Source organism: Stenotrophomonas sp. YJH_SMC_54 (assembly GCF_059368435.1).
This window is the reverse complement of the sequence record NZ_JCAFRS010000013.1, coordinates 1-93,642: the sequence shown is the minus strand read 5'-3', so window position 1 is coordinate 93,642 and position 93,642 is coordinate 1. Positions and strand designations below refer to the sequence as shown.

Annotated in this window: 84 protein-coding genes and 4 tRNA genes; 42 read left to right on the top strand and 46 right to left on the bottom strand. The window is 67.6% G+C overall.

Annotated features, from left to right (window positions below; all coding sequences use genetic code 11):
• Positions 1 to 228 precede the first annotated feature (228 nt).
• Together AC5P5S_RS15170 and AC5P5S_RS15165 are read right to left on the bottom strand one after the other, a co-directional pair.
• Complete coding sequence (locus AC5P5S_RS15170; RefSeq protein ID WP_062607773.1) at positions 229 to 2,745, bottom strand: ABC transporter permease; 2,517 nt, start codon at positions 2,743 to 2,745, stop codon at positions 229 to 231.
• Complete coding sequence (locus AC5P5S_RS15165; protein ID WP_062607772.1) at positions 2,742 to 3,389, bottom strand: ABC transporter ATP-binding protein; 648 nt, start codon at positions 3,387 to 3,389, stop codon at positions 2,742 to 2,744. The genes AC5P5S_RS15170 and AC5P5S_RS15165 overlap by 4 nt, the downstream gene beginning before the upstream one ends.
• Positions 3,390 to 3,464: 75 nt before the next feature.
• On the opposite strand from AC5P5S_RS15165, the gene AC5P5S_RS15160 reads away from it, so the two are divergent.
• The 3 genes from AC5P5S_RS15160 (at position 3,465) to AC5P5S_RS15150 (ending at position 6,338) form a co-directional block, all read left to right on the top strand.
• Positions 3,465 to 4,109, top strand: a complete 645-nt coding sequence (locus AC5P5S_RS15160) for an arylesterase (protein WP_062607771.1) — start codon at positions 3,465 to 3,467, stop codon at positions 4,107 to 4,109.
• An 87-nt stretch (positions 4,110 to 4,196) separates the two neighbouring features.
• Positions 4,197 to 4,910, top strand: a complete 714-nt coding sequence (locus AC5P5S_RS15155) for a response regulator transcription factor (protein WP_002811889.1) — start codon at positions 4,197 to 4,199, stop codon at positions 4,908 to 4,910.
• 156 nt (positions 4,911 to 5,066) lie between these two features.
• Complete coding sequence (locus AC5P5S_RS15150) at positions 5,067 to 6,338, top strand: sensor histidine kinase (protein WP_005412286.1); 1,272 nt, start codon at positions 5,067 to 5,069, stop codon at positions 6,336 to 6,338.
• Between the two features lie 311 nt (positions 6,339 to 6,649).
• Here the strand turns inward: AC5P5S_RS15150 and AC5P5S_RS15145 are convergent, their stop codons facing one another.
• Complete coding sequence (locus AC5P5S_RS15145) at positions 6,650 to 7,351, bottom strand: SGNH/GDSL hydrolase family protein (protein WP_062607784.1); 702 nt, start codon at positions 7,349 to 7,351, stop codon at positions 6,650 to 6,652.
• 212 nt (positions 7,352 to 7,563) lie between these two features.
• On the opposite strand from AC5P5S_RS15145, the gene AC5P5S_RS15140 reads away from it, so the two are divergent.
• The 9 genes from AC5P5S_RS15140 to AC5P5S_RS15100 all read left to right on the top strand — a co-directional run bounded on the left by AC5P5S_RS15140 (position 7,564) and on the right by AC5P5S_RS15100 (position 14,928).
• Positions 7,564 to 7,959, top strand: coding sequence for a diacylglycerol kinase (locus AC5P5S_RS15140; RefSeq protein WP_049418807.1), 396 nt, complete (start codon positions 7,564 to 7,566; stop codon positions 7,957 to 7,959).
• Between the two features lie 29 nt (positions 7,960 to 7,988).
• Entirely contained in the window at positions 7,989 to 8,738 is a 750-nt protein-coding gene (locus tag AC5P5S_RS15135; protein ID WP_049418805.1) for a TerC family protein, read from the top strand.
• 225 nt (positions 8,739 to 8,963) lie between these two features.
• Positions 8,964 to 10,124 (top strand): MFS transporter, encoded by a 1,161-nt coding sequence (locus AC5P5S_RS15130; protein WP_012479186.1) that lies wholly within the window; start codon positions 8,964 to 8,966, stop codon positions 10,122 to 10,124.
• A gap of 556 nt (positions 10,125 to 10,680) precedes the next feature.
• The gene (locus AC5P5S_RS15125) at positions 10,681 to 11,298 is read left to right on the top strand and encodes a LemA family protein (RefSeq protein ID WP_005408129.1); all 618 of its coding nucleotides are present in this window, start codon (positions 10,681 to 10,683) and stop codon (positions 11,296 to 11,298) included.
• 3 nt (positions 11,299 to 11,301) lie between these two features.
• On the top strand, positions 11,302 to 12,207 hold the full coding sequence (locus tag AC5P5S_RS15120) for a TPM domain-containing protein (protein ID WP_062607769.1): 906 nt from the start codon (positions 11,302 to 11,304) through the stop codon (positions 12,205 to 12,207).
• On the top strand, positions 12,207 to 12,701 hold the full coding sequence (locus AC5P5S_RS15115) for a TPM domain-containing protein (protein WP_005408131.1): 495 nt from the start codon (positions 12,207 to 12,209) through the stop codon (positions 12,699 to 12,701). The genes AC5P5S_RS15120 and AC5P5S_RS15115 overlap by 1 nt, the downstream gene beginning before the upstream one ends.
• Positions 12,702 to 12,752: 51 nt before the next feature.
• Entirely contained in the window at positions 12,753 to 13,640 is an 888-nt protein-coding gene (lgt, locus tag AC5P5S_RS15110; RefSeq protein ID WP_062607767.1) for a prolipoprotein diacylglyceryl transferase, read from the top strand.
• Positions 13,637 to 14,431 carry a thymidylate synthase gene (locus tag AC5P5S_RS15105; protein WP_012479193.1) on the top strand — a complete coding sequence of 265 codons (795 nt, stop codon included), beginning with the start codon at positions 13,637 to 13,639 and terminating at the stop codon, positions 14,429 to 14,431. Before lgt ends, AC5P5S_RS15105 begins: the two co-directional genes overlap by 4 nt.
• Positions 14,432 to 14,436: 5 nt before the next feature.
• Complete coding sequence (locus AC5P5S_RS15100) at positions 14,437 to 14,928, top strand: dihydrofolate reductase (protein ID WP_024958640.1); 492 nt, start codon at positions 14,437 to 14,439, stop codon at positions 14,926 to 14,928.
• Between the two features lie 125 nt (positions 14,929 to 15,053).
• Here AC5P5S_RS15100 and AC5P5S_RS15095 read toward each other — a convergent pair whose 3' ends face one another.
• The 10 genes from AC5P5S_RS15095 to AC5P5S_RS15050 form a co-directional block, all read right to left on the bottom strand.
• Positions 15,054 to 15,716: a DUF1287 domain-containing protein gene (locus tag AC5P5S_RS15095; RefSeq protein ID WP_062607764.1), complete on the bottom strand. Its 663-nt coding sequence runs from the start codon at positions 15,714 to 15,716 to the stop codon at positions 15,054 to 15,056.
• Positions 15,713 to 16,738, bottom strand: coding sequence for a symmetrical bis(5'-nucleosyl)-tetraphosphatase (locus AC5P5S_RS15090; protein WP_005412296.1), 1,026 nt, complete (start codon positions 16,736 to 16,738; stop codon positions 15,713 to 15,715). Before AC5P5S_RS15090 ends, AC5P5S_RS15095 begins: the two co-directional genes overlap by 4 nt.
• A gap of 15 nt (positions 16,739 to 16,753) precedes the next feature.
• Complete coding sequence (apaG, locus tag AC5P5S_RS15085) at positions 16,754 to 17,137, bottom strand: Co2+/Mg2+ efflux facilitator ApaG/CorD (protein WP_005412297.1); 384 nt, start codon at positions 17,135 to 17,137, stop codon at positions 16,754 to 16,756.
• A 13-nt stretch (positions 17,138 to 17,150) separates the two neighbouring features.
• Positions 17,151 to 17,954: a 16S rRNA (adenine(1518)-N(6)/adenine(1519)-N(6))-dimethyltransferase RsmA gene (rsmA, locus tag AC5P5S_RS15080; RefSeq protein WP_005408139.1), complete on the bottom strand. Its 804-nt coding sequence runs from the start codon at positions 17,952 to 17,954 to the stop codon at positions 17,151 to 17,153.
• The gene (pdxA, locus tag AC5P5S_RS15075; RefSeq protein WP_062607757.1) at positions 17,951 to 18,931 is read right to left on the bottom strand and encodes a 4-hydroxythreonine-4-phosphate dehydrogenase PdxA; all 981 of its coding nucleotides are present in this window, start codon (positions 18,929 to 18,931) and stop codon (positions 17,951 to 17,953) included. The genes rsmA and pdxA overlap by 4 nt, the downstream gene beginning before the upstream one ends.
• A 3-nt stretch (positions 18,932 to 18,934) precedes the next feature.
• Positions 18,935 to 20,278 carry a peptidylprolyl isomerase gene (locus tag AC5P5S_RS15070; RefSeq protein ID WP_005408141.1) on the bottom strand — a complete coding sequence of 448 codons (1,344 nt, stop codon included), beginning with the start codon at positions 20,276 to 20,278 and terminating at the stop codon, positions 18,935 to 18,937.
• Positions 20,275 to 22,776, bottom strand: coding sequence for an LPS-assembly protein LptD (gene lptD / locus AC5P5S_RS15065; protein WP_080052387.1), 2,502 nt, complete (start codon positions 22,774 to 22,776; stop codon positions 20,275 to 20,277). Before lptD ends, AC5P5S_RS15070 begins: the two co-directional genes overlap by 4 nt.
• 89 nt (positions 22,777 to 22,865) lie before the next feature.
• Positions 22,866 to 23,804, bottom strand: a complete 939-nt coding sequence (locus AC5P5S_RS15060; RefSeq protein ID WP_005408143.1) for a histone deacetylase family protein — start codon at positions 23,802 to 23,804, stop codon at positions 22,866 to 22,868.
• A gap of 9 nt (positions 23,805 to 23,813) precedes the next feature.
• Entirely contained in the window at positions 23,814 to 24,368 is a 555-nt protein-coding gene (locus AC5P5S_RS15055; RefSeq protein WP_005408144.1) for a cob(I)yrinic acid a,c-diamide adenosyltransferase, read from the bottom strand.
• 8 nt (positions 24,369 to 24,376) lie between these two features.
• Complete coding sequence (locus tag AC5P5S_RS15050; RefSeq protein WP_005408145.1) at positions 24,377 to 24,961, bottom strand: hypothetical protein; 585 nt, start codon at positions 24,959 to 24,961, stop codon at positions 24,377 to 24,379.
• A gap of 106 nt (positions 24,962 to 25,067) precedes the next feature.
• On the opposite strand from AC5P5S_RS15050, the gene ubiH reads away from it, so the two are divergent.
• A complete protein-coding gene (gene ubiH / locus AC5P5S_RS15045) occupies positions 25,068 to 26,276 on the top strand; it encodes a 2-octaprenyl-6-methoxyphenyl hydroxylase (protein WP_062607755.1) in 1,209 nt (402 codons plus the stop codon).
• The gene (locus AC5P5S_RS15040) at positions 26,273 to 27,454 is read left to right on the top strand and encodes a UbiH/UbiF family hydroxylase (protein ID WP_062607753.1); all 1,182 of its coding nucleotides are present in this window, start codon (positions 26,273 to 26,275) and stop codon (positions 27,452 to 27,454) included. Before ubiH ends, AC5P5S_RS15040 begins: the two co-directional genes overlap by 4 nt.
• Positions 27,455 to 27,597: 143 nt before the next feature.
• On the opposite strand, the gene AC5P5S_RS15035 is transcribed toward AC5P5S_RS15040, so the two are convergent.
• From AC5P5S_RS15035 to AC5P5S_RS15010, 6 genes are all read right to left on the bottom strand, one after another.
• On the bottom strand, positions 27,598 to 27,993 hold the full coding sequence (locus tag AC5P5S_RS15035) for an EF-hand domain-containing protein (protein ID WP_005408148.1): 396 nt from the start codon (positions 27,991 to 27,993) through the stop codon (positions 27,598 to 27,600).
• A gap of 51 nt (positions 27,994 to 28,044) precedes the next feature.
• Positions 28,045 to 29,112, bottom strand: a complete 1,068-nt coding sequence (gene rlmM / locus AC5P5S_RS15030) for a 23S rRNA (cytidine(2498)-2'-O)-methyltransferase RlmM (protein WP_060380613.1) — start codon at positions 29,110 to 29,112, stop codon at positions 28,045 to 28,047.
• A complete protein-coding gene (locus AC5P5S_RS15025) occupies positions 29,096 to 29,656 on the bottom strand; it encodes a nucleoside deaminase (protein WP_004154307.1) in 561 nt (186 codons plus the stop codon). The genes rlmM and AC5P5S_RS15025 overlap by 17 nt, the downstream gene beginning before the upstream one ends.
• 97 nt (positions 29,657 to 29,753) lie before the next feature.
• On the bottom strand, positions 29,754 to 30,476 hold the full coding sequence (locus tag AC5P5S_RS15020) for a DUF6348 family protein (RefSeq protein ID WP_060380610.1): 723 nt from the start codon (positions 30,474 to 30,476) through the stop codon (positions 29,754 to 29,756).
• Positions 30,477 to 30,527: 51 nt separating this feature from the next.
• A complete protein-coding gene (locus AC5P5S_RS15015; protein WP_012479203.1) occupies positions 30,528 to 31,181 on the bottom strand; it encodes a membrane protein in 654 nt (217 codons plus the stop codon).
• Between the two features lie 43 nt (positions 31,182 to 31,224).
• The gene (locus AC5P5S_RS15010; RefSeq protein WP_062607751.1) at positions 31,225 to 32,973 is read right to left on the bottom strand and encodes a glutamine--tRNA ligase/YqeY domain fusion protein; all 1,749 of its coding nucleotides are present in this window, start codon (positions 32,971 to 32,973) and stop codon (positions 31,225 to 31,227) included.
• Positions 32,974 to 33,232: 259 nt separating this feature from the next.
• Here AC5P5S_RS15010 and AC5P5S_RS15005 point away from each other — a divergent pair, with 259 nt between their 5' ends.
• Complete coding sequence (locus AC5P5S_RS15005) at positions 33,233 to 33,496, top strand: putative signal transducing protein (RefSeq protein ID WP_005408153.1); 264 nt, start codon at positions 33,233 to 33,235, stop codon at positions 33,494 to 33,496.
• Between the two features lie 30 nt (positions 33,497 to 33,526).
• Positions 33,527 to 34,192, top strand: a complete 666-nt coding sequence (msrA, locus tag AC5P5S_RS15000; protein WP_024956784.1) for a peptide-methionine (S)-S-oxide reductase MsrA — start codon at positions 33,527 to 33,529, stop codon at positions 34,190 to 34,192.
• Positions 34,193 to 34,852: 660 nt separating this feature from the next.
• Here the strand turns inward: msrA and AC5P5S_RS14995 are convergent.
• The 5 genes from AC5P5S_RS14995 to ahpC form a co-directional block, all read right to left on the bottom strand.
• Positions 34,853 to 35,809, bottom strand: a complete 957-nt coding sequence (locus AC5P5S_RS14995; protein ID WP_087803715.1) for a transaldolase — start codon at positions 35,807 to 35,809, stop codon at positions 34,853 to 34,855.
• Positions 35,810 to 35,859: 50 nt separating this feature from the next.
• Positions 35,860 to 36,264 (bottom strand): nucleoside diphosphate kinase regulator, encoded by a 405-nt coding sequence (gene rnk, locus AC5P5S_RS14990; RefSeq protein WP_005408156.1) that lies wholly within the window; start codon positions 36,262 to 36,264, stop codon positions 35,860 to 35,862.
• Positions 36,265 to 36,387: 123 nt separating this feature from the next.
• A complete protein-coding gene (locus AC5P5S_RS14985) occupies positions 36,388 to 37,350 on the bottom strand; it encodes a LysR substrate-binding domain-containing protein (RefSeq protein ID WP_005412310.1) in 963 nt (320 codons plus the stop codon).
• A gap of 85 nt (positions 37,351 to 37,435) precedes the next feature.
• Complete coding sequence (gene ahpF, locus AC5P5S_RS14980; RefSeq protein ID WP_012479210.1) at positions 37,436 to 39,028, bottom strand: alkyl hydroperoxide reductase subunit F; 1,593 nt, start codon at positions 39,026 to 39,028, stop codon at positions 37,436 to 37,438.
• A 223-nt stretch (positions 39,029 to 39,251) separates the two neighbouring features.
• Entirely contained in the window at positions 39,252 to 39,815 is a 564-nt protein-coding gene (gene ahpC, locus AC5P5S_RS14975; RefSeq protein WP_005408159.1) for an alkyl hydroperoxide reductase subunit C, read from the bottom strand.
• Positions 39,816 to 40,169: 354 nt separating this feature from the next.
• Between ahpC and prmC the strand changes: the two genes are divergently transcribed.
• Entirely contained in the window at positions 40,170 to 41,027 is an 858-nt protein-coding gene (gene prmC, locus AC5P5S_RS14970) for a peptide chain release factor N(5)-glutamine methyltransferase (protein ID WP_062607745.1), read from the top strand.
• A 48-nt stretch (positions 41,028 to 41,075) separates the two neighbouring features.
• Entirely contained in the window at positions 41,076 to 42,017 is a 942-nt protein-coding gene (gene pip / locus AC5P5S_RS14965) for a prolyl aminopeptidase (protein ID WP_005408161.1), read from the top strand.
• Positions 42,018 to 42,190: 173 nt separating this feature from the next.
• Here the strand turns inward: pip and AC5P5S_RS14960 are convergent, their stop codons facing one another.
• Positions 42,191 to 43,090: a LysR family transcriptional regulator gene (locus AC5P5S_RS14960; protein WP_012479212.1), complete on the bottom strand. Its 900-nt coding sequence runs from the start codon at positions 43,088 to 43,090 to the stop codon at positions 42,191 to 42,193.
• 90 nt (positions 43,091 to 43,180) lie between these two features.
• Between AC5P5S_RS14960 and AC5P5S_RS14955 the strand changes: the two genes are divergently transcribed.
• The gene (locus AC5P5S_RS14955; protein WP_495276332.1) at positions 43,181 to 44,599 is read left to right on the top strand and encodes an MFS transporter; all 1,419 of its coding nucleotides are present in this window, start codon (positions 43,181 to 43,183) and stop codon (positions 44,597 to 44,599) included.
• A gap of 135 nt (positions 44,600 to 44,734) precedes the next feature.
• On the opposite strand, the gene AC5P5S_RS14950 is transcribed toward AC5P5S_RS14955, so the two are convergent.
• The 4 genes from AC5P5S_RS14950 to AC5P5S_RS14935 are packed head-to-tail and all read right to left on the bottom strand — an operon-like array spanning position 44,735 to position 47,589.
• Entirely contained in the window at positions 44,735 to 45,532 is a 798-nt protein-coding gene (locus AC5P5S_RS14950) for an N-formylglutamate amidohydrolase (protein ID WP_062607744.1), read from the bottom strand.
• Entirely contained in the window at positions 45,525 to 46,079 is a 555-nt protein-coding gene (locus AC5P5S_RS14945; RefSeq protein ID WP_062607743.1) for an NUDIX hydrolase, read from the bottom strand. Before AC5P5S_RS14945 ends, AC5P5S_RS14950 begins: the two co-directional genes overlap by 8 nt.
• Entirely contained in the window at positions 46,076 to 47,011 is a 936-nt protein-coding gene (locus AC5P5S_RS14940; protein ID WP_005408166.1) for a 5'-3' exonuclease, read from the bottom strand. The genes AC5P5S_RS14945 and AC5P5S_RS14940 overlap by 4 nt, the downstream gene beginning before the upstream one ends.
• A complete protein-coding gene (locus tag AC5P5S_RS14935; RefSeq protein ID WP_005412319.1) occupies positions 47,008 to 47,589 on the bottom strand; it encodes a nitroreductase family protein in 582 nt (193 codons plus the stop codon). The genes AC5P5S_RS14940 and AC5P5S_RS14935 overlap by 4 nt, the downstream gene beginning before the upstream one ends.
• Positions 47,590 to 47,920: 331 nt before the next feature.
• Here AC5P5S_RS14935 and pacR point away from each other — a divergent pair, with 331 nt between their 5' ends.
• Together pacR and AC5P5S_RS14925 are read left to right on the top strand one after the other, a co-directional pair.
• A complete protein-coding gene (pacR, locus tag AC5P5S_RS14930) occupies positions 47,921 to 50,242 on the top strand; it encodes a PacR family protein (protein WP_012479215.1) in 2,322 nt (773 codons plus the stop codon).
• Positions 50,243 to 50,293: 51 nt separating this feature from the next.
• Positions 50,294 to 51,373, top strand: a complete 1,080-nt coding sequence (locus AC5P5S_RS14925; RefSeq protein ID WP_012479216.1) for an NAD(P) transhydrogenase subunit alpha — start codon at positions 50,294 to 50,296, stop codon at positions 51,371 to 51,373.
• A 121-nt stretch (positions 51,374 to 51,494) separates the two neighbouring features.
• On the opposite strand, the gene AC5P5S_RS14920 is transcribed toward AC5P5S_RS14925, so the two are convergent.
• Genes AC5P5S_RS14920 through AC5P5S_RS14910 form a run of 3 tightly spaced genes read right to left on the bottom strand, consistent with a single transcriptional unit; the run spans position 51,495 to position 52,867 of the window.
• Positions 51,495 to 51,956: a DUF3106 domain-containing protein gene (locus AC5P5S_RS14920; RefSeq protein ID WP_062607742.1), complete on the bottom strand. Its 462-nt coding sequence runs from the start codon at positions 51,954 to 51,956 to the stop codon at positions 51,495 to 51,497.
• Positions 51,957 to 51,959: 3 nt separating this feature from the next.
• Positions 51,960 to 52,286, bottom strand: coding sequence for a hypothetical protein (locus AC5P5S_RS14915; protein WP_012479218.1), 327 nt, complete (start codon positions 52,284 to 52,286; stop codon positions 51,960 to 51,962).
• On the bottom strand, positions 52,283 to 52,867 hold the full coding sequence (locus AC5P5S_RS14910) for an RNA polymerase sigma factor (protein WP_081113794.1): 585 nt from the start codon (positions 52,865 to 52,867) through the stop codon (positions 52,283 to 52,285). The genes AC5P5S_RS14915 and AC5P5S_RS14910 overlap by 4 nt, the downstream gene beginning before the upstream one ends.
• A gap of 98 nt (positions 52,868 to 52,965) precedes the next feature.
• Here AC5P5S_RS14910 and AC5P5S_RS14905 point away from each other — a divergent pair, with 98 nt between their 5' ends.
• Positions 52,966 to 53,286 (top strand): NAD(P) transhydrogenase subunit alpha part 2, encoded by a 321-nt coding sequence (locus tag AC5P5S_RS14905; protein ID WP_005408173.1) that lies wholly within the window; start codon positions 52,966 to 52,968, stop codon positions 53,284 to 53,286.
• Positions 53,283 to 54,743 carry an NAD(P)(+) transhydrogenase (Re/Si-specific) subunit beta gene (locus tag AC5P5S_RS14900; RefSeq protein WP_032130084.1) on the top strand — a complete coding sequence of 487 codons (1,461 nt, stop codon included), beginning with the start codon at positions 53,283 to 53,285 and terminating at the stop codon, positions 54,741 to 54,743. Before AC5P5S_RS14905 ends, AC5P5S_RS14900 begins: the two co-directional genes overlap by 4 nt.
• Positions 54,744 to 54,954: 211 nt before the next feature.
• On the opposite strand, the gene AC5P5S_RS14895 is transcribed toward AC5P5S_RS14900, so the two are convergent.
• Positions 54,955 to 55,374, bottom strand: a complete 420-nt coding sequence (locus tag AC5P5S_RS14895; RefSeq protein WP_024957742.1) for a hypothetical protein — start codon at positions 55,372 to 55,374, stop codon at positions 54,955 to 54,957.
• 122 nt (positions 55,375 to 55,496) lie between these two features.
• Here AC5P5S_RS14895 and sufT point away from each other — a divergent pair, with 122 nt between their 5' ends.
• The 3 genes from sufT to AC5P5S_RS14880 all read left to right on the top strand — a co-directional run bounded on the left by sufT (position 55,497) and on the right by AC5P5S_RS14880 (position 59,395).
• Positions 55,497 to 56,048, top strand: a complete 552-nt coding sequence (gene sufT / locus AC5P5S_RS14890) for a putative Fe-S cluster assembly protein SufT (protein WP_012479222.1) — start codon at positions 55,497 to 55,499, stop codon at positions 56,046 to 56,048.
• A 59-nt stretch (positions 56,049 to 56,107) separates the two neighbouring features.
• On the top strand, positions 56,108 to 57,202 hold the full coding sequence (locus AC5P5S_RS14885) for a branched-chain amino acid aminotransferase (RefSeq protein ID WP_012479223.1): 1,095 nt from the start codon (positions 56,108 to 56,110) through the stop codon (positions 57,200 to 57,202).
• 450 nt (positions 57,203 to 57,652) lie between these two features.
• Positions 57,653 to 59,395: a S8 family peptidase gene (locus tag AC5P5S_RS14880; protein WP_005408178.1), complete on the top strand. Its 1,743-nt coding sequence runs from the start codon at positions 57,653 to 57,655 to the stop codon at positions 59,393 to 59,395.
• A 120-nt stretch (positions 59,396 to 59,515) separates the two neighbouring features.
• Here AC5P5S_RS14880 and AC5P5S_RS14875 read toward each other — a convergent pair whose 3' ends face one another.
• The 3 genes from AC5P5S_RS14875 to wrbA form a co-directional block, all read right to left on the bottom strand.
• Complete coding sequence (locus tag AC5P5S_RS14875) at positions 59,516 to 60,001, bottom strand: asparaginase domain-containing protein (RefSeq protein WP_010481766.1); 486 nt, start codon at positions 59,999 to 60,001, stop codon at positions 59,516 to 59,518.
• A 79-nt stretch (positions 60,002 to 60,080) separates the two neighbouring features.
• Entirely contained in the window at positions 60,081 to 60,416 is a 336-nt protein-coding gene (locus AC5P5S_RS14870; protein WP_005408180.1) for a DUF2069 domain-containing protein, read from the bottom strand.
• The gene (wrbA, locus tag AC5P5S_RS14865) at positions 60,413 to 61,006 is read right to left on the bottom strand and encodes an NAD(P)H:quinone oxidoreductase (RefSeq protein ID WP_005408181.1); all 594 of its coding nucleotides are present in this window, start codon (positions 61,004 to 61,006) and stop codon (positions 60,413 to 60,415) included. Before wrbA ends, AC5P5S_RS14870 begins: the two co-directional genes overlap by 4 nt.
• A 77-nt stretch (positions 61,007 to 61,083) precedes the next feature.
• Here wrbA and AC5P5S_RS14860 point away from each other — a divergent pair, with 77 nt between their 5' ends.
• On the top strand, positions 61,084 to 62,358 hold the full coding sequence (locus AC5P5S_RS14860; RefSeq protein WP_005408182.1) for a YihY family inner membrane protein: 1,275 nt from the start codon (positions 61,084 to 61,086) through the stop codon (positions 62,356 to 62,358).
• A complete protein-coding gene (locus tag AC5P5S_RS14855) occupies positions 62,355 to 62,924 on the top strand; it encodes a TlpA family protein disulfide reductase (RefSeq protein WP_005408183.1) in 570 nt (189 codons plus the stop codon). Before AC5P5S_RS14860 ends, AC5P5S_RS14855 begins: the two co-directional genes overlap by 4 nt.
• Positions 62,925 to 63,532: 608 nt before the next feature.
• On the opposite strand, the gene ppk2 is transcribed toward AC5P5S_RS14855, so the two are convergent.
• The 4 genes from ppk2 to hemA all read right to left on the bottom strand — a co-directional run bounded on the left by ppk2 (position 63,533) and on the right by hemA (position 68,581).
• Positions 63,533 to 64,315, bottom strand: coding sequence for a polyphosphate kinase 2 (gene ppk2 / locus AC5P5S_RS14850; protein WP_005408184.1), 783 nt, complete (start codon positions 64,313 to 64,315; stop codon positions 63,533 to 63,535).
• A 204-nt stretch (positions 64,316 to 64,519) separates the two neighbouring features.
• Positions 64,520 to 66,232 carry an O-linked N-acetylglucosamine transferase, SPINDLY family protein gene (locus AC5P5S_RS14845; protein WP_049395818.1) on the bottom strand — a complete coding sequence of 571 codons (1,713 nt, stop codon included), beginning with the start codon at positions 66,230 to 66,232 and terminating at the stop codon, positions 64,520 to 64,522.
• Positions 66,233 to 66,237: 5 nt separating this feature from the next.
• Positions 66,238 to 67,320: a peptide chain release factor 1 gene (prfA, locus tag AC5P5S_RS14840; protein ID WP_005412330.1), complete on the bottom strand. Its 1,083-nt coding sequence runs from the start codon at positions 67,318 to 67,320 to the stop codon at positions 66,238 to 66,240.
• On the bottom strand, positions 67,298 to 68,581 hold the full coding sequence (gene hemA, locus AC5P5S_RS14835) for a glutamyl-tRNA reductase (RefSeq protein ID WP_012479225.1): 1,284 nt from the start codon (positions 68,579 to 68,581) through the stop codon (positions 67,298 to 67,300). The genes prfA and hemA overlap by 23 nt, the downstream gene beginning before the upstream one ends.
• Positions 68,582 to 68,644: 63 nt before the next feature.
• On the opposite strand from hemA, the gene AC5P5S_RS14830 reads away from it, so the two are divergent.
• From AC5P5S_RS14830 to ychF, 8 genes are all read left to right on the top strand, one after another.
• On the top strand, positions 68,645 to 70,330 hold the full coding sequence (locus tag AC5P5S_RS14830; protein ID WP_171969031.1) for a tetratricopeptide repeat protein: 1,686 nt from the start codon (positions 68,645 to 68,647) through the stop codon (positions 70,328 to 70,330).
• Positions 70,327 to 70,986, top strand: a complete 660-nt coding sequence (gene lolB / locus AC5P5S_RS14825) for a lipoprotein insertase outer membrane protein LolB (protein ID WP_062607733.1) — start codon at positions 70,327 to 70,329, stop codon at positions 70,984 to 70,986. Before AC5P5S_RS14830 ends, lolB begins: the two co-directional genes overlap by 4 nt.
• Positions 70,983 to 71,852, top strand: a complete 870-nt coding sequence (gene ispE, locus AC5P5S_RS14820; protein ID WP_043033766.1) for a 4-(cytidine 5'-diphospho)-2-C-methyl-D-erythritol kinase — start codon at positions 70,983 to 70,985, stop codon at positions 71,850 to 71,852. Before lolB ends, ispE begins: the two co-directional genes overlap by 4 nt.
• Before the next feature lie 11 nt (positions 71,853 to 71,863).
• Positions 71,864 to 71,940 (top strand) — tRNA-Gln (locus AC5P5S_RS14815).
• A gap of 140 nt (positions 71,941 to 72,080) precedes the next feature.
• Positions 72,081 to 73,040, top strand: a complete 960-nt coding sequence (locus tag AC5P5S_RS14810; protein ID WP_005415400.1) for a ribose-phosphate diphosphokinase — start codon at positions 72,081 to 72,083, stop codon at positions 73,038 to 73,040.
• A 110-nt stretch (positions 73,041 to 73,150) separates the two neighbouring features.
• Positions 73,151 to 73,768, top strand: a complete 618-nt coding sequence (locus AC5P5S_RS14805; RefSeq protein ID WP_005408191.1) for a 50S ribosomal protein L25/general stress protein Ctc — start codon at positions 73,151 to 73,153, stop codon at positions 73,766 to 73,768.
• 48 nt (positions 73,769 to 73,816) lie between these two features.
• On the top strand, positions 73,817 to 74,395 hold the full coding sequence (gene pth, locus AC5P5S_RS14800; protein ID WP_005408192.1) for an aminoacyl-tRNA hydrolase: 579 nt from the start codon (positions 73,817 to 73,819) through the stop codon (positions 74,393 to 74,395).
• Positions 74,396 to 74,495: 100 nt separating this feature from the next.
• A complete protein-coding gene (gene ychF, locus AC5P5S_RS14795; protein WP_005408193.1) occupies positions 74,496 to 75,587 on the top strand; it encodes a redox-regulated ATPase YchF in 1,092 nt (363 codons plus the stop codon).
• Positions 75,588 to 76,091: 504 nt separating this feature from the next.
• Here the strand turns inward: ychF and AC5P5S_RS14790 are convergent.
• The 6 genes from AC5P5S_RS14790 to AC5P5S_RS14765 all read right to left on the bottom strand — a co-directional run bounded on the left by AC5P5S_RS14790 (position 76,092) and on the right by AC5P5S_RS14765 (position 90,564).
• Positions 76,092 to 79,421 (bottom strand): autotransporter outer membrane beta-barrel domain-containing protein, encoded by a 3,330-nt coding sequence (locus AC5P5S_RS14790; protein ID WP_495276331.1) that lies wholly within the window; start codon positions 79,419 to 79,421, stop codon positions 76,092 to 76,094.
• Between the two features lie 263 nt (positions 79,422 to 79,684).
• Positions 79,685 to 80,326: a response regulator gene (locus tag AC5P5S_RS14785; protein WP_005408195.1), complete on the bottom strand. Its 642-nt coding sequence runs from the start codon at positions 80,324 to 80,326 to the stop codon at positions 79,685 to 79,687.
• Complete coding sequence (locus AC5P5S_RS14780; protein WP_062607731.1) at positions 80,323 to 83,550, bottom strand: hybrid sensor histidine kinase/response regulator; 3,228 nt, start codon at positions 83,548 to 83,550, stop codon at positions 80,323 to 80,325. The genes AC5P5S_RS14785 and AC5P5S_RS14780 overlap by 4 nt, the downstream gene beginning before the upstream one ends.
• A 123-nt stretch (positions 83,551 to 83,673) precedes the next feature.
• The gene (locus tag AC5P5S_RS14775) at positions 83,674 to 84,894 is read right to left on the bottom strand and encodes an EAL domain-containing response regulator (RefSeq protein ID WP_049418869.1); all 1,221 of its coding nucleotides are present in this window, start codon (positions 84,892 to 84,894) and stop codon (positions 83,674 to 83,676) included.
• Positions 84,891 to 87,662 (bottom strand): response regulator, encoded by a 2,772-nt coding sequence (locus AC5P5S_RS14770; RefSeq protein ID WP_062607730.1) that lies wholly within the window; start codon positions 87,660 to 87,662, stop codon positions 84,891 to 84,893. Before AC5P5S_RS14770 ends, AC5P5S_RS14775 begins: the two co-directional genes overlap by 4 nt.
• A gap of 163 nt (positions 87,663 to 87,825) precedes the next feature.
• On the bottom strand, positions 87,826 to 90,564 hold the full coding sequence (locus AC5P5S_RS14765; RefSeq protein WP_043033760.1) for a TonB-dependent receptor plug domain-containing protein: 2,739 nt from the start codon (positions 90,562 to 90,564) through the stop codon (positions 87,826 to 87,828).
• Positions 90,565 to 90,734: 170 nt separating this feature from the next.
• Between AC5P5S_RS14765 and AC5P5S_RS14760 the strand changes: the two genes are divergently transcribed.
• From AC5P5S_RS14760 to AC5P5S_RS14735, 6 genes are all read left to right on the top strand, one after another.
• Entirely contained in the window at positions 90,735 to 91,754 is a 1,020-nt protein-coding gene (locus tag AC5P5S_RS14760) for a cyanophycinase (protein WP_012479232.1), read from the top strand.
• 105 nt (positions 91,755 to 91,859) lie between these two features.
• Complete coding sequence (locus AC5P5S_RS14755; RefSeq protein ID WP_024957319.1) at positions 91,860 to 92,876, top strand: isoaspartyl peptidase/L-asparaginase family protein; 1,017 nt, start codon at positions 91,860 to 91,862, stop codon at positions 92,874 to 92,876.
• 137 nt (positions 92,877 to 93,013) lie between these two features.
• Positions 93,014 to 93,099 (top strand) — tRNA-Tyr (locus tag AC5P5S_RS14750).
• Positions 93,100 to 93,123: 24 nt separating this feature from the next.
• Positions 93,124 to 93,197 (top strand) — tRNA-Gly (locus tag AC5P5S_RS14745).
• 49 nt (positions 93,198 to 93,246) lie between these two features.
• A tRNA-Thr gene (locus tag AC5P5S_RS14740) sits at positions 93,247 to 93,322 on the top strand.
• Positions 93,323 to 93,363: 41 nt separating this feature from the next.
• A partial coding sequence (locus AC5P5S_RS14735) for a GTP-binding protein (protein ID WP_256727511.1) occupies positions 93,364 to 93,642 on the top strand: 279 nt, incomplete at its 3' end.

Sequence of the window (93,642 nt, the reverse complement as noted above, 5' to 3'; positions counted from 1 at the left end):
GGCGGTTCAGGGAGAATCCGGCGTGGGGACCCAAGCTACTTCTCGGTCGCAAGACCTGGATCCACACGGTCGCCCACGCCGGGCTCTCGGCACCCAAGGTGCCAGATTGGCAAGAGATAAGATCCACGCCATGCGTGGATGCGCTTGTTCCTTGAACACTGGCAGCGCCGTCCTGGGCTCTTGGTAGGTGCCGAGCTTGCTCGGCACGCGCCCCGGTTCGGCGCCGCCTCAGGCCTCGCGCAGCGCCAATGCCGGTGGCGTATGCAGGATCGCCCGCGTACCCCACCAGCCCGCCAGCAGGCTCAGCCCGATGCCGACCACGCCGCCGACCAGCAGGCCCGGCCACGGCGGCAGCAACGGCAGCTCGAACACCTTCTGCGAGACCGCCACGCCGATCACAGCCGCGGCGCCCACCGCCAGCAACGCGGCCAGCGTGCCCAGCGCGCCGAATTCCACCAGTACCGCGCCACGCAGCTGGCGCCGGGTCGCGCCCAGCGTGCGCAGCACCGCGCTGTCGTAGCGGCGCTCGCCCGCCGTGGCCTGCAGCGCGGCCAGCAGCACCAGCACGCCGGCCAGCAGGCTGAACACCATCACCAGCTGCACCGCCTGTGCCACCCGTTCCATCACATCGCGCACCTGCGAGATCACCGCGTCCACGTCCAGCAGCGAAAGGTTGGGCTGCGCGCGCACCAGCTCGCCCAGCCCGGCTGCCTTGCCGGCCGGCAGATGAAACGCCGACAGCAGGTTGTGCGGGGTGTCGCCCACCGCATTCGGATTCAGCAGCACGAAGAAGTTCGGCCGGAAGGTGTTCCAGTCGGCCTTGCGCACACTGGTGACGGTGAACTCGCGCTTCTGCTCGCCTACTGCAATGGTGATGCGGTCGCCCGGATACACGCCGTAGCGCTTGGCCCAGCCGATTTCAACCGACGCCTCCGCCGCCGTGCTGTCGGGCGTCCAGAAGGTGCCGTTCATCAGCGTGTTGGCCGGCGGGAAGCTGCTGCGCCAGCTGAAGTTCAACGGCCGGTTCTCGTCGTCATCATCGCGCTGGGCTTCGCCCTGTGCCGCTTGTCCGTCCTGACCGGGCTCGCGATCCACGCGCAGCGGCGGCTTGCCGTTGATCGCGATCAGGCGGCCGGTGGCCATCGGTTCGATGCTGGCGTCGTTGGCGCCCAGTCCACGCAGCGCGGCCAGCACGCTGTCGCGCTGTTCGGGCTGGATGTTGATCAGGAAGTAGTTCGGCGTATCCGCGGGCAGGCGTTCGCGCCATTGCTGCAGCAGGCCGGGGCCGGTCACCGCCAGCAGCAACAGCGCGCACAGCGACAACGACAGCCCGACCAGTTGCATCACCGCCAGCATCCGGCGCCGGGTCAGCGCCGCCAGGCCCAGCCGCCAGTGGCCGTGCAGGCGGTGCTGCAGGCCGCGCAGCAGCTGCAGCAGCACGAAGCCGACCACTCCGGCCGCGACCGCCAACGCGGCCAGGCCGCCCAGCACCCATAGCGCCAGCTTGAGATCACCGGTCACCTGCACCGCCAGCAGCAGGCTCGCCGCCAGCGCTGCTACGTAGGCCAGCAGCGAGGCCGGGGGCAGGGCGGCGAAGGAGCGGTTGAGCACGCGCATCGGCGGCACCCCGCGCAGGCGCAGCAGCGGCGGCAGGCCGAAGCCGAACAGCAGCAACAGGCCGATGCCGGCGCCGGTCAGCGCCGGCATTGCCTCGGGTAGCGGCAAGCGCTGCGGCACCAGGCTACCCAGCACCTGCACCAGGCCTTCCTGCGCGGCCATGCCCAAGCCGATGCCGAGCGCACAGGCCGGCACCGCCAGCATCAGCAGCTGCAGCGCCAGGCCAAGCAGGATGTCGCGCTGGCGCGCGCCCAGGCAGCGCAGGATCGCCACCTGGTCGATGCGGCGCAGGGCGAAGCGGTTGGCCGCCAGCGCCGTAGCCACACCGGTCAGCAATACCGCCAGCAGTGCGCTCAGGCCGAGGAAGCGCCCGGCCAGATCGAAGGCCTGGCGCACACCGCGCTGGGTGTCGTCCACGCTCAGCAGGCGAAGGCCTTTTACCTGTGGCAGCAGCCACTGGCGCAGGGACGCGACCTGTCCTGCCGGTCCTGCAAACATCAGCCGGTAGTTGATGCGGCTGCCGGGGCCAAGCAGGCCGGTGCCTTCCACATCGGCGCGGTTGACCAGCAGGGTGGGGGAGAGCGTCAGCAGGTCGCCACCGGTATCCGGTTCGGCCTCGATGATGCCGGCGATGCGCAGCGTGCCAGCGCCGAACTCGAGATCGTCGCCGGCCTTCAGTCCCAGCCCCTGCAGCAGGCGCGGGTCGGCATAGGCCTGGCCCTTGGGCGGCATGCCGGCGTTGGCGATCAGCGCGCCACCGGGCGTGCTGCGCACCCGCAGCGTGCCACGCAGCGGATAGCCCGCCTGCACCGCCTTGATGCTGGCCATCTGGCTGGCATCACCGTTGAACAGCACGCTGCCGAAGCTGGCGATGCGGGTGAAGGCCAGTCCACGCCGCTGCGCCTCGTCGGCGAATGCCTGCGGCGGGTCATCGCGCCCGGCGATGCCGAGGTCGCCGCCGAGCATTTCCGCCGCGCTGCCGGTCAGTGCCAGGTTGACCCGGTTCACCAGCGTGCCGACCGCGGTCATCACCGCCACGCCCAGCACCAGTGCGGCGAACACGGTCAGCAGGTCACCGGCCAGCGCCTCGCGGCGCAGCGCGCGCCACGCATGCCGCAGCAGGTTCATGCCTGCGCCCCACGCTCGACCGGCAGCAGGCGGCCGTCGTCGATGCGGTGGATGTACTGGCAACGCTGGGCCAGGCGCAGGTCGTGGGTGACCAGCACCAGGGTGGTGCCGCTGCCGGCGTTGAGTTCGAACAGCAGGTCGCTGATGTGCTGGCCGGTGGCGTGGTCCAGCGAGCCGGTCGGTTCGTCGGCGAACAGGATGCGCGGACGGGTGACGAACGCACGTGCCAATGCCACGCGCTGCTGCTCGCCGCCCGACAACTGGCGCGGATAGTGGCGGGCGCGATGGGCCAGCCCGACCTGGGCCAGCACTTCATCGACCCGCGCTCGGTCCTCGCGCCCGGCCAGCTCCAGCGGCAGCGCGACATTCTCGGCGGCGGTCAGCGCCGGCAGCAGGTGGAAACTCTGGAACACGAAGCCGACCTCAAGCGCGCGCAGCTGGGCGCGGGCCTCCTCGTCCAGCGCCGACAGGTCCTGGCCAGCCAGCGCGATGCGGCCGCGACTGGGCAGGTCCAGCCCGGCCAGCAGGCCGAGCAGGGTGGTCTTGCCGGAACCGGAGGCGCCGACGATGGCCACGCTGGTGCCTTCATGGACCGTCAGGGTGATGTTGTCCAGTATGTGGACTTCACCCTCCGGGCCCTGCACGGACTTGCCGACCTGGTCGACGGCGATGGCGACGGGCGCGCTGCGGGGGGACAGGCTGTCGATGAGGAGACTCCAATGCGCAAGACGGGATGGAGCCGGCGAGCCGGCGCGATGATGGTGCTGCTGCTAGGGTTCCTGCTGTTGCCGGGGCTGGCCTGTGCCAAAAGTCCGGCCGGCACCGTGCTGGTGCTCGGCGACAGCCTCAGTGCTGCCCACAATATCCCTGCCGACGCCGGCTGGGTCAGCCTGCTGCAGCAGCGGGTCAGGCAGCAGTCGAAAACCCCGGCGCGCATCGTCAACGCCAGCATGAGCGGCGAGACCACCGCCGGCGCACTCACCCGCCTGCCGGCCCTGCTGGCGAAGGAAAAGCCGACCGTGGTAGTGATCGCCCTTGGCGGCAACGACGCACTGCGCGGGCTGACCCCGGCGCAGGTGCAGGGCAACCTGGGAAAGATGGTGCAGGCCAGCCAGAAGGCCGGCGCGAAGGTGCTGCTGCTGGGCATTGACGTGCCGCCCAACTACGGGCCGGCCTATCGCCAGCGCCTGGCGGCGGCCTACAGGGCGCTGGCCACGCAGTACAAGGTGCCGCTGCTGCCCTTCCTGCTGGAGGGCGTCGCCCTGCAGCCGGGCATGATGCAGGCCGACGGCCTGCACCCGACCGCACAGGCGCAGCCAAAGGTGCTGGACAACGTCTGGCCGCTGCTGAGGCCGCTGCTCTGAACCGTTTGTTTACCTCTTGACGGAACTTCACATCGCGTCCACCGTCGATCCGGCATGTTTCACAAAGCTGAAGTTAGAGGGAATCACATGCGTCAGACGAAGGAGACCTCCGGCTTGGTGCTGGTGGTCGAAGACAACCGCAACATCTCCGAGATGATCGGGGAATACCTGGAAGGTCGCGGCTTCGAAGTCGACTATGCACAGGACGGCCTGGATGGCTACCGCCTTGCGGCGGAGAACAGCTATGACGTCGTGGTGCTCGACTTGATGTTGCCGCGCCTGGATGGCATCGAAGTGTGCCGTCGCCTGCGCAACGATGCGCGCAAGTCCACCCCGGTGCTGATGCTCACGGCACGCGACACGCTGGACGACAAGCTCACCGGCCTGGGTTTCGGTGCCGATGACTACCTGACCAAGCCGTTCGCGATCCAGGAGCTGGAAGCCCGCCTGCGCGCGCTGATCCGTCGCGAACGTCGCCAGGTCGGTTCGGAAGTGCTGAAGGTGGCCGACCTGGTGCTCGATCCGGTCAGCATGCGTGCGACCCGTGCCGGCACCGAGCTGCAGCTTTCGCCGATCGGCCTGCGCCTTCTGACCATCCTGATGCGCGAATCGCCGCGCGTGGTCACCCGCCAGGAGATCGAGCGCGAGATCTGGGGCAATGGCCTGCCGGATTCGGACACCCTGCGCAGCCACCTGTACAACCTGCGCAAGATCATCGACAAGCCGTTCGACCGTCCGCTGCTGCACACCGTGCAGAGTGCCGGCTACCGCATTGCCGACATCGCCCAGCCGATGGCCTGAGCAGGATACTCGCCGGTGCAGCAGCAGGCCCGGCCGGGTTGTGGCCACGTACGAGGGCAGGGCATGACCGGCCGGCGTTGCCGCCGGTCATCGCCCATGCACCCGCACGGCGTGGCGCGCTGCCTATAATCGCAGCGCTCTGACCGGGACTCCGCAATGCCGCACGGCCTGCCGCGCAAGATCCGTATCGCCTTCATCCTGCAGGCAGTGCTGGCCAGCCTGGGTATCCTGCTGGGTGCGTGGCTGGTCTCGCTGGTGATCAAGCACAGCCTGGTGGGCGCTGCCCTGCGCGAGGAGGCGGCGTACTACTGGACGCTGCACGAAGCGTCCCCGGTGCAGCCACCGCCCAATACCCAGAACATCCGCGGCTACCTGCTGGAAAGCGGGCAGTCGGCACTGTCGTTGCCGGCCAACCTGCGCAATCTGGAGCCCGGCTTCCACGAACTGCCCAAGGACGACCAGCTGGTGCTGGTTGATGTGCGCCCGGCTGGCCGCCTGTACCTGGTGTTCCTGCGCTCGCGCGCAGAGATGCTGGCGTTCTGGTTCGGCATCGTGCCGGTGCTGCTGACCCTGCTGGCGGTGTATGGCGCCAGCTGGGTGACCTACCGCGCGTCCAAGCGCCTGGTGTCGCCGGTGAACTGGCTGGCTCGGCGCGTCTCGCGCTGGGACCCGGGGCATCCGGAAGCGGCCGACCTGGAGCCCAACAAGCTGCCGGCGGACATGCAGGGCGAGACCCGGCAGCTGGCGGCCGCGTTGCACTCGCTGGCCAACCGGGTCAGCGCGCACGTGGCACGCGAGCGCAACTTCACCCGCGATGCCAGCCATGAACTGCGCACGCCGCTGACCGTCATCCGCGTTGCCAGCGACATGGCACTGGGTGATGAAAGCCTGCAGCCGCGCCTGCGCCGCAGCCTGCAGCGCATCCAGCGGGCCGGCCGCGACATGGAAGCGGTGATCGATGCGTTCCTGATCCTGGCCCGCGAGGCAGACGTCGAACCGCAGATCGAGCTGTTCGACGTCAACGACATCGTCCGCTATGAAGTGGACAACGCCAACGAACTGCTGGGGGCTCGCCCGGTGTCGGTGCACCTGCACAGCGATGGCCCGGTGCAGCTGCATGCGCCGCCGCGGGTGCTGCAGGTGGTGGTCAGCAACCTGGTGCGCAATGCATGCAGCTACACCGACGAGGGGCGCATCGACGTGCATGTGCACAACGACCGGGTGGTGGTGCACGATACCGGCATCGGCATGTCCCCCGAAGCGCTGTCACGGGCGTTCGAACCGTTCTATCGCGCCGAACCCAGCCGGCCGCAGGGTACCGGCTTGGGCCTGTCGATCGTACGCAGGCTGTGTGATCGCTTCGGCTGGAAGGTCAGCTTGGCCAGCGAGCCGGGTCAGGGCACCGAGGCAACGGTGATCTTCCGGTAGAGGGATTTTGCCGGGCTGCGCCCGGCACCCGCCGAGGCAACATCAACATCAAAAGCGGGCATTCCGTGGAATGGCGGGGCGGTGTGGGTTTGCAGGACACGCCGTAAACCCCCCTCCGGGGTCCGGCCCAGCCGCTGGCGGCTGTGCGTTCGGGCGCTTGCGAAGCAGTGCTTCGCAAGCAAAGCGCCCTCACCCATGGGGGCTCGATGGCGCCATCCATGGCGCCAACGGTCCTGCAAACCCATACCGCCCCGCCTTCGACAGTTTCCCGCGATCCGCAGTACATCCACGCCATGCGTGGATGGGGTTGCTCAGTTGCAGTTGACCTTCGGCGCCAGCGCCTTGGTCCAGATGTCATAGCCGGCCGGGGTCATGTGCAGCATGTCCTCGCGGAACAGCGTTGCATCCGGCTGGCCATCCGCGCGCAGCATCGGCGTGTAGATGTCGGTGAAGCCGGTGTTGGGCAGCTTGGCCAGCGCGGCCTTGATCAGCGTGTTGGCCTCGTTGATCGCCGGCAGCAGGTGCGCCCGCGACGGGCTCGGCTTGATCGACAGGTACTCGACCTTGGTCTTCGGCAGGTCGCGATGCACGCGCTGCACGAAGGCGACCACGTCGTCGCGCACCTGGGTCGCGGTGCGGCCGCTGTTGAGGTCGTTGTCACCGGCGTAGAAGAACACCTTGCACGGCGCATACGGCACCACGATCTGGCCGGCATACCAAGTGCTGTCACGCACTTCCGAGCCGCCGAAACCGCGGTTGAATACAGGCTGGCCGGGGAAGTCGGTGGCCAGGCTCTCCCAGAAGCGGATGGAGGAGCTGCCGATGAATTCGATGCCACCGCGGGGCGGCGGGTTGGCCTGGTCGGCGCTGGCGAACCGGGCCATGTCGCTGGCCCAGGCCACGTTGGAGACCTGTTCGGGTACCCGGGGCGACGTGGTCGGGCCCAGGGCCTGGGCCAGCGGTGCGGCGGTCAGCAGGCCCAGCATCAGCAGGCAGGTACGGCGACGGGACATCAGGCGCTCCAGCAGGGAAGGGAACGCCATCATAGAAGCTGGGGCGGGCCGGGGCTTGCCCCTGGCAGTCCATTCACCGGGCCGGCGCCGGGATGCGGCTGGCGGCCTTGTGGCAAAATGGCGGCCATCTGCCTATTCCTGTGCACCCATGATTCCCTGCCGTGCGTCTGAGCGGTCGCTGCGCCGCGCCCCTATTGCTGGATGTTCCACCCGTGGCTGATCAGTTCGGCCATCTGCCGCGCGGCCCGCGCCGCATCTTCCAGGCCGCCCGCTGGTCCTGGCAGGGCCTGCGCGCCGCCTGGCTGCACGAATCGTCGTTCCGGCTGGAGGTCTACCTGCTGATCCTGTTGGCGCCGGTCGCGGTCTGGCTGGGGCAGACGCCGGTCGAGCGTGCGCTGATGATCGGTTCGATGCTGCTGGTGCTGGCGATGGAACTGGCCAACTCGGCCATCGAAGCGGTGATCGAACGTTACGGCAGCGAGATCCACGAGCTGGCCGGCCGCGCCAAGGACATGGGCTCGGCGGCGGTCTTCGTGCTGATGATGAACGTGCTTCTGTGCTGGGCGCTGGTCGTGGTCCCGCATGCAATGGCCGGCAATTACGGCTGATCCCCATTCCCCCTTGTTGAAGACTTCCCATGTCCCTTGAGTTTCTTGCCGATCCGAATGTCTGGTTGACCCTGTTCACGCTGAGCGCGCTGGAAATCGTGCTCGGCATCGACAACCTGGTGTTCATCTCCATCGCCGTCAGCAAGCTGCCAGAGCACCGCCGCCCGTTCGCGCGCCGGCTCGGCATCGCGGTGGCCTGTATCACCCGTATCGGTCTGCTGGTGTCGCTGGCGTATCTGGCGCACATGGCGGCCAACCTGTTCACGGTGGCCGGCATGGGCATCTCCATCCGTGACCTGGTGCTGATCGTCGGTGGCCTGTTCCTGATCATCAAGGGCTGCATGGAGATCAAGGAACTGATCAGCGGCGGCGAGGATGAAGATCCGAGCACCACCAAGGCCTCGGCCGTGTTCGGCTACGTGATCGCGCAGATCGCGGTGATCGACATCGTGTTCTCGCTGGACTCGGTGATCACCGCAGTTGGCATCGCCGACCACATCCCGGTCATGGTCGCCGCCATCCTGCTGTCGGTGTTGGTGATGCTGCTGGCCGCCAACCCGCTGGGCCGCTTCATCGACGCCAACCCGACCGTGAAGATGCTGGCGCTGGCCTTCATCCTGATGATCGGTGCGGTGCTGATCCTGGACGGCCTGGACGTGCACGTGCCCAAGCCCTACATCTACGCCGCGATGGGCTTCTCGGTGCTGGTGGAATGGCTGAACCTGCTGATGCGCCGTCGCGCGCGCGAGCACAACGTGCCGGGCGCTGGTAACTGGTAAGCGCCTCTGGCATGTAAGTCCCTCAGAACCCCCGGCCCGGCCGGGGGTTCTGCGTTTGTGGGGGGCACGGCTCTGCTACGGCGCTGCGGTTTTTGCACTTGTAGCGGGTTTCCGTGCCCCACTTGTGAACCAGAATCAACAGTGTTTTCCCGGGGCGAGGCTTAATCCGCCACATCAAAGCGCGCAGGCTACGCACTCCCGAATCCCTCCCCCAGGACCCCCCCCATGAATTCCAGAGCCGCCTTGCTGGCGCTTGCCGTCGGCGCCTTCGCCATCGGAACCACCGAGTTTGCGCCGATGGGCCTGCTGCCCGTCATCGCCGACGGCGTGGGCGTGGGCATTCCCACTGCCGGCATGCTGATCACCGCTTACGCCGTGGGCGTGATGCTGGGCGCACCGGTGATGACCCTGCTGATGGGACGGTTCGGCAAGCGCACTGCGCTGATGCTGCTGATGTCGATCTTCGTGGTCGGCAACCTGCTCTCGGCACTGGCCCCGAACTACGGCCTGCTGTTGCTGTCGCGCCTGGTCACCAGCCTCAACCACGGTGCCTTCTTCGGCATCGGTGCGGTGGTTGCCGCCAGCCTGGTGCCGAAGGACAAGCAGGCCGCCGCCGTGGCCACCATGTTCATGGGCCTGACCATCGCCAATATCGGTGGCGTGCCGCTGGCGACCTGGGTGGGCCAGCAACTGGGCTGGCGCCTGTCCTTCGCCGGTACTGCAGTGCTGGGCCTGATTGCGATCACCGCGCTCGGCTTCGCGCTGCCGGCATCTGCACCGGGGCCGCGCCCGGACGTGCGCCGCGAACTGAAGGCCATCCTGCAGCCGCAGGTACTGCTGGCGATGGGCACCACGGTGCTCGGCGCGGGCGCGATGTTCACTCTGTACACCTACGTGGCGCCGGTGCTGACCGAACTGACCGGCGCCTCCAACACCTTCATCGCGATGTCGCTGGCCCTGATCGGTATCGGCTTCACGTTTGGCAATGGCATCGGTGGGCGCATGGCCGACTGGTCGCTTGATGGCGCGACCCGCATCCTGCTGGCGGTCCTGGCCGTGCTGATGTTCGTGCTGCCGCTGGCCTTCATGCACCACGCCACTGCGGCGCTGGGCGTGCTGCTGTTCGGCGCGGCGACCTTCGCCATCGTGCCGCCGCTGCAGATCCGGGTGATGCAGGCGGCGAGCGAGGCGCCGGGCCTGGCGTCATCGATCAACGTGGGTGCGTTCAACCTGGGCAATGCGGTGGGTGCCGCGCTGGGGGGTGCGGTGATCAGCTCGGGTTTGGGTTACGCGGCGATTCCGGTGGCCGGTGGCCTGCTGGCGGCATCGGGGCTGCTGCTGGCGTGGCTGGGGCGTCCGCGCACTGCGGTGGCTGAGGCCTGCTGAGGGGAGAGGGTTTCCGGCAGGGCTTGCAGCCCTGCACCCGCTGCAATCAACGTCAACGTCAAAAGCTGGTTACCCGTGGGGTGGCGGGGTGGGTCCGGTGGCGGGGGACGCCGTAAACCCGTCCCTGGGGGCTTGGCCGCGGCATCCATGCCGCGGACACCCCCGCCACCGGACCCACCCCGCCTTCGACAATTTCCCGCGGTCTGCCGGAACGGCGTCCCGCTCTGGTAGGTGTCGACCTTGGTCGACACGAATGCCTGAAGAACCGCGTTTTGCTTTTGATTTTTTTCTTTTGATCTTCCCGCGGTGCCCAGGAAATTGTCCGTGGCCGGGAGGGTGGGTTGGCTGGGGGCGTGAGCCGCATGGATGCGGCGATCGAGCTTACATGGACGTACTTGCAGCGCCCCCCAGCCAACCCACCCTCCCGGTCGACCCCGATAACGCTTCCTCGCCAACCACCGCCTCGCCAACCACCGCGGAGGGGGCGGCGCCCGATGGCCGGTCTTTCACCCGAACCGTGGCATGCTCGGTGCCCAGTCCACCCGGAACCTCCGCCATGCGCCTGTTCACCCGTGTCCTGCCCCTGATGCTGCTGGCCTCCCTGCTGTCCGGCTGCGGCTACAACGCCATCCAGCAGAAGGATGAAGCGGTCAAGGCCAGCTGGTCCGAAGTGCTCAACCAGTACAAGCGCCGCGCCGATCTGGTGCCCAACCTGGTGCAGACCGTGAAGGGCTTCGCCAGCCAGGAAGAGCGCGTGCTGACCGAAGTCACCAACGCCCGCTCGCGTGTTGGCCAGATCAACGTCAACGCCGACGACGAAGCCTCGCTCAAGCAGTTCCAGCAGGCCCAGGGTGAACTCGGCAGCGCACTGTCGCGGCTGCTGGTGGTCACCGAGAACTACCCGGTGCTGAAGTCGGACCAGAACTTCCGCGACCTGCAGGCCCAGCTGGAAGGCACTGAAAACCGCATCACCGTCGCCCGCGGCCGCTACATCCAGCAGGTGCAGGACTACAACACCTACATCCGCTCGTTCCCGCAGGTGATCACCGCCAAGCTCTTCGGCTACAAGACCAAGCCGAACTTCACCGTGGAAAACGAAGCGCAGATCTCCAACGCACCGGCGGTCGATTTCGGCAACACGCCGCAGCAGCCGGCACCGCAGCCGGGGCACTGATCGATGCGCCTGGCCACTGCGCTGCTGGCCCTGCTGCTATGGCTGCCGCTGGCATCGCACGCCCAGCAGCTGGCGCCGATTCCGGCGCTGGATTCGCCGGTGGTCGACGCCACCGGCACGCTGGATGCCGCGCAGAAGCAGGCGCTGGTACAGCAGGCGCTGGACCTTCAGCAGCGCAAGGGCAGCCAGCTGCAGGTGCTGGTGGTAGCCACGACCCAGCCGGAAGACATCGCGCAGTACACCACGCGGGTCTTCGACCAGTGGCAGATCGGCCGCAAGGGCGTGGACGACGGGGTGCTGCTGGTGGTGGCCAAGGACGACCGGCGCGTGCGCATTGAACCCGGTTATGGTCTGGAGGGAGCGATTCCCGATGCCATCGCCAACCGGGTCATCCAGGAATACCTGGTGCCGCGCTTCCGCAGCGGCGACTACGCCGGTGGCATCACCGACGCCACGGCGGTGCTGGTCAAGCTGATCGACGGGGAAGCGCTGCCGGCACCGGTCAGCGGCCATCGCGGGCGTGAGCCCAGTGGTGGTGGCGATACCTGGTTCCTGGCGCTGTTCATCGGTGTGTTCGCCGGCAGCATCCTGCGCGGGATCTTCTCGCGCGTGCCGCGTCCGCTGCGTGGCCTGCTCGGCGGTGCCGGTGCGGCGCTGGCGGCATTCCTGTTCACCTCCACACTGCTCGCCAGTGGCCTGGCTGGCGTCGTGGGCCTCATTGTTGCCATGCTCTCCGGTCACCCGGGCCGCTTTGCCGGTGGCGGTGGCTGGGGTGGTGGCAGCTGGGGCGGCGGTGGCAGCTGGGGCGGCGGAGGCGGCTTCGGCGGGGGCGGTGGATTCGGCGGCGGCGGCGGTTGGGGCGGCGGCGGTGGCCGCTCCGGCGGTGGTGGTGCTTCGGGGGGCTGGTGATGATCCAACGACTGTGTCGTCATGTATTTTCGCCGTCGGTACGGCGCGCGTTCCCGCCGGCCACGCTGCAGGCGATCACCGAGGCCATCGCAGCCGGTGAGCAGCGCCACGGTGGCCAGGTGATGTTCGCGGTGGAAGCGGACCTGCCGCTGGCCGCGCTGTGGCACAAGGTCACCCCGCGCCAGGCCGCCGAACATGCCTTCGCGCGCCTGCGCACCTGGGATACCGCCAACAACAACGGTGTGCTGATCTACCTGCTGCTGGCCGACCACGCCATCGAGATCGTCGCCGACCGTGGCCTGCAGGGCCGGGTCAGCCCGGCACAATGGCAGCGGGTCTGCACCCACCTGCGCGAGGGCCTGCGTGGCTCCCATCCGGTGGAAGCGCTGCAGGATGCCATCGACGAGGTCTCCAGCCTGATCGAAGGGCACTTTCCGGCCTCGACCCGGTCGAACGATGACGCGTTGCCGAACTCGCCCCAGCTCCTTGGTTGAGCCGGGGCGGCACTGGCCCGAGAATAGGCGTTCAACCGCAAGGCACCTTCCATGATCTATTTCCACGACATCGACCCCATCGCCCTCTCGCTGGGGCCGATCAAGGTGCATTGGTACGGCATCATGTACCTGCTGGGCTTCACCGCCGCCTGGCTGCTGGGACGCAAGCGCATCGCCGCCGGCCGCCTGCCGGGCGTCGACGCCAATGGTTTCTCCGACCTGCTGTTCTACGCCATGCTCGGCGTTGTGCTGGGCGGGCGCATCGGCTACATGCTGTTCTACGCGCTGGGCGATTTCCTGCACAACCCGCTGCTGCTGTTCAAGGTGTGGGATGGCGGCATGAGTTTCCACGGCGGCCTGCTGGGCGTGCTGGGCGCCTGCTGGTGGTGGTCGCGCAAGCACAAGCTGCATTTCTTCGACACCATGGATTTCATGGCGCCGCTGGTGCCGCTGGGCCTGGGCTTCGGCCGCATCGGCAACTTCATCGGCGCCGAGCTGTGGGGCAAGTACACCGACGGCACGTGGGGCGTGGTGTTCCCGTCCGGCCTGCCGGCGCCGCTGAACCAGCTGGACCACGCGACCCTGCAGGCGCAGTTCGCCACCGGCGCGCTGAACCAGTTCGCGCGCCATCCGTCGCAGCTGTATGAAGCGTTGCTGGAAGGCCTGGTGATGTTCGTGGTGCTGTGGGCCGTGTCGGCCAAGCTGCGTCACCGTTACCTGGTCGGCGGTCTGTTCGCGCTGATGTACGGACTGTTCCGCTTCGCGGTGGAGTTCGTGCGCATGCCCGACAACGGCGTCTACGTGGCCTTCGACTGGCTGACCCGTGGCCAGATCCTCAGCCTGCCGCTGATTGCCTTCGGCCTGGTACTGCTGGCGATGTCGCGCCGTGCGCCGGTACTGCAGCCGCAGCTGCCGGTGGCTGCCGGGGGCAAGGCATGAAGGCTTACCTGGACCTGCTCTCGCATGTGCTCGAGCACGGCGCCGAGAAGAGCGATCGCACCGGCACCGGCACCCGCAGCGTGTTTGGCTGGCAGATGCGTTTCAACCTGGCCGACGGCTTCCCGCTGGTCACCACCAAGAAGCTGCACCTGCGCTCGATCATCCACGAGCTGCTGTGGTTCCTGAAGGGCGACACCAACATCGGCTACCTGAAGGACAACCAGGTGCGGATCTGGGACGAGTGGGCCGACGAGAACGGCGATCTCGGCCCGGTCTACGGCAAGCAGTGGCGCAGCTGGGCCACCGCCGATGGCCGTGAGATCGACCAGATGCAGTGGCTGGTCGACGAGATCAAGCGCAACCCCGATTCGCGGCGGCTGGTGGTCAGCGCCTGGAACGTGGGCGAGCTTTCGCAGATGGCGCTGATGCCGTGCCACAACCTGTTCCAGTTCTACGTGGTGGACGGCAAGCTCAGCTGCCAGCTGTACCAGCGCAGCGGCGACATCTTCCTCGGCGTGCCGTTCAACATCGCCAGCTACGCGCTGCTGACCCACATGGTGGCGCAGGCCACCGGCCTGGGCGTGGGCGATTTCGTGCATACGCTGGGCGACGCGCACCTGTATTCGAACCACTTCGAGCAGGCGCGCGAGCAGCTGTCGCGTGAACCGCGCGCGCTGCCCAAGCTGTGGTTGAACCCGGAGGTGACCGATCTGTTCGGCTTCCAGTTCGACGACATCCGCATCGACGGCTACGATCCGCACCCGGCCATCAAGGCGCCGGTGGCGGTATGAGCGCGATGAAGCTGTCGATGATCGTGGCGCTGGATCGCAACCGTGGCATCGGTCAGGGCAATGCCATGCCCTGGCACCTGCCGGATGATTTCAAGCACTTCAAGGCGCTCACCCTGGGCAAGCCGATCCTGATGGGCCGCAAGACGGCCGAATCGATCGGCCGCGTGCTGCCGGGACGGACCAACCTGGTGCTGACCCGCAGCGGCCAGGTGCCGTTCGAGGGCATGCGCGCGGTGGCGTCGCTGGACGAGGCGAAGGCGATTGCCGAAGGCGAGGGCGCCAGCGAGCTGTGCATCATCGGCGGCGGCGAGATCTTCCACCAGCTGCTGGACCAGGCCAGTGACCTGTACCTGACCTGGGTGGATGCCGAAATCCCCGCTGATACCCATTTCCCCGAAGTCGACATGCAGGACTGGCGGGAAGTGAGCAGCGAGCCGCACCCGGCCGACGAACGCCATGCCTACGCGTTCCGCTTCGCGCACTACGTGCGCCGCTGATCGCGCAAATACCAACGAAAACACCGACGGGGATGTCGACGGGGTAGAGTCGACTGTTAGTCGACTGCTCTCGGCGGTCACCCGAAAAACCCGCGCTGCGCGCGATAGTCGACTGACAGTCGACTCTACCTGGGCTGTCGCTGCGGCATCCGGTAATGCCCGATGATGGCGTGCTGGAACAACAGGTTCTCTTCGCGCGTGCCGCGCGCGATGTTGTGCAGCACCAGCGGCGTGCCATTGGCCAGCCGCCGGTCGGAGACGATGCCCACGTGCAGCAGCCCGTTGCCGTTGAGCTTCCAGGCGACGATGTCGCCGGCCGCATAGTCGGTGGCGGCGGCCGTGATCGGTTGCTGCCAGCCCTGCCGTTCGAACCAGCGCATCAGGTTCGGCACACGGCGATGATCGATGTTGCGGTCCGGCCGTGACAGGCCCCAGATCGCGGGATAGGCACTGAAATTGCCGCGCATGTCTTCATGCACGCGCGCCTGCAGGTCCAGGCCCTGGCTGCGCAGGGCACGCACCACCACGTCGGTGCACACGCCGCGATCAACCGGAACGTCGCCGCCGGGATAGGCCAGCACCTGATAGGTAGGGTCGTAGCGGGTGGTGACGCCGACCTGTGCGCGCGCCGCTGCCACCAGCGGCGGCGAAGGCGCCTGCGGTTGCGATGGCGTGAGGCCGGCGTTTCCGCCGTCGGCGGGGGCCGGGGCCGAAGGGGGCTGGCAGCCGCTGGCCAGGGCCACCGTCAGCAGCAGCACCGTCCATGGTGCCCCACCGCGCCGCGTCATGCCTGCGGCGGGGGACTGTTGCTGCCGGGGCCCGCAGAGCCACCACCCGCGCCGCCGCCACGGCGACGACGACGGCGTGGGCCGCGGTTGCCCGGGGTGGCGGCCGGGGTGTTGCCGCCGCCCTGTTCCTTGCCCTGCGCCGATGCCGCCGGGCGCTCGTGCGCCGGTCGCGCTGGCGGGCGTGCGTTGGGCACGGGTGCGGGGACATCGCGGCCCGGCACCTGCACCACGCGCAGTTCATCGGTATCGAGCTGGATCGCGGTCAGCTTGCCGCCCCAGACTGCGCCGGTGTCGATGGCATGCACGCCCTGGGTGATGGTCAGGCCCAGCGCCGACCAGTGGCCGCAGACGATCTTCAGGTCGCGCTCGACCCGGCCCGGCACTTCGAACCAGGGGTACAGTCCCTGTTCCTGCGTGCCCGGCGTGCCCTTGTCCTCGATGCCGATGCGCCCGCGCGGGGTGCAGTAGCGCATGCGGGTGAGCACATTGATGATCGCGCGTGAACGGTCGTAGCCGGACAGGTTCGGTGCCCAGCTCGGCTTGTCGCCGTACATGTTGCGGAACAGCTTGCGGTAGCCGGCACCGTGCAGTTGCGCCTCGACCTCGGCGGCATGCTTTTCGGCCATCTGCGTGGTCCACTTCGGCGCCAGGCCGGCGTGCACCATCATCCAGCCCAGCTCGCGGTCCACGTGCACCAGCTTCTGCAGGCGCAGCCAGTCCAGCAGTTCGTCGCGGTCCTCGGCCTGCACGATGCGCAGCAGGTCCGGGTTGACCTTGCGCTGTTCCTCTTCGGTGCGTGCACCGACGGCCAGCAGCGAAAGGTCATGGTTGCCCAGCACCACCACGCTGTGCTCGCGCAGCGAATGCACCAGCCGCAGCGTTTCCAGCGACTGGCCACCGCGGTTGACCAGGTCGCCGCAGAACCACAGGGTGTCCTGCGCCGGGTCGAAGCGGATCTTCTCCAGCAGCCGCTGGGTGACGTCATAGCAGCCCTGCAGGTCGCCGATCGCCCACACACTCATCGTCCGGCCTCCGTGTCAGTGCAGGGTACGCGGGATGGCCAGCACGAAAGGTGCGACCGGCGCGGCAAATTCGGTGCCGTCGTCGGCGACCATGTCGTAGTGGCCCTGCATGGTCCCGTGATCGGTCCCCAGCATGACACCGGACGTGTAATGGAAGTCTTCACCGGGACGCAGGCGTGGCTGCTCGCCGATCACCCCGTCGCCATCGACATGCTCGACGCGGCCGTTGGCATCGGTGATGCGCCAGTGGCGTGCGACCAGGCGCGCGGCAACACGCCCCTGGTTGTGGATGCGGATCGTGTAGGCGAACGCATAGCGTCCGTCTTCCGGCGCGGATTGATCGTCGAGGAAGCGCGGTGCGACTTCGACGGAGATGGCGTAAACGTCAGCGTCTTCCATACCGGCAGTGTAATCAGGAGGCATTGGCCAAAGCGATGAATTCGGCCACGTCCAGCTGTTCGGCGCGGGCATCGGGACGCACGCCGGCGGCAACGAACTGTTCGGCGGACACCACGTTGTTCAGGGCGTTGCGCAGGGTCTTGCGGCGCTGCCCGAAGGCGGCCTTGACCACCTCGGCGAAACGCTTGTGGTCGTTGATGTTGATCGTGGCCGGGTCACGCGGCACCAGCCGCACCACGGCCGAATCGACCTTCGGCGGCGGCCGGAACGCGCCCGGCGGCACCACGAACAGCGAGGTCACCTGGCAGTAGGCCTGCAGCATCACGCTGAGCCGGCCGTACACCTTGCTGCCGGGGCCGGCGGCCATGCGGTCGACCACTTCCTTCTGCAGCATGAAATGCATGTCGCGGATCACCGCGGCATGTTCCAGTGCATGGAACAGGATCGGCGAGGAGATGTTGTAGGGCAGGTTGCCGACCAGGCGGATCGGCTGGCCGGCGGCCAGCTCGGTGAAGTCCACGCGCAGCACGTCGCGGTGGACGATGGTCAGCTCGCCCAGCGGCTCGGCGGCGGCGGTCAGCGGCGCGATCAGGTCACGGTCGAACTCGATCACCGTCAGTTTCGGATGCACGCGCAGCAGCGGCAGCGTGATCGCGCCCTGGCCGGGACCGATCTCGACCAGGCGGTCACCGTCTTTCGGGTTGACCGCCATCACGATCTTGTCGATGTAGTGGCGGTCGGCCAGGAAATGCTGGCCAAGCTGCTTCTTGGCCGGGGCGGTGAACACCGGGCCGGAGGGGGAATGCGGGGAATTCATGCGCTCAGTGTACGTTGCCGCGCAAGCTGCGCACACAACGTCGTTGCCGCCTGCAGGCTGGAAGGATCGGCAACGCCACGGCCGGCAAGGTCCAGCGCGGTGCCGTGGTCCACTGCAACGCGTGGGTAGGGCAGGCCCAGGGTCAGGTTCACCGCCTGCTCGAAGCCCGAGTACTTCAGCACCGGCAGGCCCTGGTCGTGGTACATCGCCAGCACGGTGTCGAAGCCGGCCAGCTTGGCCGGCAGGAAGGCGGTATCGGCTGGCAGCGGCCCGATCAGGTCCATGCCCTCCGCGCGCAGGCGCTGCAGCAGCGGGATGACCAGGTCCAGTTCCTCGCGGCCCAGATGGCCGTCTTCGCCGGCGTGCGGGTTCAGGCCGAGCACGGCGATGCGTGGCGCGGTCAGGCCGAACTCGCGGCGCAGCGCGGCGTGCACGGTGCGAAGGGTGTGTTCCAGGCTGGGCGCGGTAATCGCGTCGGCCACCTCGCGCAGTGGCAGGTGGGTGGTGGCCAGGGCCACGCGCACGATGTGGTTGGCCAGCATCATCACCACCTTCACCCCAGCCTGGTCGGCCAGCAGTTCGGTGGTGCCGCTGTAGGCGATGCCGCCTTCGTTGATGACGGCCTTGTGCACCGGGCCGGTCACCACGCCGTGCAGTTCGCCTGACAGGCAGGCCTGGCCGGCACCGAGCAGGGCGCCGATGACCGCGCCGGCATTGGCCGGATCGGCCTGGCCGAAACGGCTCGGGGTGGCATTGGCCACCACGCGCAGGCGCAGGTCGCCGGGGACGCGCGCTTCGGCACCCTCGGGCAGTAGTTGCAGCGGCAGGTTCAGCGCGGCCGCGGCCGCGCGCAGGGTGTCCGGGTCGGCGAAGGCCAGCAGCCGGCAATCTTCACGCGGCTGCTGGACGAGGCGGACGCACAGCTCCGGGCCGATCCCGGCGGGCTCGCCCGGTACCAGAGCGAGCTCGGGGCGCATCGATCAGGACTGCGGCGGCGTAGCGGTGTTTTCCGCGCGGTCGCCACTGCGGAAGCTGACGTAGGCTTCGCCACGCAGTTCCTGCAGGAAGCGGTTGTACTCGTCTTCCAGCTTGCGGCGGCCAATGGTCTCGCGGACCTGGGCACGCTGGTTGTCGTTGGTCACGTCGGTCTGGCGAGTGGCCACGCGCTGCAGGATGTGCCAACCGGCATCGGTGCGGAACGGCTGGCTGACGCCGCCGTCCTGGATGGCGGCCACCTGCTGGCCAAAGGCCGGACCGAACGCATCGGCCGGGAACCAGCCCAGATCGCCGCCCTGGCCCTTGCTGTTGTTGTCCTCGGAGGACTCCTTGGCCACGGTCTCGAAGTCCGCGCCACCGGCAATGCGGGCACGCAGGGTATCGATCTTGGCTTTGGCGGCCGCGTCGGTCTGATGATCGTCCACGCGCACCAGGATGTGGCGACCGTGGTACTCGGTGACGGTGCTGGCGCCAGCGGTGGCGCTGGCATCGCGCACTTCCACCAGCTTCAACAGCTGGAAGCCGCTGGGGCCACGGATCGGGCCGACCACTTCGCCGGGCTTCATCTTTTCCATCATCTGCGCGAAGGCCTGCGGGATTTCATCCAGGCTGCGCCAGCCCAGGTCGCCGCCTTCCAGCGCATTGGGGCTGTCGGAATAGCGCACGGCCGCCGCGTTGAAGTCCAGCTCGCCCTTGTCCAGCAGGGCCTTGACGCCATCGGCCTTCTTCTGGCCGGTGGCGATCTGGTCGGCGTTGGCGCCGTCCGGCAACGCGACCAGGATGTGCGCCAGGTGGTACTGGTTGCCTACCGTGGCCTGCTGCTTCAGCGCGGCATCGACTTCACCCTCGCTGACGCTGATGCGGCTCTGCGCGAAGCTCTGGCGCAGGCGCTGCACGGTGATCTCATCACGCACCGATGCGCGGAAATCGTTGAAATCGATGCCGTCGTGGGCCAAGCGCTGGCGCAGGGCGTCCAGGTTCGAACCGTTCTGCTGGGCGATGGAGTTCATCGCCTGGTTCAGCTCCTGGTCGCTGACCCGGATGCCGCTGCCCTGGGCGCGGGCCACCTGCAGCTTGACCAGCACCAGGCGCTCGAGCACCTGGCGGCTGAGCACGTCTTCCGGCGGCAGCTGGTTCTCCCGTCCGGCGTACTGCGCCTTGATGTTGGCGATCGCACGCTGGAGCTCGCTCTGCAGGATCACGTCCTCATCGACGACGGCGGCGATGCGGTCGAGCGGCTGCGCCTCCTGGGCAAGCACCTGCAGGGGGGCGGACACGCTGGACACCGCCAGCAGCGAGGCGAGTAGAACGGGGAAGCGCTTGGTCATGGGATCAGATTCGGATCGTAGTCATCGCGGGTCGCCCCGGTGTTGCTGGGCGGCACGAGATAGAGGTCGTCGCGGTTGTAGCCGAGGATAGCACGGCGCAGAGTGCGGTCCGTGTCCTGGCCGATGGAGCTCAGGCCCTTCAGGACGAACTCCACCTGGATGGAGTTGTTCATCTCGCCTTCGCGATTGCGGACATAGCGGCGGCCGACCACACGCACGGCCAGGCAGCAGCTGTCCCACTGGACACCGCCGATGATTTCCAGCGGCTCCTTGTCCTGCAGCGAGTAGTAATAGCGGCCGACCAGGCTCCAACGCGCATTCAGCGGGTACAGGAACGACAGGTCGGCCTGCTCCAGCAGGGTGCGGTCATGCTTGTTGGCACCGGGCAGAGCACCGGCATTGATGCGGTAGCGGTAGCTCAGGTTGACCACGCCGTCGTTGGGCATCAGGTAACGGGCACGGACGCTGGCCAGATCCTCGCGCTTGTACTTCGGGTCCCACTGGTAGGTGGCGCCCAGGGTCCAGCGGTCGTTGATCATGTAGTTGCCATCGGCGATCCAGGCCGACTTGCCCTTTTCCACCGGGGCGCCGCCGGGGGTGGTGGTCACCCGCGACTCATCGAAGTACTGGATCTGGCCGATCGAGGCCGAGAAACGTTCCTTGCCGGTGGTCTGGTCGATGAACCGGGTGCTCACCGCCAGGGTCAGCTGGTTGGCGTCGTTCTGGCGGTCGGCGCCGGTGTAGCGCGAGTCGCGGAACAGCTGGCCCCAGCTGAAGGTGAAGTCACGGGTGTCGAAGATCGGCAGCTCGTCCTGGTTGCGGTACGGCGTGCGCAGGTAGAACAGGCGCGGTTCCAGGGTCTGCAGGAACGACTTGCCGCGGATGCTGGTTTCGCGATCGAAGAACAGGCCGGCGTCGATGCTGCCGATCGGCAGGCTGCGGCTGGGCGAGGTATTGCCGCGCAGCTGTTCGGGCGTGGCCGTGTTCGGGTCGATGCCCTGCGAACTCAGGATCTGGGCCTGGATGCCTCTCACACCATCCACCAGGCCACGGTCCAGCTGATAGGCGGTGTAACGGTAGGCCAGGGTCGGGGTCACATACCAGGCCGCGCCGCTGATCGGGAATGACACATACGGCTTCACGTCCAATCGCGAACCGCCGCTGACACCGACGCCGTCGGTCCACTGCACTCCGTTGCGGGTGTACTGCAGATCCTTACCGGTGCCGACGGCGTTCTTGAAGTTGATGTCGTCGTGGGTGAAGCGCACCGCTTCGGCGTAGATGCCGGCTTCCAGCCAGGGCCGGACCGGCTTGTCCCAGTTGAAGTACAGGCGCGGCTGGCGGTTGTAGGGCAGGGCGCGCTCGTCGAGCGTGTAGTCGGTCAGCTGCCAGCGGTCGGCCATGATGCCGGCCGTCCAGTTCGTGCCGGTGCCATACAGGCCCACCGTGCTCTGCAGGTTGGAGGCGGTCACCCCCACCAGGCGGTTGGCGAAATCCTCGACATAGCGCTCGTCGCTGACCCAGGCCAGGTTGGCGCGGGCCTGCCAGTGGCTGTCCACGTTGTGGTAGCCGGTGAACATCACCCGGCCGCGGTCACGGTCACGCAGGCGGTCGTTGGGCATGAACGAGGTCAACACCTCGCCGCGGCCGCCGTTGTAGAGGTAGCGGAACTCGTTGTCGAGCAGCAGGCCGCGCCGGCTCATGTAGCGCGGGGTCAGCGTGTCGTCGTAGTTCGGCGCCAGGTTGAAGTAGATCGGCTGGGCGTAGTCGAAGCCGTTGCGCCCGGACATGCCCAGCTGCGGGAACAGCAGGCCGGTCTTGCGGCGATCATCGATCGGGAACTTGAAGTACGGCGCCCACAGCACCGGCACCTTGCCGATGCGCAGCACGGCGTTGCGCGCGGTGCCGAAGCCCTCGTCGTTGTCCACTTCGATCTGCGGCGCCGACAGCTTCCACACCGGCTGCGAGGGGTCGCAGGTGGTGTAGGTGGAGCGGTGCATCTGGCCGACCGCACCCTGCAGGTCGACCGACTCGGCATCACCGTTGCCCCGGCGCGACACCAGCTGGTACTTGATGTCGGAGATCTTGTGGGTATCGCTTTCCTGGTTGCCTTCGGCACGCTTGGCGACCATCCGGATCGACCCGTCCTGGTAGCGGACATTGCCGTCGGCGATGTAGTTGCCGGTCTCGGTGTCGAAGCTGAGCTTGTCGGTACCGACGAACTGGTCACCCCGGCGCAGCGCCACGTTGCCCTCGTACTGCGGCACGGTGGTGGTGCCCAGCAGCTGGTCACCCTCGATGTCGGTCGGCTGCTGCTCGCGGGCGGCCGCGGCGGCAGCCTTGTCCTGGGCCGGAACCGGGGTGGGGGCGTCAGTGAACGCGGGAATGACGTCGGTGGCCGGGCACAGGCCCCAGTTGAGCGGCTTTTCATCGGCCATCGCCGGCAGGCTGATGGCGATGCTCAGAGGCAGGGGAAGCAGGCGGAGGGCTCGGCGCACGCGGTTCGGATTCGGGCGAAAACGGACGGTAGCTTGCCCCATCCCTTGCATAGGGGCAATGAAGGACGCCGGAGCCTGCCGGTTCGGGTTCATCCGGCGGAGGTGCCCACGGACGGCGTGAGCAGGGTCTGGACATGGGCCACGCTGCACTCGGCCAGGGCCTGCAGGTCGTAGCCACCCTCCAGCATCGAGACCACCCGGCCGGCCGCGTGACGGCGTGCCAGCGCGTGCAGTTCACCGGTGATCCAGGCGAAATCGTCGGTCTCCAGCATCAGGTCCGCCTGCGGATCACGCAGGTGGGCGTCGAAGCCGGCCGAGATCAGCAGCAGCTGCGGGCGGAAGTCGTCGATGGCCGGCAGCATCTCGTCGGCCCAGACATTGCGGAAGCGGAAGCCACCGCTGCCCGGCGGCAGCAGGATGTTCATCAGGTTGCCGGCACCGCGGTCACGGCGCAGGCCGGAATTGGGGAACAGCCCGGCCTGGTGGGTGCTGTAGTACGAGACCCGGGCGTCGTGCTGGAAGATGTCCTGGGTGCCGTTGCCGTGGTGGACGTCGAAGTCGACCACCGCGATCCGTTCCAGGCCGTGGCGGTCGCGGGCATAGGCGGCGGCGATGGCGATGTTGTTGAGCAGGCAGAAGCCCATCGCCGTGCTGCTGGTGGCGTGGTGGCCCGGCGGGCGTACCGCGCAGAAGGCCAGCGGGTCGTCGCCCAGCATCACCGCATCGACCGCGGCCACGCCGGCACCGGCGGCGTGCACGGCGGCGCTGGCCGAGCCGGGTGAGGTCCAGGTGTCCATGTCCAGCTGGCGCAGCGGTGCGGTCTGCGGTTGCAGCACGAAGTCGAGCAGGGCGCTGTCGTGGACCCGGGTCAGTTCACCGAACTTGGCCGGTGGCGCTTCGCGCCACTCCAGCTGGCCGGGGAACGCGGTGTGCAGCGCGTCCAGCACATGCTGCAGGCGTTGCGGGCACTCCGGGTGGCCGGGGCCGGGGTCGTGCAGCAGGCAGGACGGATGGGTGTAGACCAGCATCGTGCAGGCTCAGCGCTGGCGCTGCTGTGGTTGCCACAGCGCTTCGCCCTGGCCGTCGGCACGGGCCAGCACCCGGGCCAGCACGAACAACAGGTCCGACAACCTGTTCAGGTACTGCAACGCCTCGCTGCGCACGGCCTCGTGGCGGGCCAGGGTGACCGTTTCGCGCTCGGCGCGGCGGACGATGGTGCGGGCCAGATGGCAGCGCGCGGCGGCTTCGCCGCCGGCCGGCAGGATGAATTCCTTCAGCATCGGCAGGTCGGCGTTGTAATGGTCCAGCTGCTGTTCCAGGGCCGAGACATCGGCGGCGTGGATCGCGGCGTGGCCGGGGATGCACAGTTCGGCGCCCAGGTCGAACAACTGGTGCTGCAGATGCACCACCAGCGCGCGCACATCCTCGGGCAGGGGCACGGCCAGCAGCAGGCCGAGCGCGGCATTGGCCTCGTCGACGGTGCCGTAGGACGCCACCCGGGCATCATCCTTGGGCACGCGCTGGCCGTCACCGAGGCCGGTACTGCCGTCGTCGCCGGTGCGGGTGTAGATGCGCGAGAGGCGATGACCCATGTCGCGGCTCAGTGGCGGATGTCGCGGCGGGCCTGCTGGAGCTTCAACACCTGCTCCACGGCCAGCTGCAGGGCGGCGGCCAGCGCCACGTAGATCGCCGTGGTGCGCAGGTAGGGGCCGAACCACTGCGCGTAGTTCTGTGCCCAGCCGGCCAGGGTCGGCTCGGCCACGTTGCTGCTGGTCCAGTAGAAGCCGCCCTGCGCCAGCAGGTGGCAGACCGCCACCGAGGCGACCAGCAGCAGCGCGCCCTTGGCCAGTACCGGCCAGCGCGCGCTCTGGTAGTTGCGGCCCAGCAGCATGCCGCCGGCCCACAGCGAGAAATAGGCCGGCAGCAGCAGCCAGTAGCCCGGCGACACGCAGTAGTGCTGCCAGAAGTCCAGGCCGCTGCTGCGGATCACGATCCAGTCCACCAGCACCGCGAACACCATCAGCAGCGGGAACGCCCAGCGCGTCCAGCGGGCCAGGTAGAAGCCACCGATGAAGAACACCGCCCATGAGGCATCGGGGATCGCCGCGAAGTGATTGACACGGGTCGCTGCCAGCACCAGAACGAGCACGGACAGGACGAAGGCGCGGTTGGCAGTGTCGGACATGGTGGCGGGCCCGGAGCGGATTCAGGTTTCATTCTAGCCCGCCGCGCGGGTTGGCGCAGGACCGGCCGTTCGGCGTACAGACGGGGCGAGCGCGTATCATGAACGCATGAGTGAACGACATGACGTGCTGATTGTCGGTGGTGGCCTGGTCGGCGCCAGCCTGGCCATTGCCCTGGACCGCCTCGGCCGCGACGTGGGCCTGCTCGAGGCCAGCCCGGCCGGCGAGCTGCCGGTGGTGTTCGACCAGCGCAATCTCAGTTTCGCCGCTGCCACCGTCAATGCGCTGACCGCGCTGGGGGTGATGCAGAAGCTGGCGATGGCACCGGGCCCGATCCGGCGCATCCACGTCAGCCGTGCCGGCGATTTCGGCCGTGTGCAGCTGGAAGCGGCCGATTACGACCGGCCTTGGTTCGGCCAGGTGGTGGTCGCCCGCGACTTCGGCCAGGCGCTGGAAGGGCGGCTTCAGGAGCTGCCGCGGCTGCGCCGTTACCGGCCGATGCGGTTCCTGGGCCTGGGTGAAGTGGTCGACGGCTACCGCCAGGTGCGGGTCGCCGATGAGGCCGGCGAGCGCGTATTGCTGGCACGGCTGGTGGTGGGTGCCGACGGTACGACCAGTGGCGTGCGTGGTGCACTGGGCATCGAGGTCGACCGCCATGATTTCCAGCAGACCCTGTTCGTGGCCCGTGTACGCAGCCAGCGCGCGCCGGATGGCACCGCGTGGGAGCGTTTCACCGATACCGGCCCGACGGCCCTGCTGCCGCGCGGCGATCGTCACTTCGGCACCGTGCATGGTGTTGCGCGCGACCAGGCCGATGCGGTGATGGCGCTGGACGATGCCGCCTGGCTGCAACGCCTGCAGAACGCGATCGGCTGGCGTGCCGGCCGCCTGCTCGAGTCCGGCCCGCGCAGCGCCTACCCGCTCATCCAGGTGCTGGCGCGTGCGCTGGCCGGTGAGCGCACGGTGCTGCTGGGCAATGCCGCGCAGACCATTCATCCGCTGGGTGCACAGGGCTTCAACCTGGGCCTGCGCGATGCGCTGACCCTGGCCGAGCTGCTGGAGGATGCGCATGAAGATGCCGGCAGTGATGCACTGCTGCAGGCCTATGTCGCGCGCCGCGAGGAAGATCGCCGGCAGACGGTGGCGTTCTCCGGCGGCCTGGCGCGCCTGACCAGCAACCCGGCGCCGCTGATGCGGCCGCTGCGCAGCCTCGGCCTGGTGGCCGCGCAACGCGCATCGGTGCAGTCGATGCTGGTCGGTGGCGCGATGGGCTTCCGCGGCGAAGTGCCGCGCCTGTGCCGCGGAGAAGCCGCATGAGCCGGCGCATGCGCCTTGATGTGGCCATCGTCGGTGGTGGCGTGGTCGGTGCCGCGTGCGCGCTGGCGCTGGCCGATGCCGGCCTGTCGGTTGCGCTGGTGGAAGGTCGTGAGCCCGCGCCGTGGCAGGCCGCACAGCCTGACCTGCGCGTGTTCGCCTTCGCTGCTGACAACGTACAACTGTTGAACCGCCTGGGCGTGTGGCCGGCGATCGTGCAGGCCCGCGCCTGGCCCTACCGGCGCATGCAGGTGTGGGATGCGGCCGGTGGCGAAGATCTGCTGTTCGATGCCGATCGCTTCGGCCGTCGTGAACTGGGCTACATCGTCGAGAACGGCCTGCTGCAGGATCGCCTGTGGGCGGCGTTACCGGCGGCGGGCGTGCAGCTGCACTGCCCGGCGCGGGTGGAAGCGCTGGAGCAGGACGACGACGGCGTGCGCCTGCGCCTGGATGACGGTCGTCGCCTGGAAGCGGCGTTGGCGGTAGCCGCCGACGGCGCCGAATCGACCCTGCGCCAACTGGCCGGGATCGAGGTTGAAAAGCATGACTACCACCAGCGTGGCGTGGTGGCCTACGTGGACAGCGATCTTCCCAACCAGGCCACCGCCTGGCAGCGTTTCCTGCCGAGCGGGCCGCTGGCGCTGCTGCCGGTGGCCGAGCGCCGCAGCTCGATCGTCTGGACCCTGCCCGAGGACGAGGCCGCGCGCGTGCTGGCGCTGGACGAAGGCAGCTTCAACCGCGAACTGACCCGCGCCTTCGCGGCGCGGTTGGGTGAGCTGCGGCTGGCATCACCGCGCGCAGCCTTCCCGCTGCGCCGCCAGCTGGCACGTCACTACGTGGCCGGCCGTGTGCTGGCATTGGGTGATGCCGCGCACGTGGTGCATCCGCTGGCCGGGCAGGGCGTGAACCTGGGCCTGCGCGATGTGGCCGCCCTGCAGCAGTGGCTGGCGCCGTCGGCCGAGCGCCGTGGTCAGCCGCGCCTGTCGCCGCAGCGCCTGCAGCGCTGGGCACGCGAACGGCGCAGCGACAACCACATCGCCGCCTACAGCTTCGATGCGATCAACCGCCTGTTCTCCAACGACGAAATGCACCTGACCCTGGCCCGCGGCCGGGCGCTGGGCTGCGTCGGCAAATGGCCGCCGCTGGTGCAGGCATTCTGGAAGCGCGCCGCCGGGGTGTAGCAGAATGCAAACCGCTCTGGTGGGTGCCCGACGTCAGTAGATCCACGCCATGCGTGGATGAAGATCGCGCTGGATCAAAAAAGGGGACGGAGGGGATTAAGTCGTTTGTGCCACAAACGACTTAATCCCCTCCGTCCCCTTTTTCAGTCGACCAGCCAGCCGGCCAGGTCGGCACGATCCAGCTTGCCGCGACGCTTCACGTCCAACGCATTGAACTCATCGGCCAGCGCCGGATTCGCCTGCGCTTCCTCGCGGCTGATGAAACCATCGCCGTTCACATCCAGCGCAGCGAAGTGGATGCGGTACTGGCCAACCACGCTGCTCGGTTCCAGCGAACGCACGGTCACCTGCGCCTCGCCGGCCGGCTGCGGAATCTCGACGCTGCCGCTGACCCGGCCCGCATCCAGCGGTTGCTGGCGGATCGCGCCGCCGGTGGGGCCCAACGGCTGGCTTTGTGCCGGGGTGTGCGGCAATTGCTGGGCCACCGCTGGTGCGGCGGCCAGCAGGGTGATCAGCAGCGGAATCGTTCGATGTCGCATGGATGCTCCTCCCTCTGCAGCGCCGGGGTATGCCCGGCGGACGTGATGGCCTCAGCGCAGTGGCGACGCCAGTACGGTGATCTCCTCACGGTCGTGATAGAGCTGCTTGGCACGCACCACCAGCGGCTTGCCGGCCTGGTCCTGGAACAGGTCCAGGCACAGGCGGGTTTCGTCCCAGCGCTTCTTCATCGGCAGCTTCAGGTTGAAGATCGCGTGCCGGCACCAGCCTTCGCGGAACCAGGTGGCCATGCGTTCGGCTACGCGGCGCGGCTGCTCGACCATGTCGCAGACCATCCAGTCCAGCGGCTGTTCCGGATGCCAGTGGAAGCCATCGGCGCGCAGGTGCTCGACCAGGCCGGTGTCCAGCACGTGCTGGCGCAGCGGGCCGTTGTCGATGCTCAACACGTGCATGTGCTGGCGGGTCAGCACCCAGGTCCAGCCGCCGGGGGCGGCACCCAGGTCGGCCGCACGCATGCCGGGCTTGGCCAGTGCTTCGCGTTCTTCCGGCGTCAGCAGGGTCAGCAGTGCTTCGTCCAGCTTCAGCGCCGAACGCGAGGGTGCTTCGGGCAGCAGCTTCAGGCGCGGGATGCCCAGTGCCCACGGCGCGCTGTCGGCCGGGTCGGCCACGCAGACGAAGGCGTGGGTGCCGTCGACGAACACCACGTGCAGGCGCGGCAGGCGGTTGCTCGGCTTGTCAGTCAGCTTGCCGGCCTTGCGCAGCGCCGGGCGCAGTGCGTTGCCGAAGGCGCGGGCCAACCCGGACAGCGGCTTGCCGGCGTCCGAGTCCGGGTGTTCCACCCACAGGTCGCCGAAGCGCGGCGCATCGGCCAGCACGTCGAGCATCGGGGTAATGCGGTCGGCCGGGTCCAGCTGCGGCAGCTCGGCCAGCACCACCAGCTTCTGCCGCGCGAAAATCAGCTCGCGCCAGCGCAGGCGCGGCGCCAGCGCGGCGGCTTCGTCGCACATGAAAAGCACGTAGCCATCATTGCGCTGGGTGCGCGCGTAGCCGGCGAAACCGGCTTCACCGGCGCGGAACTGCAGCTCGCCGGCCAGCTCGGGCTCGAAGCCCTGCCGGCACAGGCACAGCAGGCCGATGCCGGTCTCAGTAACGGGCGCCATCGCTTTCCCCATAGGCGCGCAGCACGCTGCGCGCGGCGTCGCGGTTCAGGCCCTGCACCACTTCGATGCCACGCTTGTTGAGCTCGCCGACCCAGTCGGCCGGCAGCGGGCCTTCATCGAACGGGGTCAGTTCCTCGACGTCGGCCGAGTTGGCACCGATCAGCAGGCGGTCGATGCCGGCCCACACGGTAGCGCCATAGCACTGGCAGCATGGCTGCGAACTGGTGGCCAGGGTGACCGGCGACAGCACCGCGTTCAGGCGCGGGGTCTGCAGGCGCTGCTGGGCCAGCATGTAGGCCATGTTCTCGGCGTGCGCCAGCGAGGTCGCGTGCGGCATCACCCGGTTCACGCCAGCGGCGATGACCTTGTCGTCCGGGCCGAACACCACCGCGCCGAACGGGCCGCCACTGGCGTGCTCGACGTTCAACCGCGACAGCTCGATCGCCAGCGCGACCTTGGCCTCATCGCCCGGATATCGACGATCCAGGTCGATCTGGTCGTGGATCCAGGCGGGAAGGGTCAGGTGGACTTGCGCGTACAGCATCGCGGGGGTGCCTCGTGTGGGATGGGAAAAAGTGCGGTTGCTTGGGGAACCGGCGCGCAGTGTAGCCGCACGGGCCTGTATCGGGTGTGGGCGTGGGTCAGCCTGGCGAGCCGGTGCGGATCACCACGTACTGCTTGCGGAATTCCAGCCCGGCCTGCGGCCAGCTGGCCGCGTAGGCGCGCAGCAGGGGCAGGGCGGCGGCGAAGTCGTGGCCGTTGACCCGGCAATCGGCCTCGCACAGGCCGTCGGCATCGCGCGAGGCGAACAGGCGGATGGCGAGGAATTGGCGGGCTTTCAGCAGCTCGTCGAAGGCCTCCATGCTGCGGGTGAACAGGCAGCAAGGGCAGGAGCCATGATCGTCTTCGCTGCAGGTGGAGGCATCCACTTCCTGTGCACGGTAGTGCGCCAACGGCCCCAGCACTACAGTGCGCTCGTGTTCCTCGCCATTGTCACCGGCCGGATAGGTCAGGCCCATCATCGGCAGGCCCTGTGCGTCTTGGGCGCCGATCGCGGTCTGCAGGGTCGCCAGGTCTACCCGCACCCAGGTCTGGAAGCCGGACAACAGCGATGCCTGCTCATCGGCACCATTTGCATGCTGGTACTCGAACAGGCCATCGGCGAACAACTGCGGATGCTGGCTTTCGATGACGGTGGAGGTCTGCCAACCACCGTTTTCGCGCGCGTGTGCGGCCATTGCATGCGGGGTCAGGCGCAGGCCGCTGTCCAGCAGCAGCGCGTTGCCGTCGACGTGGCTGGCGACGCCCGCGTCCTGAAGGACCTGCTGCAGCAGCGGGAGGAGAGCGGCGGAGGTCGTGGTCATGTCAGGCCTGTGGGGTGGATGGGGTGGAACATCCAGGCAGGGCCTGGGCATCTAGCGGTCGAGCGCGTCGAGTTCGGCGCGATATCGCTGCGCGTCGGATTGCTGCTGCGGATCGTTGCCGTGGTCGCGCAGCCAGCTTTCCAGCTCGCGGCGATAGTCCGCGCGGAAATCGGCATTACCCGGGCTGAAATGCAGCTTGCGTGCCGCCACCTCCACCCGCTCGCGCGCGCTGGCCCGGGCCTGGGCGACGCCGTGCGGGGATTCATTGGTGAGGATGACGAAGTTGCGTGGGAAGCCCGGCGTGTACTTGACCACGAACGGCTGGTCGCGCGCCGGGATACGGATGGCGTTTTCCAGCGGCCACAGCGAAGCGGTGTTGGTGTGGAACACCACGTCCACGTCGCGGCCCTCGGCGGTACGCAGCACCCCTTCGTAGCGCCAGATGTACTGTTCGTTGAGCGTGGAGCTGGTTCGCTCGGCCTTGACGATCACCGCTTCACCACGCTCGCCCACCACGTTGAGGAAGGTGGCGTTGAGGAAGTGGCCGAGGAACATGTTGAGCATCGCCAGCGGGAACACCACGATGGCGTAGCCCGGAAAGCGCCGCCACCACGAGACCAGCCCGGCCAGCACCATCGCTGCAAAGAACGTCAGCAGCGGATGCTGCGAGATGAACCAGAACAGGACGGAGAGGGCGGTGATCATTGTCGATGGCGTGCGGGCGCCGTGCTGGCGCCCGCGCAGGTCCTCAGGCCGACCAGGTATCGCGCAGGGTCACGCTGCGGTTGAACACCGGCTTGGCTTCGGTGTGGTCGCGGCGGTCGGCGACGAAGTAGCCGGTACGTTCGAACTGGAACGACTGCTCCGGCGCGGCGCTGGCCGCGGCCGGCTCGACATAGCCGGTGACGGTGCGGCGCGATTCCGGATTGAGGTAATCGCGGTAGGTCTTGCCTTCCGATTCATCATCCGGGTTCGGCACCGAGAACAGGCGGTCGTACAGGCGGATCTCGGCCGGCACGCCATGCACGGCGCTGACCCAGTGGATGGTGCCCTTGACCTTGCGGTTGGCGCCTTCCATGCCCGGACGCGATTCCGGATCCAGCCAGCCGCGCAGCTCGGTGATGGTGCCGCCGGCATCCTTGATCACTTCGTCGCAGCGGATGATGCCGGCGCCGCGCAGGCGCACTTCGCCACCCGGCACCAGGCGCTTCCAGCCCTTCGGCGGCACTTCGGCGAAGTCCTCGCGGTCAATCCACACTTCGCGTGCGAACGGCACGTCGCGGCTGCCGAAGCTCTCGTCCTTCGGGTGGTTGCTGAAGGTCAGCTGTTCTTCATGGCCTTCCAGCAGGTTGGTCAGCACCAGCTTGACCGGATCGATCACTGCCATGCGGCGCGGCGCTGCACTGTCCAGGTCTTCGCGCAACGCGCCTTCCAGCACGCTGAAGTCGATCAGCGAGTTCTGCTTGCTGATGCCCACGCGCTCGGCGAACAGGCGCATCGCGGCCGGGGTGTAGCCACGGCGACGCAGGCCCTGCAGGGTCGGCATGCGCGGGTCTTCCCAGCCGTCCACCAGCTGCTCGGTGACCAGCGCCATCAGCTTGCGCTTGCTCATCACCGTGTAGTTGATGTTCAGGCGCGAGAACTCGATCTGGCGCGGCTTGGCGGCTTCGCGCGGCAGGCCGGCATCGACCAGCGGCTGGGTCAGCGCATCGTCATGGGCGAAATCGACGTTGTCCACGCACCAGTCGTACAGCGGGCGGTGGTCTTCGAACTCCAGCGTGCACAGCGAGTGGGTGATGCCCTCGATCGAATCACCCAGCGCGTGGGCGAAGTCGTACATCGGGTAGATCGGCCACGCGTTGCCGGTGTTCTGGTGCTCGACGTGCTTGATGCGGTACAGCGCCGGATCGCGCAGGTTGATGTTGCCGCTGGCCATGTCGATCTTCGCGCGAAGGGTGCGCGCGCCATCCGGGAACTCACCGGCGCGCATGCGGCGGAACAGGTCGAGGTTTTCCTCGACGCTGCGGTCGCGCCACGGCGACGGGCGGCCCGGCTCGGTGAGGGTGCCGCGGTAGGCGCGCACTTCCTCGGCCGACAGGTCGCAGACATAGGCCTTGCCCTGCTCGATCAGCTTTTCGGCGGCCAGGTAATAGGCCTGGAAGTAGTCCGAGGCGTGGCGCAGCTCGTTCCACTCGAAGCCCAGCCAGCGCACGTCGTCCTGGATCGCAGCCACGTATTCCGGGTCTTCCTTGGCCGGGTTGGTGTCGTCGAAGCGCAGGTTGCAGACGCCGCTGAATTCGCCGGCGATGCCGAAGTTCAGGCAGATCGACTTGGCATGGCCGATGTGCAGGTAGCCGTTCGGCTCCGGCGGGAAGCGGGTCTTGATCGCCTGGTGCTTTCCGCTGGCCAGGTCCTCGCGCACGATCTGGCGGATGAAATCGCGCTTCTCGTGGCTGTCGGCGGGGGTCTCGGGGCTGGCGGGGGTGTGCTCGGACATGAGTCTGGGGCGAAAAAGGGCAGAAAGACCAACAGTCTAGCGCGTACGGGGCAGGGCTGCCCGGTGGGGTGTGGGGATGCCGGCCAGCGGCCGGCACTACCCAACTGCACGGCGATCCACATTCCGCCGGCCCGCTGCCGGCGCTACCGGAAAGTGGATGGGTAGTGCCGGCCGCTGGCCGGCAGAACGGTCATGCGCCGTCACCACCACCATTCAGCCCACGGGCGTATGCTGGAACCCTGTCCCACGGAGCCGCCGCATGCACATCGTGTACAAGGCCGACAACCTGTTCGACGCCCACCTGGTCAAGCACGCGCTGGAAGATGCCGGCATCCCGGCCTTCGTGTTTGGCGAGCAGCTGCTGGGCGGCATGGGCGAGCTGCCGCTGTTCGGTGTGCTGCGGGTGGGAATCCCCGATGCGGCACGCCCGCAGGCCGAGGACATCGTGGCGGCGCTGGACTTGGGCCACGCGCCGGACGCCCCCATTTCAGATGCAGACGACATAGCCGGACTTCCGGCGTAGGAGCGCATCATGTTGGGAATTGGCCAGGGCATCCTCGGCATCGGCGCCTTCAAGCAGCGCCTGCCACGCCCGGAAGAGGCGCTGCCGGGGCGTGACCAGCCGCTGCCGCTGCACAGCAACCAGCACTTCGTGAACAGCCATCCGCTGAAGGACCGTTTTGCCGGCCTGCAGCAGATCCGTTTCGCGCTGGGCTGCTTCTGGGGCGCCGAGCGCAAGTTCTGGACCGAACCGGGCGTGTACAGCACCTCGGTGGGCTATGCCGGGGGCATCACCCCGAACCCGACCTATGAAGAGGTCTGTTCGGGCCTGACCGGCCACACCGAAGTGGTGCAGGTGGTGTTCGACCCGGCGGTGGTGAGCCTGGAGCGCCTGCTGCAGCTGTTCTGGGAGAGCCACGACCCGACCCAGGGCATGCGCCAGGGCAACGACACCGGCACCCAGTACCGCTCGGCGATCCACGCCACCGACGAGGCGCAGTACGCCGTCGCGCTGGCCAGCCGCGAGGCCTACCAGGCGCAGCTGGATGCGGCCGGCTACGGCCCGATCACCACCGAGATCGTGTACCCGGCACCTGCGTACTACTACGCCGAGGACTATCACCAGCAGTACTTGGCGAAGAATCCGAACGGCTACTGCGGCATCGGCGGCACCGGCGTGAGCTGCCCGATCGGGTTGGATGTGGAGGCGCCGCGCTGACGCGCGGTGGTCCGCCTGCGGCGGGCAACGTCAACGGCTGAAAGCCAAAGCCAAAGCCAAGCGGCTCTGGTTTGCTGTGAGTTTGGCGGGACGGGTGCAGATGGCGGGACACGCCGTAAACCCGTCCTTGGGGGCTCGGCCACGGCATCCATGCCGTGGACTGTCCCGCCATCTGCACCCGTCCCACCTTCGACAGTTTTCCGGTGACGGTGGGCGAGAGCATTGGTTACTGACGAACTGAAGAAAAACAAAAAGGACGCGGCGTTCGCCGCGTCCTTTTTGTTTGGTTCTGCAGTGCTTTCTGTAGAGCCGAAGGCAGCGGCAGGAGCCGCTGCCAACGTCGCTTGCGCGACGGCCCGGAGGGTGCCGGTCAGGACGACCGGCATAGCCATGCTCGGCTCCGAGCAAGCGAAGCGCGCGACCCACTGTTGCTCTTCTTTCTTCCGTGGCGGGCGGCCGCAGGAAATTGTCAGAGGGCGGGCGGGTTGGGTTCGCGGGGGTGTCCGCGGCATGGATGCCGCGGCCAAGCCCCCATGGACGGGTTCACGGCGTCCCCCGCGAACCCAACCCGCCCGACCCAGCGCGGCTTTTGCTCTAGCAGTCAGTCGAGCAAGCTCGACTCTACCGACCCGCCACGAGGGGCTCAGCCGTTGGCCGGAATCACAGTGCCGCGCGGATCCGCTCGCGCAGTGCTTCCAGATCCTTGGCAAACGCCTCGATGCCGGTCGCCAGCTTCTCGGTGGCCATCGGATCGGCCGCCAGGTCCGCCGCGAACTTCGCCGCATCGATCGGGGTCACCGCCGCGCCGTCCGCTGCACCGGCCACCAGCTTGCGCGGCAGCTCGCCGTGGTCGGAGTCCAGCTTCTCCAGCAGGTCCGGCGAAATCGTCAGGCGGTCGCAGCCGGCCAGCGCTTCGATCTGCGCGGTCGAACGGAACGAGGCACCCATCACCACCGTCGGCGAACCGCGGCGCTTGAATTCGGCATACACGCCACGCACGAACTTCACGCCCGGGTCTTCGTCGATGGTGGCCGGGGTCTGGCCGTTGGCCACGTACCAATCGAGGATACGACCGACGAACGGCGAGATCAGGAACGCGCCGGCTTCGCTGCAGGCCAGCGCCTGGGTCGGGTTGAAGATCAGGGTCAGGTTGCAGTCGATGCCCTCGGCCTGCAGGATGCGCGCGGCTTCCACGCCTTCCCAGGTCGCGGCGATCTTGATCAGGATCTTCTCGCGCGGCACGCCGGCATCGGCGTACATCTGGATGAACTGGCGGGCCTTGGCCACAGTGGCAGCGGTGTCGTGGGCCTGGTCGGCGTCCACTTCGGTGGACACGCGGCCCGGCACCAGCGTGCTCAGCAGCGCGCCGACGCCGATGGTCAGGCGGTCGGCCACGGCGTGCACCACGGCTTCGCGGTCGCCACTCTGCTGGCGGCCCCAGGCCAGTTCGCGTTCGATCAGCTCGGCGTAGACCGGCAGGTCCAGCGCCTTCTTCACCAGGGTCGGATTGGTGGTGCAGTCCACCGGCTGCAGGCGCTTGATCGCCTCGTAGTCACCGGTATCGGCAACGACCACGGACAGTTCGCGCAGCTGGGACAGTTTGGACGGGGTACTCATTACGGCTCCTGGTGCAGGGGGATCGAATCGCGCGCGGTGCGCAGCGGTAATCAGGGGCGGTCGTTGTGGACCGCGGTCACGCGCAGGCGCAGCTTGCGGCCGCCGGGCGCGTTCCAGTCGATGCTCTGGCCGATCGAAAGGCCGAGCAGGGCACTGCCGACCGGGGCCAGCACGGAAACCTTGCCTTCATCGACGTTGGCTTCGCGGGGGAAGACCAGGGTCAGGACGTGCTTCTCGCCCGACACTTCATCTTCGCACTCCACGCGCGAATGCATCATGACGATGCCTTCGGGAATCTGGTCCGGTGCCAGCACGGTAGCCCGGTTGAGTTCTTCAGCAAGCGCGAGCGCGGCAGGCGTCTGGCTCAGCGCAGGGGATTCGAGCATGGCGTCCAGGCGGTCCATGTCGAAGGTGGAAACGGTGATCGACGGCGGCAGGCCGCTGGCGGTACTCATGGTGAAGCTCCTTGGTTGAAAGCCATGCAAAAGGCGGCACCTGCTGGCGCCGCCTGTCTGTATTGTGGGGACAAATGCGGCCGGAATCGACTCCTGCCGATTCCAGGCCGGTGCTGCGGGGGTTCAGCCGTTCAGGGCGGGGCCGGGCAGGGCGGTCGCTTCGCCGGTGGCATTCACCGCATCAAGGGTGAACAGCGCCTGCGGCAGGCGCTTGAACTGGTCGGCCAGTTCCATCAGGAAGTCGTTCATGGCCGAGCTGCGGCGCCAGATCATGGCGATGCGACGGCTGGGACGGCCCTCGCCGGTGAAGTCGAGCAGGCGGATGTTGTTCGAGCGCGGCACCGGCGGCTGCACCGACAGGCTGGGCAGCAGGGTGATGCCGACATCGGCGGCAACCATCTGCCGCAGCGTCTCCAGGCTGGTGGCGCGGAACTCGGACTTCTCGTTGGCGCCGAACAGGCGGCACACTTCCAGCGCCTGGTCGCGCAGGCAGTGGCCATCTTCCAGCAGCAGCAGCTTCTGCGTGGCCAGTTCCTGCACATCCAGGTGTTCGCGCCGGGCCAGCGGGTGGCGCCCGGACACCGCCAGCAGGAACGGTTCCTCGAACAGGAACTCGGCATGCAGCTGGTCGTCGATTACCGGCAGCGCCAGCAGCGCGGCGTCCAGCTTGCCTTCGCGCAGGCGGTCCAGCAGCACATCGCTCTTTTCCTCGACCAGCAGCAGTTCCAGCTCCGGGAAGCGCTCGCGGATGCGTGGGATCACATGCGGCAGCAGGTACGGACCGAGGGTCGGGAAGATCCCCAGGCGCACCGTCCCGGCTTCCGGGTCGCGGCTGCGTCGCGCCGCTTCCTTCAGCTGCTCCACTTCGGACACGATCACCCGTGCCCGTGCCGCCGCTTCCTGGCCGGCCGGGGTCAGCATCACCTTGCGCGGTGCGCGTTCCACCAGCGGCAGGCCCAGTTCTTCTTCCAGCTTGCGGATCTGCGTGGACAGCGTGGGCTGGCTGACAAAGCAGGAGGCGGCAGCCCGGCCGAAATGCTTGTGGTCGGCCAGGGCTACCAGGTACTTCAGATCACGTAGGTTCATCCTTACACCCCAGGGGTAACGGACCGGCTGACGGCATGGTTACCCGACAGGCAGACAATGTTCCCGGTGATCTGGGAACGGTGGATCAGGCCGCTTCAGCAACGGCACCGCTGCTGTTGCTCACCGACGAGCGGATCAGGTGGTCGAACGCGCTCAGTGCGGCGGTCGAACCGGCGCCCATGGCAATGATGATCTGCTTGTAGGGTACCGTCGTGCAATCGCCAGCAGCGAACACACCCGGCAGGTTGGTCTGGCCGCGGTCGTCGATGACGACCTCGCCACGCGGCGACAGCGCCACCACATCCTTCAGCCACTCGGTGTTGGGCAGCAGGCCGATCTGTACGAAGATGCCTTCCAGCTCGACGCGGTGGGCGTCGCCGCCGACGCGGTCCTTGTAGACCAGGCCGGTGACACGGCTGCCGTCGCCCAGCACTTCGGTCGTCTGGGCGCTGGTCAACACAGTGACGTTGGCCAGGCTGCGCAGCTTCTTCTGCAGTACTTCATCGGCGCGCAGGCTGGAATCGAACTCCAGCAGGGTTACATGCGACACGATGCCGGCCAGATCGATGGCCGCTTCCACGCCGGAGTTGCCGCCGCCGATCACCGCCACGCGCTTGCCCTTGAACAGCGGGCCATCGCAGTGCGGGCAATAGGCCACGCCCTTGTTGCGGTACTGGTCTTCGCCCGGCACGTTCATCTGCCGCCAGCGTGCGCCGGTGGACAGGATCACCGAACGCGACTTCAGCACTGCGCCATTCTCCAGCTGCACCTGCACCAGGCCGTCTTCACCGGCCGGCACCAGCGCGCTGGCGCGCTGCAGGTTCATGATGTCCACCTCGTACTCGCGCACGTGCTGTTCCAGTGCCGTGGCCAGCTTCGGGCCTTCGGTCTCCTTCACCGAAATGAAGTTCTCGATCGCCATGGTGTCCAGCACCTGGCCACCGAAACGCTCGGCGGCGATGCCGGTGCGGATGCCCTTGCGTGCGGCGTAGATCGCCGCTGCAGCACCGGCCGGGCCACCGCCCACCACCAGCACGTCGAAGGCGTCCTTGGCGGCGATCTTCTCGGCATCGCGCTTGCTGGCATTGGTGTCCAGCTTGGCCACGATCTGCTCGAGGGTCATGCGGCCCTGGTCGAACACGTCGCCGTTGAGGTACACGGTCGGCACCGACATGATCTCGCGCTTCTCGACTTCGTCCTGGAACAGGGCACCGTCGATGGCCACGTGCTGGATGCGCGGGTTGAGCACCGCCGCCAGGTTCAGCGCCTGCACCACGTCCGGGCAGTTCTGGCAGGACAGCGAGAAGTAGGTTTCGAAGCGGTAGTCGCCTTCCAGGTTCTGCACCTGCTCGATCAGCTCGGCGGTGGCCTTGGACGGATGACCGCCCACCTGCAGCAGCGCCAGCACCAGCGAGGTGAACTCGTGGCCCATCGGCAGGCCGGCGAAGGTCAGGTGGATGTCCTGGCCCGGGGTGCCCAGGTCGAAGGACGGCACGCGGCCCTGGCCATCGCGCAGCACCTGCAGCGAGATCTTGTCCGACAGGCTTTCCAGGGTCTGCAGCAGTTCCAGCATCTCCTGCGACTTGGCCCCGTCGTCGGCGTGCGCGGTGATCTGGATCGGGCGGGTCACGCGCTCCAGATAGGTCTTCAGCTGCGACTGCAGGTTGGCGTCCAACATCGGTCTTCTCCTGGCTTCAGGCAAACAGGGGGCGTGGCACCGCTGTACAAGGTAGCGGACCAGCTGGGGGTAGGGGTGAACCCAAGACAGCGACCGTGGAAGGGGCTGGCTGGCCAAGGCGGGCGAGCGTTGGCTGTCTTGGGTTCACCCCCACGCCGGTAGGGCACCGGCATGGGGACGAAGGGCGCGCCGTGGCGTGGGGCCACGGAAGGCCGGTACTGCGTTAGATCTTGCCGACCAGGTCCAGCGACGGGGTCAGGGTCTTCTCGCCTTCCTTCCACTTGGCCGGGCAGACCTGGTTCGGGTTGGCGGCGGTGAACTGGGCAGCCTTCAGCTTGCGCAGGGTCTCGGAAACGTCACGGGCGATCTCGTTGGAGTGGATCTCCAGGGTCTTGATCACGCCTTCCGGGTTGATGATGAAGGTGCCGCGCAGCGCCAGGCCTTCTTCCGGAATGTGCACGCCGAAGGCGTTGGTCAGCTGGTGGGTCGGGTCGCCGACCAGCGGGAACTGGGCCTTGCCGACGGCCGGCGAGGTTTCGTGCCACACCTTGTGCGAGAAGTGGGTATCGGTGGTGACGATGTAGACCTCGGCGCCAGCCTTCTTGAACTCGGCGTAATGGTCAGCCGCGTCTTCGATCTCGGTCGGGCAGTTGAAGGTGAAGGCGGCCGGCATGAAGATCAGGACGGACCACTGGCCCTTCAGGCTGGCGTCGGAAACCTTGATGAACTCGCCATTGTGGTAAGCGTTGGCTTCGAACGGCTGGATCTGGGTGTTGATCAGGGACATCGTTTTTCCTCTGGTGAAGGGGAGTGGGTGAATCGACAGGAGCTAGGTTACCGACTCGCTGGCGATAAGAACAATCCATTGATTGCATCTATTTGATAGATGGAGTCTATCATTCGGTCATGAGCAGGCACTGAACCTTTCCGCTCCCATCCTGCAACTGGCTGTGTGACAAGGGAAATCTCCCGGAGGCGCGGAAAGGGGCCGATAGCCCCTCCTTATTCCCTCCGGCAGAACCTGAACGGATTGCAGCTTTTTGTAGTGTCGAGCCACGCTCGACTGCGGATCTCTGGAACCGAGCCCATGTTCCGCTGTTCCAGAAGCAGCCGAGCATGGGCACGGCTCTACAATTGCGGAATGTCCTTCCAAACCGAACCCTCCCTGCGCCAGATCGTGGCCGAGGCCAGTGCCCGTCTCGGCGGCATCGAAGCCCGCCACGAGGCTGAACTGCTGCTGCTGCATGTACTGGACCGCCCGCGCAGTTGGTTGTTCGCGCACGCCACCGATCCGTTGGCCGCCAATGACCAGGCCGCCTTCGAGGCGTTGCTGGCCCGCCGCGTGGCCGGTGAGCCGGTGGCCTACCTGACCGGCCGTCGCGGATTCTGGACGCTGGACCTGGAGGTCGACCCGGCCACGCTGATCCCGCGTCCGGAAACCGAGCTGCTGGTCGAGCTGGCACTGGAGCGCCTGTCGCCAGACCAGTCGCTGCAGCTGGCCGACCTGGGCACCGGCAGTGGTGCGATTGCACTGGCACTGGCCAGCGAACGGCCGCAGGCGCAGGTGCTGGCCACCGACGCCAGCCCGGGCGCGCTGGCCGTGGCCGCGCGCAATGCCGCCCGCCATGATCTGCGCAACGTCCGCTTCGCTGAAGGCGGGCACGACTGGTATGCACCGCTGCAGGGCGCGCGTTTTGATCTGATTGCCAGCAACCCGCCGTACATCGCCAGCGACGATCCGCATCTGGAGCGGGGTGACCTGCGCTTCGAGCCGGCCACCGCACTGGCCTCGGGTCCGGATGGCCTGGACGACATCCGCCGCATCGTCGACGGTGGCCAGGCCCACCTGCTGCCCGGCGGCTGGCTGCTGATCGAGCACGGTTGGGACCAGGGCGAGGCGATCCGCGCGCTGTTCGACGCGGCGGGGTTTGCCGAGGTGCAGACCGTGCAGGATCTGGAGCAGCGCGACCGCATCACCCTGGGCCGACGTCCGGCCTAGAATGGAGGTTCTCCTGCCCCGGCAGGGCATCACCCTGGAGCTGCAAGCATGCGAACGCTGTACCCCGCCATCACACCCTACGACGTCGGCACCCTGAAGGTCGACGACCGCCACACGCTGTACTTCGAACAGTGCGGCAACCCGGACGGCAAGCCGGTGGTGATGCTGCACGGTGGCCCGGGCGGTGGCTGCAGCGACAAGATGCGCCAGTTCCACGACCCGTCCAAGTACCGCATCATCCTGTTCGACCAGCGCGGTGCCGGCCGTTCCACCCCGCACGCCGACCTGGTGGACAACACCACCTGGGACCTTGTTGCCGATATCGAGAAGCTGCGCGAACACCTCAAGGTCGATCGCTGGCAGGTGTTCGGTGGCAGCTGGGGTTCGACCCTGGCGCTGGCCTATGCCGAAACCCATCCGCAGCGCGTGACCGAACTGGTCCTGCGCGGCATCTTCATGCTGCGCCGCTGGGAACTGGAGTGGTTCTACCAGGAAGGCGCCAACCGCCTGTTCCCGGATGCGTGGGAGCACTACCTCAAGCCGATCCCGTCGGTGGAGCGCCATGACCTGATCTCGGCCTTCCACCGCCGCCTGACCAGCGACGACGAAGCCACCCGCCTGGAAGCGGCCAAGGCGTGGGCGGTGTGGGAAGGCGCGACCAGCTTCCTGCATGTCGATGATGACTTCATCAACAGCCACGAAGACCCGCACTTCGCGCTGGCGTTTGCCCGCATCGAGAACCACTACTTCGTCAACGGCGGCTTCTTCGAGGTGGAAGACCAACTGCTGCGCGACGCGCACCGCATCGCCGATATTCCCGGCGTGATCGTGCACGGCCGCTACGACGTGGTCTGCCCGCTGGCCAATGCCTGGGACCTGACCAAGGTCTGGCCGAAGGCGAAGCTGGAAATCACGCCGGCCTCGGGCCATTCGGCGTTCGAGGCCGAGAACGTGGACGCGCTGGTGCGCGCCACCGACAGCTTCGCCTGATCGGTAGTGCCGGCCGCTGGCCGGCAACGCCGCACCGGTAGCGCCGGGCCATGCGCGGCGCTATCAACCCTCATCCACGCATGGCGTGGATCGACCACAGCCTGGTAGTGTCGGCCGCTGGCCGGCAAACCTGAAACGGGTGGATTCCTGCAGGCGCCGGCCAGCGGCCGGCGCTACCAATCCCCGGCCAGCAACGCGTCGGCCAGCACCTGCAGCTTCGGCGAATGCTGGCGCGACGGTGGGTAGATCAGCGACAGCGCACGGCTGCGACCTTCAAACGGCTGCAGCACACGTTGCAGGCGGCCGTCAGCCAGCGCGTCGGCCACCGCGAAATCCATTACCTGCACGATGCCGATGCCGGCGATGGCCGCTTCCACCAGCGGATCGCCGCTGTCGAACACCATCCGCGTCGGCGGCGTGAACTCGCGCAGTTGCCCGTCCTGCAGGAACTGCCAGTCCACCAGCCGGCCACTGCGCAGGTTGCGCACCGCCAGGCAGGCGTGATCCTGCAGCGCGGCCACATCGTCCGGTGCGCCACAGCGGGCCAGATACGCGGGGCTGGCCACCGTCACCCAGCGCAGCGGCCGCAATGGCCGCGCGACGATGCGCTGGTCGGCGATGACGCCGGTGCGCAGCGCGGCATCGAAGCCTTCCTCGACCAGATCGACCAGGCGGTCGCTGAGCACGGCTTCCACCTGCAGTTGCGGATGCTGTTCCAGTAATGGCGCCAGCATCGGCACCAGCACCTTGCGCCCGAACATCGACGGCGCACTGATCTTCAACGTACCCGAGGGCGTGCACGGGCGGTCGGCCAGTTGCCGCTCGGCATCGTCCAGGCCGGCCAGCAGCGGTGCCACCTGTTCCACGAACTGGCGGCCATCCGGGGTCAACGCCACGTTGCGGGTGTTCCGCTGCAGCAGCTTTACCCCCAGCGTGGCTTCCAGCCGCCCGATCGCGCGCGACAGGCCGGACTGGCTCAGGCCCAGCTGCCCGGCAGCGACGGTGAAGCTGCGTGCCTCGGCCACCTGCACCAGCATGCGCACGGCATTGAGGTCCAACGAGGATCCATTCATGCCGAAAATCATGACAGATATGGTCGGGCAGGGGTTTATTGATTGGCCCGCATCAATGAGACTGCGCTCCCCCATCGATCCAGACCGCCGATGCCTCCCCTCAAATACCCGCGCTGGGCGTTGACCCTGCTGGCCACCGCGCAGCTGATCATCGCCCTGGACGCCACCATCATCTTCGTCGCCCTCCATGACATGGGCCGCGCGCTGCAGATCAACGCGCAGCAGCTGCAGTGGGTGGTCAGTGCCTACACCGTGGCGTTCGGTGGCAGCCTGCTGCTGGGTGGCCGCGCCGCCGACCTGATCGGCCGTCGCCGTTTCTACCGGCTGGGCATGCTGCTGTTCGCACTGGCGTCGCTGCTCGGTGCGTTGGCGCCGAATGCCACCTTGTTGATCATCGCGCGCGCCGCGCAGGGCGTCGGTGCGGCCCTGCTGTTCCCCGCCACGCTGGCACTGATCAACACGCTGTACGCCGAAGGCCCGGTGCGCAGCCGCGCGCTGGCGATCTGGAGCATGGCCAGTGCGGTCGGCCTGGCGCTGGGCACGCTGCTCGGTGGCGTGCTGACCCAGGCGTTCGGCTGGCCGGCGGTGCTGGCGGTGATCGTGCCGCTGGCCACGGCGTGCGCGGTCGCAGCCGGTGCGTGGTTGCCGTCCGATGGTCCAAGGGTGCGCGGCCGCTCCTTCGATCTGGCCGGTTGCCTGACCGTCACCGCCGGCGGCAGCCTGCTGGTCACTACCCTGGTTCAAGGGCCGGAGTGGGGCTGGACGGCACCGGCCACGCTGATCTGCCTGCTGCTTTCAGCCGTGCTGTTGACGGTGTTCGTACAGATCGAAAAACGCAGCCGTGACCCGCTGATGCAGTTTTCGCTGTTGCGCCTGTCGGGCCTGCGCGCGGCACTCGGCCTGACCTTCGCCTTCATGAGCAGCTATGGCGTGCAGTACTACTTCCTGGCGCTCTACTTCCAGGATGGCTATGGCTGGAGCCCGCTGCAGGCCGGCATGGCCTTCCTGCTGCCGACGTTGGTGTGCACCTTCGGCATCCGTATTGCCGAACGCATGCTGCGGCGCCGTTCGCCAAGGCAGGTACTGGCCTGGGGCTTCGCCGCCGGTGCCATCGGCATTGCCGCGGTGGCACTGGCGATGCCGCACGGTGCCAGCTACTGGCCGCTGCTGCCGGGCATCGTGGTGCTCAGCATCGGCCAGGGCATGAGCTGGACAGCGATGTGGATCGTGGCCGGGCAGGGCGTGCCGGGTCCGCAGCAAGGCGTCGCGTCCGGCATGGCGGCCACCGCCCAGCAGATCGGCGGCGCGTTGGGACTGGCGGTGCTGGTGATGGTGGCCAACGCCGCGCGCGGCACGCAGGCCGCAACCAGTGCCGACGCCCTGCAAGGCATGGTCAATGCACAGTACGGCGCCGCGTTGTTCGCCGCGCTCGGCGTGGTGATCGCGCTGGGCCTACGCCCGGCGCCGGTCGAATCGGCCGCCACCGTCTGCCCGGTCAGCGATGCATGATTGAAGGCGCTGCCGTGGGTGGATGTGCCACGCCTGCGGTAGTGCCGGCCGCTGGCCGGCAATGCAATGATCCAACTACCCTGAGGTTGCCGGCCAGCGGCCGGCACTACCGATCCGGAATGGATCCACGCGCGTTCAACCGAACGCCAGCAACTGCGGCTGCAATGCGCTGAAGATCCGCGCCAGCCGCTCCGCCCACGCCTGCTGCCCAGCCACATCGGCAATCAGGTCCTGGCGGATTTCCAGTTCCACGTGCACCAGCCCGCGGCCTTCGCCATGCACCGGCACTGCGTAGTCGCTGGTGCTGCTCACCGAATACGGTTCATTGTCACCAACCACCAGGTCGCCTTCCTCGCGCAGTGCCTGCAGCAAGGCATGGGCGAAGCGCGTGTCCTGGTGGTACAGCACGCCGGCATGCCACGGTCGCTGCGCGCCGTTCATCGCCGGAGTGAAGCTGTGCATCATCACCAGCAGGGTGGGGCGGCCGGCATCTCGGCGCGCATCCAGTTCCGCGTCGATGCGCGCGTGGTAGGGCGCGTGGATCGCATCGATACGCTGCTGCCGCTGTGCCGCCGACAGCCCGGCATTGCCCGGCACCACGGTGTGGTCGCTCACCTCCGGAATCAGCGTCGGCGAGGCCAGCGGGCGGTTGCAGTCGATCAGCAGCCGCGAATAGGTCTGTTCGATGGCCCAGGCATCCAGCCGTTCGGCCAGTGCGCGGGTGGTGCCGGCAATGCCGATGTCCCAGCCGATATGGCGGTCCAGTTCGGCCTGCGGCAAGCCCAGGCCTGCGAGGGCACGCGGCACCTGCTGGCCGGCATGATCGGCCAGCATCAGGTACGGCGAGGCACCCTGAGGCCGGTGGATCGTATGGATCGCCGGGTCGTCGGCGCCGAGCAGCGCCGGCAGCGCGTGCAGGTCGGCGTCAGCCACGCGGGCGTCCGTCCAGGTGATGCTCGATCATCCACAGCCCGGCCCAGAGCTTGGCGTCCAGCTCGTAGCCTTCGCCCATCTTCTGCACCAGCCAGGCCGCTGCCTCACTGCGCGGAATCTCGTGCACGATGATGTCTTCGCTGTCGTCACCACCGCCCTCGCCAACGCGGCGCAGGCCGGTAGCGCGCACGAAAGCGATCTTCTCGCTGCTGGCGCCGGAAGAGGTCGGGCCGATCAGCAGCACTTCGGCGTGATCGGCGGTCCAGCCGGTTTCTTCTTCCAGTTCGCGCACGGCCGAGACTTCGATCGATTCGCCGGCGTGGATGTCGCCGACCAGGCCGGCCGGCATCTCGATGGTGGGTGCCTGCAGCGGCACGCGGAACTGCTCTACGAACAGCACGTTGTCCTCGGGGGTGACGGCGATGATGATCGCGGCCAGGCCACCGGCGTGGGTACGTTCGCTGTATTCCCAGGTGCCGCGCACCAGCATGCGCTGGTACTTGCCTTCATAGACGACACGCGGGGCTTCGGTGTTGCGCTGGCTCATGCGGGCTCGCTGTGGGTGGGAAGAATATCGGGCACGCCGGCGGCATCGAACAGCCGGCGGCGGGTCATCGGGCCGAAGCGCAGGGTCTGGCACAGGCCGCCGAGCAGCTCGGGATCGGCCGCCTGGCGCAACAGGCCGGGCTGGCTGCCTTCCAGTGGCGCGTCCAGCGCGATGGTGGTCAGCTGGCGCCAGAGCTGGGCGTGCTCGCGCTGCTCGCGCAGGCGCACCGCCATCTGGGCGGCGCCGCGCAGGCGCAGGAACGGCACTTCGTCCAGGCGTTCGTACAGCGCATCCATGCTGCCGAAATGGGCCAGCAGCACGGCGGCGGACTTGCTGCCGACGCCACTGATGCCGGGAATGTTGTCCACCGCATCGCCGCACAGCGCCAGGTAGTCGGCGATCTGGTGCGCGTGCACGCCGTGCCGCGCCTTCACTCCGGCCACGTTCCAGCGCTGGTTGCGTGCGTAGTCCCACTGCTCGTCGTGATCCAGCAGCAGCTGCGACAGGTCCTTGTCGGCGGAGATGATCACGCCGCGGTGGCTGCCACGATGCACATGCAGGGCGCTTCCGATCAGGTCGTCAGCCTCGTATTCATGGTGGGCCAGAACGGCGAGGCCCAATGCTGCGCACAGCGCCTTGCAGTGCACGAACTGGCGCTTGAGCGCCTCCGGCGCCGGGTCGCGGTTGGCCTTGTAGGCGGGGTACAGGCGGTGGCGGAAGCCACTGTCCAGCGCTTCGTCGAAGGCGATGGCGATGTGACGCGGGCGTTCGCGCTCGAGCAGGTCCAGCAGGAAGCGGGCGAAGCCGTGCACGGCATTGGTCGGCCAGCCCTGCGCGTCCTGGAACTGGTCGGGCAGGGAGTGCCACGCGCGGAACACATAGATGCTGGCGTCGACCAGGTACAGCGACGGCGGTGGTACCGGCAGGGTCATGCCGGAGGCGTCCAGTCGCGCAGCAGGGTGGCAGGGTCCGGACGCTCGCGCTCGGGCACAGCGGCCTTCGGCGTGCCGATATGGATGAAACCGGCGATGCCTTCGCCCTCGGCCAGGCCCAGGTAGGCGTGCACGGCGGGGTCGAAGGCCATCCAGGCGGTCAGCCACTGCGCGCCGAAGCCCAGCGCCTGTGCGGCCTGCAGCAGGGCGAAGCAGACGCAGCCGGCGGTCATCAGCTGCTCCTGCTCGGGGACCTTCGGGTCCGGGCGCGGGCTGGCCACCACCACGATCACCAGCGGCGCATGGCTGAAACGCTGGCGATCCTTCTCGAACACGGCCTCGCCCGCATGCGGGTCGCGTTGGCGGCTGCGCTCGGCCAGGAAGTCGCCCAGAGTGTGACGTGCATCGCCGGCGATCTTCAGGAAGCGGAACGGTACGCGCTTGCCGTGATCGGGCACGCGCACTGCCGAAGCCAGCATCCGCTGCAGGGTGGCCGGGTCCGGGCCGGGCTCGGCCAGTTGCCGCGAAGGCACAGAGCGGCGGGCATCCAGGGCGAGCAGGGCGGCGGGGTCGGGCATGGAGTCTGAACCGGTCATCACGAAGGTTTGATTATAGTCGGGGTGGTCAAAGACACCGTCTGTGTCGCGTCTGGCCTTTGAATACCAAATTGTGATGAACGTCATGCCACTGGCGGGAAACGGGCGGCCGCTTCCCCTCGCCTCGCAGGCCTTGCACGGCTTACGATATCTACCTTGCCGGGCCGCCGGTCATGAGGTTTGAAGTGAGGACTGTTTCACTGTCCGTGACGGGCTGGCCGGCCTACCATCGACGTACCGGTACATGGGGTGTGCCGGTCGTCGCGATGTCCACGTTGTCTGTCGTACCAGAGAAGGTGGGGAGCCTTCCCGAATGATGAGCGCGCCCACACCGATGGGATCGCCGGGTCGTGACCCGGCCCAGCTCCAGCGTGCCCGGGACATGGTCCTGCCCGCGCTGTGCCAGGCCTTTGGCGCGGCACTGGCGCGCTTCGACGATGCCCTGTTCGACCGGGCCGGCAATGCCGGTTCGTCGCAGCTGCTGTTCCTGGATGCGATGCGCGAACTGCGCCGCCGCCGCGAGGACATTGCCGGTGCCTTCTCTGGCCACCTGCAGCGGGCCTGGGATGCGCTGGCCAGTGGTGAGCCCATGTCGGCCGAATCGACGCTGTCCGGCCCAGCCGAGGATGGCCTGAGCCTGCTGGCCGAGCACGTGCTGGAGTCGCGGCTGGCGGTGCGCAATTTCGCCACGGTGCTGCTGCGTGACTTCAAGCCGGTGCTGGCGCGGCTCGACCGTCGCCTGGGCCGTCTGGTCGGCGGCGCCGAACTGGATGCCGACCATAATCCCATCAGCCCCGAACACCTGGGCGTGGCCATCCACGAAGCCTTTGCCGGCTGTGAACTGGCCCCGGAAGTGCACCTGGTGCTGATCAAGCTGTGCGAGCGTGACCTCCGCGCGCCGGTGGGTCGCATCTACGAGAAGCTGGACGAGCAACTGGCCGCGGCCGGGGTGATGTCGCAGATGGGGGCGCCGCGGCGTCCGCCATCGGCCGCGCCCGACCCGCGCATGGCCTCGGGCCTGGATGACCTGGTGGAGCAGCGCCCGGGCTCGGGCCTGGACGGCGAATTCGGTGATGACGAGCAGGCCGCGCCGGCCTGGGCGCAGCGCTTTGCCGCACGCTGGTCCGAGCGGCGTGGCCACATGCAGCAGCACCTGGGCGCCGAAGGCAGCGGCACCGGCGAGGCCCATGCGGGCCAGCAGGGCATGCTGCTGGAGGCGCTGCACGAACTGCTGCAGCAGACCCGCCACGTGCGCGAGGACGCGACGTCGGCCGCACAGGTGGCGATCGGCCAGCAGCGTCCGCTCAGCCAGCGCGAGATGATGTCGGTGCTGTCGCTGCTGCAGGCCACGCCCAGTGCGACCCTGCGTGCAGCGATCGGCGAGGATGGCGAATCGTTGGCGCAGCGGTTGAAGAGCGAAGTGCTTTCCAGCGCCACCCGTCTCGGTGTCGACCCGGGCCAGACCCGGCTGGACCCGCAGGACGAGGATGCAATCGACCTGGTGGGCATGCTGTTCGACGTGATGCTGGACGAGCGCGAACTGGAAGGCCGCTCGCGCGAGTTGATCGGCCGCCTGGTGGTGCCGTTCGTCAAGGTCGCCATGCTCGACCGCCGCATGTTCGTGCAGAAGACCCATCCGGCGCGCAAGCTGCTCAACTCGCTGGCCGAGGCCTGCGAAGGCAACACTGGCGAAAGCCAGGCCGAGCGCATGCTGATGGCCAAGGTCGAGGAGATCATCGAGCGCCTGGTCGCCGAGTTCAACGAGAACCTGGCGATCTTCCTGACCCTGGAAGAAGAATTCCGCGAGTTCCTCGTGCAGCATCGTCGCCGCGTGGAAATCGCCGAGCGTCGCGCCGCCGAAACGCAGCGTGGCCAGGAAAAGCTGGAAATGGCCCGTACCCGTGCCGGTGCCGAGCTGGACCGCCGCATTGGTGATGCCACCCTGCCGCCGGCCATCGCTGAATTCCTGCGCCAGCCATGGCAGCACCACCTGACCCTGGCGCTGCTGCGCGAGGGCGAGGAGGGCGCATCGGTGGCCGAAGCGCTGAGCCTGGGCGACGGGCTGCTGGAGGAAGTGGCCGAGGCCCGCCGCCAGATTGTCGGCAAGCCGTGGCTGCAGGCCTGGCAGCCGGTGCTGGCCAAGGTGTTCGCCAGCGTGGGCGTGCATGGCGACGCCGCCACCGGTGCCATCGATGCCCTGCATGACACCCTGCAGGGCATTGCCGAATCGCGGCCGGAACTGCAACGCGCGCTGCCGGAACTGCCGCAGGTGGCACTACCGACCCCGCCGGTGGCCGAATCGCCGGCGGTCGAGCTGGGCGGGCAGATCGATGCCGATGATTTCGACAATGCCGACGCCGATCGCTTCCGTCGCATGGAGATCGGCAACTGGCTGGACTTCGTCGACAAGGACGGCAAGGTGCAGGCCGGCAAGCTGTCCTGGGTCAGCCCGATTTCCTCGCGCCTGCTGTTCGTCAACCGTCGCGGCGTGCGCTTCTGCGTGGCCTCGCCGGAGGAACTGGCGGTGATGGTGCGGCTGGGACGTCTGCGCGCCCATGTGGATGACGGTGCGTTCGACAGCGCGATGCAGGGTGTGATCGATCGGCTGGACCCGGGCAGCGCCACGCTGCACTGAGTGGAGCCGCCTGCTAGGATCGGGAAAACTCACCGATCAGCGGGGACCTGCATGGCCGTGGCGTTGCTGGGGATCAAGGAGACCGCGCCGGGCGAACGGCGCGTGGCGCTGACGCCGGAAACCGCGCGCAAGCTCGGCGCCCTCGGCATTACCGTCTGGTACGAGGCCGGTGCCGGTCTGGCCGCAGGTTTCACCGATGCAGCCTATGACGACGCCGGTGCCCGCGCATTCGACGCCGGGCGCTGGGCCGAAATCGACATCCTGTTGTGCGTGCAGGCGCCGCCGGCGGCGGTGCTTGAACAGCTCAAGCCGGGTGCCACCGTGGTTGGCCTGTTGACCCCGGCCAGTGATCCGGGCCTGGCGGCACTGGCTGCCGATGACCGCCTGCACCTGTTCCCGCTGCAGCAGCTGCCGCGCACCACCCGTGCGCAGGCCATGGACGTGCTCAGTTCGCAGGCCGGCATGGCCGGTTACAAGGCCGCGCTGATCGCCGCCGAACGCGCACCACGTTTCTTCCCGATGTTGACCACCGCTGCCGGCACCGTGCGTCCGGCCAAGGTGCTGGTGATCGGTGCCGGCGTGGCGGGGCTGCAGGCCATTGCCACTGCCCGGCGTCTCGGTGCACAGGTGGAAGGTTTCGACGTGCGTCCGGAAACCCGCGAGCAGATCCAGTCGCTGGGCGCGCGCTTCCTCGACCTGGGGGTGAGCGCGGCGGGCGAAGGCGGGTACGCGCGCGCGTTGACCGATGAAGAGCGTGCCGAGCAGCAGCGCCGCCTGGCCGACCACCTGCGCAGCGTGGATGTGGTGATCTGCACCGCAGCGGTACCGGGGCGACCGGCGCCGACGATCGTGACTGCCGCGATGGTGGAGGGCATGGCCACCGGCAGCGTGATCGTGGACCTGGCTGCCGAGAGCGGCGGCAACTGCGCACTGACCCAACCGGGGCAGTGCATCGAGCATCAGGGCGTGACCATCGATGGCCCGCTGGGCCTTGCCAGCCGCGGCGCCACCCAGGCCAGCGAGATGTATGCGCGCAACCTGCTCAACTTCGTCGCGCTGTTCGTGCGCGAAGGGCAGCTTGGTTTCGACTGGGAAGACGAGCTGCTGGCGAAGACACGCTGGCAGGCGTGAACGACATGGGGTCAGATCCCTTTGCCTCTGGCAAAGGGCTCTGACCCTGGTTCCCGGAATCTGCCAGGGGTCGGATCCCTTTGCCTCAGCAAAGGGCTCTGACCCCGTTCCCCGCGGCGTTTCAGCGCGGCTTCGCCGGCGGTGGGTTGTCGCGCACCCAGTCCTTGCGTTGTTCCGGCGTCATCTGCGACCAGCGCTCGCGCAGTGCATCGCGCTGCGCGGGCGGCAGTTCCCGCATCTGGCCGAACAGGGCCCGGGCCTGCTCACGCTGTTCCGGGCTCATGTGCTCGAAGCGGCGCAGGCCACGGCGGGCCTTGTCGCGCTCCTCCGGGCTCATCGTCTGCCAGCGCTGGCCATGCGAGAGCATGCGCTGGCGCTGGCCGGCATCGGCGCTGTTCCAGCGGTCGCGCAGTGGCGCCAGCAGCGATTCCCGCTGCGCTTCGCTCAACTGTTCCCAGGCCGGCAGCGGCGTGGCCCGCGCAGGGCGTGCCGCAGGGGCGGGCGCGGCGCTCTGCGCCAGCGCCGGGAGGGCCGGCAGCAGCAACAGGGTCATCAGCAGGGGCAGGGTGTGCAGTCGGGACATGATTCACTCCATCGCCAGGTCGGTATCGCCCAGCCACAGGTACAGATCGGGATTTTCGTCGTAGAGCGCGCTGTTGTCTTCCACCGAGGCCAGCACAGGTGCCGGCGCGGGGCCCGTCAGCGTGCCATGGCCAGTGAACTGCAGGCCGATACCCAGCGCCACCACCAGTGAACAGGCGCTGGCCAGCCACCAGCGCAGGCGCCCGTGCCGGGTCGCGCTGGCGCCGTGTCGGGCCTGGCGCAGGCGTGCCAGTGTGGCCGGCGACAGCGCATGCAGCGACTGCGCGTGCAGGCTGCGCAGGGTGTCATCGGAAGGCAGGGAGCGGTTCACGGGTGGATCTCCAGGTAGTCCTGCAGCGCCTGCCGGGCGCGTGCCAGATGGGTTTTTACCGCGCCTTCGCTGCAGCCCATGGCGCGGGCGGTGGTGGCCCCGTCCAGGTCCTGCAGCACGCGCAGGGTGAAGGCCTCGCGCTGGCGGGCGGGCAGGCGGCGCAACGCGTCCACCAGCTGCTGGTACTGCTGGCGCTGTTCATGCGCCTGTGCCGGATCCGGGCCGGGATCGGCCCAATCGATCCCGCCGCCTTCCGCGTCCTGGTTGTCGCGCCAGAACGGCAGGCGGAAGCGGCGCCGGCGCTGCACGTCGATCACGCGCCGGCGCAGGATGCTCCAGAACAGCGGCGCCCATTCGGCTGCCGGCTTGTCGGCGTAGTCCAGCATGCGCAGCAGGGCATCCTGCACCGCGTCCAGCGCATCCTCGCGCTGGCGCAGGCCAGCTTCGGCGAAGCGGAACGCGCGCGGCCCGACGCTGGCCAGGAACGCTTCCAGCGATGCCGGCAGGGCATCGGTGTCGGCGCTCGGGGGGACGGGGGTGCTCACCAGCACAGGGTACGGTTCCTCGCTCGGGGTCACCATCGACAACGCGTGAGCGCGGCTTCGGTTGACGCCGGGCGCGCACCGGGTTCAGCCCATGGTTATGATGGGACGACGAAGACAGAGCAGGAGCGTTGCCAGTGAGTGACGGGTTCGTAGCGCTGTACATCTTCATGCTGGCAGCCATTGCCGGCCACGTGATCATTTCGCGGGTGCCGGTGATCCTGCATACCCCGCTGATGTCGGGTTCCAACTTCATCCACGGCATCGTGCTGATCGGCGCGATGGTGGTGCTGGGGCACGCGCAGACACCGCTGGAAAAAGCCCTGGGCTTCCTGGCCGTGGTGCTCGGTGCCGGCAACGCCGCCGGTGGCTACGTGGTCACCGCGCGCATGCTGGAAATGTTCAAGCCGAGCGCGCCCAAGGGCGGCAAGGACGAACCGAAGGAGCCGCAGGCTTGAACATCAGCACCGTCGAACTGCTCGATTGGCTGGTCAAGGCCAGCTACCTGGTGGCCGCCACGCTGTTCCTGCTGGGCCTGCAGCGCATGGCCTCGCCGCTGACCGCGCGCAGCGGCATCCGCTGGGCCGGGCTGGGCATGCTGCTGGCCACGGTGGCGACCTTCTTCCTGCCCGAACTGCACAACGTGCCGCTGATCCTGGTGGCGCTGCTGCTGGGCGCCGGCCTGGCCTGGTGGTCGGCCGGCAAGGTTGCCATCACCGACATGCCGCAGATGGTGGCGCTGTACAACGGCATGGGTGGCGGCTCTGCGGCGGCCATCGGCGCGGTGGAACTGCTGCGCTACGCCTTCCTTGCCAACCGCGATACCAGCCACTGGAGCGCGCAGGCGCTGGCCGACCTGGCCGCGCGCCAGCCGTCGGGCATGGTGCTGCTGTTGGCAGTGGTCGGCGCGGCGATTGGTGCGGTGTCGCTGTCCGGCTCGGTGATCGCCTGGGCCAAGCTGGATGGGCGCCTGGACAAGCGCGTGACCTGGCCCGGCCAGCAGGTGATGAACCTGCTGGTGGCACTGGCGGTGGTGGTGCTGGCGATCATCGCGGCCAGCACGCTCAATACCTGGGCGATCGTCGCCTTCTTCGTGCTGGCGCTGGCACTGGGCGTGCTGATGACGCTGCCGATCGGTGGCGCCGACATGCCGGTGGTTATCTCGCTGTACAACGCCTTCACCGGCCTGGCGGTGTCGTTCGAAGGCTACGTGCTGGGCAACGAGGCATTGATCATCGCCGGCATGATGGTCGGCGCGGCGGGCATCCTGCTGACCCGGTTGATGGCCAAGGCGATGAACCGGCCGATCCGCAACGTGTTGTTCTCCAACTTCGGCGGCGGTGCTGGTGGCGAAGCGCAGGCGATCACCGGCGCGCAGAAGCCGATTGAAGCGTCGGACGTTGCAGCGATGATGGCCTACGCCGAACGCGTGGTGATCGTGCCGGGATACGGCATGGCGGTGGCGCAGGCCCAGCACAAGATCTGGGAGCTGGCGCAGCGGCTGGGCCAGCGCGGGGTGAAGGTGAAGTTCGCGATCCACCCGGTGGCTGGGCGCATGCCTGGGCACATGAACGTGCTGCTGGCCGAAGCGGGTGTGCCCTACGACCTGATCGCCGACATGGACGACATCAACCCGGAGTTCGCCAACACCGACGTGGTGCTGGTGATCGGTGCCAACGACGTGGTCAATCCGGTGGCACGCACCGACCCGGCCAGCCCGATCTACGGCATGCCGGTGCTGGACGTGGTCAACGCGCGCAACGTGGTGGTGATCAAGCGCGGCAAGGGCACCGGCTTTGCCGGCATCGAGAATGCGCTGTTCTATGCCGACAACACCCGCATGCTGTATGGCGACGGTGCCGAAGCGGCAGCCTCGCTGGTCAGCGAGTTGAAGGCGCTCGACGGCGGGCATTGAGGACCGGGGTCGGATCCCTTTCCGCAGGAATGGGCTCTGATCCCTTTGCCGGCCAGCGGCCGGCACTACCGCATCCACGCGTGGCCGCTGCATCGGGTAGGTGCGGGCCCTGGTCCGCACGCGTTTGCCGGCCAGCGGCCGGCACTACCATCCCATCCACGCATGCGTGGATCTACCTGCATATCCCCGGCGGGCGTGGCAACCGGCGCGCTCAGCGCGCCAGCCAGGCGCCCACGGCCAGGCCCAGCGCCAGCCACAGCCACTCCACCGCGCCATTGGCCAGGGTGATCAGGGTCCAGGCCAGGTGCGGGCCCATCCGCATCGTGGCGTCCCACAGGTCCAGCCCGATCGAGCCGCCCATCCAGGCGCTGGCGATGGTCCAGTTGGCGACGGCGGCCACCAGCAGGGTGCCCACCACGACCAGCACGATGCGCAGCCGGCCCGGGCCGAGCGTACCCATGCGCAGCATGAACACCAGTTCCAGGGCGGTCAGTACCGCCATCCAGCCGACCTGCCGGCCGGTCATCAGCGCCAGCACCATCCAGGCAAGGGGAGCAACAACCAGGCCCAGCAACAGCATGATGGGCCAGAGCCAGGTCACGGTCCTGGCACGCGCGGCATTGGAGGACATCGAAGCTCCCTGAAGATCACCCACAGGATACTGTGGTTTGCGGCGGTGCACCGGCGGTGCCGGAGCGGCTGGGCTAGAATGCCGTCTTGCGTGGCCCCGGCCACGGCCCCATATCGGTCCCCATGTATTCCCGTAGCAGCGAACCTGTCCACTTCGAGCGCGATTGCGAGGCCGTGATGGTCCCGCAGGGCGATACCGTGACCCTGCCCGCCGGCAGCTATGGGTACATCACCCAGGCGCTGGGCGGCAGTTATTCGGTGTTCGTCGAGGGCAACCTGTTCCGCATCGCCGGCAAGGACGGCGACGCCATCGGCAAGGAGGCACCGGCACCGCTGGAACTGCCGGCCGACGCCACTGATGAACAGGTGGAACAGCTGGTGTGGCAGCAGCTGCGCACCTGCTTCGACCCGGAAATTCCGGTGAACATCGTCGAACTGGGCCTGGTCTACGAGGTCGAGATCAAGCACCTGGACGAAGGCCAGCGCGAGATCGACGTGAAGATGACCCTGACCGCACCGGGCTGTGGGATGGGCGACATCCTGGTCGACGACGTGCGCAGCAAGCTTGAAATGATCCCGACGGTGGCCGAGGCCGACGTCGACCTGGTGTTCGACCCGCCGTGGAACCAGCACATGATGTCCGAGGCGGCCCGGCTCGAGACCGGCATGCTTTGACCCAGGGCCCGCAGTGACGCGGGCCCGGCACTACCCGCAACCAGAACAGGAATCCTCCGGTGTCCCAGTCCATCCCCAGCTTCGCCGTTACCCGTTCGGACCACCCGCGCAGCGCTGAAGAGCGCGCCAAGATCCTGGAGAAGCCGGGCTTCGGCCTGCACTTCACCGATCACATGGTGGAAGTGCGCTGGGACAAGGATGCCGGCTGGCACAACGCCAACGTGCGTGCCTACGGCCCGCTGCAGCTGGATCCGGCCGCGGCCGTGCTGCACTACGGCCAGGAAATCTTCGAAGGCATCAAGGCCTACCGCCATGCCGATGGCTCGATCTGGACTTTCCGTCCGGATGCCAACGGCCGTCGCCTGCAGCGTTCGGCGCAGCGCCTGGCGCTGCCGGAACTGCCGGTGGAGATCTTCGTCGAATCGCTGAAGCAGCTGATCGCGGTCGACAGTGACTGGGTGCCGTCGGCCGATGAGTCCAGCCTGTACTTCCGCCCGTTCATGATCGGCGACGAAGCCTTCCTCGGCGTGCGCGGCGCGCACAAGGCCGGCTACTACGTCATCGCCAGCCCGGCCGGCCCGTACTTCGCCAAGGGCGTTGCCCCGGTGTCGATCTGGCTGTCCACCGAATTCGCGCGTGCGGCCAAGGGCGGCACCGGTGCCGCCAAGTGCGGTGGCAACTACGCGGCGTCGCTGCTGCCGCAGCAGAAGGCGCAGGCACAGGGCTGCTCGCAGGTGCTGTTCCTCGACCCGGTCGAAGGCAAGTACCTGGAAGAACTGGGTGGCATGAACGTGTTCCTGGTCTACAAGGACGGCACTCTGGTGACCCCGGAACTGTCGGGCAGCATCCTCGAGGGCATCACCCGCGAGAGCATCCTGCAGCTGGCCCGCGACCGCGGCATGAAGGTCGAAGAGCGCAAGGTCAGCATCGACGAGTGGAAGGACGGCGTGGCCTCCGGCGCGATCAGCGAAGTGTTCGCCTGCGGCACCGCCGCGGTGGTCACCCCGATCGGCCAGCTGAAGGGCGAGGGCTTCTCGGTGGGCGACATCAACGCGCCGGCCGGCGAAGTGACCATGTCGCTGCGCAAGGAGCTGACCGACATCCAGTATGGCCGCCTGCCGGACCGCCACAACTGGCTGGTCAAGCTGGGCTGATCGCCCACGCTGAACTGTAGCGTCGAGCCACGCTCGACTGCTCTTCCGGAAAGCCCGTCCCCGTGACGGGCTTTCTGCGTTATGGGCCTGCGGTCAGATCCCTTTTCCATGGGAAAAGGGATCTGACCCCGAATCAGCGAACGCCGATGTCGGCATAGTCATTCCAGGACACGTGACGGCCCAGTCAGGTCTGTGCAGGACACGAGAAGGTTCCTTCACCTTCACAAACCCTCGACCCGAAAAGTCTCAGAACGAACATTTCATCTTGCTGAAAAGACGCTGAAAATCTTGTGGTGTCCGGTTTCGGCCATTAGCGTCATCTGCACGGCGGATCGTTAGGGGGATCCGCTGACTCACCGGACTTCGAACCTCGCCAATGCAAGCCAGCCCAGGGTTCGGGCCGGTGCTTCTGCCGATTCCGGCATTCACACCACAAGAAAGGGAAATACGATGTCCCAGGTAACGCAACCGCGTGTGCGTCGAGTGTGGGTGGTCCTTGGTGCGTCCGTTCTGTCATCGCTGCTGCTGGCCACGCCTGCGCTGGCCGGTGATGTCCAGCTCAGCGGCCTGCAGTCCGCGCCGACGCACCAGCGCTTCATCGTCAAGTACCGCGACGGCAGCGCCGCCGTGGCCAACACTACTGCGCTGGCTTCGTCGCTGAAGACGGCCGCCGCCGGCCTGGCCAGCAGCCAGGGCCGCGCGCTGGGCCTGCAGCAGGTCCGCAAGCTGGCCGTCGGCCCGACCCTGGTCAAGACCGACCGTCCGCTCGACCAGGCCGAATCCGAACTGCTGATGCGCAAGCTGGCCGCCGACCCGAACGTGGAATACGTCGAAGTCGACCAGATCATGCGCGCGACGCTGACCCCGAACGACACCCGCTTCAGCGAGCAATGGGGCTTCGGCACCTCAAATGCCGGCATCAACATCCGGCCGGCCTGGGACAAGGCCACCGGCACCGGCGTGGTGGTGGCCGTGATCGATACCGGCATCACCAACCATGCCGATCTCAACGCCAACATCCTGCCGGGCTATGACTTCATCAGCGACGCCGCGATGGCGCGTGATGGCGGCGGCCGCGACAACAATCCGAACGACGAAGGCGACTGGTACGGCGCCAACGAGTGTGGCTCGGGCATCCCGGCCTCCAACTCCAGCTGGCACGGCACCCACGTTGCCGGCACCGTGGCGGCGGTGACCAACAACAGTACCGGCGTGGCAGGTACCGCGTTCAATGCCAAGGTCGTGCCGGTGCGCGTGCTCGGCAAGTGCGGCGGCTACACCTCCGACATCGCCGATGCGATCGTGTGGGCGTCCGGTGGCACCGTCAGCGGCGTACCGGCCAACGCCAATCCGGCCGAAGTCATCAACCTCTCGCTGGGCGGCGGTGGCAGCTGCTCGACCACCTACCAGAACGCGATCAACGGCGCGGTCGGCCGTGGCACCACCGTGGTGGTCGCCGCCGGCAACAGCAACACCAACGTGTCCTCGTCGGTGCCGGCCAACTGCCCGAACGTGATCGCGGTGGCGGCGACCACCTCAGCCGGTGCACGTGCCAGCTTCTCCAACTACGGTACCGGCATCGACATCTCGGCACCGGGCCAGAGCATCCTGTCCACCCTCAACACCGGCACCACCACGCCGGGCAGCGCGACCTACGCGTCGTACAACGGCACCTCGATGGCGGCGCCGCACGTGGCCGGCGTGGTCGCGCTGATGCAGTCGGTCGCTCCGAGCCCGCTGAGCCCGGCGCAGGTCGAGAGCATCATCAAGAGCACGGCACGTCCGCTGCCGGGCGCCTGCTCGGGTGGTTGCGGCGCCGGCATCATCGACGCCAATGCCGCCGTGGCCGCAGCGATCAATGGTGGCGGCAACCCGAACCCGGGTGGCAACGTGCTGCAGAACAACGTACCGGTGACCGGCCTGGGCGCTGCGACCGGTGCCGAGCTGAACTACACCGTCGCGGTTCCGGCCGGCAGCACCCAGCTGCGCGTCGCGATCAGTGGCGGCAGCGGTGATGCCGACCTGTATGTGCGCCAAGGCAGTGCCCCGACCGATACCACCTACACCTGCCGTCCGTACCTGAGCGGCAACAGCGAGACCTGCACCATCAACAGTCCTGCCGCCGGCACCTGGTATGTGCGGGTGAAGGCCTACAGCACCTTCTCGGGCCTGACCCTCAACGCCCAGTACTGAGCCCAAGCCCCTCTCCATGGGCACGCCCCGGCTCAGGCCGGGGCGTTCTTCTTTGGGTAGGTACCGGCCTTGCAAGGGCAGCGCTTTGGTGCGTGCCGACCTTGGTCGGCATGCTGTTCCTCAGACCGACTCGAAGCGGTTGGCGGCCACGTTCTTGCGCACGTGCTGCGGATCGAAGATACGACCGTTCATGGCGATGTATACGCCGCTCGGCAGCGACTGCACCGCACCGATCGCGCAGCCGATGTTGAACTCCGCATCCGACCCACGGAACCGCGCCGGGCTGAGCGCGCCGGTCATCACGATGGTCTTGTCCGGGATCGTCGCCAGCACCTTGCCGGTCTGCACCATCGAGTCGGTGCCGTGGGTCACCAGCACGTGGCGGGTCGGCTGCGCGGCGATGGTGGCGCGGATCAGTTCGCGGTCTTCGTCGTTGATGTGCAGCGAATCCTTGCGCAGGATCGGAATCACGTTGAAGCGGAACGTCACGCCCAGCTCGCGCAGGATCATGCCGATCTGGGGGTCGCCGATCTGGTAGTCCGACTTGTCGTCGAAGTAGATCTTGTCGATCGTGCCACCGGTGGTGACGACCAGGAGCTCTTCCATCATGTGCATGCGCGAAACCAGGACAGGTACAGCGGCGCGGGGCCAGGAACACAGATGATACGGCCCGGCGGGCGCAGCGTCAGCGTCGCTTGCCGAAGCGGGCGCGCAGCCCCGGCAGGCTGGCGCTGAAGATCACCAGCAGGGCCAGGGCGATTTCGATCAGCGCCAGCCAGCGTGTTTCCGGGTGGCTCCAGGCGCTCATCACGCCGTGGCTGAACCAGCCCAGCGCCAGCACCGAGGCCCAGAACCCGGCCTTGCGCCAGCCCAGCCGCAGCGCAAAGGCCAGCGCCAGCGGCGGCGCGGTGAACACCAGCTGGGTGGCCAGCCAGTGCTTGTCATTGATGAACCAGCCTGCGAACAGCGCGGCCAGCCCCATCAGGGCCAGCAGCAGGACCGTGCGCGGCGGGCGGCTCATCGGGCCAACCGCTGCGCGATGTCGGCCACCCGGCGGCCCAGCGCGCGGGCCAGCACGGCCTCGTCGTCGGTCGGCTGCGGATCGTCGGCGGCACCGGCCACGTGGCTGGCGCCATAGGGCGTGCCGCCGCTGGTGGTGTGGCTCAACGCCGGTTCGGTGAACGGGATGCCGACGATCACGCAGCCGTGGTGCAGCAGCGGCACCTGCATCGACAGCAGGGTCGATTCCTGGCCGCCGTGCATCGAGGCGGTGGAGGTGAACACGCCGGCCGGCTTGCCGGACAGGGTGCCATTGACCCATTCGGCGCCCAGTCCATCCAGGAAGTGCTTGACCGGCGCGGCCATGTTGCCGAAGCGGGTGGGGCTGCCGAGCAGCAGGCCCTGGCATTCCACCAGGTCCTGCACGCTCACGTAGGGGGCGCCGTCGTCGGGTACCGGCGGCTGCGCGGTCTGGGTCACGGCGGCCACTGGCGGCACCGTGCGCAGGCGCGCGCTCATGCCCGGCACTTCGCCGATGCCCCGCGCGATCTGGCGCGCCAGCCGTGCCACCGAACCGCCCCGGCTGTAGTACAGCACCAGAATCTCGCCCATCGTGCCCGCTTCTCCTCGTCGTGTGGTCGCCAGTATGGCTATCCTGCCAGCATTCCGCATCGGGTACCCTTCCACCGATGGAACCTTTGGATACGCTCAACCTGTGGATGGAGCGCGCGCGGGATCGTGCACGGGCCATCAGTTTCGGCCGCTTCCTGTGGCATCGCTTCCTCGACGACCGCCTGTTCCAGGCAGCGGCGGCGCTGGCCTACACCACGGTGTTCGCGTTGGTACCGCTGGCGATCGTGGTGTTCGGCGTGCTCTCGGCCTTCCCCGTCTTCGACCGCTGGAGCGACCAGCTCAGCGATTACGTCTTCTCCAACTTCGTGCCCAATGCCGCGCGCGCGGCCGAGGGCTACCTGCGGCAGTTCTCGGCCAGTGCCGGCCAGCTCACCGCCGCCGGCTTCATCGCGCTGGTGGTGTCGCTGCTGATCACGCTCAACAGTGTTGAAGAAACCTTCAACCAGATCTGGCGGGTCGGCTCGACCCGGCCCAAGCTGACCCGCTTCCTGGTCTACTGGACTGTACTGACGCTGGGCGCGATGCTCGCGGCGGCTTCGCTGGCGGTGTCGGCGCGGGTGTTCGCGATGCCGCTGTTCGGCACCCAGGAGGGCCGCTGGCTGGCCGAACTGGCACTGCGGCTGGCGCCGATCCTGATCGAGTTCGTCTGCATCACGCTGATGTTCCGGGTGGTGCCGCACCACACGGTGAAGTGGCGGCATGCAGTGCCTGGCGCCATTCTGGCCGCGGTGATCCTGGAGCTGGTGAAGTGGGGCATCGGCGCCTACCTGGGCAGCTTCCAGTCCTACCAGAAGCTGTATGGCACGGTCGCCTTCGTGCCGATCCTGCTGCTGTGGATCTACCTGTGCTGGGTGGCGGTGCTGCTGGGCGCGTCGTTGTCTTCGTCGATGGCGGCCTTCCGCTACCAGCCGGTGGAACTGCGCCTGCCGCAGGGCTACGAGTTCTATGGCCTGCTGCGCCTGCTCGGCCGCTTCCACCATGCCCGAGCCAAGGGCAAGGGCCTGGCCGATGATGAAATCCTGCGGCTGGAGCCGATGCTGACCGATTCGCTGCTGCAGGACCTGGCCTGCAACCTGCAGGAGATCGGCCTGCTGCGCCGCGATGAACGTGGCGAATGGCTGCTCTCGCGCGACCTGGACCAGGTGAGCCTGGCCGATCTTTACGAATGTACCCAGTTGCGCATTCCGGTAGCCGAGCAGCATCTGCCGTATCGCGACGACAGCCTGGGCCGTGCCGCATTGGCGGCGCTGGATGATCTGCGGCTGCCCCTGCGTGAACGCCTGAAGCGCAAGGTCAGCGATATCTATACCGACTCTGGAGACATGCCATGACCCGCAAGACCCCGTTGCTGCTCCCGCTGGCCCTGCTGCTGGCACTGTCGGCCTGCAAGCCGGCCCAGGAGCCGACGCCGGCCAGCAGCCAACCGCCGGCGCAGGCACCGACGCCGACCGCACCGGCGCCGGTCGAGGAAACCCCGGCCGAGCGCACCACCGCCGAGTTCCCGACGCTGAAGATGAAGGCGGTGGATGGCAGCGACTACGACCTGGCCGCGCACCGCGGCAAGTGGGTGGTGGTGAACTTCTGGGCGACCTGGTGTGCCCCGTGCCGCAAGGAGATGCCCGAGCTGTCGGCGCTGCATGCGATGCGCAGCAACATCGAAGTGGTCGGCCTGGCCTACGAGGACATCGAAGTGCCGGAAATGCAGTCGTTCCTGACCAAGCATCCGGTGACCTATCCGATCGTGATCGTGGACCCGTTCGATCCGCCGGCCGATTTCGCCACTCCGCGCGGCCTGCCGCTGACGCACCTGCTGGATCCACAGGGCAAGCTGGCGCACACCTTCCTCGGCCCGGTGACGGCCGCCGACATCGAAAAGCAGATCGCTGCTGCCAAGTAATGGGGTTGGGCGGCAGGGCCTGCGGCCCTGCACCCGCGGTAGTGCCGGCCGCTGGCCGGCAACCCCAGCAAAAGCAACAGCAACAGCGGGCTATCCGTGGGATGGCGGGGCGGTGTCGGAGTGCGGGGACGCTGCAAGTACGTCCCTGTAAGCTTGGCAGCCGCATCCATGCGGCTGACACCCCGCACTCCGACACCGCCCCACCTCTGACAGATTCCTCATGTCTGGTAGATCCACGCCATGCGTGGATGATTCTCCAGACAAATCGAATATTTCGAATTGAATTCGAAGAGCATCCACGCATGGTGTGGATCAACGACAGATCGCGGAGAACTGTCGAAGGCGGGGTGGGTCCGGGTGCGGGAGCGTGAGCCGCATGGGCGCGAGGCACGCCTCGGGCGGGTTGGGCAGGACGCCCAACCCCGGTCTTGCCGTGTGCGCAGGACAGCGCACACGAGCAAGCCGCGACCGAGCTTACATGGACGTACTTGCAGCGCCCCCCCCACCCGGACCCGCCCCGCCATCCCTCAGGAAGCCCGCCGTTGCTGTTGCTGTTGCCGTTGCTCTGGCTTCGGCAGGTGCAGGGCCGCAGGCCCTGCCGACCTACCCTAATCCTCGACCGGGAAGTCCTCGATCGGCTTCAGCACATCGTAGTGCTCGCGATGCAGCTTGCCCTTCAGCTTCGGCAGCTCCGGCAACGGTGCATCCACGCGCGTGTCCGGCAACCGGTCCAGCAGGTTGCGCACCAGCGTCAGCCGGCCCAGCCGCTGGTCGTTGAAATCCACCAACGTCCACGGTGCCGCCTCGCGATGGGTCGCGCGCAGCATCGCCTCGCGCGCCTCGGTGTAGGCGCTGTACTTGCTGCGGGATTTCAGGTCCACCGGGGAGAGCTTCCAGCCCTTCAGCGGATCGAGATGGCGCTCGGCGAAGCGCTTCTCCTGCTGCTCCTGGTCCACGCACAGCCAGTACTTGAACAGCAGGATGCCGTCGTCCACCAGCAGCTGTTCGAACACCGGCGCCTGGCGCAGGAACTGCTGGTACTCGGTCTCGCTGCAGTAGCCCATCACCCGTTCGACGCCTGCGCGGTTGTACCAGCTGCGGTCCATCAGAACGATCTCGCCGGCGGCGGGCAAGTGCGAGGCGTAGCGCTGGAAGTACCACTGCGTGGCTTCGCGGTCGGTGGGCTTGGGCAGCGCCACCACCCGGCACTGGCGCGGGTTGAGGTGCTGGCTGATGGCCTGGATCGCGCCGCCTTTGCCTGCCGTGTCGCGCCCTTCGAACAGCACCAGCAGGCGCTGTCCGCTGTGCTGCACCCAGCGCGCCATGGCGGTCAGTTCCAGCTGCAGCGGCAGCAGCAGTTCGTCGTAGTCCTTGCGCTTGAGCTTGGCCATCGTCACACCACGCGGGGAGGAAGCCCGAGCGTAGCGCAGGGGCTGCCCAGGCGATGTCGACGCCGGGTAGAGTCGACGGTCAGTCGACTATCGCGCGCAGCGCGGGGTTTTCGGCTTCCTGCCGAGGGCAGTCGACCAGCAGTCGACTCTACCCAGTCGACGTCATCCAATCGACATTACCCAGCCGACATTACCCAGCCGACATTACCCCGTCGGTTCGGTTGTTCCCAGCCAGTCGTGTTCGCGCGCCAGCTGCTGCACCAACGTCGACAGATCGCGGGCAAACCCGTCCATGTCGAACAGCCCGCTGCGCTCGCGCGCCTGTGCCAGTTCAGCGCGCAACGCCGCCAGTGCTGCAGGGTCGTTGCCCAGCGCGCTGGCGGTGGTGATGAACGCCGCATCGTCGGCGACATTCATCCGTGCCAGTCCCAGATGGTGGTTGAGGCTGCCGGCCACGCGCGCGGCGAAGGTGTCGCCGGGGCAGGTCAGCACCGGGCAGCCGGCCCATAGTGCGTCGGACGCGGTGGTGTGCGCGTTGTACGGATGCGTGTCGAGGAACAGGTCGGCCAGCGGGTAACGGGCCAGGTACTGCGGATGCGGCAGCTTGGCCATGAACACCAGGCGCGCCGGGTCCAGGCCGGCAGCCTGCGCGGCAGTGCGCAGGCGGGCGTCGGCCTGGCCCGGTCCGGACAGCAGCCACAGTACGCTGCCGGGCACTGCCTGCAGCACTGCGAAGGCACGGCCCATGCTGCGCGGGTTGAGCTTGTAGCTGTTGTTGAAACAGCAGAACACCACCCCCTGCGCGGGCAGGCCGCAGTCCGCACGGGTCGGCGCAGGCTCCAGCACGCGCGTATTGTCTGACGGCTGGAAGGCTCGTGGCAGGCGCAGCACGCGTTCGCTGTAGCACGGCTCCAGTGCCGGCGGCAGGGCGAAGGCATCGCCGACCACCGCGTCCATCCACGGCGCCCCCGACGTGCCCGGATAGGCCAGCCAGTTCAATTGCAGCGGGGCAGGGCGCATTGCCAACACTTCCGGCGTGCCGCCACCGCCCCAACCGCGCAGGTCGAACAGCAGGTCGATGCCCTGTGCGCGGATGCGTGCGGCGGTATCGGCATGTCGCAGGCCAGCCACATCATGCAGCTGCGCCGCTGCCTGCAGCCGCTGGCGGATGCGGCTGCCGTCGTCGCGGTTCAGTGCGAACAGATGCAGTTGCAGTGCGGGGTCGCGACGCAGCTGCTCGAACAGCGCCACGGTCAGCAATCCGGTCGGATGTGCGCCGAACCCATTGGAGAGGAAGCCGACGCGCAGCGGGCCGTGCGGGCGCACCGTTGCCGGCGGCAATGGCCGCACCGAGGCAGCCACGGCCAGCGCACGGGTGTGCGCGCAGGCCAACTGTTCGGCAGCGCTGGCGTCCTCGCTGAGGAAGGCGAACGGCTCGACCACGCCCTGGCCGCTGGCAACGGCGGCGCGCACCTGTGCCGCCAGCGTGTCCAGGTCCTGCCAATCGCACAGGCGGCGCTGCCAGGCCAGGCGCTGGGCGGCGATGTACGGCTCGGCCGGCATCAGCCCATGCGCGCGTCGATAGGCCGCCGACGCGCCTTCGGCATCATCGGCATCTTCCAGTGCATGGCCCAGCCACAGTGCAATGCCGGGATGCTGCGGTGCCAATGCCGAGGCCTGGCCGAGCAGCTTGGCCGCATCGCCATGTGCACCGGCCATCCACGCCACGCGGCCCAGCCGTGCCAGCGCTTCGGGGTGATTCGGGCGCAGCTGCAGCGCACGTCGCGCGGCCTGTTCGCCGGCAGCGATGTCGCCGGCTTCCAGTTCCACGTCGGCCAGCATCACCCAGGCGACGAAGTCGTCGGGCTGGCGGGCGATCGCTTGCTGCAGTTGCTGTCGCTGCTGCCAGGCCGACATCGTGCTCAGCCCGCCGACAGCTGGGCCAGGGCGTCGACCTGGTGTTCGTGGCTGAGCCGCTGCAGCAGCGGATCGAGGTCACCGGCCAGGATGTTGGGCAGGTCGTACAGGGTCAGGCCCTCCACGCGGTGGTCGGTGATGCGCCCCTGCGGGAAGTTGTAGGTGCGGATGCGCTGGCTGCGGTCACCACTGCCGACCTGCAGGCGCCTCGACTCGGCCTGGGCCGCGTCCTGGCGTTGGCGCTCGGCGTCGAGCAGCTGCGCTTTCAGGCGCTTCATCGCCTTGTCGCGGTTGGCGTGCTGGCTGCGTTCGGTCTGGCATTCCACCACCACGCCGGTCGGTACGTGGGTGATGCGGATCGCCGACTCGGTCTTGTTGACGTGCTGGCCACCGGCGCCGGAGGAGCGGAACGTATCCACCTTCAGGTCGGCCGGGTTGATGACGATGTCATCGACTTCGTCGGCCTCCGGGATGATCGCCACGGTGGCCGCCGAGGTATGGATGCGGCCCTGCGATTCGGTGGCCGGCACGCGCTGCACACGGTGCGTGCCCGATTCGAACTTCAGGCGCGAGAACGCACCACGGCCGACCACCCGTGCCACCACTTCCTTGTAGCCACCGTGCTCGCCGGGATTGTCCGATTCGATCTCGACCTTCCAGCCCTGGCGCTCGGCGTAGCGGGCGTACATGCGGAACAGGTCGCCGGCAAAGATCGCCGCTTCATCGCCGCCGGTACCCGCGCGCACTTCCAGGAACAGGTTGCCTTCGTCGCGCGGGTCGCGCGGTACCAGCAGCAGCGCCAGTTCCTGCTCCAGTTCCAGCAGGCGCGCCTGCGCGGCGGCGATTTCCTCGTCGGCCAGTTCGCGCAGGTCGGGATCGGCGCGCATGCCTTCGGCGGCGGCCAGATCAGCCTTGGCACGGGATTCATCGGCCAAGGCGATGGCGATCGGTTCAAGTTGGGCGAATTCGCGCGAAAGGTCGCGGAAACGGGTGTTGTCGGCGACCACGTCGGGTTCGGCGAGCAGGCGTTCCAGTTCTTCGCGGCGCTCGGCCAGCGCTTCCAGCTTACGGCGCAGGGTCGGCGTCATCGGGTCTCACGGGTGGGTGGCGGTAACCCGGCGTAGCCGGGAACAGGCGCTCGGCGGCGCGGGTCAGGTCGGCATCGCCGCTCAGTGCGGCAGCGCGCAGGGCAGCGGTAGGAGGATGCAGCAATCGATTGGTCAGGCCGTGCGCCAGCAGTTCCAGCACTTCGTCGGCCGGCTTGCCGTTGGCCAGCTGCTGGCGCGCGCGTTCCAGCAGTTCAGTGCGGGTGGCCTCGCCGAACGCACGCAGCTGTCGTAGCGGCGCCTGGTGGGCGCTGGCCTGCTGGGTCTCGATAAAACGCGATACCTGAAGGTCGATGATCGCCTCGGCCTCGGCGGCCGCCTCGCGGCGTCCGCGGCGGTTGTCTTCCACCGCGCGCTCCAGGTCGTCGACGGTGTAGAGGAAGGCGTCGTTGAGCGTGCCGACCTCCGCCTCGATGTCACGCGGCACGGCCAGGTCGAACAGCAGCATCGGCTTGTGCCGGCGCGCGCGCAGGGCCTTGGCCACCATCTCGCGGTGGATCACCGGTTCGCGCGCAGCGGTGGCCGAGAACACCACGTCGGCCTCGCCCAGGTGGCGGTCCAGTTCGGTCAGCGGCAGGGCTACGCCACCATGGCGGCTGGCAAGTTCCTGCGCGTGGGCGAGGGTGCGGTTGGCGATCAGCAGCCGGCGTACCTTGCCTTCGCTCAGGTGCCGTGCAGCCAGTTCGATGGTCTCGCCGGCACCGACCAGCAGCACGGTGGAATCGTCCAGCCGCGCGAACGCGTTCTGCGCCAGGCGCACCGCCGCCGACGCCACCGATACCGGGTTGGCGCCGACCTGGGTATCGGTGCGCGCACGCTTGGCCACCGAGAAGGTCTGCTGGAACAGGCGGTCCAGGCGCTGGCCGAGCAGGCCGTGGTCACGCGCGGTCGACCATGCGTCCTTCACCTGGCCGAGGATCTGCGGTTCGCCCAGCACCATCGAGTCCAGGCCGGTGGCGACCCGGAACAGGTGGCGTACGGCTTCTGCATCGGCATGCTGGTACAGGTAGCCCTGCAGGTCGCCGGCCTGGGCGTGCAGCCACTGGTCCAGTGCCTGTGCCGAATCGGCCACGGCATACAGCTCGGTGCGGTTGCAGGTGGACAGCAGCACCGCCTCGGCGATCTGCGGAGTATCGCGCAGCGAACCGAGCGCGCGCGGCAACGCCTCACCGGCGAAGGCCGCGCGCTCGCGCAGCTCCACCGGTGCGGTCTGGTGATTCAGTCCGAGCACCCACAGGGTCATTGTTCAGTTGCTTGCGATAAGCTGCTGGCCATTGGACGACATTTTAAGGCCCCGATGCCGACGATGCCCGCATTGATTCGCATCCCCAGTGTTCTGCTGCTGTCCCTGGCCTGCAGCCAGGCCCTGGCGGCGGTGCCGGCCAAGGCCCCCGTACGGGCCCCGGCCACTGAGGAACTGGCGCTGGAACCGGTGATGGCCGGTGAGTTCGCGCTGCAGGCCGGCAAGCTGGCCGAGGCGGCCCGCTGGTACCTGCAGGCGGCCCAGCAGACCGACGGCGACGCCGGCCTGGCCGAGCGCGCGACCCGCATTTCCATGCTCGCCAACGATGACGCCAGCGCCGCCAAGGGCCTGGCCCTTTGGCAGCAGCGCGCGCCCAGCTCGTTGACCATGCGCAGTGCCGCTGCCGCGCTGGCCATGCGCCAGGGCGATGTGAAGGCAGCGCGTGGCGATCTGCAGGCCTTGCTGGCCGACCCGGATGAACGTGGCTGGAAGTTCGCCCTGGCCGCCCTGATCGGCGGCGGCCGCGACCCGGCAGTGCCGGCGCAGGTGCTGGGCGAGCTGGTCGACGCCAACGCCATTCCGCCGAAGATCGAGGCGTGGCAGGAGTTCGGACGCCTTGCCCTGCGCATGGACAAGCCCGAGCTGGCGCGGCGCATGATCGATGAAGTGGTCAAGCGCTTCCCCGAGGAGCCGCGCGTTGCGCTGCTGCGCGCCAGCCAGCTGCAGCAGGCCGGGGAGACCGGCAAGGCGTTGTCGTTGCTGCACGATGTGGAGCCGAAGACCCGACAGGACCCTGAACTGCGCAATGCGGTGGCCATTGCCTACGACAGCCTCGGCCAGCCCGCCGCCGCCGAGCGCGTGCTGGCGTTCGGCCCGCAGGACGTGCAGACCTGGGGCATGCGCGCCTCGCTGCTGGCCAAGCAGGGCGACAAGGCGGCGCTGTCCAACCTCTACAACGAACTGTCGCGGCAGGCGGCCAAGCCGGACCCGGCGCAGCGCCTGCTGCTGGGCAAGATCGCCGAATACCTGAAGCGTTATCCCGAGGCGGTGCAGTGGTACCACAGCGTGCCCGGTGGCGATGAACTGAGCGAGGCGCGCCTGCGCGCGGCCAACGCCCAGGCCCTGGCCGGGCGCCTGCCGCAGGCATTGGATGAAGTGCACGCGATCCAGTCCGATGCGGTGGTCGACGACGATGTGCGCCGCGATGCCTACCTGCTGGAAGCCGAACTGCGCCAGCGTGCTGATGACAGTGCCGGGGAGCTGGATGCGCTGGCCCGCGGCCTGGCCGCCTACCCGGATGACAACGGCCTGCTGTACGCCCGTGCGCTCACCTGGGAACGCCGCGACGACATCCCGCGCGCCGAGGCCGACCTGCGCAAGATCCTGGTGACCGACCCGGAGAACGTGCCGGCATTGAACGCGCTGGGTTACACCCTGGCCGATCGCACCGGTCGCCTGCAGGAAGCGCTGGAGCTGATCGATCGCGCCCGCGTGGCCGAACCGGACAACGCTGCCATCGTCGACAGCTATGGCTGGGTGCTGTACCGCCTGGGTCGCAAGGAAGAAGCACTGGTGCAGCTGCGCCGTGCCTGGACCCTGGCCAAGGACCCCGAGATCGCCGCCCATGTCGGCGAAGTGTTGTGGGTGCTGGGCAAGCATGACGAGGCCCGCCATTTCTTCGACGAAGCGGCCAAGCTCGACCCCGAAAACCGCGCGCTGCTGCGCGCCCGCGAGAAATTCAATCCATGAGTGTTTCCCTGATCCGGCCGCTGCTGTTGGCAACTGCGGCCCTGGCGTTGACCGCCTGTACCAGCGTGGGCACGCAGAAGACCCCGGCGCCGGCGGTGGTCGAGGTTGTTTCGGCCGAGGCGGCGCAGGCCGAGGCGGCGCGCGTGGCCGCGCTGCAGGCACAGCCGGACTGGGCTTTCCAGGGCCGGGTCGCGGTCAGCAAGGGCAAGGACGGCGGCAGCGGACGCATCGACTGGAAGCAGGAAGGACGCCGCTATGTGGTCGAGCTGAGCGCGCCGGTGACCCGGCAGAGCTGGAAGCTGACCGGCGATACCCATTCCGGAGCCGGTCGCCTGGAAGGACTGGCCGGCGGGCCGCGTGACGGCGAAGACGCCCAGCAACTGCTGCTGGAGGCGACCGGCTGGGACATCCCGGTCAACCAGCTGCCGGCGTGGATCCGTGGCCTGGTGGCCGGTGATGCTGCTGGTCCGGAGAAGGTCGAGCGTGATAGTGAAGGCCGGCCGCGTCGCATGCAGCAGATGGGCTGGCAGGTGCAGTACCTGGACTGGTACCCGGCCGAGGCCGGGCGCCCGGCGATGCCGCGCCGGATCGAGGCCAGCAATGGGGACGCCAAGGTGCGCCTGCTGGTCGACCAATGGGGGCAGGGCACCCCATGAGTGCCGGGCGCGATGACACGGGCTGGTCCTGGTGGCCGGCCCCGGCCAAGCTGAACCTGTTCCTGCACATCACCGGCCGCCGTGCCGATGGCTACCACGAGCTGCAGACCGTGTTCCGCCTGCTGGACTGGGGCGACCGCATCGGTCTGCACCTGCGTGAAGACGGCCAGGTGCGCCGGCAGGGCGAGGGGCTGGCTGGCGTGGCCGAGGCGGATGACCTGGCGGTCCGCGCCGCGCGGCTTCTGAAAGATGCGGCCAATATCGTGCAAGGCGCGGACATCATCGTCGAAAAACACGTTCCTGCAGGTGGTGGCTTTGGCGGCGGTTCGTCCGACGCGGCCACCGTACTGGTGGTGCTGAACCGGCTCTGGCGTGCCGGTCTGGATGAGGACGCGCTTGCTGCGCTGGGCCTGCGCCTGGGCGCCGACGTGCCGGTGTTCGTGCGCGGGCGCAATGCCTGGGCCGAAGGGGTGGGTGAGCGCCTACAGCCGATCGTGCTGGAGCCGGCCTGGTATGTGGTGGTTGAACCGGGTGTTCATGTTCCCACCCCGGCTCTGTTCGCAGACCCGGATTTGACGCGCGGCAGCCCAGTGGCGAAAATAGAGGACTTCGCTTCCGGGACCTTGGTCGGGAACGCGTTCGAACCGGTGCTGCGCCGCCGTGAGCCTGCCGTCGAGGCAGCGTTCGCCGCGTTGAGCGATATCGGCACGGCGCGGCTGACCGGTTCGGGAAGTGGTTGTTTCGTCGAGTTCGCATCGCAGTCTGCCGCAGAGCAGGGACGGTCGAAGTTGCCGAAGGAGTTGCGGGCAAGGGTGGCAGCGGGCGTTGCGCGTTCGCCACTGCTGGATGCACTCGAGCAACACTGATTTATCAATGCAGGGGCGTCGCCAAGAGGCCCAAGGCACCAGGTTTTGATCCTGGCATTCGTAGGTTCGAATCCTACCGCCCCTGCCAATAGCGGCTGTGTCCGCGCCTTCCAGCGCATCGCCCGCGCGGGACGTGGAAACAACCGCGGTGTTGTCAGCAGCAAGGGTCCATCGGGGTCCTTGCCGACTCCGGATCCCCGCCACTCGTCCCCGCCCGAGACAATCATGATGCAAGAGTCCCCGAACCTGCTGGTCTTTTCCGGCAACGCCAACAAACGTCTGGCGCAGAACATCTGCAAGGAACTGGGGGTTCGCCCGGGCAAGGCGCTGGTCTCGCACTTCTCCGATGGTGAAGTGCAGGTGGAGATCGAAGAGAACGTCCGCAAGCAGGACGTGTTCGTGATCCAGCCGACCTGCGCGCCGAGCGCGGAAAACCTGATGGAACTGCTGGTGCTGATCGACGCGCTCAAGCGCGCATCGGTGGCCAGTGTCACCGCCGTGGTGCCGTACTTCGGTTACTCGCGGCAGGATCGACGCATGCGTTCCTCGCGCGTGCCGATCACCGCCAAGCTGGCGGCGAAGATGTTCAGCACCGCTGGCGCTGATCGCGTGCTGACCGTCGACCTGCACGCCGACCAGATCCAGGGCTTCTTCGATATTCCGGTGGACAACGTGTACGCGTCCCCGCTGCTGCTGGCCGACATCTGGCGCGCCTACGGCACCGAGAACCTGATTGTTGTGTCGCCGGACGTGGGCGGCGTGGTCCGCGCCCGTGCGGTGGCCAAGCGTCTGGATGACGCCGACCTGGCGATCATCGACAAGCGCCGCCCGCGCGCCAACGTCTCCACCGTGATGAACATCATCGGTGACGTCGAAGGCAAGACCTGCGTGATGGTCGATGACATCGTCGACACCGCCGGCACCCTGTGCGCCGCTGCTGCTGCCCTGAAGGCGCGCGGTGCGCTCAAGGTCGCTGCCTACTGCACCCACGCGGTGCTGTCGGGCCCGGCGGTGGACAACATCACCAATTCCCAGCTCGACGAGCTGGTGGTGACCGACACCATCCCGCTGAAGGACGCGGCGCGGGTGTGCAGCAAGATCCGCCAGCTGAGCGTGGCGGAAATGCTGGCCGAAACGATGCGCCGCATCGCCTTCGGCGAGTCGGTCAGCTCGCTGTACGTCGACTGAGTTTTTCGTTCCTGCCGGCAACGGCGGGGACATACCCCAGGTGCTTCTGGTCGCGGAAGCATCTTCAACCGCCACGCCGCAGGGCGCGGCAACAACCTGAGTAGTCGAAAATGTCGAAGACCCATGAAATCAAGGTCACCAAGCGTGAACTGCAGCGTAAGGGTGCGAGCCGCCGCCTGCGTCACGCCGGTGTGATCCCGGCCATCGTGTACGGCGGCAACGCCGAGCCGGTCGCCATCAGCCTGGACCACAACGAAATCTGGCTGGCCCAGCAGAACGAGTGGTTCTATGCCTCGATCCTGGACCTGAACCTGGATGGCCAAGTGCAGAAGGTCCTGCTGCGTGACATGCAGCGCCACCCGTACAAGCAGCTGATCATGCACCTGGACTTCCAGCGCGTGAACGAGAACGAAGCCCTGACCGCTTCGGTCCCGCTGCACTTCGTCAACGAAGACACCTCGCCGGCCGGCAAGGCTGCCGACGTCGTGGTCACCCACGAACTGAAGGAAGTGACCATCACCTGCCTGCCGAAGGACCTGCCGGAGTCGATCGAAGTCGACCTGGGCGAGCTGAAGGCCGGTGACGTGGTGTACCTGTCCGACATCAAGCTGCCGAAGGGCGTGGAAATCCCGGCCCTGGCGCTGGGCAAGGACCACGACGACGCCATCGTCACCGCCAAGGCCGGCAAGGCCGACGAGGCTGACGAAGAAGCGGCTGCCGCCGAGTAATACCGTTACGGTGCCTGCCTCCGGGCAGGCACCGTACTGGAAGGAACCATGGCAGGACTGCGACTGATCGTCGGTCTGGGCAATCCCGGATCGGAACACGCCCGGACCCGGCACAATGCCGGGTTTCATTTCGTTGAGGCCCTGGCGGAGAAAGCCGGTGCGCGATGGAATGTGGACAGCAAGCTGTTCGGTGAGACCGCCAAGGTCGAGATCGCCGGGCAGACGGTGTGGCTGCTCAAGCCCGCCACCTTCATGAACCTCAGCGGCAAGTCGGTCACCGCCGCACAGCGGTTCTGGAAGATCGAACCGGAAGAAACCCTGCTCGCACACGACGAACTGGACCTGGCGCCCGGCGTGGCGCGGCTGAAGTTCGACGGTGGCCACGGCGGCCAGAACGGCCTGCGCGACACCATCCGCCTGCTCGGCCACGGCAAGTTCCATCGCCTGCGCGTGGGCATCGGCCATCCCGGCCACAAGGACCGCGTAGTGGGTTGGGTGCTGGGGCGCCCGTCCAAGGAGGACGACGTGCTGATCGCACGCGCCATCGACGATGCGATCGACGTGATGCCGCTGGCGGTACAGGGCGATTTCAGCGAAGCGATGAAGCGGCTGCACACCCCGAAATAAGCGGTAGGTACCGACCGTTGGTCGGTACGGAGAATGATTGGAAAAGCAGCGCCCAGGCCGCTGTTTCCCCAATCACTTTCACCCCAGAGAGCTGTCACCCATGGGTATCAAATGCGGCATCGTCGGCCTGCCCAACGTCGGCAAGTCGACCCTGTTCAATGCGCTGACCAAGGCGGGTATCGCCGCGGCGAACTTCCCGTTCTGCACCATCGAGCCGAACGTCGGCATCGTGCCGGTGCCGGACCCGCGCCTGAACGAGCTGGCGGGCATCATCAACCCTCAGAAGGTCATCCCGACCGCGGTCGAGTTCGTCGACATCGCCGGCCTGGTGGCCGGTGCCGCCAGCGGTGAAGGCCTGGGCAACAAGTTCCTGGCGCACATCCGCGAAGTCGACGCGATCACCCACGTGGTGCGCTGCTTCGAGCACGGCGACATCGTGCACGTGGCTGGCAAGGTCGATCCGATCTCGGACATCGAAACCATCGACACCGAGCTGGCGCTGGCTGACCTGGACAGTGTCGAGAAGGCGCTGAACCGTGCCGAGCGTGCGGCCAAGGGCGGCGACAAGGACGCAGCGGCGCGCAAGCCGGTGCTGGCCAAGCTGCAGGCTGCGCTGTCGGACGGCAAGGCCGGTCGCTCGGTCGGCCTGGACGAGGAAGAGAAGGCGCTGGTGCGCGACCTGTTCCTGCTGACCCTGAAGCCGGTGATGTACATCGCCAACGTGCTGGAAGACGGCTTCGAGAACAACCCGCACCTGGAAGCCGTGCGTGCGCATGCTGCCGCCGAAGGCGCGCAGGTGGTGCCGGTGTCGGCCGCGATCGAAGAAGAGCTGTCCCAGCTCGATGACGAAGACCGCGATACCTTCCTGGCCGACCTGGGCCTGAGCGAGCCGGGCCTGAACCGCGTGATCAACGCGGCCTACAGCCTGCTCGGCCTGCAGACCTACTTCACCGCTGGCGTGAAGGAAGTCCGCGCGTGGACCGTACGCAAGGGCGCCACCGCCCCGCAGGCTGCCGCAGTCATCCACACCGACTTCGAGAAGGGTTTCATCCGCGCCGAAACCATCGCGTATGACGACTTCATCAAGTACAAGGGCGAAGCCGGCGCCAAGGAAGCCGGTCGCCTGCGTCTGGAAGGCAAGGAATACCGCGTGCAGGAAGGCGACATCCTGCACTTCCGCTTCAACGTCTGATCCAGCGGCATCGGATCGACCCCGGACGCCCCGCCCTGTGCGGGGCGTTCGCGTTTCCGGCGATGGACAAAAAAACACCACGCTGCGAAACGCTTGCGGTGTGATGTTCGCCGGTACTTGTCCACAGCAAACTCCCATCGCTTTCCACGTCGGGTGTGGAAAACCGGCGAACCTGATGCAGCGCCGAGCCGATGCACGGCTGCGATGGACGTGAGCAGAGCGCGGGCTCGGCGCTACCTGCCTCGATCGTGCAGCGTGGACAAATTTTGACCACGCTTCGAAGCGCTTGCGCAGCAACACTCCCACCTACTTGTCCACATCAAATCCCAACCACTCTCCACGAGGGGTGTGGAAAACCGCGAAGAGGCATGGATAAAAAATAGCCACGTCCTGAAACGCTTGCTCCATGCGGTTCGCAGGCACTTGTCCACACCTAACCCCCATCGCTTTCCACGCGGCATGTGGAAAAAGCGCCCGGCACTCCCTTGCCGGGCACTTCCCGCATCACCAGGTGTACGACACGCCCATCTGCGCACTGATATCGCGGAAGCCCATGCCACCGCTCTGCCGGCTCAATTCACCCCAGCCTCGCCAACCGCCGGACAGATTCACCTGCACACCGGCCTTGGCTTCGTAGATGTCGCGCGGCAGCTGCCGCTGCAGGCGCTCGCCGTCCATCGCCAGGCCTGCGCCATTGCCGCCGGACCACCAGTTCACCGCCACGTACGGGTGCACCTGGCCCTGCGCCGGGCTCAACCCGCGGCTGTACAGGCGCAGGCCGAGGCGGCTGCTGGTCTCGCTACCGCCGCGGTCCTCGACCACCGTGCCGTTGGCCTCGACCACGCGGTCGCTGTCATAGCGGCTGTGAACCACCTGCAGCTGCGGTTCCAGGTAGATGCCGCGCTGCGCGGTGCGCCGCAGGGGAAGCACATAGCCGGCTTCGGCCGACGCACTCCAGTTGCGGGCGTCATAGCGCTCCTTCTGCAGGCCTTCGCCCTGCACGCTGTTGCGGAAGCGGCCGTACTGCAGCCAACCGTCCACATAGGCGCCGCCCTGCATGCGTGCATCCTGCAGCCAGGTGGCATAGGCGCCCACGCTGGTGCCGGTGACCACGCCCCGCGCGGCGTAGCCGGTCACCTGCGATCGGCTGTCATTGCGCGCACGGCCGTGACCGAGCATCGCACCTGCCTGCAGTTCGCCCTTGCCACCCACCTCGAAACGGCGGCCGACGCCGACCAGCACGCTGCTGATCTGCCCATCGACCTGGACCTGGCGGTTGCGGTCGTGGCTGTCGGGCTGCGCGCTGCGAAGGTGCATCCAGGCCACGGCATCGCCGCTGACGCCCGCTTCGGCGGCGGGATCACCGGCGCGGTCGTGCAGGCTGTGCCGGAACATGCCCAGCGCGGCGCTGCGGTTGGCCAGGTAGGCCGCCGGTTCCGGGCGTTCCACCTTCGGACGTGTCGGGTCAACTGGATCTACCGGATCGACGGGATCGACGGGATCGACAGGATCGACAGGATCGACAGGATCGACAGGATCGACAGGATCGACAGGATCGACGGGATCGACGGGATCGACGGGATCGACGGGATCGACGGGATCGACGGGATCGACGGGATCGACGGGGTCCACTGGATCCACTGGATCCACTGGATCGACAGGATCGACGTATTCCGAACGCAGGTACCAGTTGCCATCATCCGGGGTCGACACGCCGCCCTTGAACAGGAAGTAGTCGTAGGCACCGGCAACCGCGCGGCCCTGCAGGCCGAACTGAGCATCGGACTGGCCACCTACGGTGATCAGGCGGATGCCCTCCTGGGTCAGTGCACCGGCGCCGCCGGCATTGCGCACGCTCACGCTGGCGGTGCCGCTGCTGTTGCCGCTGATCACCAGCTGATCGCCGAGCGAGGTATCGTCCCCCAGTGCACGGTTGAAGATCCAGTGGCCACCGTTACCCACGTAGTCGCCGCTGACAGTGACGGTCTTGAAACCGCCCGCCGCCGGTGCATCGAAGGCAATGGTGCCGGCGTGTTCGAGTGCACCGACGCTGGAACTGTCACGCACGTTCCACTGGCTGCTGCCATCCAGCGCCAGCTGTGCGACCTGGTAACCGGAGTCGTTGCGCAGGGCGCCGCTGAACTGAGTACCGTTGCGCAGCACCATGTGCACCTCCGCAGTCGCGCTGTCGACGACCACGTCGCCGCTCAGGCGGCTGTTGTCCGCGGTGAAGCGGATCTCGGACGTTGCCACCGAGCTGCCATCAGTGAACACGGTATCGCTGACCCTCAGCAGTCGGCCGCCAACCAGGTCACCTGCCTGACGGGCGACAACGGCGGTATTGTTGAGTGTCAGTTCGTGGTTGCTTCCCTGCAGCCACAACGCTGGGCCGTCCAGGGTCTCGATCTGGCTGTCGTTGAACACCAGCCGATCCCAGTAGGGACCAAATACGGTGATGTAGGAACGATAGGCGCCCGAGTTCGTTCCCAGCGCCTGGATGTGCAGGGCGTCCGCAGTGAGCTTTGCAGTGTTCATCTGCACGATGCCGAACGAGGCTGCGCCATGGGTGGTGATCGAGCCGCCGTCCAGCTGTATGTCCGCGGTACTGCCGCCCAGGAACACACCACCGGACACCGCACCGTAGGTCGCAATGTCGAGATTCCTGGCACGGATCCGGGAGTAGGGCGTTGGAGGGTTGCTGCCGGAAGCGCGCAGGCCGTAGACGCCATCGCCATGGGTATCAATGCTGCCACCGGTGATCGTCGCGGTGCCACCCCATACGTCCACACCGTGGCCATACCCGTTGTCACCAAAGGTGCTGATCACAGTGTTGCTCAGGTCCGCCAGCGAGTCGGCACCGGACAGCCAGATCCCGGAACTGCCATCGCGCACGGTGAAGTGCGCGCCCTGGGCGGTCAACTTGCCCCAGCTGTTGACGTTGACGCCGTAGCCGCCGGTGCTTTCAAAGCGGGCATTGGTGATTTCCGCTGTGGCGAACGTTCGACTGGTCCGGTTTCCCATCAGTCGGATGCTGCTGCCGTTGGCGGTGGCGGTGCCCCCGGTGATGCGGAGGATCCCCCCGTTGTCAATGTCGAAGTAGCCATTGATGACATCCACGTCGCGCAGCGACAACACGCTTCCGCTGCCGCTTGCGGACAGGCGGCCGCTGGAACCGTTGGTTGCCTGCGCGAACGTCATCGCCAGTGATTCCAACGAAAGCAGTGCGCCGCCGTCGGCATAGATGGCACGGCCGGCACCGTTGCTGATCGTGGTACCCGATACATGCAGCTCGCTTCCACGTCCGCTGGAATACAGGGCATGACCATCGCTGCTTACACTGCCGCCATCGAGCCATATCTTGCCGCCGTTGGTGGCGTTGACCGTGCCGTAGCCGGAACTGTTGCGATAGGCATTGATGACCAGGTTGCTGGCGTGGATGACACTGCCGATGCCGGTTGCGTTGAGCGCATAACCGACGCCTGAACTTCCATTGCCAAGCTGTATGTGACCTCCCTGTACAAGAACACTGCCACCTGCGGAGGCCTGGATTGCGCTGCCGCCGCCGGTGACATCGACGCGCGTGTCATCGAGCGTTGCCGTGCTGCCGGCTCCGTTCACGTCCAGGGCGAAGCCGCCCACGGAGTGCAGCAGGGTATCGCCCGCATCCAGCTGCAGGGTCTGGCCATTGATGACCTTCAGCGGTCCGGTCAGATCGGCGGCGTGGGCCGGCAGCGCCGCCCACAGGGCGGTCGCCAGCAGGCTGGGAAGAAGGGGGGCAGGCGCGAGGCGCGCGCGCCCGGGCGCACGGCGGTACCGTGTGGGGGAGGCGTACATTCTGTTGGACTTCCTGTGGCAGGGCGCAGCACGGCTGCGCGAACTGGCGCGGCAGGGCCGCGTCGCTGCGGAAGCCACACGCGATGGCAGCTGCAGGCGCCATCGGACTTCCGTCCCCCAGGGCGACGCAGCTACTGCCGGCAGGCGCACCAAGGCGGGATGCGTCCAGCCTAGAAATCGGCGCTGTCCTATGGAATCAGGCGTTTCCTAAAGCCGGTGCAGACCCTTGTACAGGGGCTGCAGGGTTCAGCCTGGAGTGGACCTCAGGCGAACAACGAGGCCTGCAGGCAGTACTCGATCAGCGCCTGGTCACTGTCCACGCCCAACTTGCGCATCGCGCTGATCTTCTGCGTGCTGACCGTCTTGGCGCTGCGCTGCAGCTGGCGTGCAATGTCGCCCACGCTCATGCCGCCGGTGAACAGCCGGATCACTTCCAGCTCGCGCGGCGACAGCCGCGCACGCACCGCATCGGCATCGGCCGGCTCGCTCGCCGCTACCGGCAGCAGGCCCGGGGGCCGGTAGACGCGGTCGGCCAGCACCACGCGCAGGGCCTGTACCAGGCTGCCCAATCCATGGCTCTTGAGCACCACGCCGCCGGCACCAGCGGCATACATCGCCGCAACCAACGACGGGTTGGACACCATCGTCAGCACCAGCAGGCGCGTCTCCGGGAAGCTGCGGCGCAGGAACGAGATCAGCTTGATGCCGTCCCCGAAGCGGTCGCCCCCTGGCATGCTGTAGTCGGTGATCACCGCCTGTGGCCGGGTCCGGGTCATCAGCTCGATCAGCGTCGCCGGGTCGGCCGCTTCGCCCACGACCTCGAGGTCCAGCTCCCCGGCCAGTACGTCGCGGATGCCGGCAAGCACGATCGGGTGGTCGTCGGCGATGAGGATCCGTGTGGTCATGGCGGGTTCGGGTCGTCAGATGAGGAAGGAGATACCGCGCCGAGCAGCGGATGCAGCAGCTGTTCGAGGCGTCGCTGGAAGCCGGCAAGCGGAGCCTCCTGGGTGACCAGGTCATCGCCGCCTGCGAGGCCCTGTTCGATCTGCAGGCCGCTGTCCACCAGCGCAGGTGCGCCGACGATGACCAGTGCGCCGCGGATGCGATGCAGTACCTGCACCACGCGCGCGGGATCGGCGGTGGCAATCGACTGGCGCAGGCTGTCCAGGTCAGCCTGCATGGTCTGCACGAACAATGCCTGCATTCTTGCGGGAACCTGCAGCGGCGGATCATCATCGCGCGTATCGGTGGATACAGGACCTTGCGGCGGCGCGGAAAGTGCCACATCGCCCTGGGTGATCCGGATCAGCAGGCGTTGCAGCGCTTCCAGCGTGATCGGCTTGACCAGCACGCCCTGCATGCCCGATTCCTGGCAGCGTTGGCGTTCGGCCGGATCGGCGTTGGCGGTGGCACCGTGGATCGGCACGCTGACACCGCGCGCCCGCAAGGCGCGCGCCAGGCCATAGCCATCCATCCCGGGCATGTTCAGGTCGGTCAGCACCAGGGCGAACGCGCCCTGCTGCCAGTAGCCCAGCGCTTCATTGCCATCGCTGGCGACCACGGCACGGCAGCCGAGCTGTTCCAGCTGGTCGCGCAGGATCGCCTGGTTGATCGGGTTGTCCTCGGCCACCAGCACCTGCAGGCCGAAACGGCGCGTCGCCGGCAGGCGCCCTTCGGCGCTCGCCGCCAGCGGCTGGCCACTGGCCGCGGCCAACGCGAGCACGATCGCATCGAACCGGTGCAGGCCAACCTGCCAGAAGCCATCAATGTGCCGGGGGCGCACGCCGCCTTCGCGGCAGGCGACCACACGCGGTCCACCGGCCCACCCGGGCAGCGGGTCGTCAAGGACCAGGTCGAGCAGCACGGTGGGCGATGGCAAGTCTGCCGTGCTGTCTTCCCGGTACACGCTGGCCTGTGCACCACGCTGCTGCAGGCGTTCGCACAGCGATTGCACCAGCTCGCGCACGCCGCCCCGTACCTGGACCTGCAGGCCCGCAGGCAGCTGCGGCGCAGGGGATTGCTGCGGATCCGCCGGCGCCGGTGGCAGCGGCAGTTCGACGCTGAAGCTGCTGCCCAGGCCGCTCTCGCTGACCACACGCAGCTGGCCTTCCATCAACGCCACAAGATGCGCGCAGATGGCCAGCCCTAGGCCGGTGCCGCGCATCGCATCGGTGCCCGGGTTGGCCTGGAAGAACGGCTCGAACAGGTGCGCCTGGTGTTCGCTGGCAATGCCGATACCGGTATCGGCGACCTGCCACTGCAGCCAGCAGCGTTGCTCCTGCCAGCGTGCCGAAACGCGCACCACCACGCGCCCGCTGTCGGTGAACTTCAGTGCGTTGCTGATCAGGTTGTTGAGGACCTGGCGGATCCGCGCGGCATCACCGCACACCAAGGGTGGCACGTCGGCATCGATGCAGGCGTAGAACCGCAGCCCCTTGTTGGCGGCCGCGGCAGCATACGAGTCGAGCGCATCCTCGGTCAGTCGCACCGGATCGAACGGGCTGGGCTCCAGGCTCAGTTGCCCGGCCTCTGCCTTGCTGACGTCGAGGATGTCGCTGATCAGCTGCATCAGGGTCGAGGACGAACGCTGGATCGTCGCCAGATAGTCCTGCTGCCGCGCATCCAGTGGTGTGAGTCCGAGCAGTTCGAGGGTGCCGAGCACGCCGTACAGCGGCGTGCGGATTTCATGGCTCATCGTGGCCAGGAACTGGCTCTTGGCCCGGTTGGCCTGGTCGGCGGCACGGCGCGCCTGCTGCAGCACCTGTTCGGCTTCATGCTGGCTGCTGAGATCGATGAACAGACACAGCACCGCCGGCTCGCCGCGATAGCGCGCCGGCGTCGCGGTCACCAGCAGGTGGCGGCCTTCGGGCGTGGTGTAGGCCAGCCCATCGCCGAGCGTGGTGCCTCCAGCGGCCAGCACGCTGCGCCGCCAAGGGCCATGCCAGCCTCCGCTGTGGTGGTCTTCGCCCAGCCAGCGGCGGGCGAGGGTGTTGTCCAGCAGCACATTGCCATCGGTACGGCGCAGCAGGCACAGCCCGATCGGCGCGTTGTCCAGGATGGTGCGGCTGAAGGCCTCGCTTTCCAGCAGGCGCGCGTGGTTGCTGCGCAGTGGTTCGATGACCGAACGCCGATACGCGCGCAGCAGCAGCGTGCCACCCAATGCCAGCAGCAGCGCCACCACGGTCGCGCCGAGCAAGGGCCCCTGTGGGTGCTGGAACACCTGCCGCCAGCTGACGTGGTACACCGCCAGCCAGCCGCGCTCGCTGCGCATGCGGAACTGCAGGCCTGCAAGGCCGGCCTTCCAGGAGGTGCCAGCGTCACTGGCGTCTGCTGCATCGCCCAGCAGGCGCTGGCCATCGGTATCGAACAGCGACAGCCGCTGGAACACCGGAACACCCAGCACCTGCCGGTAGTCATCGACACGTCCCGGATCGAGCAGGCAGGCCAGCGCGGCCTGTGAATCCTTGTCGTCCTCGCCCCACAGGCGTGCATCCTGCGGCGCATGCGCGATGGCCAGCAAACGGGTCTGCCGGTCGCGCCACGGTACGCTCACCCAGACGATGCCACCGCGCTGCAGCGCCGGACGCGTGCCCATGACCCGGTGGATGTCGGCGATCGCCGGGCGCAGGTGATGCGGGCTGTTCTGGCTCGCATCGGTAACGCCGATCTGCACCGGTGCCAGCAGCCCGCGCGTGCCCTGGCCATCGACCAGCAGGCATTGCGGTGGTGGGTAGTGCGAGGCCGACCAGAACGTGCCGTAGAAGCGCAGGAAACGATCGCCCAGCTCGTTCGGTAGCGAAAGACTGGCTCCCTCGCTCCCGATCGCCGCGAAGTTGGCGAACAACGGGCCGCGTTGCAGTTCCACGCTGGCATCGGCAACCGGCTGTCCTCGAGCGCCGACATCGTGCAGCCGCCACTGGCGCAGGAAGCGCTCCTGCTCGCGAAGCGTGCCGTCCAGGCGGCGGAAGTGGTACTCGATCTTGCTGCGCTCTTCGTTCAAAAGCTGCGAGCCGGCCGACAGCAGCAGTCCGGCCTGCAGGGTCGCCAGCACCACCACGCCGATCAGCAGGGCGTGGACGCGCAGTGAGCGGCGAGCGAGTCGGCGAACAGGGGCGGCCTCGGCCGGCATGGCGGGTCTCAGGGTGGGGGCGGACAGAGGCACCGGTGGCGGCAGCGCAAAGTCCGCCGCCACTGCACAGACAGGATCGTCAATGCGACTTGATGATGTTGTGAAGTCGCTGTGGAATCCGTGTCAGCTCAGGGCGGCTCGCGATCTTTCGTCCAGTTGCGGTGCTTCTTCGTCCAGCAGGCGGGTGAACTCGTCTGAGGGCAGCGCCTGCGAGATCAGGAAACCCTGCACCTGGCTGCAGCCGAGCTGGCGCAGCGCGGCCAGGTCGGCATCGCTTTCCACGCCCTCGGCCACGATGGTCAGCCCGAGCTGGTTGGCCAGCGCGATCACCGTCGACAAGGTCAGGTGCAGGGCCGGGTCACGGGCGCAGCCGCTGACCAGCGCGCGGTCGATCTTGACCTCGGTGAAGGGGGTATTGACCAGATTGTGGACCGAGCTCAGACCCTGCCCGAAATCATCCTGGGCCAGGCCGAAGCCCTTCATGCGCAGCCGGCAGGCACCGGCATAGAAGTCGCTGACGTGCCGCGTGGTGCTGTTTTCCATCAGCTCAAAGCACAATTCACCAGGCGTACCGCCGTTGGCCAGGGTCAGTGCCAGCAGTTCGTCGGGCAGGTCCGACTGCTCCAGCAGGTGAGGGGGCAGGTTGATCGATACCGGTACCCGGAACCCTTGTTTGCGCCAGCGTGCCTGTGCGCTGATGCTGGCCTTGAGCATCATCCGCAGCAGATCGCCCTCCAGCCCGTATCGGCAGATCGCCGGGAGGAAGCTGCCAGCGGCCAGCGCGCCCAGCTGCGGATGGCGCCAGCGCACCAGTGCCTCGGCCGCCACGACCCGCCCTGACTGCAGTGACTTTTTCGGTTGGAACCAGGCCGTCAGGCTGCCATCGGCCATGGCCTGGCGCAGCTGCGAAACATCCGGTTCGGGTGCAGCCGCCGCGCGCGTGGGGGCCTTGCCAGTGGCCTGACGCGCCTGCGCCAGCGCCTCGAACAGGGCATCCACGTCGGCGGCCGCCACCGGCTTGGGCAGCAGGCCGATCACCTCCAGCCCCAGCGATTCGGCCATCAGCCGTGCCGAGGTCATCATCCGCCGCGGGGCCGCGCTGACCACGGCAAGGCGGGGTGGGCGTGGCTGCGCCGCCAGCGCCTGGATGAACTGGATGCCGTCCTGCCCGGGCATCAGCAGGTCACTGACCACCAGGTCGTAGGGCTGGCAGGCACACAGTGCGATGGCGGCATCCACGTCTTCGCAGGCATCGACCTGGACGCCGGCACGGCTGCCGAAAAGATTGGCCAGGAAACCACGCTGGAAGGGCTGGTCTTCCAGGATCAGGACACGCTGGGTCATGCGGGATCTCCTTGGCGCAGGGCGGTGAGTGCCTTGCGCAGGCGGGCGATGTCGATGGGTTTGCTGAGGTAGCCCTGCATGCCACTGGCCAGGCAGCGCTCGCGCTCTTCGGCGGTGGCATTGGCGGTGGCGCCGATCACCGGTACCAGGTTGCCGTCATCGCGCAGCTCGCGGGCCAGCGCGTGGCCGTCCATGCGCGGCATGTTGATGTCGGTCACCACCAGATCGAAGCACTGCTCGCGGCACCGTTGCAGCGCTTCAATGCCATCCTGTGCCAGCTCCACGTCGCAGCCGAGGGTGCGCAGCTGCTCAGCCAGGATCACCCGGTTGATCGGGTTGTCCTCGACCGCCAGCACGCGCAGCCCCAGCGGCACGGGCGGTGCCAAGCGCGTGGTCTCCGGCTGCGCCGCACGTTGCTGCTGCACGTTGGCCAGCGCATTGCCGATCGCGGTCATGCCATGCAGGGTCACGACCAGGCTGCCATCGGCGGCAGTGATCGGCTGGTCACCGCCCTCGATCGATGCCACCACGCGCGGGCCCGACCATGCCAGCGGAGTGGCTGCTTCACCATCCATCAGGATCGCGCCGTCATGGTCCAGCAGCGTCGGGTCGCCAAGCAGGGGCTGCGCGTTGGCACCCCAGCGACACAGCCAGCCACAGGCACTGTCGACCAGCTCGCGGTCGCGGCCGCGCACCAGGATCGGTGGTTCCGGCAGCAATGTGGGCCCATCCTCGGCAGCGGCCAGCACCGGCAATGGCAGGCGGACGCTGAAGCTGCTGCCCAGGCCCGGCTCGCTCACCACCTGCAGCTCGCCGCTCATCAAGCGCACCAGACGGTCGCTGATGGACAGGCCCAGGCCGGTACCCTGCGCGCTGGCCGCGCCGCGGACCTGGCGGAACGGTTCGAACAGACGCGCCTGTTCCTCCGCAGCAATACCCACGCCGGTATCGGTCACCTGCCAGGCCAGCACGCTCGATTCACCTTCGCGCTGTACCTGGCGCACGCGCAACACCACCCGGCCATGCTCGGTGAACTTGATCGCGTTGCTGAGCAGGTTGCCCAGCACCTGGCGGATGCGGTCGGCATCACCGAGCACCCGCGTCGGCAGGCGCGGATCGGTGCAGACCAGGATCTGCAGGCCCTTGCAGGTGGCCGACGCGGCGAAGCTGCGCAGCACACTCTCGGTCAGCTCGCGCGGCGAGAACGCCGCCGGCTCCAGGCTGAGCTGCCCTGACTCGATCTTGGACACATCCAGCACATCACTGATCAACTGCAGCAGGACCGACGAGGAACTCTCGATGGTGCGCAGGTATTGCGACTGCCGGGCGTCCAGCGAGGTGTGCCCCAGCAGCTCCAGCGTGCCCAGCACGCCGTACAGCGGAGTGCGGATTTCATGGCTCATGGTGGCCAGGAACGCGCTCTTGGCCTGGTTGGCCGCATCGGCCGCCTGGCGTGCCGACGACAGTGCGGCCTGTGCCTGGCGGTGTCGGGAAATATCATGGAAGACGCATAGCAGCACATCATCGCCCTGGTAGCGGCAGGCCGCGTGCAGCACCTGCAGCTGGCGCCCGTCGCGGGCGGTGAATTCCAGTCCGCGCCCGCGCTCGCCGGCATGTCCGCGCCATGGCGCCTGCCAGTCGCTGTGTTCGCCTTCCTCGCCGAGCCAGTCGCGCAGCAGCTGGTTGGACAGCAGCAGCGCGCGGTCGTTGCGGCGCAGGACGCAGATGCCGACCGGCGCCATGTCGATCACCGTCGAACTGAAGTCCAGGTTCTCCAGCAGGCGGCGGTGCTGCTGCAGGGCCGGCTGGATCAGCTGCAGGTCCACGCGATGCCGTAGCAGGCGCAGCGCAACACCGGCCAGCAGCAGCAACAGCACGCAGACCAGCAGGGGCACGGCCAGGTCGCCCAGCAGCAGCTGCGGCGGCAGGTGGTAGACCAACCGCCAGCCGTCATTGCCGACACTTTTCACCAGCGCTACGCCGCGCGGCAGGCCGCCGCTCCATAACGTACCGAAGCTGTCGTCCTGGCGTTCCCGCAGGATTGTCCAGCCCGCGCGATCCAGCCGCGGCGCCTGGCTGGACAATGCAGGCTGCCCAGAACGGTCGAGCAACGCATAACCGCCGATGCCCTGGCCATCGATCATGCCCGCCGCTGCATCTGTATCAAGCAGCAGTACCAGCCACTGCGCCGGATGGGGACCGGACTGCACCGGCTGCGCCAGTGCGACGCCACGGTCACCCGGGCGCAGCCAGTACACCCGGTCAGCGCCCTCGAGGCTGCCGTTGCGCGTCTGCAGTGCACGTAGCGATGGCAGGCGTGCCAGGTCGACGTCGACCGCGTCGCCGGCCAGCCAGTGCGCACCCCGCGCATCGACCAGCAGCAGGTGCGTCTGCAGCGCCTGCAGCGTGTGCTCGGCACGTGCCGACAAGAGCAGTCGCTGGCCCGGCTGGCCGCCGGGGCCATCCAGCGCCACCTGGCGCATGCCTTTGCTGTCCGTGGCAGGCGCATCCGGATTGCCGGCCAGCACGGAATCGCCCAGGTAGCGCAGCAGGGCTTCGCGCTGGTCGAAATAGATCTGGGCCCTGTAGGCCGCTGCATTCATCTCGCGGCGATGGGTCGAGATGTCCTCGGTGAATGCCGTGAGCAGGTAGAACCCGGCCGCGGCGGCCAGGCAGATGAAGACACAGACGGTCAGGCAGCGCAACAGCACCGACGCGGTGGTCGATGGCACGGTCTTCTGCAGCGAAGGGCGGGGGAAGCGGAACATGCAACGATGCTAGGAAGCCGCGCGGACGGCGCGGAATCAGCTGTTTCCTAAAATCCCCGGCTGGCCGACCGGCCCGGAGCCTGCACGCGGGCACCGTTCAGGTGGCAAAAAAAAGGAACCCCCGCCGAAGCGGGGGTCTCCTGTACCGACATTGGCCAGGCACTTACAGCGCGCTGCCACCGAACTTGTGGGTGTACTGCAGGTTGATGGTACGGCCGACGCTGTCGAACCAGGACACGTCGTAGTACGGATACGCGGTGTAGGTGGCATCCTTCGGCGGCATCTTGTTGAACACGTTGACCACCGACAGCGACAGGCGCGAATGGTCGTCGAAGCGATACTGCACCGAGGCGTTGTAGCGGTAGGTCGCCTTCACGTAGGGGCTGTCACCGCTTTCCCAGTCGAACGACTGGTCGTAGTTGTCCGAGGTCGGCAGCTTGCCCAGGCGCGAACCGTAGACCGTGGCCGACCACGCGTCCTTCTCCCAGGTCACGCTCAGGCTGGTCTTGGTGCGCGGGATGTCGAATCCGCTGTTGACCGCGAACTGGTCCAGGGTCGGATCGCCGGGGTAGCGCTGGAAATCGTGCTTCTTCACCCAGGTGTGGGTGCCATTGAGGATGAAGTCGCCGATACCGGTCTGCAGGCGGTAGCGCAGGCCGACGTCGATGCCGGAGGTCGACTCGCGGGCGACGTTGATCGGCGCCACGCGCACGCCGTACAGGCGGCCGTCGCTGGTACGGGTGATGCGGTCGAGCGCGTCCACGCAGGTCGGCGAATTGATGTCGGCACTGCCGAGCCGGCAGTTCGCTTCGTTGGCCAGGAGGGTGCGCACATCCATGTCCTGCACCTGCTTGCGCATGTCGATGTCGAACCAGTCCACCGACAGGTCCAGGCCGATCGCCGGCGACCAGACGAAGCCTGCGCTCCACGAGGTGCTGGTTTCCGGGTCGAGCTGGCGGTTGCCGGTGCGGCTGCGGATCAGGTTGCGCTCGTAGTCGGAACAGTCGCTGGCGCCATCGGCGCGGCAGCTGTACAGGTCTTCGGCGGTGGTCTCGTCGTTGCCCGGTCCGGCGAACACGTAGTGCAGGTCCGGCGCGCGGAACGCGGTGCCATACGAACCGCGTACCAGCAGCGTGTCGATCGGGCGCCATTCCAGACCGCCGCTCCAGGTCGCCTTGCCGATGGTGTGGCCGGAATAGCGGTACTGGTCGTAGCGGCCGGCCACGCTCAGGTTGACCGTCTCGTGCAGCGGCATGCGCAGCTCGGCGGCGGTCGCCCAGCGGTTGCGCGAGCCCTGGCCGTCCGAATCCTTCCAGCTGTAGTAGTAGTACTGGGTGGCCAGCGGATCGGGATTCAGCGCATAGGCCTGCTGGCCCACTTCCACGGTCGCGGCGAACCCGGCATCACCGCCCGGCAGGCCGAACAGCGCGGAATTGGTCAGCGTGAATGCAGCCGTCTCGGTGCGCGACTTCGGCGAATAGGTGGTGCGTGCGGCAATCGAATCGTACTCGGCGCGGGTCAGCGGCCGGTACAGCCGCGACGGGGCCGCGTTGTAGATCGGGAAACCGTCGTCGTCCACGCCCAGCTGCGGGCCCAGGAACAGGTCATTCGCCTTGGAGGCGATGATCTGCGCCCAGCTGATCCGCGACTGGTACTGCGAATGGCTCAGCGCCGCTTCGTAGTCCCAGTTGCCGGCCAGATTGCCCTTGAAGCCGGTGGTCACGCTGAAGGTCTTCTGCGTGCTGCGCACCATCGCATTGCGCAGGCCCCCCATTTCCTCGGGTGAGAACTGGCGCTGCCAGAACTCGATCTCGCCGGTGGCCTGGTTGTTGAAGTAGCCCGACTCATCGCCATTGGCGTCCATGCGGCCCCACTTGGTGACGTCGCGCATCAGCGACATCGTGTGGTAGCCCAGCTGCACATCGGCGAACCATTGCTGGCCGTTGTCGAAGTCGTAGCTCAGCGAGGCGTAGCCATTGGCGCCGCGGCGCTTGCTGAGGATGGTGCCGTAGCCGATCGAGCTGTCGCTGCCGCAGTAGTAACCGTAGCGCGGGCGGTAGGCGCGGTAGGTGCTGCCCTGGTTCTGCCCGGCCAGCGCTTCGCAGGTGGCCGCGCCCGGATCCAGGTAGTCGTCGTTGTAGTCCGTACGCAGGTAAGCGCGGCGGGCGATGCGCGAGCCCTCGGTGGGGCCGTCCTGGGTCGAATCCTGGATGTCGCGCTCATAGGCCCACAGCGGGGTCTGCGACTGCAGCTCGACGCTGTACACGGCGTTGAAGTTGCCGCGGCTGAAGCCGCTGGCCAGGCTCATGTCGAACGACTCGCCACCGCCTTCGCTGGTGGTGCCCATGCGCATGTCGATCGTGGTGCCGTCGGCCTTCTTCTTCAGGATGAAGTTGACCACGCCGGCGATCGCGTCCGAGCCGTAGATGGCCGAGGCGCTGCCGGTCAGCACTTCGATGCGCTCGATCATCCCCAGCGGGATGTTGGAGACATCGGTGAAGTTGCTGCGGCCCTTGAACGGCATCGGGAAGTCGGCGATGCGGCGGCCATTGACCAGCACCAGCGTGTGGTTCGGGCCCAGGCCGCGCAGGTCCACCTGCTGGGCGCCCGGCGAGAAGTCGGCGCCGCTGGAAGACTGCTGGCTCTGGGTCTCACCGCCGTTCTGGGTCATTGCACGCAGCACGTCCGGCACGCTGGTGAAGCCGCTGGAGCGGATCTGTTCGGCGTCGATCACCGTGATCGGGGCGGGGCCTTCCACCTGGGCGCGCGGAATGCGCGAACCGGTGACCTGCACCGCATCCAGTTGTTGAACCGGGGAGGAAGCCGGTGCCTGGGCCGCCGCGGAAGCAGCCACGCCCATCAACGCCAGCTGGATCGACCACGCCATCGCCTTTCTACGCATGAGGAATTCTCGGAAATGAAGCCGGCCCGCAGAGGAGGGGCCCTGTCCCCCATTCAGATTTCCGGAACGGGCGCGCGCATTTAACGCCTTTTTCATGTCCTTGACTACTGGGTCCCTATCTGGCAAAGAGTGGAAACGCTTGCAAGTCGATTTTGTTCAGGGAGATCAAGATGCGACGCCTCCATCGGACCCTGCGTGCCCCCTTCGCCTGGCTGGCGCTGCTGGTCTTGGCCGTGCCGTTGGTCGCCCTTGCGCAGGACCTGCAGGGCCCGGGCTTCGCCTACTACGAAGCCGGCGATCTCGACGCGCCCCGGCCCGGTCCGCGCGCACCGGCCATGATGCTGATGGGCGGTGGCGAATGGGTGCCGGAGGCCTTCCACTGGTGGCTGAAGCAGGCTGGCAATGGCCGTGTGCTGATCCTGCGCGCTTCTGGCAGTGATGAGCTGCAGGACCGCCTGTACCGCGAGATCGGCGGTACCACCGCAGTGCAGACGCTGGTGTTCGACAGCCGCCGCGGCGCCGACGATCCGGCCGTGCTGCGCGTGGTTGCCGCAGCTGATGCCATCTTCATTGCCGGTGGTGACCAGTCGCGCTACATCCGCTTCTGGAAGGGCACTGCGCTCAACCGCGCGCTGAACGCCCACGTGCGCGCTGGCAAGCCGATTGCCGGTACCAGTGCGGGGCTCGCCATCCTCGGTGGCTATGCCTACGGCGCGATGGACGGCGGCAGCATCACCTCTGCCGGCGCCCTGGCGGACCCGATGGGCAGCGCGGTGACCATGGACAGCGGCTTCCTGCAGATGCCCTACCTGCAGCGCGTGGTCACCGACACCCACTTCGACAAGCGCGACCGGCTCGGTCGCCTGATCGTGTTCGTGGCGCGTGCCGCACAGGACAGTGGCGACCCCGACATCGTCGGCATCGGCGTCGACGAGGACACCGCCCTGTGCGTGGAGCCTGATGGCCAGGCGCAGGTCTACAGTGCTGACGGCGAGGGCAAGGTCTGGGTGGTCAACCCTGGCCGCGATGCCGACCGCCTGGTCGAGGGCGAGCCGCTGCGCTTCCGCGCGGTGCCGGTAACGGTGGTCGCCAGCGGCAGCCGCATGCGCCTGGATGACGTCCAGGCCGAGGCCGACTATCAGGCCGTGGCCGACGTCAGCGACGGTGAGCTTGAGTTCACGCTTCGGTAGTGCCGGCCGCTCGCCGGCAACCCACCTTCCCTGATACGCCCCTCGCCGGCCAGCGGCCGGCACTACCCTGCAATCCATTCCCCGTTACTGCTGGAGACGTATCCGATGAAACTGCGCCTGGCGCTGTCTGCGCTGCTGTCCCTGCCCATGCTTGCCCAGGCCGCACCGGCCGCTTCACCGCTGCTGGTCATCCACGGCGGCGCCGGCGTCGAGCGCAAGGACCTGTCGCCGGCCGAGGAAAAGGCCGCACGTGACGCGCTGCGGGCGGCACTGCTGAAGGGCCATGCGGAACTGGCGGCGGGGCGCCCCGCGCTGGCCGCAGTCACCGCCGCGATCACCGTGCTGGAGGACGATCCCACCTTCAACGCCGGCAAGGGCGCGGTGTTCACCCACGACGGCCACAACGAGCTGGATGCGGCGGTCATGGATGGCGCGAACCAGGCGGCGGGCGCGGTGGCGGGCGTGCAGCGGGTGCGCAACCCGATCCTGCTGGCGCAGACCGTGATGCAGAAATCCCGCCACGTGATGATGGTCGGGCAGGGCGCCGAAGCCTTCGCGGCCGAGCAGGGCATTCCTCTGGTCGATCCCTCCTACTTCCGTACAGAGAAGCGCTGGCAGCAGCTGCAGCGCGCGCTGAAGGAAGAGGCCAGCGGCCAGGCGCATGCTGACCTGGAGACTGCAAAGCACTTCGGTACCGTTGGTGCGGTCGCATTGGACGCGCAGGGGCATCTGGCCGCCGGCACCTCCACCGGGGGCATGACCAACAAGCGTTACGGCCGGGTCGGTGACTCGCCGATCATCGGTGCCGGCACCTGGGCCGACGCACGCTGCGCGGTGTCCGGCACCGGGTGGGGCGAGTACTACATCCGCACTGCGGCCGCGCACGAGATCTGCGCGCGCATGCGCTACCAGGGGCAGAGCCCGGAGCAGGCCGGCAAGGGCGTGATCAACGAGACGATTCCGCAGATGGGCGGCGACGGCGGTGCGATCGTGCTCGGCGCAGACGGAAAAATGGCCACGCCGTTCAACACCCAGGGCATGTATCGGGGCTGGATCGGCGGCGACGGCGTCCCTCATGTCGCAATTTTCGCCAACGAGACCCTGCCGGTTCCCGGGCAATAACCTTGCGTATCAATGGGTTTGCGACAGCGTGTGAAAAAAATGGAAAAAAGCGTTGACAGCCCCCCGTCCCATCAGCAGAATAAGCGGCTCACCACCACACACCGCAACGCTTCGGCGGCAACGGAATGGGGTGGTAAGGAGGGATACCCAAGCGGCCAACGGGGGCAGACTGTAAATCTGCTGGCTTACGCCTTCGGTGGTTCGAATCCACCTCCCTCCACCAGTTTCACGTTGTGACATTCCCGGCGCGGGAGTAGTTCAATGGTAGAACCTCAGCCTTCCAAGCTGATGGTGCGGGTTCGATTCCCGTCTCCCGCTCCATTGAATGAACTTTGAATATTATCGAGTTCATGTCATAATGCAAAACTCGGCTCACGTAGCTCAGTCGGTAGAGCACTTCCTTGGTAAGGAAGAGGTCGAAGGTTCGATTCCTTTCGTGAGCACCATCTTAAGCATCACCTCTCAGACGAATTCGAGATAAGCAGCCATGGCCAAGGGTAAGTTCGAGCGCACCAAGCCGCACGTCAACGTCGGCACCATCGGTCACGTCGACCACGGCAAGACCACGCTGACCGCCGCACTGACCAAGATCGGTGCCGAGCGCTTCGGTGGCGAGTTCAAGGACTACTCCTCGATCGACGCCGCTCCGGAAGAAAAGGCTCGTGGTATCACGATCTCGACCGCGCACGTCGAATACGAATCCCCGGTCCGTCACTACGCCCACGTCGATTGCCCGGGCCATGCTGACTACGTCAAGAACATGATC

What these genes read in the sequence shown, in the direction of transcription:
- AC5P5S_RS15040 (WP_062607753.1), top strand. Translation starts at nt 26,273, where the DNA reads ATGAGCCGGCGCATGCGCCTTGATGTGGCCATCGTCGGTGGTGGCGTG.
- AC5P5S_RS15015 (WP_012479203.1), bottom strand. Translation starts at nt 31,181, where the DNA reads ATGATCACCGCCCTCTCCGTCCTGTTCTGGTTCATCTCGCAGCATCCG.
- hemA (WP_012479225.1), bottom strand. Translation starts at nt 68,581, where the DNA reads ATGACCCTGTGGGTGCTCGGACTGAATCACCAGACCGCACCGGTGGAG.
- AC5P5S_RS15135 (WP_049418805.1), top strand. Translation starts at nt 7,989, where the DNA reads ATGTCCCTTGAGTTTCTTGCCGATCCGAATGTCTGGTTGACCCTGTTC.
- AC5P5S_RS14780 (WP_062607731.1), bottom strand. Translation starts at nt 83,550, where the DNA reads ATGCCGGCCGAGGCCGCCCCTGTTCGCCGACTCGCTCGCCGCTCACTG.
- AC5P5S_RS15160 (WP_062607771.1), top strand. Translation starts at nt 3,465, where the DNA reads ATGCGCAAGACGGGATGGAGCCGGCGAGCCGGCGCGATGATGGTGCTG.
- AC5P5S_RS15150 (WP_005412286.1), top strand. Translation starts at nt 5,067, where the DNA reads ATGCCGCACGGCCTGCCGCGCAAGATCCGTATCGCCTTCATCCTGCAG.
- AC5P5S_RS15070 (WP_005408141.1), bottom strand. Translation starts at nt 20,278, where the DNA reads ATGACCAAGCGCTTCCCCGTTCTACTCGCCTCGCTGCTGGCGGTGTCC.
- AC5P5S_RS15130 (WP_012479186.1), top strand. Translation starts at nt 8,964, where the DNA reads ATGAATTCCAGAGCCGCCTTGCTGGCGCTTGCCGTCGGCGCCTTCGCC.
- AC5P5S_RS15060 (WP_005408143.1), bottom strand. Translation starts at nt 23,804, where the DNA reads ATGCTGGTCTACACCCATCCGTCCTGCCTGCTGCACGACCCCGGCCCC.
- wrbA (WP_005408181.1), bottom strand. Translation starts at nt 61,006, where the DNA reads ATGGGCGAGATTCTGGTGCTGTACTACAGCCGGGGCGGTTCGGTGGCA.
- AC5P5S_RS14810 (WP_005415400.1), top strand. Translation starts at nt 72,081, where the DNA reads ATGCAAGAGTCCCCGAACCTGCTGGTCTTTTCCGGCAACGCCAACAAA.
- AC5P5S_RS14880 (WP_005408178.1), top strand. Translation starts at nt 57,653, where the DNA reads ATGTCCCAGGTAACGCAACCGCGTGTGCGTCGAGTGTGGGTGGTCCTT.
- AC5P5S_RS14940 (WP_005408166.1), bottom strand. Translation starts at nt 47,011, where the DNA reads ATGACCCTGCCGGTACCACCGCCGTCGCTGTACCTGGTCGACGCCAGC.
- ispE (WP_043033766.1), top strand. Translation starts at nt 70,983, where the DNA reads ATGAGTGCCGGGCGCGATGACACGGGCTGGTCCTGGTGGCCGGCCCCG.
- AC5P5S_RS14855 (WP_005408183.1), top strand. Translation starts at nt 62,355, where the DNA reads ATGACCCGCAAGACCCCGTTGCTGCTCCCGCTGGCCCTGCTGCTGGCA.
- AC5P5S_RS14860 (WP_005408182.1), top strand. Translation starts at nt 61,084, where the DNA reads ATGGAACCTTTGGATACGCTCAACCTGTGGATGGAGCGCGCGCGGGAT.
- lgt (WP_062607767.1), top strand. Translation starts at nt 12,753, where the DNA reads ATGATCTATTTCCACGACATCGACCCCATCGCCCTCTCGCTGGGGCCG.
- AC5P5S_RS15100 (WP_024958640.1), top strand. Translation starts at nt 14,437, where the DNA reads ATGAAGCTGTCGATGATCGTGGCGCTGGATCGCAACCGTGGCATCGGT.
- rsmA (WP_005408139.1), bottom strand. Translation starts at nt 17,954, where the DNA reads ATGAATTCCCCGCATTCCCCCTCCGGCCCGGTGTTCACCGCCCCGGCC.
- AC5P5S_RS15115 (WP_005408131.1), top strand. Translation starts at nt 12,207, where the DNA reads ATGATCCAACGACTGTGTCGTCATGTATTTTCGCCGTCGGTACGGCGC.
- pdxA (WP_062607757.1), bottom strand. Translation starts at nt 18,931, where the DNA reads ATGCGCCCCGAGCTCGCTCTGGTACCGGGCGAGCCCGCCGGGATCGGC.
- AC5P5S_RS15025 (WP_004154307.1), bottom strand. Translation starts at nt 29,656, where the DNA reads ATGCTGTACGCGCAAGTCCACCTGACCCTTCCCGCCTGGATCCACGAC.
- AC5P5S_RS14870 (WP_005408180.1), bottom strand. Translation starts at nt 60,416, where the DNA reads ATGAGCCGCCCGCCGCGCACGGTCCTGCTGCTGGCCCTGATGGGGCTG.
- AC5P5S_RS14790 (WP_495276331.1), bottom strand. Translation starts at nt 79,421, where the DNA reads ATGTACGCCTCCCCCACACGGTACCGCCGTGCGCCCGGGCGCGCGCGC.
- AC5P5S_RS15020 (WP_060380610.1), bottom strand. Translation starts at nt 30,476, where the DNA reads ATGACCACGACCTCCGCCGCTCTCCTCCCGCTGCTGCAGCAGGTCCTT.
- AC5P5S_RS14775 (WP_049418869.1), bottom strand. Translation starts at nt 84,894, where the DNA reads ATGACCCAGCGTGTCCTGATCCTGGAAGACCAGCCCTTCCAGCGTGGT.
- sufT (WP_012479222.1), top strand. Translation starts at nt 55,497, where the DNA reads ATGTATTCCCGTAGCAGCGAACCTGTCCACTTCGAGCGCGATTGCGAG.
- AC5P5S_RS15145 (WP_062607784.1), bottom strand. Translation starts at nt 7,351, where the DNA reads ATGTCCCGTCGCCGTACCTGCCTGCTGATGCTGGGCCTGCTGACCGCC.
- prfA (WP_005412330.1), bottom strand. Translation starts at nt 67,320, where the DNA reads ATGACGCCGACCCTGCGCCGTAAGCTGGAAGCGCTGGCCGAGCGCCGC.
- rlmM (WP_060380613.1), bottom strand. Translation starts at nt 29,112, where the DNA reads ATGGCGCCCGTTACTGAGACCGGCATCGGCCTGCTGTGCCTGTGCCGG.
- AC5P5S_RS15105 (WP_012479193.1), top strand. Translation starts at nt 13,637, where the DNA reads ATGAAGGCTTACCTGGACCTGCTCTCGCATGTGCTCGAGCACGGCGCC.
- AC5P5S_RS14755 (WP_024957319.1), top strand. Translation starts at nt 91,860, where the DNA reads ATGAAACTGCGCCTGGCGCTGTCTGCGCTGCTGTCCCTGCCCATGCTT.
- AC5P5S_RS14935 (WP_005412319.1), bottom strand. Translation starts at nt 47,589, where the DNA reads ATGCCCGACCCCGCCGCCCTGCTCGCCCTGGATGCCCGCCGCTCTGTG.
- AC5P5S_RS14875 (WP_010481766.1), bottom strand. Translation starts at nt 60,001, where the DNA reads ATGGAAGAGCTCCTGGTCGTCACCACCGGTGGCACGATCGACAAGATC.
- lolB (WP_062607733.1), top strand. Translation starts at nt 70,327, where the DNA reads ATGAGTGTTTCCCTGATCCGGCCGCTGCTGTTGGCAACTGCGGCCCTG.
- AC5P5S_RS15095 (WP_062607764.1), bottom strand. Translation starts at nt 15,716, where the DNA reads ATGACGCGGCGCGGTGGGGCACCATGGACGGTGCTGCTGCTGACGGTG.
- AC5P5S_RS14985 (WP_005412310.1), bottom strand. Translation starts at nt 37,350, where the DNA reads ATGAACCTACGTGATCTGAAGTACCTGGTAGCCCTGGCCGACCACAAG.
- ubiH (WP_062607755.1), top strand. Translation starts at nt 25,068, where the DNA reads ATGAGTGAACGACATGACGTGCTGATTGTCGGTGGTGGCCTGGTCGGC.
- AC5P5S_RS15090 (WP_005412296.1), bottom strand. Translation starts at nt 16,738, where the DNA reads ATGAGTGTGTGGGCGATCGGCGACCTGCAGGGCTGCTATGACGTCACC.
- AC5P5S_RS14960 (WP_012479212.1), bottom strand. Translation starts at nt 43,090, where the DNA reads ATGAATGGATCCTCGTTGGACCTCAATGCCGTGCGCATGCTGGTGCAG.
- AC5P5S_RS14925 (WP_012479216.1), top strand. Translation starts at nt 50,294, where the DNA reads ATGGCCGTGGCGTTGCTGGGGATCAAGGAGACCGCGCCGGGCGAACGG.
- AC5P5S_RS14955 (WP_495276332.1), top strand. Translation starts at nt 43,181, where the DNA reads ATGCCTCCCCTCAAATACCCGCGCTGGGCGTTGACCCTGCTGGCCACC.
- AC5P5S_RS14830 (WP_171969031.1), top strand. Translation starts at nt 68,645, where the DNA reads ATGCCCGCATTGATTCGCATCCCCAGTGTTCTGCTGCTGTCCCTGGCC.
- AC5P5S_RS15120 (WP_062607769.1), top strand. Translation starts at nt 11,302, where the DNA reads ATGCGCCTGGCCACTGCGCTGCTGGCCCTGCTGCTATGGCTGCCGCTG.
- pacR (WP_012479215.1), top strand. Translation starts at nt 47,921, where the DNA reads ATGATGAGCGCGCCCACACCGATGGGATCGCCGGGTCGTGACCCGGCC.
- pth (WP_005408192.1), top strand. Translation starts at nt 73,817, where the DNA reads ATGGCAGGACTGCGACTGATCGTCGGTCTGGGCAATCCCGGATCGGAA.
- AC5P5S_RS14845 (WP_049395818.1), bottom strand. Translation starts at nt 66,232, where the DNA reads ATGTCGGCCTGGCAGCAGCGACAGCAACTGCAGCAAGCGATCGCCCGC.
- AC5P5S_RS15155 (WP_002811889.1), top strand. Translation starts at nt 4,197, where the DNA reads ATGCGTCAGACGAAGGAGACCTCCGGCTTGGTGCTGGTGGTCGAAGAC.
- AC5P5S_RS14805 (WP_005408191.1), top strand. Translation starts at nt 73,151, where the DNA reads ATGTCGAAGACCCATGAAATCAAGGTCACCAAGCGTGAACTGCAGCGT.
- AC5P5S_RS14895 (WP_024957742.1), bottom strand. Translation starts at nt 55,374, where the DNA reads ATGTCCTCCAATGCCGCGCGTGCCAGGACCGTGACCTGGCTCTGGCCC.
- AC5P5S_RS15170 (WP_062607773.1), bottom strand. Translation starts at nt 2,745, where the DNA reads ATGAACCTGCTGCGGCATGCGTGGCGCGCGCTGCGCCGCGAGGCGCTG.
- AC5P5S_RS15055 (WP_005408144.1), bottom strand. Translation starts at nt 24,368, where the DNA reads ATGGGTCATCGCCTCTCGCGCATCTACACCCGCACCGGCGACGACGGC.
- prmC (WP_062607745.1), top strand. Translation starts at nt 40,170, where the DNA reads ATGTCCTTCCAAACCGAACCCTCCCTGCGCCAGATCGTGGCCGAGGCC.
- AC5P5S_RS15035 (WP_005408148.1), bottom strand. Translation starts at nt 27,993, where the DNA reads ATGCGACATCGAACGATTCCGCTGCTGATCACCCTGCTGGCCGCCGCA.
- ahpF (WP_012479210.1), bottom strand. Translation starts at nt 39,028, where the DNA reads ATGTTGGACGCCAACCTGCAGTCGCAGCTGAAGACCTATCTGGAGCGC.
- apaG (WP_005412297.1), bottom strand. Translation starts at nt 17,137, where the DNA reads ATGGAAGACGCTGACGTTTACGCCATCTCCGTCGAAGTCGCACCGCGC.
- rnk (WP_005408156.1), bottom strand. Translation starts at nt 36,264, where the DNA reads ATGAGTACCGCCAGCGGCCTGCCGCCGTCGATCACCGTTTCCACCTTC.
- AC5P5S_RS14760 (WP_012479232.1), top strand. Translation starts at nt 90,735, where the DNA reads ATGCGACGCCTCCATCGGACCCTGCGTGCCCCCTTCGCCTGGCTGGCG.
- AC5P5S_RS14945 (WP_062607743.1), bottom strand. Translation starts at nt 46,079, where the DNA reads ATGAGCCAGCGCAACACCGAAGCCCCGCGTGTCGTCTATGAAGGCAAG.
- AC5P5S_RS14770 (WP_062607730.1), bottom strand. Translation starts at nt 87,662, where the DNA reads ATGTTCCGCTTCCCCCGCCCTTCGCTGCAGAAGACCGTGCCATCGACC.
- AC5P5S_RS14785 (WP_005408195.1), bottom strand. Translation starts at nt 80,326, where the DNA reads ATGACCACACGGATCCTCATCGCCGACGACCACCCGATCGTGCTTGCC.
- AC5P5S_RS14995 (WP_087803715.1), bottom strand. Translation starts at nt 35,809, where the DNA reads ATGAGTACCCCGTCCAAACTGTCCCAGCTGCGCGAACTGTCCGTGGTC.
- AC5P5S_RS15125 (WP_005408129.1), top strand. Translation starts at nt 10,681, where the DNA reads ATGCGCCTGTTCACCCGTGTCCTGCCCCTGATGCTGCTGGCCTCCCTG.
- ppk2 (WP_005408184.1), bottom strand. Translation starts at nt 64,315, where the DNA reads ATGGCCAAGCTCAAGCGCAAGGACTACGACGAACTGCTGCTGCCGCTG.
- ahpC (WP_005408159.1), bottom strand. Translation starts at nt 39,815, where the DNA reads ATGTCCCTGATCAACACCCAGATCCAGCCGTTCGAAGCCAACGCTTAC.
- ychF (WP_005408193.1), top strand. Translation starts at nt 74,496, where the DNA reads ATGGGTATCAAATGCGGCATCGTCGGCCTGCCCAACGTCGGCAAGTCG.
- AC5P5S_RS14765 (WP_043033760.1), bottom strand. Translation starts at nt 90,564, where the DNA reads ATGCGTAGAAAGGCGATGGCGTGGTCGATCCAGCTGGCGTTGATGGGC.
- pip (WP_005408161.1), top strand. Translation starts at nt 41,076, where the DNA reads ATGCGAACGCTGTACCCCGCCATCACACCCTACGACGTCGGCACCCTG.
- AC5P5S_RS14920 (WP_062607742.1), bottom strand. Translation starts at nt 51,956, where the DNA reads ATGTCCCGACTGCACACCCTGCCCCTGCTGATGACCCTGTTGCTGCTG.
- AC5P5S_RS15005 (WP_005408153.1), top strand. Translation starts at nt 33,233, where the DNA reads ATGCACATCGTGTACAAGGCCGACAACCTGTTCGACGCCCACCTGGTC.
- AC5P5S_RS15010 (WP_062607751.1), bottom strand. Translation starts at nt 32,973, where the DNA reads ATGTCCGAGCACACCCCCGCCAGCCCCGAGACCCCCGCCGACAGCCAC.
- AC5P5S_RS15050 (WP_005408145.1), bottom strand. Translation starts at nt 24,961, where the DNA reads ATGTCCGACACTGCCAACCGCGCCTTCGTCCTGTCCGTGCTCGTTCTG.
- AC5P5S_RS14910 (WP_081113794.1), bottom strand. Translation starts at nt 52,867, where the DNA reads ATGGTGACCCCGAGCGAGGAACCGTACCCTGTGCTGGTGAGCACCCCC.